Genomic DNA, 89,888 nt, shown 5'->3' with positions numbered 1-89,888 from the left:
CGGGGCGGCCCCCCCCCCCCCACCCCCCGCGCGCCCCCCCGCGGGGCGCCGGCGGCGCCCGCCGTGAGCGTGGACACCGCCCCGGCGGGCCCGCCGGGGCTGCCCGTCGCCGGGGCGGGCAGCGGCTCGAAGGCGGTCACCACCGTGTAGCCGGACACCGGTGCCGACTCCGGGCCGCCGAGCCCCAGCCGCACCGGGTCGGCCGGCCCCACCGGATCGCCCAGCCGCTCCCGCGCCAGCGTGAGGCGCGCCTCGTCCGTGTCGATCCCGCAGACGGACGCGCCGCGCCCGGCCGCCATGAGGAGGGCGAGCCCCGACCCGCAGCCCAGGCCCAGCAGCCGCGTTCCGGCGCCGACGTCCAGCCGTTCGTAGACGGCCTCGTACAGCGGCACCAGCATCCGCTCCTGGATCTCCGCCCAGTCGCGGGCGCGGGCATGGGGGTCCGCCGTGCTCGGCGTGGAGGGGTGCGGGCGCTGCCGCCGTACGAGCGTAGATGTCATGAAAGGGCCCCAATCAGCGAAGAGCAGTGCCGTCGTCAGATCCGCCGTTGTGCGCCAGAGGGTGCCGTGTGGATCGTGCGGTGCCGTACAGGGCTGTGCAGGGCTGTTCCACAGGGCACCCGCTCTGTCGCGTCCCACCCCCGTATGCCAGGGAACTCCGCATCCGTCCCCGCGTCCAGAGCTTTCACGGCCGTGCTTGCGTGCCCCCTCCGTGCGCCCCCGCGCGACGTCGCATCCGCCCCGCTCCCGCGCCCGCCCCGGGGCGCCGCGACCGCCCCGGGGCGATATTCGCCGCGGTGGGGCGCGCCGCCGCCGTACGATCGGCCGCATGGCCAAAGCCCCCGTTCTCACCCCGCGCGCGGCGGATTTTCCGCGCTGGTACCAGGACGTGATCAACAAGGCCGAACTGGCCGAGAACGGTCCGGTGCGCGGCACCATGGTCATCCGACCGTACGGATACGGGCTGTGGGAGCGGATGCAGGGCGACCTGGACGCCCGGATCAAGGCGGTGGGCGTCCAGAACGCCTACTTCCCCCTCTTCATCCCGCAGTCGTACCTCACCCGGGAGGCCGAGCACGTCGAGGGCTTCGCGCCCGAACTCGCGGTCGTCACCCACGGCGGCGGCAAGGAACTGGAGGAGCCGGTGGTGGTCCGGCCCACCTCCGAGACGATCGTCAACGAGTACTTCTCCAAGTGGGTGCAGAGCTACCGCGATCTGCCGCTGCTGATCAACCAGTGGGCCAATGTGGTGCGGTGGGAGCTGCGGCCCCGGCTGTTCCTGCGGACGACCGAATTCCTCTGGCAGGAGGGTCACACCGCCCACGCCACGTACGAGGACGCCCGGGAGTTCGCCGCCCGCATCCACCGCGAGGTCTACGCCGACTTCATGGAGAACGTGCTCGCCATGGACGTCGTCCTGGGGCGCAAAACCGCCCGCGAGCGCTTCGCGGGCGCCGTCAACACCCTCACCCTCGAAGGGATGATGGGCGACGGCAAGGCGCTGCAGCTGGGCACCAGCCATGAGCTGGGCCAGAACTTCGCCCGCGCCTTCGGCACCCGCTATCTGTCCAGGGACGGCGAGCAGGAACTGGTCTGGCAGACCTCCTGGGGCAGCACGACCCGCATGGTCGGCGCGCTGGTGATGATGCACGGCGACGACGACGGGCTGCGGCTGCCGCCCCGGCTGGCCCCGGTCCAGGCCGTCGTCCTCGCGGTCAAGGGCGACCCCGCGGTGCTCGCCGCGGTCCGCGAGACGGGCGACCGGCTGGCGGCCGCGGGCGTACGGGTGCACGTCGACGACCGCGCCGACCTGCCCTTCGGCCGCCGCGCCGTGGACTGGGAGCTGCGGGGCGTACCGGTGCGCGTCGAGATCGGCCCGCGCGACCTGGAGACCGGCACCGCCACACTCGCCCGGCGGATCCCGGGCGGCAAGGAACCGGTGCGCACCGACCTGCTGGCCGAGGTGGTGCCGAAGGCGCTGGAGGAGGACCAGGCGCTGCTGCTGCGCCAGGCGCGGGAGCGCCGCACGGCGCGCACGGTGGAGGCGCGGACCGTGGAGGAGGCCGCGGAGGCGGCGGCCGCGGGCGGCTGGGCGCGCGTCCGGTGGGCCGACCTGGGCCCGGAGGGCGAGGCCGCGCTCGCCGAGCGGGCGGTGTCCGTGCGGTGTCTGGTCACCGAGGACGGGGCGGTGCCGGACGCCGATGACGCGCCGGGTAACGTCGCCTACGTGGCGCGCGCCTACTGAGCGGCGCGCCTGCCGAGTGACGCGGGGCCTGACGGGCCGGTGCCACGGACGGTGTCCGCGGGCCGGTGTCTACGGGCCGGGCCGTACGAGGCGGTACGTACCGCCTTGGTGCGCCGTGGGCGGCTCATCCATGCATGTGCGCACCCGCCCTCGTCGCGACGCATCAGCGTTGAACTGACTGGTACGTGCAAATTATTTGGGATGCCCCGGAATCGGAACACCGAGTGGCTCCCGCTCGTTAGCACGACGTGAGCACGACACCACCTGTACTCGCCGCAGAGCTGGCACAGGCGTGGGCCGACATTCAACGGCACCACCCCGAGCTGCCGGATCTAGCCGCGCCCGAATCGCTGATCGGAGAGTCGTCGTCCGCATGTGGCGCCGAGCTCTCCTTCGAACGGCTGCTGCACGAGGCAGTCCACGGCATCGCCGCCGCCCGCGGTGTCCGTGACACCTCGCGCGCCGGCCGCTACCACAACCGCCGGTTCCTGGCGATCGCCGAGGAGCTGGGGCTCGACCACTCCGAGGAGCCGCATCCCAGCAGCGGCTTCTCGCTGGTCACCCTCAGTCCCGAGGCGAGAAAGCGCTATCGGACCACGATCGAACGGCTGCACCGCGCCCTCAAGGCCCACACGGTCGCGACCGGGGCCGAGACCTCCCGAGCCTTCCGCGGCCCCGCGGCGCGGCACGGTTCGTCCGGGGGCGGGGTCCGGGTCAAGGCGGTGTGCGACTGCGGGCGCAACGTCCGCGTCGTTCCGTCGGTGCTGGCCCAGGCGCCCATCATGTGCGGCGGCTGCGGGAAGCCGTTCCGCATTCCGGACGCGGTGGCCGCGGTCGGCTGACCGGCCACGGTGTGGCAGAATGGTCCGCTGTACTCGACAGCCGACCAGGACCCCTCTCTCCTCCGGCTGACGCGTCCATCGGGCACTCGGGTACCGCAACCCCACGCGGCACGTCGCAGTGCTCAACCACGTCAAGACCAGGAGACACCACTTCCGTGGCAGTCAAGATCAAGCTGAAGCGTCTGGGCAAGATCCGTTCGCCTCACTACCGCATCGTCGTCGCCGACTCCCGTACCCGCCGTGACGGCCGGGCCATCGAGGAGATCGGCCTGTACCACCCGGTGCAGAACCCCTCGCGCATCGAGGTCGACTCGGAGCGTGTGCAGCACTGGCTGAAGGTCGGCGCCCAGCCGACCGAGCCGGTGCTCGCCATCCTGAAGGTCACCGGCGACTGGCAGAAGTTCAAGGGCCTGCCCGCCCCGGCTCCGATGAAGGTCGCCGAGCCGAAGGCCGACAAGCGCGCCCTGTTCGAGGCCGCGGCCAAGGACGCTGGTGACGAGCCGAAGGGTGAGGCCATCACCCCGAAGGCGAAGAAGTCCGAGAAGAAGTCGGACGAGGCGGCCGAGGCCGCTGAGTCCACCGCGTCGACCGAGGCCTGAGGATGCTCGAGGAAGCCCTCGAGCACCTGGTGAAGGGCATCGTCGACAACCCCGACGACGTGCAGGTCGCCTCGCGCAACCTGCGTCGCGGACGCGTGCTCGAGGTCCGGGTGCACCCCGACGACCTGGGCAAGGTGATCGGCCGTAACGGCCGCACCGCCCGCGCGCTGCGCACCGTCGTGGGCGCCATCGGCGGCCGTGGGATCCGCGTCGACCTCGTCGACGTGGATCAGGTCAGCTGAGAGGCGATCAATAGGAGCACCGGCACGGGCCGGGGAGGGCTTTGGGCCGTCCCCGGCCCGTGTGCGTGAAAGGGACATGCATCGTGCAGTTGGTTGTCGCGCGGATCGGCCGTGCCCATGGCATCAAGGGCGAGGTCACCGTCGAGGTGCGCACGGACGAGCCCGAGCTGCGGCTCGGCCCCGGCGCCGTGCTGGCCACCGAGCCCGCCTCGGCCGGGCCGCTGACCATCGAGACCGGCCGGGTGCACAGCGGCCGGCTGCTGCTGCGCTTCGAGGGAGTGCGGGACCGTACGGGCGCGGAGGCGCTGCGCAACGTCCTGCTCATCGCGGAGGTCGACCCCCAGGAGGTCCCCGAGGACCCCGAGGAGTTCTACGATCACCAGCTGATCGACCTCGACGTGGTCACCGTGGACGGCACGGCGGTCGGCCGGATCTCCGAGATCTCCCATCTGCCCTACCAGGACCTGCTGATCGTGAAGCGGCCCGACGGCGGCGAGGTGATGATCCCGTTCGTCTCCGAGATGGTGCCGGAGATCGACCTGGAGGAGCAGCGCGCGGTCATCGACCCGCCGCCGGGACTGCTGGACGAGGCCGAGGCGGAGATCGCCACCGGCCGTGAGGAGCCGTCGTCATGAGGCTCGACGTCGTCACGATCTTCCCGGAGTACCTGGAGCCGCTGAACGTCTCGCTGGTCGGCAAGGCGCGCGCCCGCGGCGTCCTGGACGTCCGCGTGCACGACCTGCGCTCCTGGGCGCACGACCGGCACAACACGGTGGACGACACCCCGTACGGCGGCGGCCCGGGCATGGTCATGAAGCCCGAGCCCTGGGGCGAGGCGCTGGACGCGGTCATCGCGTCCGGCGAGGGCGAGGGGCTGCCCAAGCCGACGCTGGTGGTGCCCACCCCGAGCGGCCGCCCGTTCACCCAGGCCCTCGCGGTGGAACTCTCCGAGCGCCCCTGGCTGGTCTTCGCCCCGGCGCGCTACGAGGGCATCGACCGGCGGGTGATCGAGGAGTACGGGGAGCGGCTGGAGATCCACGAGGTCTCCATCGGCGACTACGTGCTGGCGGGCGGCGAGGCCGCGGTCCTGGTGATCACCGAGGCCGTCGCCCGGCTGCTGCCCGGGGTGCTGGGCAACGCCGAATCGCACAGGGACGACTCCTTCGCCCCCGGCGCGATGGCCGATCTGCTGGAGGGGCCCGTCTACACCAAGCCCCCCGAGTGGCGCGGCCGGGGCATCCCGGAGGTGCTGGTCAGCGGCCACCACGGCAAGATCGCCCGGTGGCGCAGGGACGAGGCGTTCCGCCGCACCAGCGCCCACCGCCCCGATCTGATCGAGCGCTGCGACCCGGTGACGCTCGACAAGCACGACCGGGCGCTCCTGGCCGAGCTGGGCTGGGAGGAGCTGCCCGGGGCGGGCGAAACCGGGAGACGGGCCCGATTTGGGCGGCCGGACCGGGCCGTGGAAGAATAGGCCGCTGCCGTACGTCCGGGCGTGCGCCCCTGCCACAGGGGGACCGACGCCCGCCCGATGAGGGCGGCACTCCGATCACCATTCCGATATGCCGCTGATGACCTGTGGCATCAGCGAGGAAAGCAGACGATCATGTCTCACCTGCTCGACAACGTCGACTCCGCGTCGCTGCGCAGCGACATCCCGACCTTCCGCCCCGGCGACACGGTCAACGTCCACGTCCGCGTCATCGAGGGCAACCGCTCGCGTGTCCAGCAGTTCAAGGGTGTCGTCATCCGCCGCCAGGGTTCCGGCGTGCGGGAGACCTTCACCGTCCGCAAGGTGAGCTTCAGCGTCGGCGTCGAGCGCACCTTCCCGGTGCACACCCCGATCGTCGAGAAGATCGAGGTCGTCACCCGCGGTGACGTGCGCCGTGCGAAGCTCTACTACCTGCGTGACCTCCGCGGCAAGGCCGCGAAGATCAAGGAGAAGCGCACCAGCTGAGTTTTGCTCGACACTTGAGCTCCCGTCGGATGCCCCGGCCGGGCCGGATAGGCTCTGGCCCGATGGACATCGATGGACGGCTCGCGGAGCGCGATCGCTCCTCCTGTTCCGACCCGGAGCACGAGGAGCGATCGCGCTCTTCGCATGCCCCGGAGGAGCCCTCCGCGGAGCAGCCGCCCGCCGGGCGCCCCGGGGCGTGGGCGGCCGGCGACCGGCCGTGGCGTCGGGCCGCGCTCCTCGCGGCCGCCTCCATGGCGCTGGTCCTGCTGGTGAGCGGGTTCGTGGTGCAGCCGTTCCAGATTCCCAGCGGTTCCATGGAGAACACCCTGCGCCCCGGGGACCGGGTGCTGGTGAACAAGCTCGCCTACCGTTTCGGGGACGATCCGCGCCGCGGCGACGTTGTCGTCTTCGACGGCACCGGCTCCTTCCTCCAGGAGGAGCCGTCCGGGAACCCGGTGACCGGTGTGCTGCGCGAGGCGGCCGCGGCGGTCGGCCTCGCCGAGCCCGCCGAGAGCGACTACATCAAGCGTGTGGTGGGCGTCGGCGGTGACCGGGTCACCTGCTGCGACGAGCGGGGGAGGATCGAGGTGAACGGCCGGCCCGTGAACGAGGACTATCTGTACCCCGGGGACAGCCCCTCGCGGGTGCCGTTCGACACCGTCGTGCCCGAAGGGCGGCTGTGGGTGATGGGCGACCACCGCGGCGCCTCCCGGGACTCCCGCGACCACCTCGGCGAGCCGGGCGGCGGCACCGTCCCCGTGGACCAGGTGATCGGGCGGGCCGACTGGATCGGCTGGCCGTTCGGCCGGTGGTCCGCCATCCGGGGTCAGGGAGCCTTCGCGCACGTCCCCGGACCGGGCGGGACGGGGGGCACGGTCCCGGGCGGTGCGCATGGGTAACCGCGGACGCCCCCGTTCCGGCGCCCGCCGGCCGGGTTTCGGCCCCGCCTCCGCCCCCGCCGCGCCGCCGCGCGAGCCGGGGCAGCGGCGGCTCGCCACCCGTGCGGAGCGGCGCCGGGTGCAGCAGCGGATCAAGCGCAGAAGACGCCGGTCCGCCGTGCGGGAGATACCGATCCTGATCGGTGTCGCGCTGGTGATCGCGCTGGTCCTCAAGACCTTCCTGGTGCAGGCGTTCGTGATCCCGTCCGGCTCCATGGAGCAGACGATCAAGATCGGCGACCGGGTGCTGGTCGACAAGTTCACCCCGTGGTTCGGTTCCAAGCCGACGCGCGGGGACGTGGTGGTGTTCAAGGACCCCGGCGGCTGGCTGGAGGACGAGCGGAAGCCGCCCGAGGACGATCCGCCGGTCATCAAGCAGGTCAAGGAGTTCCTGACCTTCATCGGCCTGCTGCCCTCGTCGGACGAGCAGGACCTGATCAAGCGGGTGGTCGCGGTCGGCGGGGACACGGTGGCATGCTGTGACACGAACGGCAGGGTCACGGTCAACGGGACGCCGCTGAACGAGTCGTATCTCTACCCGGGCAATCCGCCCTCGCAGCGCAAGTTCAAGGTGACCGTCCCCGCGGGGCGGATGTTCATGATGGGTGACCACCGGTCCAACTCGGCGGACTCCCGGGTGCACCTCGACGAGGCGTACCAGGGCACCGTCGCGGACGCGAGCGTGGTGGGCCGCGCCGTGGTGATCGCGTGGCCGTTCGGCCATATGCGGCAGCTGGACGAGCCCGGAACGTACTCGTCCGTGCGGGACGCGCCGAGTGGGGCGACACAGGTGAGCGGTGCGCCGCATAGGCTGTCCCCCATGGATCAGCAAGGAATGATCCAGCTCCCGACCCCTGCGGAACTCCCGCTCGTTATGGGAGTGGTGGGCCTGCGCCGTTCGTGGAGCAGGCGGCAGCGGCGTGAGGAGTGAATGTGGGGGACTTGGCGGTCGGCGCGCGATCCGGTCACGAAGAGCCCGAAAGGCGGCCCGGCACGACGGGAGAGGGGACCGCGGACCGGGCACCGGAGGCGCCCGGGGCGTCCCCGGAAGCGGGAGGCGCTCCCACGGCCGGACCGGCTGACGCGCCGCCCTCCGGCCCTCCCGGACCACCCCGGCCCGGGACCGGGCCCGGCGCGGAGCGGGAGACCGGCTCCGAGGAGGACGGCACGGAGTCCGGGACCGGGCGGCGGCCCGCGAAGGGGCGGAAGGTGCGCTCCTTCTGGAAGGAGCTGCCGATCCTGATCTTCATCGCGCTGGTGCTGGCGCTGCTGATCAAGACCTTCCTGGTGCAGGCCTTCTCGATCCCGTCCGACTCGATGCAGAACACGCTGCAGCGGGGCGACCGGGTGCTGGTGGACAAGCTCACTCCCTGGTTCGGCTCGAAGCCGGAGCGCGGCGAGGTGGTCGTCTTCCACGATCCGGGCGGCTGGCTCGGCGAGACCCAGACGCAGGACTCGGGCCCGATCGCCGAGGGCATCCAGGAGGCGCTCAGCAAGGTCGGCCTGATGCCGTCCGCCGATGAGAAGGACCTGATCAAGCGGGTCATCGCGGTCGGCGGGGACACGGTCTCGTGCAAGCGCGGCGGCAAGGTGATGGTCAACGGCAAGGCGCTGGACGAGCCGTACATCTTCCCCGGGAACACGCCCTGTGACGAGAAGCCGTTCGGCCCGGTCAAGGTGCCCAAGGACCGGATCTGGGTGATGGGCGACCACCGCCAGGACTCGCTGGACTCCCGCTACCACCAGAACCTGCACGACGGCACCGTCTCGGTGGACGACGTCGTCGGGCGCGCGATCGTGGTGGCCTGGCCGGTCAACCGCTGGTCCACCCTGTCGATTCCGGACACCTTCGACCAGCCGGGGCTGAGCGCGGCGGCGTCCCTGGCCCCCTCGGCGCTCGGGTTCGCGGGCGCGGTGCCGCTCGTGCTGTGGCGTCGTCGCAGGCAGGCGGCGAAGGTGCGGGGGACGGCTGACTGACGCCCCGTACCGCAGGTAAGGTGCGATCTCGTGCCACAGGGCATGCGGAACATGACCTTCTATGTCTGCGGGACACGGTGGGAGCACTGGAATGAGCGATGCCCGAGGGGCGGGGGGCAGCACGCTGGGCGCCGTGCTGTCCGGGCTGGCGGTGGCCGTCGGCAGTGTGCTGTTCCTGGGCGGTTTCGCCTGGGGCGCGGTGCTCTACAAGCCGTACAGCGTCCCGACCGATTCGATGTCGCCGACCATCGGCAAGGGCCACCGGGTGCTCGCGGAGCGCATCGACGGGGGTGAGGTGCGCCGCGGCGATGTGGTCGTCTTCCAGGACGAGGTCTGGGGCGCCCTGCCGATGGTGAAGCGGGTCATCGGGGTCGGCGGCGACAAGGTCGTCTGCTGCGACAAGCAGAACCGCATCACCGTGGACGGCAAGACACTCGAAGAACCGTATCTTCAGGCCAAGGAGCCGGCCTCGATGACCCGGTTCACCACCACCGTGCCCAAGGGGAGCCTGTTCCTCATGGGCGACCACCGCAGCGACTCCCTCGACTCCCGGACGCACCTCACCGACAGCAGCCGTGGAGCCGTGCCCACGGGCGCCGTGACGGCCCGGGTGGACGCCACGGCCTGGCCGCTGGGGTCCTTCGGCATGATGGGGCGCCCGGAGGTGTTCAAGGAACTGCCGGGCGGCGTCTCGCAGCCCGGCCCGCTCCGGCTCGTATTGGTCTCCGTCCTGGCCGGCGCCGTGCTCATCCTGGGAGGTGCGGCCTACGGGCCGGTCGCGCGCCGGATGGGAGGCGGCACCGCGCGGCGGGACGAGACGCGGGAGAAGGTGGCGGCCAGTGGCTGACGGGGCCGGGAAGACCGGCACGGACGCGGCGCCGCTGCGGAAGGTCGCCCGGGTGGTCCTGCTCGACCCGCGGGACCGGATCCTGCTGCTGCACGGCTTCGAACCGGACAACCCCTCGCTGACCTGGTGGTTCACCCCGGGCGGCGGGCTGGAGGGCGATGAGAGCCGCGAGCAGGCCGCCCTGCGCGAGCTGGCGGAGGAGACCGGGATCACCGAGGTCCGGCTCGGCCCGCTGCTGTGGCGGCGCACCTGCTCCTTCCCGTTCTTCGGCCGTCGCTGGGACCAGGACGAGTGGTATTACCTGGCCCGTACGGAGCAGACCACGACGCGCCCGGAGGGGCTGACGGAGCTGGAGCGGCGCAGCGTGGCGGGGCTGCGCTGGTGGACCGTGGAGGAGCTGGCCGGGGCGGCGGAGCCGGTGTACCCGACCCGGCTCGTGGAACTGTTGCGTACGCTGCTCGACGAGGGACCGCCCAGTACGCCGGTGATCCTGGAGACTGAGCGCGTCTGACGCACAATGGGGGGACGCACGGCTGAAGGGGAACATGCCATGAGCGCCGAGGACCTCGAGAAGTACGAGACCGAGATGGAGCTGAAGCTCTACCGGGAGTACCGCGATGTCGTCGGTCTGTTCAAATATGTGATCGAGACCGAGCGCCGCTTCTATCTCACCAACGACTACGAGATGCAGGTGCACTCCGTCCAGGGTGAGGTCTTCTTCGAGGTGTCGATGGCGGACGCCTGGGTCTGGGACATGTACCGACCGGCGCGGTTCGTCAAGCAGGTACGCGTACTCACGTTCAAGGACGTGAATATCGAGGAGCTGAACAAGAGCGACCTCGACCTTCCGGGAGGCTGACCTGCCGGTCCTCCGGGGCTGACTCACTCTTCCGGGTGGCGGGATTGTCCACCGGCGCCGGTTCGTCCACAGAAATCCACCAAGATCCCTGAATGCGGGGCGGGCGCGTCACAGTCGGTGCCGGAGGTGGTGCCGAATGAACGCCCGGGGAGCACTGGGCCGCTACGGCGAGGATCTGGCGGCGCGCCGGCTGGCCGAGGCCGGGATGACCGTCCTGGAGCGCAATTGGCGGTGCCGGGACGGCGAGATCGACATCGTCGCGCTGGATGCCGGGGCGCTGGTCGTCTGCGAGGTCAAGACGCGTCGCGCGGAGGGTTACGAACCGCCGACGGCGGCGGTCGGGCCCGGCAAGGCCGACCGGCTGCGAAGGCTCGCCGAGCGCTGGCTGGAGCGGCACGGCGGGCCGCCGCCGGGAGGCGTGCGGATCGATCTGGTGGGCGTGGTGCTGCCGCGGCGCGGCGCGCCCGTGGTCGAGCATCTGCGGGGGGTGGCCTGAATGGGGTTCGCCCGCACCTGCTCGGTCGCGCTGGTCGGGGTCGAGGGCGTGGTGGTCGAGGTCCAGGCCGATCTGGAGCCCGGCGTGGCCGCCTTCACCCTGGTCGGCCTGCCCGACAAATCCCTGGTCGAGAGCCGGGACCGGGTCCGCGCCGCCGTGGTCAACTCCGATGCCGCCTGGCCGCAGAAGAAGCTCACCGTCGGGCTCAGCCCGGCGTCCGTCCCCAAGGGCGGCAGCGGCTTCGACCTGGCCGTGGCCTGTGCCGTGCTCGGTGCCGCCGAGCGCGTCGACCCACGGGAGATCGCCGATCTGATGATGATCGGGGAGCTGGGCCTGGACGGCCGGGTCCGGCCCGTGCGCGGGGTGCTGCCCGCCGTGCTCGCGGCCGCCGAGGCCGGATACCGGCAGGTCGTCGTCCCCGAGCAGACCGCGGCCGAGGCATCCCTGGTCCCGGGCGTCTCGGTGCTCGGCGTGCGGAGCCTGCGCCAGCTGATCGCGGTCCTCACCGACGAACCGGTGCCCGAGGAGGACGAGCCGCTGGAGGCCGGGCGGCCCGATCCCATGCTGGCGGGGCTCACCATGCCCGGCGCGGGCATGGGCACCGGGGTGGCCGCGCTCCCCGGTGCCGGGGTGGGGCGGCCCGATCTGGCCGACGTCGCCGGGCAGCGGGCCGCGCGCACCGCGCTGGAGGTCGCCGCCGCCGGGGGCCACCATCTGTTCCTCATCGGGCCGCCGGGCGCCGGGAAGACCATGCTCGCCGAGCGGCTGCCCGGGCTGCTGCCGCCGCTCACCCAGCAGGAGGCCCTGGAGGTCACCGCCGTCCACTCGGTGGCCGGGGTGCTGCCACCGGGCCAGCCCCTGGTGGAGACGCCCCCGTACTGCGCACCGCACCACTCGGCGACCATGGCCGCCCTGGTCGGCGGCGGAAACGGGCTGCCGCGGCCGGGCGCGGTCTCCCTCGCCCACCGGGGGCTGCTCTTTTTGGACGAGGCTCCCGAGTTCAGCGGCCGGGCCCTGGACGCCCTGCGCCAGCCCCTGGAATCCGGCCATGTGGTGGTCGCCCGCTCCGCGGGCATGATGCGCATGCCCGCCCGCTTCCTCCTCATGCTGGCCGCCAACCCCTGCCCCTGCGGGCGCCACGGGCTGCTGGTGGACGGCTGCGAATGCTCGCCCTCGACGGTCCGCCGCTACCAGTCGCGGCTCTCCGGCCCGCTGCTGGACCGGGTCGATCTGCGCGTCCACGTCGAGGCGGTGAGCCGGGCCGAGCTGACCGGGGCGGGTGGCCCGGCGGAGAGCACGGCCGCGGTCGCGGCCCGGGTGCGCGAGGCGAGGGAGCGGGCCGCCGCGCGCCTCGCGGACACCCCCTGGCGGTTGAACAGCGAGGTGCCGGGGCATGAGCTGCGCACCCGCTGGCAGGCCTGCCCCGGGGCGCTCCGGGAGGCCGAGCGGGACATGGAGCGCGGGCTGCTCACCGCCCGCGGCCTGGACCGGGTGCTCCGGGTCGCCTGGACCGTCGCCGACCTCGCCGGGCACGACCGGCCACTGGCGCCGGACGTCGCCCGGGCACTCCAGCTGCGCACCGGGGTGACCCGCGGGGTGCCCGTCGGCGCGGGGGAGTACTGATGGCCGCCTGCCCGGCGGGGGTCCCCGCCACGGGACCCGGGGCACCGCCCGCCAGGGACCCCGGGCCGGGTGTGGACCGCGAGGAGCGGCTCGCCCGCGCGGCCCTCACCCGGCTCGTGGAGCCCGGTGACGAGGCGGTGGGGCGCTGGTTGCGGCGGCTGGGGCCGGTGGCCTTGTGGCGGGCGCTCACCGGTGAGGCCCCGCCGCCGCGTGGGGCGAGCCCACAGCGGCTGGCCGGATGCGCGCTGCGGGCCGCCGGGCTCGACCCCGCGGCCGACCTCGACCTGATCGCCGCCCGTGGCGGGCGGTTCGTCTGCCCCGGGGACATGGAGTGGCCCGGTCAGCTCGACGACCTCGGGGACGCCCGCCCGGTCGGCTTATGGGTGCGGGGCCCGGCGTCGCTGCGCATGTGGGCGCTGCGCTCGGTCGCGGTCGTCGGGGCGCGCGCCTGCAGCGACTACGGCGCGCATGTCGCGGCGACGATGGGGGCCGGGCTCACCGAGCGGGGCTGGGTGGTGGTCTCCGGCGCGGCCCAGGGCGTGGACGGCGCGGCGCACCGCGGGGCGCTCGCCGCGGGCGGTGCCACCGTCGCCGTGCTCGCCTCCGGGGTGGACACCCCCTATCCGCGGGGGCACGCCGAGTTGATCGAGCGCATCGCGGAACAGGGTCTGGTACTGGCCGAGTTGCCGCCCGGAGCGCATCCCACCCGCGGCCGCTTCGTGCTGCGCAACCGGGTCATCGCCGCGCTCACCCGCGGCACGGTCGTCATCGAGGCCGAATACCGCAGCGGATCGCTGGTCACCGCGCGCCGGGCACAACAGCTCGGCCGGTCCACCATGGGAGTGCCCGGCCCGGTCACCAGCGGGCTCTCCGCGGGGGTCCACGAACTGCTGCGCGGCGAGGCCGTGCTGGTCACCGATGCCGACGAAGTCGTCGAGCTGATCGGCGGCATCGGGGAGCTCGCCCCTGTCCGGGAAGGGCCCCTCGTCGAGCGGGACCTGCTCCATCCCGTGACGGCACGGGTGCTGGAAGCGTTGTCGGCACAGGGCGGCAACGACGGGCGCGAGGTGGCCAGGGAATCCGGGACGAGCTGTGAAGAGGCCGTGAGCCGCCTCTACGAACTGCTCGCCCTGGGATTCGTCGAACGCCATGGCGACCGCTGGCAGTTGGCGCCGCCCGCGCGCCGGAGTGACGGCACACGGCGAGGCGATCCCCCAAATCGGGGCAATCGGGTGAAAGGGTTGAGGCGATGACCGTATCCGCGCACCGTCGAGCCACTGCCCTTCGCATACCGCGACGTCGCAGTCACGCTACGCTCACAAGGTTTCCGGTGGAAGCGTACGTCCTCACCCATGTCATGGCAGAACGGCTCAAGGCGACGAATGCCCCAGCACATCTCCGGGTCTGACCGCGCGGCGCCGCCCGCTGCCCGCGGCGTGGTGCGCCCCGCGGCACCGTCCTCGCTGGACGAGCTGTGGCGGTCGTACAAAGCCACGGGCGACGGGCGGCTGCGGGAGCAGCTGATCCTGCACTACTCGCCCCTGGTGAAATACGTCGCCGGGCGGGTCAGTGTCGGGTTGCCCTCCAACGTCGAGCAGGCCGACTTCGTCTCGTCCGGTGTCTTCGGACTCATCGACGCCATCGAGAAGTTCGACCCCGAGCGCGCCATCAAGTTCGAGACCTACGCCATCACCCGCATCCGCGGTGCGATGATCGACGAGCTGAGGGCGCTGGACTGGATCCCGCGTTCGGTGCGCCAGAAGGCCAGGGCGGTCGAGCGGGCGTACGCCACGCTGGAGGCGGCGCTGCGGCGCACCCCCACCGAGGTCGAGGTCGCCGCCGAGATGGACATCAGCGTCGAGGAACTGCACGGGGTGTTCAGCCAGTTGTCGCTCGCCAACGTGGTCGCCCTGGAAGAGCTGCTGCACGTGGGCGGCGAGGGCGGCGACCGGCTCAGCCTCATGGACACCCTGGAGGACACCGCCGCGGACAACCCGGTCGAGGTGGCCGAGGACCGGGAACTGCGCAGGTTGCTCGCCCGGGCCATCAACACCCTTCCGGAGCGGGAGAAGACCGTGGTCACCCTCTACTACTACGAGGGGCTCACCCTGGCCGAGATCGGCCAGGTCCTCGGGGTCACCGAGAGCCGGGTCAGCCAGATCCACACCAAGTCCGTGCTCCAGCTGCGCGCCAAACTCGCCGACGTCGGACGCTGAATCGTCCCACCGGGATCACCGTCACGGTGACGTCGTCGTGACGTCTCCGTAGAGTGGTGACGTGCCCAGGATTCGAGCGGCCTCAGTGGCCGAGCACCGGACGATGCAGCGCGGCGCCCTGCTGGAGGCCGCCCGCTCCTTGCTGTCCGAGGGCGGTACGGAGGCGCTGACCTTCCCCGCACTCGCCGAGCGCACGGGCCTCGCCCGCTCGTCCGTCTATGAGTACTTCCGCTCCCGCGCGGCCGTGGTCGAGGAGCTGTGCGCCGTCGACTTCCCGGTCTGGGCCGCCGAGGTCGAGGCCGCCATGGAGGGGGCCGGTACGCCCGAGGCGAAGGTCGAGGCCTATGTGCGCCGCCAGCTCGCCCTCGTCGGCGACCGCCGCCACCGTGCCGTGGTGGCGATCTCGGCCGGCGAGCTGGACGCGGGTGCGCGGGAGAAGATCCGCGCCGCCCACGGCGGGCTGATCTGCATGGTGGTCGAAGCCCTCGGCGCGCTCGGCCATCAGCAGCCCCGGCTCGCCGCGGTCCTGCTGCAAGGCGTCGTGGACGCCGCGGTCCGCCGCATCGAGCTGGGAGCCGCAGAGGATCCCGAGCACATCACGGAGGCGGCGGTCGCCATGGCCCTGGGCGGTGTACGGGGCTGATCCCGCGCCCGCCCCGCGGCTCGGCCGCGGAGGCGGCATCCGGCCCAGGCGGCCGCGGTCGCCAGGGCCAGGGGCGCCGCCAGGCCCGACGCGCCGGTGGACGACGCGGTGGCCGCCATACGGGGCCGCGCCCCGGCCGCCGGGGGTGACACCGCCGCCGCCCCCCGGGCGGCGGGCGGCACGCCGAAGACCGGCAGCAGCCGGGACGGCCCGCCCCGCAGCATCGACGACGGCAGCAGCGACAGCGGATCCAGATAGCGGTCCCCGCGCCGCAGCCCCCAGTGCAGACAACCGGACGGGCAGTGGAACGGCCCCGCCTCCATGACCCCGACCACCTGCCCCGCCGCCACCCGCGCGCCCCTGGTCACCGTGGCCCGCACCGGTTCGTAGGACGTCCGCAGCGGGGGAGCGCCGGTCCCGGACAGCTCGATGGTGAGCACCCCGCGCCCCGCGACCGGCCCCGCGAAGCTCACCCGCCCCGCGGCCGCCGCCCGCACCCGCTGACCCGCCCCCGCCGCCAGATCGACCCCGCGGTGACCCGCCGCCCACGGCGCGGGCGGCGGCCGCCACGCCCTCAGCACCGAGGGCCGTGGCGCCCCCTCCACCCCGGCCACCGGCCACGACCGGCCGTCCGGACCCGGCGCCGCCACCGCGGCCGGGACCAGGACCGGAAACATCAGGAAGCACAGGGCAAGAACCCACACCGCAGCAAGCCGTCGCATGTCATCCACGGTGACGCCAATCCGCGCATCCGGTGGATCATGGACGCGAACTGGGGACTACCCACGGGTTGTGGATATCGCCGTCACCCGGCACCGCACGGGTCCCGTACACTTCTTATGGCGATCCGGGTCACCGGATCGACTTCGCACGCCCCGCCGCCCGCGCCCCGAGCACGTATCGGCAGCACGGCGGCCGCGCCCCTCGGTCCTCGGACGAGCCCCTGACAGGCCCTCGTTCGTGGCAGGCGCGCCGGGGCGTCAGGAGCGGCGGCCGCCCGGCCGCCGTGGAACCGAGTACCTCAAGGAGTACGGCCATGGCCGTCGTCACGATGCGGGAGCTGCTGGAGAGCGGCGTCCACTTCGGGCACCAGACCCGCCGCTGGAACCCGAAGATGAAGCGCTTCATCTTCACCGAGCGCAACGGCATCTACATCATCGACCTGCTCCAGTCGCTGTCGTACATCGACCGCGCCTACGAGTTCGTCAAGGAGACCGTCGCCCACGGCGGCTCCATCATGTTCGTCGGCACGAAGAAGCAGGCGCAGGAGGCGATCGCCGAGCAGGCGACCCGCGTCGGTATGCCGTATGTCAACCAGCGCTGGCTGGGCGGCATGCTGACCAACTTCTCGACTGTCTACAAGCGCCTGCAGCGCCTGAAGGAGCTCGAGCAGATCGACTTCGAGGATGTGGCCGCCTCCGGCCTCACCAAGAAGGAGCTCCTGGTCCTCTCCCGCGAGAAGGCCAAGCTGGAGAAGACCCTCGGCGGTATCCGCGAGATGCAGAAGGTGCCGAGCGCCGTCTGGATCGTGGACACCAAGAAGGAGCACATCGCCGTCGGTGAGGCGCGCAAGCTCCGCATCCCGGTGGTCGCGATCCTCGACACCAACTGCGACCCCGACGAGGTCGACTACAAGATCCCGGGCAACGACGACGCGATCCGTTCCGTCACGCTGCTCACCCGCGTGATCGCCGACGCCGTCGCCGAGGGCCTCATCGCCCGCTCCGGCGTCGCCACCGGCGACGAGAAGGCCGACAAGAGCGCGGCCGAGCCGCTGGCCGAGTGGGAGCGCGACCTGCTCGAGGGTGAGAAGAAGGCCGACGAGCCCGAGGCCAAGCCGGCCGAGGCCGCCGCCGAGCAGCCGGCCGAGGCCGCTGCCGAGCAGCCCGCCGAGGACGCCAAGCCCGCCGAGGCCCCGGTCGCGGACGCCGAGCAGGCCTGACCACTCAGACGGTGTACAACGGCGGGGGACGGTGCGATGGCGCCGCCCCCGTCGTTCACCCGTAGAGCTTTCGACTTTCGAGAAGAGATTCACAGATCATGGCGAACTTCACCGCCGCTGACGTCAAGAAGCTCCGCGAGCTCACCGGCGCCGGCATGATGGACTGCAAGAAGGCGCTGGACGAGGCCGAGGGCAGCGTCGACAAGGCCGTCGAGATCCTTCGCGTCAAGGGCCAGAAGGGCGTGGCCAAGCGCGAGAGCCGCAGCGCCGAGAACGGTGCCGTCGTCTCCCTCATCGCCGACGACAACACCTCCGGCGTGCTGGTCGAGCTGAAGTGCGAGACCGACTTCGTGGCCAAGGGCGACAAGTTCGTCGCCGTCGCCGACGCCATCGCCGCCCACGTCGCCAAGACCGCTCCGGCCGACCTGGAGGCCCTGCTCGCCTCCGAGATCGAGGCCGGCAAGACCGTCCAGGCGTTCGTGGACGAGGCCAACGCGACCCTCGGCGAGAAGATCGTCCTCGACCGTTTCGCGCAGTTCTCCGGCGGCTACGTCGCCGCGTACATGCACCGCACCAGCCCGGACCTGCCGCCGCAGGTCGGCGTCCTGGTCGAGCTGGACAAGGAGAACGCCGAGGTCGCCAAGGACGTCGCGCAGCACGTCGCGGCCTTCGCGCCGAAGTTCCTGAGCCGTGACGAGATCCCGGCCGAGACGGTCGAGAACGAGCGTCGCGTCGCCGAGGCCACCGCTCGCGAGGAGGGCAAGCCCGAGGCCGCCCTGCCGAAGATCATCGAAGGTCGCGTCACCGGCTTCTTCAAGGAGAACGTCCTGGTGGACCAGGCGTTCGCCAAGGACAACAAGAAGAGCGTCCAGAAGGTCCTGGACGAGGCCGGCGTCTCCCTGACCCGCTTCGCCCGTTTCCGCGTCGGCGTCTGAGCCGAGCAGCGAAACACCGGCGACACCGATAGGGTCGTAGGCAGCCAACCGTCAACCGGTCGGCCGCAGATGTGACGAGGAGGCCATTGCCGCAGAGGTCGTACCAGGACCCGGCAGTGGCCTTCTTCGTATGTGCACGAGGAGATCTCCAATGAATCACGGCGCGGACGCCAAACAGGCCGCCGACAAGAACGCGGACGGTCCAGTACGACACGGCCGTTTCCTGCTGAAGCTGTCCGGCGAGGCGTTCGCCGGGGGCGGGGGACTCGGGGTCGACCCCGATGTCGTGCACGCCATCGCCCGCGAGGTCGCCGCCGTGGTGCGGGACGGCGCCGAGATCGCCATCGTGATCGGTGGCGGCAACTTCTTCCGCGGGGCGGAGCTGCAGCAGCGCGGCATGGACCGGGCGCGCTCGGACTACATGGGCATGCTCGGCACCGTCATGAACTGCCTCGCCCTCCAGGACTTCCTGGAGAAGGAGGGCATCGACTCCCGCGTCCAGACCGCCATCACCATGGGCCAGGTCGCGGAGCCGTACATTCCGCTGCGCGCGGTGCGCCACCTGGAGAAGGGGCGCGTGGTGATCTTCGGTGCGGGCATGGGCATGCCGTACTTCTCCACGGACACCACCGCCGCCCAGCGTGCCCTGGAGATCGACGCCGAGGCGCTGCTCATGGGTAAGAACGGGGTGGACGGGGTCTACGACTCCGACCCCAAGCGCAACCCGGACGCGGTCAAGTTCGACGCTCTGGAGTACGGCGAGGTGATCACCCGGGACCTCAAGGTCGCCGACGCCACCGCGATCACCCTCTGCCGGGACAACAAGCTGCCGATCCTGGTTTTCGAGCTGACCGCCGAAGGAAATATCGCGCGCGCGGTGAAGGGTGAGAAGATCGGCACGCTCGTGAGTGACCAGGACTCACGGGCCTGACGGCTCGTTCGGGGGATGGACAACGGCCTGCCGGTCGGACACCGTGCAGGAGAAGACGCACGCAGGGGCGAGGCTCTGCTTACGGATAACACCAGGAGCAAGTGGTGATCGAAGAAATCCTCCTCGAGGCCGAGGAGAAGATGGAGAAGGCCGTTGTGGTCGCCAAGGAGGACTTCGCGGCGATCCGCACCGGGCGTGCGCATCCGGCGATGTTCAACAAGATCGTGGCGGACTACTACGGTGCGCTGACGCCGATCAACCAGCTCGCGTCGTTCTCGGTGCCCGAGCCGCGCATGGCCGTGATCACCCCGTTCGACAAGAGCGCGCTGCGCAACATCGAGCAGGCGATCCGCGACTCGGACCTGGGCGTCAACCCCAGCAACGACGGCAACATCATCCGAGTGGTGTTCCCCGAGCTGACCGAGCAGCGCCGCAAGGAGTTCATCAAGGTCGCCAAGGGCAAGGGCGAGGACGCGAAGATCTCGATCCGCAGCATCCGGCGCAAGGCCAAGGAGTCGATCGACAAGCTGATCAAGGACGGCGAGGTCGGCGAGGACGAGGGCCGGCGTGCGGAGAAGGAGCTCGACGACCTCACCGCGAAGTACGTCGCGCAGGTGGATGAGCTGCTCAAGCACAAGGAAGCCGAGCTGCTCGAGGTCTGATGAACGACTCTTCCTGGGGGGCCCCACCACGCGCCGGACTCTGGGGACCGACTGATCAGGGCACCTCCCCCGGCTACGGCTGGGAGGTGCCCCCTTCTTCGGCGGGTCCCGCGCACGAGGTGGCCGAAGCGGCGCAGACTCGCCCCATGCCCACCGTGCCGCACGCAGGCGGCGACCCCGGCGACGCCGCCGGCCGTGACCGGGGGGCCGCCCGGCCGGGCGGCCCCTTGTTCCGCGATGAGCAGGAGCCGCGGCCCGGACCCCGGCAGCCCCCCGGGCAGCCGCCGGCACCCCCCGCTTCCGGCCCCGAGTCCGCGGGCAGCGCGCCCGGCGGTGGCGGCGATCAGGGTGCGAAGAAGAAGAGCGCGGGCCGCGATCTGCGGGCCGCGATAGGGGTGGGCGTCGGGCTCGGCGTGATCATCATCGCCTCGCTCTTCATCTACAAGCCCGTGTTCATCGGCGTGATAGCGGTCGCCGTGGTCGTCGGGCTGTGGGAGCTGACCTCCCGGCTGGCCGAGCGGAAGGACATCCGGGTCCCTCTGGTGCCGCTCGCCGTCGGCGGCGTCGCCATGGTCGTCGCGGGCTATGTCCGCGGGGCGCAGGGCGCATGGGTGGCGGTGTCGCTCACGGCGCTCGCCGTGCTCGTGTGGCGGATGACCGAGCCACCCGACAACTACCTCAGAGATGTCACCGCGGGCGTCTTCGCCGCCTTCTACGTGCCGTTCCTCGCCACCTTCGTGGCGCTCATGCTGGCCGCGCCCGACGGCGCGCAGCGGGTGCTGACCTTCCTGTCGCTGACGGTGGTCAGCGACACCGGCGCGTACGCGGTCGGCTGGCGCTTCGGCAAGCATCCCCTCGCGCCCCGCATCAGCCCCGGCAAGACCCGCGAGGGGCTGCTGGGCGCGGTGGCGTTCGCGATGGTCGTGGGGGCGCTGTGCATGCAGTACCTCATCGAGGACGGCGTGTGGTGGCAGGGGCTGCTCCTCGGCTTGGCCGTCGCGGTCAGCGCGACCCTGGGGGACCTCGGCGAGTCCATGATCAAGCGCGACCTCGGCATCAAGGACATGGGCAAGCTGCTGCCCGGCCACGGCGGGATCATGGACCGGCTCGACTCGCTGCTGCCCACCGCCCCCGTGGTGTGGCTGCTGCTGGTGATCTTCGTGGGCGGCGGCTGACCCCGTACGGCATCGCTGCCGCTCAAGGCCCCGCACCGCCCGTGGCGCGGGGCCTTCCGCATGTCTGCGACACTGGTACGGCCATGCCTAAGCCCGGAGAACTCACTTTCGCTGTGCCGCGTGGGGCCAAGAAGCCCCCGCGGCACCTCGCCGACCTCACGCCCGCCGAGCGCCGCGAGGCTGTCGCGGCCCTCGGGGAGAAGCCCTTCCGGGCCGGTCAGGTGTCGCGTCACTACTTCGCCCGCTACACCGACGACCCCGCCCAGTGGACCGACGTACCGGCCGCCGCGCGCGAGAAGCTCGCGGCCGAGCTGCTGCCGGACCTCATGAGCGTGGTGCGGCACATCAGCTGCGACGACGACACCACCCGCAAGACCCTGTGGCGGCTCTTCGACGGCACGCTCGTGGAGTCCGTGCTGATGCGCTACCCGGACCGGGTCACCATGTGCATCAGCTCCCAGGCGGGCTGCGGCATGAACTGCCCGTTCTGCGCCACCGGCCAGGCGGGTCTGGACCGCAATCTGTCGACCGCCGAGATCGTGCACCAGATCGTCGACGGCATGCGGGCGCTGCGCGACGGGGAGATCCCGGGAGGCCCCGCCCGGCTGTCCAACATCGTCTTCATGGGCATGGGCGAGCCGCTGGCCAACTACAACCGGGTCATCGGCGCCATCCGCCGGCTCACCGACCCCGAGCCGGATGGCCTCGGCCTGTCCCAGCGCGGGATCACCGTCTCGACCGTGGGGCTGGTCCCGGCGATGCTGCGGTTCGCCGACGAGGGCTTCAAGTGCCGGCTCGCGGTGTCCCTGCACGCGCCCGACGACGAGCTGCGCGACACCCTCGTCCCGGTCAACACCCGCTGGAAGGTGCGCGAGGTCCTGGACGCGGCGTGGGAGTACGCGGAGAAGTCGGGCCGCCGGATCTCCATCGAGTACGCCCTGATCAAGGACATCAACGACCAGGCGTGGCGCGCCGATCTGCTCGGCAGGCTGCTCAAGGGCCATCGGGTGCACGTCAACCTCATCCCGCTCAACCCGACGCCCGGCTCCAAGTGGACGGCGTCCCGGCCCGAGGACGAGAAGGCGTTCGTGGCGGCGCTGGAGGCGCACGGGGTGCCGGTGACCGTCCGGGACACCCGGGGGCAGGAGATCGACGGGGCGTGCGGCCAGCTGGCGGCCACGGAGCGCTGACCACCGGCTGATACGGTGCCTTCGCACCACCGTCGTACAACCATCCCGCGACGACGCACAAATGAACATTCCGACAGGGGAGCGCGAGAGCGCTGAGAGTGCGGCCCGGCCGCAGACCCTCCAACCTGATCCGGGTCATACCGGCGTAGGGAGTCAGCCCAGCATGAACAGCCATCTTCGGCGTGCCGTCACCGCCGCCCTCGTGGCCTCTCTCGGCGCCGGCGTCCTCGCGGGCTGCGGTGGGGGCGCGGCGGACGGCAAGGACTCCAAGACCGTCACCCTGGTCTCGCACGACTCGTTCGCGGCGTCCAAGGCGGTCCTCAAGGAGTTCACACGCGAGACCGGCTACAAGGTGCGGGTGCAGGCCGGTGGTGACGCGGGGGCCGCCGTCAACCAGGCGATCCTGTCCAAGGACCATCCGCAGGGCGATGTGTTCTTCGGCGTCGACAACACCCTGCTCTCCCGCGCGCTGGACAACGACCTGTTCACGCCGTACGAGGCGAAGGGGCTGGACAAGGTCCCCGCGGCCTTCCAGCCCGACCGGGCGAAGAACCGCGTCACACCGGTCGACTACGGCGACATCTGCGTCAACTACGACCGCGCCTGGTTCGCACGCGAGAAGCTCGCGCCGCCCAGGACGTTCGCCGACCTGACCAAGCCCGCGTACAAGAACCTGCTGGTCACCGAGAACGCCGCCACCTCCTCCCCCGGCCTCGCCTTCCTGCTCGGCACCGCCGCCCGCTACGGCGACCACGGCTGGCGGGACTACTGGAAGAAGCTGCGGGCCAACGGCGTCGAGGTGGTCGACGGCTGGGAGCAGGCGTACTACGACCGCTTCTCCGGCTCGGCGGGTGGCGCCAAGGGCGACAAGCCGCTCGTCGTCTCGTACGCCTCCAGCCCGCCCGCCGAGGTGGCGGACGCGAAGTCGAAGCCCGCCAAGGCCCCGACCGGGGTGGCGGAAGGGACCTGCTTCCGGCAGACGGAGTTCGCCGGGCTGCTGAAGGGCGGGGGCAACACCAAGGGCGGCAAGGCGCTGCTGGACTTCCTGCTGACCAAGCGCTTCCAGGAGGACGTACCGCTGAACATGTACGTCAATCCGGTGCGCGAGGACGCCAAGCTGCCGGAGGTCTTCACCCGGTACGGGGTCAAGGTCGCCGACTCGGCCACCCTGCCGCCGCGGAAGATCGCCGAGAACCGTGAGCCGTGGGTCAAGGCATGGTCCTCGCTCGTTCTGTGAAGCCCGCCGCGGCCGGCCGCGGCGGGCCGCGCGGCGCCGCCCTGCGGCTCGCCCTGATGGCCGTGCCGCTCGCCTTCTTCGCCGTCTTCTTCGCGTATCCGGTGGCCGCGATCGTCACCCGAGGGCTGCGCACGGGCGGCCGGTGGCGGCTCGGGCGGATACCCGAGGTGCTGGGCGACCCGTCCGTCCTGCACACCCTGTGGTTCACCGGCTGGCAGGCGGCCGCCTCGACCGGGCTGACGCTGGCGGTCGCGCTGCCCGGCGCGTACGTCTTCGCCCGCTTCGCCTTCCCCGGCAAGGGGCTGCTGCGCGCCGTGGTGACCGTGCCGTTCGTGCTGCCGACCGTGGTCGCCGGATCGGCGTTCCTGGGGCTGCTCGGGCGCGGCGGGCTGCTGGACGAGCTGTGGGGGATACGGCTCGACACCAGCGTCTGGGCGATCCTGCTGGCCCATGTCTTCTTCAACTACGCGGTGGTGGTCCGCACCGTCGGCGGGCTGTGGGCGCAGCTCGACCCGCGTCAGGAGGAGGCCGCCCGGGTGCTCGGCGCGAGCCGCCTCGCGGCCTGGCGCCGGGTCACCCTGCCCGCGCTGGGCCCCGCCGTGGCCGCCGCCGCGCTGATGGTCTTCCTGTTCACGTTCACCTCCTTCGGCGTGATCCAGATCCTCGGCGGCCCGCGCTACGCCACCCTGGAGGTGGCCATCTACCGGGAGACCGCGCAGCTGCTCGACCTGCCGACGGCCGCGGTACTGACCCTCGTCCAGTTCGCGGCGGTCGCGGCCATCCTCGCCCTGCACGCCTGGACCGTGCGCCGCCGGGAGGGGGCCCTGAGGCTCGTCGACGCCGCCCGGACCGCGCGCCGCCCCCAGGGCCCGGCGCAGTGGGGGCTGCTCGCGGGGGTGCTGGCCGTCGTCGCGCTGCTGATCGTGCTGCCGCTCGTGGTGCTGGTGGAACGCTCGCTCCACGGGCCGGACGGCTACGGATTCACGTACTACCGGGCGCTCGCATCCGCGGCCGACAGCGGCGGCACCTTCTTCGTGGCCCCCGTGGACGCCATCGGCAACTCCCTCCAGTACGCGGCCGTCGCCACCGTCTTCGCCCTGCTCGTCGGCGGACTGGCCGCCGCCGCGCTCACTCGCAGGGCCGGGCGGCTCGTCCGGGGTTTCGACGCGCTGCTGATGCTGCCGCTGGGCACCTCCGCCGTCACCGTCGGCTTCGGGTTCCTCATCGCGCTCGACGAACCCCCGCTGGACCTGCGCTCCTCCTGGCTCATCGTGCCGCTCGCCCAGGCCCTGGTGGGCGTGCCCTTCGTCGTGCGCACCCTGCTGCCCGTGCTGCGGGCCGTGGACCACCGGCTGCGGGAGGCCGCCGCCGTGCTCGGCGCCTCCCCGCTGCGCGCCTGGCGGGAGGTGGACCTGCCGCTGGTGGGGCGGGCGCTGGCGGTCGCGGCGGGTTTCGCGTTCGCCGTATCGCTCGGCGAGTTCGGGGCCACGGTGTTCATCGCCCGCCCCGACCTCCCCACCCTCCCGGTGGCCGTCGCGCGCTTCCTGGGCCGGGCGGGACAGCTCAACTACGGGCAGGCGATGGCGCTGAGCACGATCCTGATGCTGGTGTGCGCCTGCTCCCTGCTGGCCCTGGAGCGCATCCGCACCGACCGCTCGGGGGAGTTCTGAATGGGGGGAATCCCGATGACGCCGCCGCTGCTGCGCCTGGACGAGGTGACGGTCCGCTACGGCCGCCATGACGCGCTCGACGCCGTCGACCTGGAGGTCGCCGAGCACGAGACGGTCTGTGTGCTGGGCCCGAGCGGCAGCGGCAAGTCCACCCTGCTGCGCGTGGTGGCCGGGCTCCAGGGGGCCGCCTCCGGCCGGGTGTGGCTCGGGGGCCGCGACCAGAGCGGCATACCCACCCACCGGCGCGGGGTGGGGCTGATGTTCCAGGACCACCAGCTCTTCCCGCAGCGCGACGTGGGCGGCAACGTCGCCTTCGGGCTGCGGATGCGGGGGACCGGGCGCGCGGAGGCGGACCGCCGGGTCGCCGAACTGCTCGACCTGGTCGGACTGCCCGGCGCGCAGCGGCGGCCGGTCGACTCGCTGTCCGGCGGTGAGCAGCAGCGCGTCGCGCTCGCCCGCGCGCTGGCACCCCGGCCGCGGCTGCTGATGCTGGACGAGCCGCTGGGCCAGCTCGACCGCGGGCTGCGGGAGCGGCTGGTGGTGGAGCTGCGGGAGCTGTTCGCCCGGCTGGGCACCACGGTCCTCGCCGTGACCCACGACCAGGGTGAGGCGTTCGCGCTCGCCGACCGGGTCGTGGTCATGGAGGACGGGAGGATCGCGCAGTCCGGCACCCCGCTGGAGGTGTGGCAGCACCCCGCGAACGAGTTCGTCGCCCGCTTCCTGGGCTTCGACAACGTGGTCGAGGCGACCGTGCACGGCGAGAACGCCGACACGGTGTGGGGCAAGCTGCCCGTGCCGCCCGGCTCCCGGCCGGGCCCGGTCCGGCTGCTCGTCCGCCCGGCCGGGGTACGGCTCACGGCCCCCGAGGACGGCCTGCCCTGCACCGTCGCGGCCCGCACCTTCCGCGGCGACCATGTGGCGCTCATCCTCCAGCCGTCCCAGGGCCCCCGCCTGGAGGCGTCCTGCGCGCTGCGGGACGCCCCGGAGGCGGGGGAGCGGGTCGGGGCGGCCTTCGACGCCGCGGACGTGGTGGTGCTCGGTTCGCCCCGGCTCGGTTCACCCCGGCTCGGTTCGTCCCGGCTCGGCTCGCCGTAGGAAAGTTCAGCCCGTCGGCCAGGCGCTCAGCCCGTCAGGGAGGCGAGCGCGTCCGGGGCCTCGTCCACCGAGTCCACCAGCGCGATACGGGCCTTCATCGACCGCCCCTCAGCGAGCGCTTCGAGCAGCGGCCAGGCGGGCAGACGGCGCGTCCAGTGGTCGCGGTCCACCAGCACCATCGGGGTCGGCTCACCGCGCGACTCGTAGTAGTTCGGCGTGGCGTTGTCGAAGATCTCCTGAAGGGTCCCGGCGGCGCCGGGCAGGAAGACGACGCCCGCGTTCGAGCGGGCCAGCAGCCCGTCCTCGCGGGTCGCGTTGGCGAAGTACTTGGCGATGTGCGAGGCGAAGGCGTTCGGCGGCTCGTGCCCGTAGAACCAGGTCGGTATCCCGACCGACGCGCCGCCGTCCGGCCACCGCTCCCGCACCGTGAACGCGGCCCCGGCCCAGGCGCCGACCGAGGGGCGGAACGAGGGCTCCCGGGCGAGGAGTTCCAGCGCCTCCTTCAGAGCCGCGTCCGGAAGCGGCGCCGTGTAGGCGCCCAGGTTGGCGGCCTCCATCGCGCCCGGGCCGCCGCCCGTCGCGACCGTCAGCCCGGACCGCGCCAGCGCCTGTCCGAGCCGGGCGGCGCCCGCGTACCCCTCGGAGCCGCGCTCCAGCGCGTGCCCGCCCATCACGCCCACCACCCGGGCACCGGTGAGCAGTTCGTCCAGCGCGTCGGAGACCGCGTCGTCGTGGATCGAGCGCAGCATCGAGGAGAAGATGTCGCCGTCCGCCTTGGTGCGCTGGAACCAGGTGTACGCGAGGGCGTCCGGCGTGCCCGCGTATCCGTCCACCCCGTCGTCCAGGCCCTCGAACAGCTCGGCCGCCGTGTAGAGGGTGCCGCGGTAAGGATTGAACGGCAGGTCCGGTACGGGCGGGAAGACCAGCGCCCCCCGCGCCCGCACCCGCGCCGCGGCCTCCGGCTCCATCGGACAGCCGAGGAAGACCGCCCGGTCGGCGCCGGTGGACAGCAGCGCGGACGTACGGTCCGTCAGGTCGACGGACTGGACCCGGTATCCGGCCAGGGTGCCGCGGGCGACGACCTGGTCGAACTCCTCCAGGGACTCTATTTCGACGTCGGGTGCGGTGGGCGCGGGGGTGTCTGCGTCATCGGTCTGCACGGCGTCATGCTAATCACATCGAACGCCGGTGCGGTCAGCGATGGGTGAACGGCATCGTCGTCAACTGGGCCACGCCCCACACCACCGGCGCCAGCAGGAGCAGCAGGGCCACACCGCGCGTCACGGCCGCGCCCCGCAGCAGACGGGCCGACGCGCCGAGGCGCAGCAGCGCGTCCGTGGTGCGCCGGCGCGCGCTCCGCGCTTCCATCGCCGCGTTGAGCACCGCGGTGAACGCGCACATCAGGACCAGGGCCACGCCCAGGTCGGTGAGCGGGCCGAAGGAGTGGGCGCCGGGGCGTCCGTGGGCCGCCTCGTGCAGCCGCAGCGCTCCGTACAGCCCGGAGGCGACCGCGCACAGCACCCCCACCGGACGCCCGATCAGCCCCGCCTCCTGCTGCAGCATCCGCCCCGCCAGCAGCCGCAGCGGGCCCGGCCGGCCCGCTGCCAGCAGCCGGCCGCAGCCGTGCACGAGCCCGGGCCCGGCCAGGATCAGCCCGGCCACCGTCAGCGCCCAGCCGCCCACCACCTCGGGCGCGCTGCCGCCGAACCGCCCGGACAGCGACACCAGGGCGCCGGAGGACGGATGCGCGCCGCGCCCCGCGTACGCCCCCAGCGCGAGCCCCGCCGTGGTCAGCGCCACGCCCCACGGCAGGGCGGACGCCGCGCGGTGCGGAGGCGGGGTGAGCGGGCCGGTCGCCACGGTGGGCAGGGCGGGCCGTACCGTACGGGCCTCCGCCCCGGCCCCCGGCTGCCGGGGCCACAGCCCCGCCGCGCTCGCCGCGCCCGCCACCACCGGTACGACGGCCACCAGCGTGACCGCCCCGACCAGCGGCAGCGGCCGGTCCCCGCCGAGCGCGCGGTCCGCCGCGCCGCTGCCCGCCCACAGCAGCCACGAACCGCCCACATCGCCGCGCAGATGCAGGAAGGCCAGCAGCGCCAGCGCGCTCCCGGCCGCGCAGGCCGTCGCCGTCACGGCGCCCGCCAGCAGCGCCAGCCGGGCCGGGCCGAGCCCGGCCGCGGCGAACCCGGCGCCCGGCCGGGTGCTGGGGTCGGCACGGGCGACCGACCTGGCCAGCTGCACGGTCGCGGCCAGCGGGACGACGCACCACAGCAGCCGCGCGAGCGCCCCGTCGGGGTCGGCCGGGTGGCTCGCCGCGAACCCCAGGGCGGACAGCAGCAGAAAGCTCGCGCCCGCCGCCGCGACGGCCACCAGCGACCGTCGCAGCAGGACCAGCGGGTGGGAGCCGCGGGCTAGGCGGAGGCTGAGCACGCCGCGATGCCCTCCGCGTCGGGGGACGCCGCCGGGTCCACCAGGCGGCCGTCCAGCAGGGTCACGGTGCGGTCGGCGAGGGTGGCCACCTCCGGGTCCTGGGTGGCCAGTACGACGGTGAGGCCGTGCGTACGGGCCGCCGAGGTGAGCGCCCGCAGCACCTGGGCGCGGTCGGCGCGGTGCAGCGGCGCGGTGGGCTCGTCCGCGAACAGCACGCTCGGCGTGGGGGCCAGCGCCCGCGCGATCGCGATCCGCTGACGCTGCGACTGCAACAGCGCGCCGGGGCGCGACCCCGCGCACTCGGCGACGTCGAGCCGCTCCAGCCACTCGCACGCCGCGCTCTTCGCGGCGCGCCGCCCGGTGCCGCGCAGCATCAGCGGCAGCGCGGCGTTCTCCCACCCGGTCAGCTCCGGCACGAGCTGCGGCTCGGTGTCGATCCAGCCGAAGTGGTCGCGCCACAGCCGCTCGCGGCTCAGCGGGGTGAGGGAGTGCACGGCGGTGTCCTTGAACCACACCTCGCCGTGCTCCGGTACGAACTGGCCCGACAGGCACTTGAGGAGCGTGGTCTTCCCGCAGCCACGGGGGCCGGTCACCGCCAGGATCTCGCCCTCGCGGGCGCCGAGGGAGACACCGGCGAGGGCGGGCGAGCCGTCATGGGCGTACGACAGGGTGCGTGCCCGGAGCACGTCGTCGTCCGGCGGAGCCACCATCCAGAGCACCTCGCCTTACCTGCGATCGACTCGTTCCCCCGACGGGGTGAACGAGACCGGAGCCAATGGGTCACTGGCACGGTAAGGACTCCGGCCGGGGCCGGTGCCTGAGGCTCGGCCGGGTGCGGGCCCAGTTCCTCCGATCAGCCCTGGTGCGGTGGCCGATCGGGTTCTTCGAGGTGGGTGGGCGCGAACATGCGCAGCCTGGCGGGGAGCACGACGACCGAGGGGCCCGGCGCGGCCAGCGCCGCCGCCAGATCGGTGCGCAGCCGGTCGGGTGCCGTCCGTACGGCCGGTACGCCGAAGGACTCGGCGAGCGCGACGAAGTCCGGGCGGGCCAGCTCGGTGGCCGTCGCCTCGCCGAAGGCGTCCGTCATGTACTCGCGCAGGATCCCGTAGCCGCCGTCGTCCACGATCAGCCAGGTCACCGGCAGGTCGTACTGGCGGGCGGTGGCGAGTTCGGCGATCGAGTACATGGCCCCGCCGTCGCCCGACACGGCCAGCACGGGCCGCCGCCGCGTACGGTCCGCGGCGGCGGCCCCCAGCGCGGCGGGCAGCCCGTAGCCGAGGCCGCCCGCGCCCTGTGCGGAGTGCATCGCGCCCGCCCGCGGGTCGAACGCGGACCAGGCCCAGTACGCGAGGATCGTCATGTCCCAGAAGCCGGCCGCGTCATCGGGCAGGGCCTCCCGTACGGCGCCCAGGACCTGCTGCTCCAGGTCCAGGTCCTGCGCCGCGATCCGCTGCCCTACGCGGGCCAGCAGGGCGGCCGCGGTGGCGGCGCCGGTCGACTCGGGACGGGGGGTGACCGTGCTCACGAGGGCGGTCAGGGCGGGCTTCGCGTCGGCGTGGATGCCGAGCGCGGGGTGGTTGGACTCCAGCTTGCCGAGGTCGGCCTCGATCTGGACGACCTGACCGCGGGGGCGGAACGTGTGGTAGTTGGACGACAGTTCACCGAGCCCGGAGCCGACGACGAGCAGGACGTCCGCGTCCTCCAGAAGGTCGGTCGTGTGCCGGTCCTCCAGCCAGGACCGGAGGGAGAGCGGATGGTCCCAGGGGAACGCGCCCTTCCCGCCGAACGTCGTGGCCACGGGGGCGTCCAGACGCTCGGCCAGCGTGCGTAGCTCCTCGCACGCCCCCGCACGCACGACTCCGCCTCCGGCGAGGATCACGGGGCGCTCGGCCGCGCTCAGGAGCCGCGCGGCCCGCTCCATGAGTTCCGGCCGGGGCGGCAGCGGGCGCGGTGCGGCCGTCAGAGCGGTGACGGGCGGTACGGAGGTGGGGGCCAGCAGGACGTCCTGCGGTATCTCCAGCCACACCGGGCCCGCCGGTGCCTCCAGGGCGGACGCCCAGGCGGCGGCGAGGGCGGACGGGATCTGCGAGGCCGTGCGGACGGTGTGGACGGACTTGACGATGTCGCGGAACGACGCCTTCTGGTCGACCAGTTCATGCAGATATCCCTTGCGGCCGCCGCCGAGCCCCGGGGTGGGCACCTGGCTGCCGATCCCCAGCACCGGCGCGGACGCCGCGGCCGACTCCTGCAGCGCCGCCAGCGTCATGAGCGCCCCGGGGCCGGTGGACACCAGCAGTGGGGCGACGGTGCCGGTGACGCGGGCGAAGGCGTCGGCCGCGAACCCCGCGTTGTTCTCCACGCGCAGCCCTACGTAGCCGAGGCCGGAGCGGCGCAGGGCGTCGAAGGCGCCGAGCGCGTGCTGCCCGGGGAGCCCGAAGACGGTGGTCGCGCCGAGCGCGGTGAGGGATTCGACGACGAGATCGCCGCCGTGGCGCTCGCCCTGTGCGGTGCGCATGGGTGCCCTTTCCTGAGGGTGCGGGGGTGGCTGCGGGGCGGACCTTCGCGGGCCCGCGACGCCTGGCATGGCACCTAGTGCCGCGTCAGCCAAGGTTCACCCCGCTCGCCGCCCTGCCACGGCCATCTGCGGCGTTGCCGGATCGACCGAGTAGGCCCGCCCCCGGACTCCGTCCGGGAGGTGCCCCCGCGAGGCCGATCCGGCGCCTTGCATCTGACCGCACCAGGACGCCTCGCCACCGGGCACACCTTGACTGACGCGGCACTAGGCGTGGGCCGGGGTGGGCTCGGGAGCCGGGTCGCCGGCCAGGCGGCGGTGCCAGGCGTCCAGGACCGCGGCGTCCGTCGGCTTGGTGGCCAGGCTCACCGCCACGTACGCCACGAGCGAGGCCAGCAGGCCGATGTAGATGGGCTCGCTGGCGAGGATGCCCTTCCCGACCATGAGCCCGATCACCGTCAGACCGCCCACGGCCACCGAGGCCAGCGCCCCCGCACCCGTGCCGCGCTTCCACAGCAGACCGCCCAGGATCGGCATCAACAGCCCGCCGACCAGCACGTTGTAGGCGACCGTCAGCGCCTCGACGACGTTGTTCAGCGCGATCGAGACACCGACCACGGTCAGGCCCATGACGAGGATGAACAGACGGTTGCCCGCGACCTCGTCGTGCGAGGCGGTGGCGGGACGGCCCCGCAGGCGGGCCCAGATGTCGTTGTTCGCGACCGTGGCGCAGGCGATGAGCGCGCCGGACGAGGTCGACATCACCGCCGACAGGGCCGCGGCCAGGACGAGCCCCTTGACGCCGACCGGAAGCGCGTCCTTGACGATCGTCGCGAACGCGTCGTCGGGGGAGCCGAGATGCGGGTAGAGCACCTTCGCCGCCGTGCCGATGACCGCGCCGGCGACCGCGTACGCCAGACAGTACGTACCGGCCGCGGTGCCGCCGAGGCGGGCCACCTTGTCGTCGCGGGCGGTGAAGACGCGCTGCCAGATGTCCTGGCCGATGAGCATGCCGAAGGAGTAGATGAGCACATAGGTGAAGACCGTCTGGGCGCCGATGCCCATGGGGGAGAAGTAGCCGGCCGGCAGTTCGGCCTTCATCGCCGCGAAACCGCCCGCCTTGACGACGGCGATCGGCAGCAGGAGGAGCAGCACGCCGACGGTCTTCACGACGAACTGCACCATGTCGGTGAGCGTGATCGACCACATGCCGCCGAGCGTGGAGTAGCAGATCACGATGGCCCCGCCGAGCACGATCGCCACCACCCGGTCGAGACCGAAGATCACGTCGAAGATGGTGGCGTACGCGATGGTCGAGGTGACCGCGAGCATGAGGGTGTACGCCCACATGACGATGCCCGAGATCAGCCCGGAGGATCCGCCGTAGCGCAGGTCCAGCATCTGGCTGACCGTGTACACCTTGAGGCGGGCGATGCGCGCCGAGAAGAAGACGGACAGCGCGAGCAGGCCGAAGCCGATGGTGAGGACCATCCAGGCGCCCGAGAGCCCGTACTGGTAGCCGAGGCCGACGCCGCCGATGGTGGAGGCGCCGCCGAGGACGATCGCGGCCATCGTTCCCGAGTACATGGCCGGGCCCAGACGGCGGCCCGCGACCAGGAAGTCGCTGGTGGAGGTGGCGCGGCGCATGCCCCACCAGCCGAGCGCGAGCATGCCCGCGAGATAGACGACGATCACCGTGTAGTCGACAGCGGTCATGGCGGGGCTCCTCACGGTGGGACGGTGACCGCGACCCTAGGGTGTCGCCGAGGAGGCCGGGAAGTGTACGTTTCCTCCACTCGTGGATCCCGGGATGGAGGAAACGGCCATGCCGCCGACCGTGCCCGTACCCCTCGCCGTCCTGCTGGACCACCCCGGCCTCGGGCTGCGGCAGATCGCCGGGCCGCGCGGCGAGGCGCCGGTGTACCTGGTGCACACGAGCGAGATGGAGGATCCGGTTCCGTATCTGCTCGGCGGCGAACTGCTGCTCAGCGCCGGAGTGCACGGCCCGGAGGCGACGGACGCGTACTGGGACCGCTATGTGGCCCGCACGGTCGAGGCGGGCGCCACGGCGCTGGGATTCGGCATCGCGCCGGTGCACCAGGAGGTGCCGCGGGCGCTGGCCGAGGCGTGCGACCGGCACGGGCTGCCGCTGGTGGAGGTGCCACGCGAGACGACGTTCACAGCTGTGGCGAGCGCCGTGTGGGACGCGATGGCCGAGCGCCGCCACCAGGAGCTGCGGCGGATCACGGAGGTGCAGCAGTCGCTCGCGGCGGCCGCCGCCCGGCCCCATCCGGTACCGGCCGTGCTGCGCCAACTCGCGCGCCATCTGGGCGGCTGGGCGGTGCTGTACGGGCCGGACGGCGCGGAGCTGGCGGCGGCGGGCCCCCGGCCGTCCCCGCAGGTGCGCGCCGCGCTCGGCTCGCTGGCCGCCCGGCTGCGGGCGGGCCCGGCCTCGGCCGCCGGCACGGCGGACGGGGCTTCCTTGAGCGCCTACGGCCTCGGCGGGCCGGAGCGGCCGCTCGCCCTCGGAGTGTGCGCGCCCCGGCGCGATGCGGCGGAGAGCGCGGTCGTGGGAGTGGCCATGGTGCTGCTCGCCCTGCTGACGGGACGGCGCACGGCCGACGCCGGGGCCGAACGCACCGCGCTGGTGCGGCTGATGCTGGGCGCCGAACCGGCCGACGTCGCCGCGCTGCTGAGCGGCGCGGACGTGTGGACCGTGGTGCGCGGGCGCCGCCGCGGCCGGGGCGGCGACGAGGGGCTGCTGGCCGCGGCGGCGCTCGCCGCCGGGCTCGGTACGCCGCTGGTCGACCTGGACGGGGACGACCTGTGCGCCCTCGTCCCCGGCGACGCGGAGGTACGGGCCCAGCCCGGCTGGACGCTCGGCGCCGGGGCGCCGGTGCCCGCCGCCGGGCTGGCACACGCCGGCGCCGACGCGGCCCGCGCACTGCGCCGGGCGGTCGCGGAGCGGCTGCCCGTGGTACGGCACGCTCCGCAGCCGGGCGGGGTCGCCTCGCTGGTCGACCCGGCCGACGCCGAGGCCCTGGGCCGCGCCCGGCTCGCACCCCTGGAGGACGCCCCGGCGCTGCGCGAGACGCTGCGGATGTGGCTGTCGCTGCACGGCAGCTGGGACCGTACGGCGGTGGCCCTGGACATCCACCGCAACACGGTCCGCCAGCGCATCGCCCGCACCGCCGCCCTGCTGGAGGCGGACCTGGGCGACGCGGACGTACGGATGGAGTTGTGGTTCGCCCTCAAGTGGACCTGACGCCGGCGGAAGCCCCCTCCGACGTACCCGACCGCCCTCACCACATGGCGCCCCGCGCCCGGGGCACAGCCCGTACCCATGTCGCCGGGGCCGGCGCTCGGGGCGGCGGCACGGCGCCGCTCCCGGGGGCCAGGGGCGGAGCCCTGCCACGCGGCGGCGGGAAGGGGCGGGTGGGGGAAACGCGGCCCCCGCCCGGTCAGAGCTTCGCCCACGCCTCCGTCAGCACACCCCTGAGCACCTGCTCGATCTCGTCGAACAGCGCCTGGTCCGCGATCAGCGGCGGGGCCAGCTGGACGACGGGGTCGCCGCGGTCGTCGGCCCGGCAGTAGAGGCCGTTGTCGTACAGCGCCTTGGAGAGGAAGCCGTACAGCACGCGCTCGGTCTCCTCGGCGTCGAAGGACTCCTTCGTGGCCTTGTCCTTCACCAGCTCGATGCCGTAGAAGAAGCCGTTCCCCCGGACGTCGCCGACGATCGGCAGATCGTGCAGCCGCTCCAGGGTCGACCGGAACGCGGCCTCGGTGTCCAGCACGTGCCGGTTCAGCCCCTCGCGCTCGAAGATGTCGAGGTTGGTGAGGGCCACCGCGGCCGAGACGGGGTGGCCGCCGAAGGTGTAGCCGTGCAGGAAGGTGTTGCCGTCCCGGTAGAAGGGCTCGGCGAGCCGGTCGGAGACCAGGCACGCGCCGATCGGGGAGTAGCCGGAGGTCATGCCCTTCGCACAGGTGATCATGTCCGGGACGTAGCCGAACTTGTCGCACGCGAACATCGTGCCCAGCCGCCCGAAGGCGCAGATGACCTCGTCCGAGACGAGCAGGACGTCGTACTGGTCGCAGATCTCGCGCACCCGCCGGAAGTACCCGGGCGGCGGCGGGAAGCAGCCGCCCGCGTTCTGCACCGGCTCCAGGAAGACCGCGGCGACGGTGTCCGGGCCCTCGAAGAGGATCTGCTGTTCGATCTGGTCGGCGCACCAGCGGCCGAACGCCTCGGGGTCGTCGCCGTAAATCGGCGCCCGGTAGATGTTGGTGTTGGGCACCTTGTGCGCGCCGGGGACCAGCGGCTCGAAGGGGGCCTTGAGCCCGGGCAGACCGGTGATCGACAGGGCGCCCTGGGGGGTGCCGTGGTAGGCCACGGCGCGGGATATGACCTTGTGCTTGGTGGGCTTGCCGGTCAGCTTGAAGTACTGCTTGGCCAGCTTCCAGGCGGTCTCGACCGCTTCGCCGCCGCCGGTGGTGAAGAAGACCTTGTTGAGGTCGCCGGGCGCGTAACCGGCCAGGCGCTCGGCCAGTTCGACGGCCTTGGGGTGGGCGTAGCTCCACACCGGGAAGAAGGCCAGCTCCTGCGCCTGCTTGTACGCGGTCTCCGCGAGTTCGACGCGCCCGTGCCCGGCCTGCACCACGAACAGCCCGGCCAGGCCGTCGATGTAGCGCTTGCCCTGATCGTCGTAGATGTACGTGCCCTCGCCGCGCACGATCGTCGGCACGGGGGCGTTCTCGTACGACGACATGCGGGTGAAGTGCATCCACAGGTGGTCGTACGCCGTCTTGGAGAGGTCCGCGCTCATGGCTATCTCGTTCCCCAGGTGTAGGTCTGCTTACGGAGCTTGAGGTAGACGAAGCTCTCGGTGGAGCGCACGCCGGGCAGCGTCCGGATCCGCTTGTTGATCGTTTCGAGGAGGTGGTCGTCGTCCTCGCAGACGATCTCGATGAGGAGATCGAAGGAACCCGCGGTGACGACCACGTACTCGACCTCGTCCATGGCGGTCAGCGCGTCCGCGACCGGGTCGAGATCGCCCTCGACGTTGACCCCGATCATCGCCTGGCGCCGGAACCCCACGGTGAGGGGGTCGGTGACGGCGACGATCTGCATCGCGCCCTGGTCGAGCAGCTTCTGCACCCGCTGCCGTACGGCCGCCTCGGACAGGCCCACGGCCTTGCCGATGGCGGCGTACGGACGCCGGCCGTCCTCCTGGAGCTGTTCGATGATCGCCAGGGATACGGAGTCGATCGACGGCGTGCCGTTCTTGTCAGGTGTGGCCACGACCCTCACTGTGCACGAGCCTCGACGGTCTGACAACCCTCGATCAATGAATTCCGTTGTTCGAAGGGTTTCAAATCACTGATTCCGTTGTTCTGGTGTGGCGGGTATGTTGAAAGCGTCGTCCTCGCGACTAGGGTGGTGTCTCACCCATCGGACAGCCGACAGGAGGGGTCGTACGTGACCACCGAGCTGCGTCGTTTGCGCAACTACATCGACGGGGAGTTCCGGGACGCCGCGGACGGGCGCACCACGGAGGTGGTCAACCCGGCCACGGGCGAGCCGTACGCCACGGCGCCACTGTCCGGAGCGGCGGACGTGGACGCGGCGATGAACGCGGCCGCGGCCGCGTTCCCGGCCTGGCGGGACCTGGTGCCCGGCGAGCGGCAGAAGGTCCTGCTGAAGATCGCCGACGCCTTCGAGGCGCGGGCGGAAGAGCTGATCGCGGTCGAGTCGGAGAACACCGGCAAGCCGATCGGGCTCACGCGGGACGAGGAGATCCCGCCGATGATCGACCAGATCCGTTTCTTCGCGGGCGCGGCGCGGATGCTGGAGGGCCGTTCGGCCGGTGAGTACATGGAGGGGCTGACCTCCATCATCCGCCGTGAGCCGATCGGGGTGTGCGCGCAGGTCGCGCCGTGGAACTACCCGATGATGATGGCCGTGTGGAAGTTCGCGCCGGCGCTGGCGGCGGGCAACACGGTCGTCATCAAGCCCTCCGACACCACCCCGGCCTCCACCGTGCTCTTCGCCGAGATCATCGGCGGGGTGCTGGCGGAACTGGGCCATCCGCAGGGCGTCTTCAACGTCATCTGCGGCGACCGTGACACCGGGCGGCTGATGGTCGAGCACGACGTGCCCGCCATGGCGTCCATCACCGGTTCGGTGCGGGCCGGTATGCAGGTCGCGGAGAGCGCGTCGAAGGACCTCAAGCGGGTCCATCTGGAGCTGGGCGGCAAGGCGCCGGTCGTGGTCTTCGAGGACAGCGACATCGCCAAGGCCGTCGAGGACATCTCGGTCGCGGGCTTCTTCAACGCGGGCCAGGACTGTACGGCGGCCACCCGCGTGCTCGTCCACGAGTCGATCCACGACGAGTTCGTGACCGCGCTGGCCAAGGCCGCCGCGGACACCAAGACCGGCGCCCCGGACGACGAGGACGTGCTCTTCGGCCCGCTCAACAACGCCAACCAGCTGGCCCAGGTCAGCGGCTTCATCGAGCGGCTGCCCGCGCACGCCAAGGTCGAGGCGGGCGGTCACCGGGTCGGCGAGAAGGGCTTCTTCTACGCGCCGACCGTGGTCTCCGGGCTCAAGCAGGACGACGAGATCGTCCAGCACGAGGTCTTCGGCCCGGTCATCACCGTCCAGTCGTTCTCCGACGAGGCCCAGGCGGTCCAGTACGCCAACGGCGTGGAGTACGCGCTCGCCTCGTCGGTGTGGACCAAGGACCACGGCCGCGCGATGCGGATGTCCAAGGCCCTGGACTTCGGCTGCGTCTGGATCAACACCCACATCCCGCTGGTCGCGGAGATGCCGCACGGCGGATTCAAGAAGTCCGGTTACGGCAAGGACCTGTCGGCGTACGGCTTCGAGGACTACACCCGCATCAAGCACGTGATGACGTCGCTGGGGTGATGCCTGCCAAGGGCCTTCGGGTCAGCGGCGGCTGAGCAGGGCGCAGAGGGTGCCGATGCGGTTCGTGGTGATCGCGTCGGCACCCGCCCGCAGCAGCCGCGCCATCGAGCGGCGGGTGTCGGCGGTCCAGGCGGAGACCAGCAGACCGTCGGCGTGGGCGCGTGCGACGAGGGCGGGGGAGACCAGGCCGAAGCGGTAGTTGAGCCAGCGCGGCCGCAGATCGGCCAGCAGGGTGGGCCGGGGCGGCGCGAGGGTCGTCCAGGTCAGGGAGATCTCCGCGCCGGGGTCCGCGCGGCGCACGCGGTGCAGCGCGGACAGCCCGCCGCAGTAGTACACCCGGTCCGCGGCCCCGGCCTCGCGCACCTCGGCGACGGCCGCGAGGGCGGCCGACGCGTCGGGCAGGTCGATCAGCAGCCGGGCCCCGCCGGTCGCGGCGAGCGCCTCGCGCAGCGTGGGGATGCCCCCGCCGGACAGCCGCCGCACCTCCTCGGCGGTCAGCGCGGACAGCGGCCGGTCGTGCCCCCACAGCCGCTTGAGGGTGGCGTCGTGGAGGAGGACCGGGACGCCGTCTCGGGTCAGCCGTACGTCGATCTCCACGGCGCCCGCCCCCGCGCGCACCGCCGAGCCGACCGACGCCAGGGTGTTCTCGCGGTGGGTGTACGGATCGCCGCGGTGGCCGACCGGGATGAAGGCCGCGCCCACCGCCGTCATCCGCCCGCGACCGCCGTGTACGCGTCGATCTCGGCGGCCAGCCGCGCCTTGCCCGGCGCGTCCAGGAAGGACGCCTCGACGGCGTTCTTCGCGAGGGCCGCGACACCCGCCGCGTCCAGGTCGAGCAGCCGGGCGGCGACCGCGTACTCGGTGTTGAGGTCGGTGCCGAACATCGGCGGGTCGTCGCTGTTGATGGTGACCAGCACCCCGGCCTCGACCATCCGCTTGACCGGGTGCTCGTCGAGGGTGGCGACCGCGCGGGTGGCGATGTTGGAGGTCGGGCAGACCTCCAACGGAATGCGGTGCTCCGCGAGATGGGCGAGCAGCTTCGGGTCCTGGACGGCGCTGGTCCCGTGGCCGATCCGCTCGGCGCGCAGCTCGGTGAGGGCGTCCCAGACCGTCTGCGGCCCGGTGGTCTCGCCCGCGTGCGGAACGCTGTGCAGCCCGGCGGCTATGGCGCGGTCGAAGTACGGCTTGAACTGCGGGCGCGGCACACCGATCTCGGGGCCGCCGAGGCCGAAGGAGACCAGCCCCTCGGGGCGCAGGTCGCAGGCGATGCGGGCGGTCTCCTCGGCGGACTGCAGCCCGGCCTCGCCGGGGATGTCGAAGCACCAGCGCAGCACGGTGCCGAACTCGGCCTCGGCGGCCTTGCGGGCGTCCTCGATCGCCTCGGTGAACGCGGTGTCCGGGATGCCGCGCCGGGTCGAGCTGTAGGGGGTGACGGTCAGCTCGGCGTAGCGGATGTTCTGCCGGGCCATGTCGCGGGCGATCTCGTAGGTGAGCAGCCGCACGTCCTCGGCGTCGCGGATCAGGTCCACCACGGAGAGGTAGACGTCGATGAAGTGGGCGAAGTCACGGAAGACGAAGTAGTCCGCCAGCGCCTCCGGATCGGTGGGCACCTTGGAGTCCGGATGGCGGGCGGCCAGCTCGGCCACGATGCGCGGGGACGCCGAGCCGACGTGGTGGACATGCAGCTCCGCCTTGGGCAGTCCGGCGATGAAGGCGGTGAGATCGGTCAACGAGAACCTCCGGGTGACGGCCGCCGGCGGCGGGCTCCGGTCATCGTAGATGCGCCGGGCACGGGGCGGTGTTCGCAGGCCGTAGCATGGGCGGACATCGCTGTGGGGGAGATACATGGCCGACCAGCCCGACCAGCACCACCAGCAGCGGCAGCCGGAGCCGCGCGACCACGACCCCTGGGCCCCGCCGGCCCCGCGGACGTCCCTGGACAAGCCGCCGTCCCGGCCCTCGGTGGCCGAGCAGCAGACGCTCACCTCCCTGCCCACGGGGCCGCCCGCCCCGCCCCCGCCGCCCGTGCCGGGCCCGCCGCCTCCCGTCCCCGGGCCGCCGCCCGCCGCACCGGGGCCTCCCCCGGGCGGTGCGACGCTGCCCGGCGGCGCCCTGCCGGGCGCGGTGCCCCCGCCGCCGCCCGCCCCGACCGGGCCGGGCACCCCGAGCGCGTACCAGGGCGGGCCGTACGGCACCGGCGGCCATGCCCAGCCGGGCTACGGCGGCCAGGCCCCGTACGGCGCCGGGCCCGGCTACGGCTACCCCGGCACGGCGTACCCCGCCTACCCCGGCGGCGCCTACCCGGGCGCGGGCTACGGCCAGGGCTGGCAGCCTGGTATGACCCATATGCCGGACAACGGCACCGGTACGGCCGCCCTGGTGCTCGGCATCGTCGGGCTGGTCTTCTTCGCCAGCGTCGTCCTGGGCATCATCCTCGGCGTCCTCGCGATCATCTTCGGGGTGCTCGGCCGCGCCAAGGCGGGCCGGGGCGAGGCGACCAACGGCGGCTCGGCCCTCGCCGGGCTCATCCTCGGAGCGGCCGCCGTGGTGGCGGGCGTGGCGATGATCTTCGTCTATGTCGCGGCCGCGAACCACGACAGCTCGGGCGACTCCGACGACTCCGGCTACGCGGACATGGCGGTGGTGCGGGTGGTCCCGTCCGCCGATATGAGCCGCTGACGCGCCTCCATCAGCGCGAACCCCAGCAGATTGAGGCCCCGCCAGCGGATCGGATCCGCCGCCCGCTCGTCGTCCGACGCCAGTCCGATGCCCCATATGCGGTCCGCCGGGCTGGCCTCCACCAGCACCCGGGAGTTGGTCCCCAGCAGATAGTCGCGCAGCGGCGGGTGCTGCCCGAACTTGTGCACACTGCCCTCGACGACCAGCCTGAAGCGGTGTGCCCGCCACCGCGCCTCGTCGAAACCGCGCACCGAACGCCCCGAGTCCTTGGCCTGCTTGGGGTGCGAGGCGGTCAGCGCCCGCCGCTCGGCGTCCGCATCGCCGAACAGCCGCGCCTTCCCGGCCATCATCCAGTGCTCGGCGGTCGGGTAGGTGATGCCGGCCACCTCGAACGGCGCGGGCCACCACTGGCTGAAGCACTCCGCGCCCACGCCACCGTCGCACCGCGGCCGATGGCCCCAGAAGTGCACGTATTCGAAGGTCTCGCCGCGCGCGGTCCGGTCGACCACCTCCTCGACCGAGTGCGGGCCGCCGTCCGGCTCGGCCGGTACCGTCACCCCGTTCGTTTCCATGCCCCGGATTCTCGCACCGGCCACTGACAGCGCACCGGGATCCGAGGCCGGTCACCCTCGGGGGCGTCGTCACCGAATCCGTCGAGAAACCAAAAAGCAACAACGGAATCCCTTGTTGAAGTGGGGGAGCTCTGCCAGGATCAGCCTCCGATTCCGGTTGGAGCTACGCCGCCTTCCCTCTGGGAGGGTGGTCCGGCGGAGGAGATCAGGCGATGGATCAGCGATGCGGTCCGACGGAGCGGCGGTTCGCCGAGGGGGCACAGCGTATGGAGTCACGGCACGAGCCCGAGAGCCTGTCCGCGCCGCAGCTCGCCGCGATCCGGCGCAGCGTGACCGGCGGCCGCATGGCGCTGAGCCGCCGTGGGCTGCTGCGTGCGGGCGGCGCCGGAGCGTTCGCCGTCGGCGGGCTCGGGGCGCTCACCGGCTGCGGTATCCCGCCCGCCGGGCGCACCGGTGCCGCCGGCGCCGCCGACGACCACTCCGCCGAGGAGAAGCGGGTCGACTTCTCCAACTGGACCGAGTACATGGACGAGACCAAGGGCGGCCACCGCCCGACCCTGGAGGAGTTCCGGCGCCGCACCGGCATCACGGTGAAGTACACCGAGGACATCAACGACAACGTGGAGTTCTTCGGCAAGATCAAGCCGCAGCTCGCCGCCGGCCAGGACACCGGACGCGACCTCATCTGCGTCACCGACTGGCTGGCCGCCCGGATGATCCGGCTCGGCTGGGTGCAGACCCTGGACGCGGCCAACCTGCCCCACGCCTATACGAACCTGGCTGCGGAATTCCGCGATCCGGACTGGGATCCGGGCCGCGCCCACTCCTATCCCTGGACCGGCATCCCCGCCGTCATCGCGTACAACAAGAAGGCCACCGGCGGCCGCGGCGTCACCTCCGTCTCCCAGCTCCTGGAGGACCCCCGGCTCAAGGGCCGGGTCGGCCTGCTCACCGAGATGCGCGACACCGTCGGGCTGACCCTTCTCGACATGGGCAAACGGCCCGAGGACGTCACCGCCGACGACTTCGGCGCGGCGATCGCCCGCCTCCAAAAGGCGTCCGACCGCGGCCAGATCCGCCGCTTCACCGGCAACGACTACACCGGCGACCTGACCCGGGGCGACCTCGCCGCCTGCATGGCCTGGGCCGGGGACCTCATCCAGCTCCAGGCCGACAACCCGGAGATCGAACTCGCCGTCCCCGACGCCGGTTACATGACCGCCACCGACAACCTGCTGATCCCGGCCAAGGCCCGGCACAAGAAGAACGCCGAACGGCTCATCGACTACTACTACGAGCCCGAGGTCGCCGCGAAGGTCGCCGCCTACATCAACTACGTCTGCCCGGTCGACGGCGTACGCGCCGAACTCGCGAAGATCGACCAGACGCTGGCGGACAACCCGCTGATCCTCCCCGACGAGGAGATGGCCGCCAAGTCCCATGCCTTCCGCTCCCTCTCGAGCAAGGAAGAGACGGCGTTCGAGGACGCGTTCGCCAAGCTCACCGGCGCCTGACGGCCTGACACGCGAGGATGCCCACCCCATGACCCAGCCCACCACCACCGGCGGCGACGTCCGGCTCGACGGGATCGGCAAGACCTACGGGTCCTTCACCGCCGTCCACCCACTGGACCTGCACATACCCGCCGGCTCCTTCTTCGCCCTGCTCGGCGCCTCCGGCTGCGGCAAGACCACCACCCTGCGCATGATCGCCGGTCTGGAGGAGCCCACCACCGGCACCATCCGGCTCGCCGGGGACGACATCACGGCCCTCCCGCCGCACCGGCGGCCCGTCAACACCGTCTTCCAGAGCTACGCCCTCTTCCCGCACCTCGACATCTACGAGAACGTCGCCTTCGGGCTGCGCCGACGCGGCATCAAGTCCGTCAAGAAGCAGGTCGGGGAGATGCTGGACCTCGTCCAGCTCGGCGACTTCGCCCGCCGCAAGCCCCAGCAGCTCTCCGGCGGCCAGCAGCAGCGCGTCGCCCTCGCCCGCGCGCTGATCAACCACCCCCGGGTGCTGCTCCTCGACGAGCCGCTGGGCGCGCTCGACCTCAAGCTGCGCCGCCGGATGCAGCTGGAACTCAAGCGCATCCAGACCGAGGTCGGCATCACGTTCGTCCACGTCACCCACGACCAGGAGGAGGCCATGACCATGGCCGACACGGTCGCGGTGATGAACGGCGGCCGCGTCGAGCAGCTGGGCGCCCCGGCCGAGCTGTACGAGAGCCCGGGCACCACCTTCGTCGCCAACTTCCTGGGCACCTCCAACCTCATCGAGGCCGAGATCACCGACAAGAGCGGCGGCGACCTCCTGCTCACGGCCGCAGGAGGCCGCCTCACCCTGCCCGTCGGGCGGTGCCGCGCCGCCGTCCGTACCGGCGCCACGGTGCTGGTCGGGGTGCGCCCCGAGAAGATCTCCCTCACCCCCGCCGAGGACGACGGCGCCGTCCCCGCGACCCGCAACCGGATGACCGGCCGCATCGCGGACGCCGGCTTCATCGGCGTCTCCACGCAGTACGTCGTGGCCACCCCGGACGGCGCCGAGCTGGCCGTCTACGAGCAGAACATCGAGCGCGACCCCCGGCTCGTCCCCGGCGCCGAAGTCGTCCTGCACTGGAACCCCGCCCACACCTTCGGCCTCGACGCGGGCACCGGCTCCGGCCCCGGCTCCGGCGGGGAGGCGGCGTGACGGCCACGGAGACGCGCGACACGGCCCCCGCCGCGGGTGCCACACCCCGCGAGACGCCCCGAAGGACGTCCGTACGCAAGCGGCTGGTGCCCTACTGGCTGCTGCTCCCCGGCATCCTGTGGCTGCTGGTCTTCTTCGCGGCCCCGCTCGTCTACCAGGCGTCGACCTCCGTCCAGACCGGCTCCCTCGAAGAGGGCTTCACCGTCACCTGGCACGTCCAGACCTACTGGGACGCGCTCACCGAATACGCCCCGCAGTTCCTGCGCTCGGTGCTGTACGCGGCCACCGCCACCGTGCTGTGCCTGCTGCTCGGCTACCCGCTCGCCTACCTCATCGCCTTCCGCGCGGGCCGCTGGCGCAATCTGCTCATGATCCTGGTCATCGCGCCGTTCTTCACCAGCTTCCTGATCCGCACGCTCGCCTGGAAGACGATCCTGGCGGACGGCGGCCCGGTGGTGGGGGCGCTGAACTCCCTGCACATCCTGGACGTGACCAGCGGTCTGGGGATCACCGAGGGGCAGCGGGTACTGGCCACCCCGCTCGCCGTGGTCTGCGGGCTGACGTACAACTTCCTGCCCTTCATGATCCTGCCGCTCTACAGCTCCCTGGAACGCATCGACGGCCGGCTGCACGAGGCCGCCCGCGACCTCTACGCCCGCCCCAGCACCGTCTTCCGCAAGGTCACCTTCCCGCTGTCCATGCCGGGCGTCGTCGCGGGCACCCTGCTCACCTTCATCCCGGCCGCGGGCGACTACATCAACGCCGAGCTGCTGGGCTCCACCGACCAGAAGATGATCGGCAACGTCATCCAGGCGCAGTTCCTGCGGGTACTCGACTACCCGACGGCCGCCGCGCTGTCCTTCCTGCTCATGGCGGCGATCCTCGCGATGGTCACCGTCTACATCCGCAAGGCGGGGACGGAGGATCTCCTCTGATGGCCCTCATCCGCTGGACACGGCGCAACCTGGTGGTCCTCGCGGGGCTCGCCACCCTCGCGTACCTGATCCTGCCGAACGTCGTCGTCCTGGTCTTCTCGTTCAACAAGCCGAACGGCCGCTTCAACTACGCCTGGCAGCGGTTCTCCACCGACGCCTGGACCGATCCGTGCGGCGTCGCCGACCTGTGCGGCTCCCTCGCGCTGAGCCTGCGGCTCGCGGTGTGGGCCACGCTCGGCGCGACCGTCCTCGGCACGATGATCGCCTTCGCGCTGGCCCGCTACCGCTTCCGGGCCCGCCCCGCCGTCAACAGCCTGATCTTCCTCCCGATGGCGATGCCCGAGGTCGTCATGGCCGCCTCCCTCGCTACGCTCTTCCTCAACATGGGCGTCGGCTTCGGCTTCTGGACGATCCTCATCGCCCACGTCATGTTCTGCCTGAGCTTCGTCGTCACCGCCGTCAAGGCGCGCGTCATGAGCATGGACCCCCGGCTGGAACAGGCCGCCCAGGACCTCTACGCCTCCCCGGCGCAGACCTTCCTGCGCGTCACCCTGCCGATCGCCGCGCCCGGCATCGCCGCCGGCGCGCTGCTGTCCTTCGCGCTCTCCTTCGACGACTTCATCATCACCAACTTCAACGCCGGATCCACCGTGACCTTCCCCATGTTCGTGTGGGGATCCGCGCAGCGCGGCACCCCCGTCCAGATCAACGTGATCGGAACGGCGATGTTCGCCCTCGCGGTGCTGTGCGTCCTCGCCGGTCAACTGGCCGGCGCCCGCCGGAAGAGGAGCTGACCACCATGGCCGCGGACGCCATGCCCCGCTCTCCCGGAGGCGGCGACACTCCCGGACCGCCCGTCCTGGAAGCCCTCGCCGACGTCGCCTACACCCCGTACTGGCTGGACGACCCCGGACGGCCCCGCCCGAACCCCGCCCTGGTCGGCGACGAGCGCTGCGACCTCCTCGTCATCGGCGGCGGCTACAGCGGACTGTGGACCGCCCTGACCGCCAAGGAGCGCGACCCCGGCCGCGACGTGGTCCTGGTCGAGGGCCAGGAGTCCGGCTGGGCCGCCTCCGGCCGCAACGGCGGCTTCTGCGCCGCCTCCCTCACCCACGGCCTCGGCAACGGCGCCGCCCGCTGGCCCCATGAACTGGCCGCACTGGAACGGCTCGGCCACCGCAACCTCGACGCCATCGAAGCCGCCGTCGCCCGCTACGCCATCGACTGCGACTTCGAGCGCACCGGCGAGATCGACGTCGCCACCCGGCCCCACCAGATCGCCGAACTGCGCGAAACCGCCGCCCGGGCCGCCGCGCTCGGCATCACCGAGCCCCGGTTCCTGGACCGCGACGCGGTACGCGCCGAGGTCGACTCGCCCACCTTCCTCGCCGGGCTGTGGGACCACCGGGGCGTGGCCATGCTGCACCCGGCCAAGCTCGCCTGGGGCCTGAAGCGGGCCTGCGCCGAGCTGGGCGTACGGATCTATGAACACACCCCCGCCGAGCAGCTGAGCCGCGCCGGAACCGGCACCCCCGGCATGCTGGCGCGCACCCCCTACGGCCGGGTACGGGCCCGGCAGGTCGCCCTCGCCACCAACGCCTTCCCGGCCCTGGTGCGCCGCGTCCGCCCGTACATCGTCCCCGTCTACGACCACGCCCTGATGACCGAGCCGCTGACCGGCGCCCAGCTCGCCGCGATCGGCTGGCGGCGACGCCAGGGCCTCAGCGACACCGCCAACCACTTCCACTACTTCCGCATCACCGCCGACCACCGCGTCCTGTGGGGCGGCCACGACATCGTCTACCGCTACGGCGGCGGCGTGCGCGCCGAATACGACCACCACCCGGCCACCTACCGCACCCTCGCCCGGCACTTCTTCCGCTGCTTCCCGCAGCTGGAGGGCGTCCGGTTCAGCCACGCCTGGGGCGGCGCGATCGACACCTGCTCCCGTTTCTCCGCGTTCTTCGGCAGCGCACACGGCGGACGCGTCGCCTACGCCCTCGGCTACACCGGCCTCGGCGTCGGCGCGAGCCGCTTCGGCGCCGAGGTGATGCTCGACCTGCTGGCCGGGGACCACACCGAGCGGACCCGGCTGGAGATGGTGCGCAGCAAGCCGCTGCCGTTCCCGCCGGAACCGGTCCGCTGGGCGGGGATCGGCCTCACCCAGTGGTCGATGAGCCGGGCCGACGCCAACGGGGGACGGCGCAACCTGTGGCTCAAGGCGATGGACCGGATGGGGCTGGGCTTCGACAGCTGAGGTCCCTGTCGCCCGCCTGGAAACCCGGCGACATCGGCGATCGTCCCCGAGATACTGGTCGCCCATGGATGAAGTCAAAGTCGTCGTCGCCCATTCCGAGCGCGCGACCCTGCGCGTGGGCGATGTGTTTCTGAAGGTGGACGCCGATCAGGCGCGCATCGACGTCGAGGTCGAGGCGATGTCCCTCGCGCCGGTCCCGACCCCGGAGGTCCTGTGGCGCAAGCCGCCCGTGCTCGCGACCGCCGCACTCCCGGGGACGACGCTTGGGCGCCTCGGCGGGCCGTCGACCGGGTCGTCGGCGGCGTGGGCCGCGGCGGGCGCCGCCATCCGCAAGCTGCACGACGCGCCGCTGCCGCCCCGGCCCGGCCGGCCGGAGCATCGTCGCGCTGGTGGCGGAACTCGACGACGAGTGCGAGTGGCTCGTGGCGAACGGCGCCCTGCCCGCGGACCTGGTCACCCGCAACCGCCAAGCCGCCGAGGCCGCGCTTCGGCCGTGGACTCCGGCGTTCACGCACGGCGACCTGCAGATCGCGCACGTCTTCGTCGACGGCGACGAGGTCACGGGGATCATCGACTGGTCCGAGGCGGGGCAGGGTGATGCCTTGTACGACCTCGCCACCTTCACGCTCGGACACGAGGAGCACCTCGACGACGTCATCGCCGGCTACGGCACCGACATCGACCGCGATGTGATCCACGCGTGGTGGTCATTGCGCAGCCTGCTGGTGGTTCGCTCGCTGATCGAGTACGGCTTCGACCCCTTCGCGCCGGGCTGTGAGGTCGACGTGCTGAGATCCCGGATGTGAGGCCGCGCGGGCCCGAAGGCCCTCCTCTGGGGCGCATCACCTGCCCTTATCCCCGACAAAGGGGGTGCGCAGTCGTCGCCACGCCGTTGCGGCGGCCGCCGGTGGCTACTCGGACTGTTGGCGCACCCGCAGCACCGCCCACAGCAGACAGCCGCACAGACACCAGCTCCCGACCACATCCAGCGGCCAGTGGTAGGCCCGGCGGACCAGACCCACCCCCACCGCGAGGTTGAGCAGGACGACGACGCCGATCAGCCACCCCCGGAGCCGTCCGCGCAGGAGGGGGAGCAGCAGTACGGCCGCCGCGCCGTAGGCGACGGCCGCCGTCGCGGCATGGCCGGACGGGAAGAAGCCCGTCTCGCCCGCCGGCGGGCCGGGCGGACCCGGGCGGCCGATCAGCGCCTTGAGCGGCGCGACCAGGGCCGGGACCGCCGCCATCGCCAGCGCGGCGGCCAGCGGCCCCGGCCAGCGGCGCGCCGCGGTCGGGGAGCGCCACGCCGCGCAGGCGAACGCGAGGCCGAGGACCGGGAGCGCCACCGCCGTATTGCCGAGGTCGGCGAAGAACTCCGCGACGGGGGAGGGGAGGGGCGATCCGGCGATGGCGCGGCCGAGCCGCTCGTCGAGCGTCAACAGCGGACCATGGGCGGCGACCTGCCAGGCGCACAGCGCGAAGATCACCAGCAGCACCGTGGGGAGGGCGAGCGCCCGGAGGAAGGCAGACGGCGGCCCCGGAACAGGGGGGGTGGTTCCGGGGCCGCCGTGGCGACCGGTGTGCCGCACGCCCCGGGGGGTTTGGGGCGGGCGGCCGTCCGATCGGTGAGGAGATCCGGAGCCGGAGGCTCCAGTGGTGTGCGCGAGGGCACAGCCGGGTCGGGGCTGGGGAAGCACCGGCTCGGCATCGCCCGCAGTCCCCTGCGGGCGGGGTGTTTCTCTCATCTGCAACGACCGTACGGCAGCGAGAGGCTGTCGGACAGGCCGATCACCCACCTGTCATCGGCCCCGCACATCTTCTTCACGCGGCTCGACGATCCACCCACAGTCACAGCTCGGCGAAGGCGCCCTCGAGGACGTCCAGACCCTCGTTCAGCAGGTCCTCCCCGATCACCAGCGGCGGCAGGAAACGCAGCACGTTCCCGTACGTACCGCAGGTCAGGACCAGCAGCCCGGCGGCGTGGCAGGCCTTGGCGACGGCCGCCGTGGCCTCCGGGTCGGGGTCCTTGGTGCCCGGCTTCACCAGTTCGACGGCGATCATCGCGCCGCGGCCCCGGAGGTCGCCGATGAGGTCGAACTTCTCCTGCATCGCGGATAGCCGGCCCTTCATGACCTCCTCGATGCGCTTGGCCTTCGCGTTGAGATCCAGCTCGCGCATCGTCTCGATCGCGCCCAGCGCCGCCGCGCACGCCACCGGGTTGCCGCCGTAGGTGCCGCCGAGGCCGCCGGAGTGCGCCGCGTCCATGATCTCGGCACGGCCGGTGACGGCGGCCAGCGGAAGCCCGCCCGCGATGCCCTTGGCGGTGGTGATCAGGTCCGGCACGATGCCCTCGTCCTCGCACGCGAACCACTGGCCGGTGCGGCAGAAGCCGGACTGGATCTCGTCCGCGACGAAGACGATGCCGTTGTCCTTCGCGAACTCGGCGATCCTCGGCAAGAAGCCCTTGGCCGGTTCGATGAAGCCGCCCTCACCGAGGACCGGCTCGATGACGATCGCGGCCACGTTCTCCGCCCCGACCTGCTTGCTGATCATGTCGATGGCCTGGGCCGCGGCCTCCTCGGCACAGTTCTCCGGGCCCGTCAGCCAGCGGTAGGGGTAGGCGAGGGGAACCCGGTAGACCTCGGGCGCGAAGGGGCCGAAACCGTGCTTGTACGGCATGTTCTTGGCGGTGAGCGCCATGGTGAGGTTGGTCCGGCCGTGGTAGCCGTGATCGAACACGACGACCGCCTGGCGCTTGGTGTGCGCGCGGGCGATCTTCACCGCGTTCTCCACCGCCTCCGCGCCCGAGTTGAACAGCGCCGACTTCTTGGCGTGATCGCCCGGCGTGAGCCGCGCCAGCTCCTCGCAGACCTCCACGTACCCCTCGTACGGCGTCACCATGAAACAGGTGTGCGTGAAGTCCGCCAGCTGCGCCGACGCCCGGCGCACCACGGCCTCGGCGCTGGAGCCGACCGACGTCACGGCGATGCCGGAACCGAAGTCGATCAGCGAATTGCCGTCCACGTCCTCGATCACCCCGCCGCCCGCACGCACCGTGAAGACCGGCAGCACACTGCCCACGCCGCCGGCGACCACCGCGTTCTTACGGGCGAGCAGCTCCTGCGACTTCGGGCCGGGAATCGCGGTGACGACGCGACGCTCCTGGGGGAGGGACGGGCCTCCGGACAGTTCGGTCATGAGGTACTCCACGGAAAGAAAGGGACGTGACAGGGGCTTTACTCGCAGGCTAGGCGCGCGGCGAGCGAAGCGGCATGTTCCGTTCGGGAGCAGTGGGTGGGGTGCGTTGTCCGCGAAGGCCATAGCCGCGGCCCCGGCGCCATCCCGGCACCTTGTGAGGTGCCACCCCGGTGGGGTCGCTGAACTCCCCGGGCGGGAACACTAGATTGAGCGGTGGCGCGGTGGCGCGAAACGCAGAGGCACAGCCGGTCAGGGGGCAAGGGGTAGCAGATGGACACCGAGGGCACGTTCGACTCCCGCAACACCCGACCCATCCCCCCGCCCATCCCCCCTGCTCCGCCGCGCGTGCCTGACCGGCCCCCGTATGCCCAGCCTTACCCCGAGCAGGCGCCCGCGACGGCCATGGGTCGGCCGGCGGGGCCGCCGCCCATGCCGTCGGCGGCACCCACGACCCCGCCCGCGACGGGCTCAGGTACGCGGCCGTCCTTCGCCGCATGGCTGCGGGCGCCGCGCTCCGAGGAGGCGGGGCCGGGGGTGTGGAGGTACGGGCACAAGCCCAAGCCGCCGGAGGATCCGGAGAGGATTCCCGGACGACGCCTGATCAGCGGCGCGCTGATCGCCGGCCTCTGCGGCTGGTTGGTCTGGTCGCTGCTCTGGAACGGGTACCTCGGCGGCTACTGGCTGTGGCCGATGTATCTGCTGACGCCCGACTCGTGGTACGAGCGTGGGGGCAACACAGACGCAGGCTGGTGGTCTCAGCGCATCTATATCGGCCTCTGCGTCGCCGTCCTCGCGGCCCTCTTCGGCCGCGTCGGCCACTGGGGCGAGGTCTGGCGCCGCTACGTCACGCCCCTCTTCCGGCGGGCCTGGGACGAGACGGACGCCGCGGCCGAGCCGAGTCGGCCCGAGGCCGACCCCGTCGAGTGGCCGCATCTGCGGGCCGCCGGGGCGCATGGGGCGGCTGATCGGCTGGCGGCCGACGCGCGGGCCGGGGCGATGAACGACGTCGATCACACGCGGATCGAGCACGCCTGGCAGTCCGTGCGCGCCGGACGGAATTCGCTCGCCGCGTTCACCGACACCGTGCTGCGCCACGGTGCCGCCTCGCACGGCCATCCGTCCGGCGCCCGGGACCTCCCCGCGCGCACGGCCGAGCACGATCTGCTCACCCGCCAGGTCCGCCTCGGGACCGCCCTCGACGATCTGCGCAATCCGTATCAGCACCGCGGCGCCGGGCTCGCGCTCGACCCCGATGTGCTGGGGACCTCGCTGCTCGCCGTCGGGCCGCCCGGGTCGGGGAAGACCGGGCGGCTGGTGCGGCCCGTAGTGGAGTCGCTGTGCCTGCAGGCGCTCGCCGGGCGGGTCGCGGTGGTGGCCGTGGGGGCGGCGGGGGCGGGCCTGGGGACCGACGAGGCGTTCGACGTCGTCGTGAAGATCGGCCGGCCCGACTCCGTCTACGACTTCGACCTCTACGGCGGCACCACGGACCCCGACGAGGCCGCGGGCATCCTCGCCGAGGCGCTGATCGGCGACATGGCCGCCTCGCTGCCCGGCGGCGACAGCCGCCGGGCAGCGACGGCGCTGGCCCAGCTGCTCGGCCCCTATCGCGCCGCTCACGGCCGCTTCCCGGCCGTGCCGGAGCTGCGCGAGCTGCTCGACGGCGCGAAGACGGCGGTTGGCGCGCTGCGCGAGGCGCTGGAGGCGGCGGGGGAGCGGGCGCAGGCGCGGGAGCTGGAGGCGCGGGTGCGGCAGTCGGGTGCGCCCGGGGACGTCGGCGCGCTGCTGGCCGACCGGATCGCGCTGCTGGACCGGCCCGCGTTCGCCGACTTCTTCGACACCACCGGCGACCGCCGTCCGTTCTCCCTCCGCGCCCTCGAACACCCGCTGCGGGTCCGGATCGATCTGCCGGAGCGCGGGCACGCCGAGGCGTCCCGCATGCTGGCCCGTCTCGTGCTCGCGCAGTTCACCGAGTGCGCCGTGGGCCGCGCCGACCGGTCGCTCTTCGCCTGCCTGGTCCTCGACGACGCGTCGCACACCATCACCCCCGAGGCGCTGCGCGGCATCCAGCGCCTCCGCGCCGCCCACGCGGGCGCGGTGCTCACCCTCCGCACCCTCGACGACGTTCCCGAGGCGCTGCGCAGCGCCCTGCTGGGGGCGGTCGGGTGCCGGATGGCCTGCGCCGGGGTGACGACGTGGGACGGGGCCCGGTTCGCGGAGGTGTGGGGCACGGAGTGGGTCGAGACCCGGGACGTCACCGACCGGCAGATCATCTCGGACGAGCCGTTCACCAAGGTCCTGCACTTCATTCGCAAGGTCGTGACGGGGAAGGCCGTCACGACCCAGTCCGTGACGGTGCGGAAGGTGGAGCGCGAGCGCTGGTCCGCCTCGGAGCTGGCGCATTCGGTCCCCGCCGGGCACGCGGTGCTGTCGGTGACGTCGGTGCGGGGTGAGGGCGGGCCGCCGGTGCTGGTGGATCTGCGCGGCTGAGGGCGCTCGTCGCGGATACCACGGATTCGTCCATTGAGGCAGAATCGGCAGTAGCCGTTCATACGGGGCGGTGAAGTCGCATTCCGTCCAGTCGCATTCGTCGTCGCATCCGCATCGAAGGTGCCATGCCTCCCACGCTCGCCTCACTCGTGCACCACACCGCGCTCAAGCTGTCCGTCCTCGCGGGGGAGGACCGGCTGGAGACGCCGGTGCGCTGGGCCCATGTCAGCGAGCTCGCCGACCCCGTGCCGTACATGGAGGGCGGCGAGCTGCTGCTCATCACCGCGATGAAGCTGGACGCCGAGGACCCGGCCGCCATGGCCCGCTACGTCCGGCGGCTGGTCGGCGCGGGGGTGGTGGGGCTGGGCTTCGCGGTCGGCGTCGCCTACGACGAGGTGCCGGCGGCGCTCGTGGCCGCGGCGAAGGAGGAGGGGCTGCCGCTGCTCGTGGTGCCGCGCCGTACACCCTTCATCGCCATCAGCAAGGCCGTCTCGGCGGCGATAGCCGCCGACCAGTACCGCGCGGTGACCGCCGGATTCGAGGCGCAGCGCGAGCTGACCCGCGCCGCGATCGGCGCCGAGGGGCCCACCGCGCTGCTCGCCCGGCTCGCCGCGCACGTCGACGGCTGGGCGGCGCTCTACGACGCCTCCGGCTCCGTGGTCGCCGCCGCCCCCGACTGGGCGGCCCGCCGCGCCGCCCGGCACACGGCCGACGCCGAGCGGCTGCGCGCCCGGCCCGCCCCGGCGAGCGTGGTGGTCGGCGGGGGCGGCGCGGAGGCGGGCGATGAGGCGACGGACCGGGTGGAGCTGCAGTCGCTGGGCACCGGGCGCCGTACCCGGGGCGTCCTCGCGGTCGGTACGGGCGCGCCGCTGGGCACCGCCGAGCGCTACGCCGTGCACTCGGCCGTGGCGTTGCTGACCCTGACCACCGAGCGCTCCCGGGCCCTGCGGGAGGCCGAGCAGCGGCTGGGCACCGCCGTGCTGCGGATGCTGCTCGCGGGGGAGCCGGACCACGCCCGGGCGGTGGCCGGGCGGTTGTACGGGGAACTGCTGGACGCCCCCTTCCGGATGCTGGTGGCCGAGGCGGTGCCGGGCGGTGGCGGACAGGCGTCGCACACGGCGTACGCCACGGACGAGACGGCGGCGGAGACATCCTCGGACGGCGATACGAGCGGTGGCGCGGGCGACCCGGACCGCGCCGATCCCCTCGGCGTGCTCGTGGACGCCATGGAGGCGGCCGCGGCCCGCGCCGGCGAGGCGGTGCTCGTCGTGCCCGACGGCGAGCGGCTGATCGTGCTGGCCCCGGACGGCGGAGCCGCGGTCGCCGGCTGTACGGAGCACGCCGAGGGGATCGAGAGCCGCCGCGGTACGGCGACCCGCCCCCGCGACCGCGGCGCCGCCGCGGACCAGTGCGGCGACCTGGTCATCGGCCTGTCCGCCCCGGCGGGCCCCATCGCGGCCGCGGCCGCCTACCGGCAGGCGGAGCAGGCCCTGTCGGTGGCCCGGCGGCGCGGGCGGGTGCTGGTCGAGCACGAGCACGTCGCGGCGGGTTCGCTGCTGCCGCTGCTCGCCGACGACGCCGTACGGGCCTTTGCCGACGGCATGCTGCGCGCCCTGCGCGACCACGACGCGACGGGCCGCGGCGACCTGGTCGCCTCGCTGCGCGCCTGGCTGTCCCGGCACGGGCAGTGGGACGCGGCCGCCGCCGACCTGGGGGTCCACCGGCACACCCTGCGCTACCGGATGCGGCGCGTGGAGGAGATCCTGGGCCGCTCCCTCGACGACCCGGATGTCCGCATGGAGCTCTGGCTGGCCCTGAAGGCCACGGCCCCGGCGACCCCCACGCTGAAGTCGTCCTGAGGAAGCCCCAGGGCGTCACGCCATTGCGGTGCGCTGCGGGCAGCGACTGCGCCGCCTCGGACAAACGCGCCGCGCGTCCCACGCGCCTACGGTGGGAGGCGAGAGACAACCGCACCATCACCCCACCACTTCAGAAGGGTCGGGATCCGCTGTGCCAGACACAAACGAAGCTGTCACCCATGCGTTCTGGCTCGCCGGTCGCGAGGCGACGGGCGAGAGCACGCTCGAGGTCACGTCGCCCTGGGACGGCCGGCGCGTCGGCGCGGTGAGCGTTCCCACGAAGGCGCAGATCGAGGAGGCCGTGGCGGCCGCCGAGGCCGTGCGCGGGGAGTTCGCCGCGACGCCCGCGCACGTACGGGCCGCCGCCCTCGACCACGTCGCGCGACGGCTCGCCGAGCGCACCGAAGAGATCGCCCGGCTCATCTCGGACGAGAACGGCAAGCCCATGAAGTGGGCGCGCGGTGAGGTCGGACGCGCCGTCTCCGTCTTCCGGCTGGCGGCGGAGGAGGCCCGCCGGTTCAACGGCGGCGAGGCCCAGCGGCTGGACACCGACGCCGGTGGCGAGGGGCGGCTCGCGCTGACCCGCCGCTTCCCGCGGGGCACCGTGCTCGGCATCGCGCCGTTCAACTTCCCGCTGAACCTGTGCGCGCACAAGGTCGCCCCGGCCCTCGCCGTCGGCGCGCCGATCATCCTCAAGCCGGCGCCCGCGACCCCGCTGTCCGCGCTGGTCCTCGGCGAGCTGCTGGCCGAGACGGACCTTCCGGCGGGCTCCTGGAGCGTGCTGCCGGTGCCGAACGACCAGATGCCCGCGCTGGTCCAGGACGAGCGGCTGCCGGTCATCTCCTTCACCGGTTCGGACAAGGTCGGCTACGCGATCCAGGCGTCGGTGCCGCACAAGCACTGCACGCTGGAGCTGGGCGGCAACGGCGCGGCGGTGGTCCTGTCCGACTACGACGCCGACGCCGACCTCGACTGGGCGGCCACCCGCATCGGCACCTTCTCCAACTACCAGGGCGGCCAGTCCTGCATCTCCGTGCAGCGGGTGATCGCGGACGCGTCGGTGTACGAGCGGCTGCTGCCGAAGGTGGTCGCGGCCGTCGAGGCGCAGGTCACCGGCGATCCGTCCGATGACGCGACCGATGTCGGCCCGCTGGTCGACGAGGACGCGGCCAAGCGCGTCGAGTCCTGGGTGGACGAGGCCGTGCAGGCCGGCGCGAAGCTGCTGACGGGCGGCAAGCGCGAGGGCGCGAGCTACGCCCCGACGGTGCTCGCGGACGTCCCGGCGGACGTCACGATCTCCTGCGAGGAGGTCTTCGGCCCGGTGCTCACCATCCAGCGGGCGGCGGATGAGGAGGCGGCGTTCGCGGCCGTCAACGACTCCAAGTACGGGCTGCAGACGGGCGTCTTCACCCGCGATGTGCAGACCGCGTTCCGCGCGCACCGCGCCCTGGAGGTCGGCGGGGTGATCGTCGGCGATGTGCCGTCGTACCGGGCCGACCAGATGCCCTACGGGGGCGCCAAGAAGTCCGGCGTGGGGCGCGAGGGCGTGCGGTTCGCGATGGAGGACTACACCTACGAGCGGGTCATGGTTCTCACCGGGATCGACCTGTAGGCCCACCGCCGGAACGGATACGGCCCGCCCCGGGCTTCGTACGGGCTCTCAGCCTTCGAAGCCGAGGCGGGCCAGCCGCAGGGCCCCGCGCAGCGTGACGTGGAGGTCGTGCACGCCGGTCGGCGGCGTGGGCAGATCGGCGCGGACGGCGGTGTACGCGTAGCGGCCGCCGGTGGGCGGGATGGCGACGGTGGCCAGGGGCGTGCCGTCGGCGAGGTGCAGTTCGACCGCCGCCTCGTCGGCGGCCGCCCCGCCGTCCGTCGCCCCCTCGTTCGTCGCCCCGCCGTTCGTCGCCCCGCCCGCCGTCTCGCGGGACGCCTCGACCGTGACCGCCGTCGCGCCCGCGCCGAAGTCGCAGGCGCGGAAGAGCAGCCGGCCGACCGCCTCGTCGCCGCAGGCCACCGCGTCGCCGCGGGCCTTGGCGCGGTCGACGAGCACGGTGCCGTCCGTCGCGTCGTAGTCCGCGGCCTCCAGCCCGCGCCGCAGCACCGGGCGCGGGGCGGGCGGCGGGCCGTCGAGGGTGAGGGCGGCGGTGCGGCGGATGTCCGCGCTGGAGGCGCCCGCGTGGATCTCGTAACGGCCCGGGTCGACGGTCCAGCGGCCGTGGGCCACGTCCCAGAACCCCAGCGCCTCGTCCACCGGCACGGTGAAGAACAGCCGCACCCGCTCGCCCCGGCGCAAGGCCACCCGGCGGTGGGCGATCAGCCGTCGGTGCGGGCGCGGCACGCGCGCCCCCGGCGCGCTCACATAGATCTGCGCCACCTCGTCGCCGTCGCACGGGCCGGAGTTGGTGACCGTGCACTCGACGGCCAGCGACCCGGCAGGGGCAGCGTCGTCGGTCCGCCGCACCGACAGGTCGTCGTAGTCGAAACGGGTGTACGACAGGCCGTGCCCGAAGGGGAAGAGCGGGGCGCCGTCGAAGTAGAGGTAGGTGGCGCGGGAGGCGATGATGTCGTAGTCCAGCAGATCGGGCAGATCGTCCTCGGAGGCGTACCAGGTCTGCGGCAGCCGCCCGGCCGGTGAGACGTCGCCGAACAGCACCCGGGCCAGTCCGGTGCCCGCCGCCTGGCCGCCGTGCGCGGTCCACAGCAGGGCGGGCAGCGCGCCGGCCGCGTCCCCGACGGCGTACGGATAGCTGCTGGTCAGCACCAGCGCGGTGCGCGGGTTGGCGGCGTGGGCCGTACGCCACAGCCGGTCCTGCCCGGCGGGCAGGGCGAGGGTGGCGCGGTCCTCGGTCTCGCGGCCGTTGATGTGCGGATCGTTGCCCAGGACGACGACGACCGTGTCGGCGGCCGCGGCGGCGCGCGCGACGGCGTCCTCGCCGCGTTCGACGACGTGCCGGTGGAAGACCTCGGCCCGGGAGCGGTCGGCAACCTTCAGGCCCTCGGCGGCGACACAGACATATCCGCCCGTCCCGCCGTGTCTGAGGAGATGTCCGCTCCCGTGCCGCTCCAGCGCGAACGTCTCCTGGACCACCCAGCCGCCGGGCTGCTCGGCGGCGGCCCGGACGAAACCGTCCCCGGCGACCGTCAGATAGCGGCCGGAGGGGGCGCGCAGCGTGAACACGCCCCCGCCCCAGTCGGCCAGCGCCAGGTCGGTGGGGGTGTCGCCGATGGTCAGCGGCGGCAGATCGGTGCGCGCGGCCTGTTGCGCCGGATTGAGCGACGCCTCCCGCGCTCCCTCCCGCCCCTGCTCCTCCGCCACGGCACCGGACGGCACCCGCACCCAGCCCGCCGCGGTGCGCAGCCGTACGGTGTCCGTCCCCTCCACGAACACCACGCGGTCCGCGCCGAGCCGCGCGGCCAGCGCCTCGCGCGGCGAACTGCGGCGCAGCAGAGCGCCGCTGTACCAGTCGAGCTTGCACTCGTCGGCGAGCGGGCCGACCACGGCCACGGTGCCGGTGGTGGACGGCGACAGTGGCAGCAGCCCGTCGTTCTTGAGCAGGACGACGGCCTGTTCGGCGGCCTCCAGGGCGAGCGCCCGGTGCGCGGGCGTGTCGAAACCGGCGCTCCGCGGGTCGGCGTACGGATCGTCGTCCCCGTCGAACTCGCCCAGCGCGCACCGCATCGTCAGCAGCCGCCGCACCGCCGTGTCGATCACGGAGGCGTCGATGAGCCCCCGCTCCAGCGCGCCCCGCACCCGGCCGATCGTCTTCGAGGCGTCCTGGTCGTGGTCGGTGAAGCTGTCCACCCCGGCCAGCAGGGCGGCCGCCACGCCCTCCTCATGGGTGGCGAAGTAGTGCTCGGAGTCGACCAGGTTGGACGGCGCGCCCGCGTCCGAGCACACCACCAGCTCCTGGCCGGTCCAGGTGCGCAAGTGCTCCCGCAGATACGGGGAGACATGGTTGGGCCGCCCGTTGACCAGGTTGTACGCGGGCATCACCCCGGCCACCGCGCCCGCCCGCACCGCGCCGCGGAAGGCCGCGAGGTCGTATTCGTGCAGGACGCGCGGGCGCACGGAGGACGACGTGGTGTCGCGGGCGGTCTCGTTGTTGTGCGCCAGCCAGTGCTTGAGGAGCGGGGCGGTGCGCCAGCGGTCCGGGTGGTCGCCGCGCAGCCCGCGGGTGAAGGCGGCGGCCAGGGTGGAGGTGAGGTACGGATCCTCGGCGTACCCCTCCTCGTTGCGGCCCCAGCGCGGATCGCGCAGCAGATTGACCGTGGGCGCCCACACGTTGAGCCCGATCCGGGGGTCGCGGGCGCGCATGGCCCGTACCTCGGCGCCGACCGCCGCGCCGATCCGCCGCACCAGGTCCGGGCTCCAGGTGGCGCCGAGCCCGACGGCCTGCGGAAACACGGTCGCCGGTCCCATCCAGGCGACGCCGTGCAGCGCCTCCTGCCCGGTGCGGAAGGCGGCGAGGCCGAGCCGTTCCACCGCGGGGGCGTACTGGTGGAGCATCGCGATCCGCTCGTCGGGCGTGAGCCGGGTGAGCAGGTCGTCCACGCGGGCGCCGAGCGGCAGCCGCGGATCGCGGAAGGGCGGACGGGTCGTCGGCGCACCGGGCTCGCAGCCGCTCACAGGTCTCCTCGCGGAGGTCGGAGGTGTGATTCGAAGCGCTTCGATGCTGGAGGGCCGAGCCGCGCCCTGTCAAGACTCGATCGATCAATGCCCCTTGTGCGTCACCCAGTTGGGATAGAACAAGAATCAACGAGCCTTCGTCGACTCCTTCCCGCCCGGCCCTTGCGCGACCTGACCCCCCGACTTAATCTCAGCGCAATATCGAAGCGCTTCGACCATCGGTCGTACGGCGGGCTCGCCACGAAGGGTTGACGCAATGCCGAACTCCCAGGCTTCGGCCTCCACTTCCCCTCCCAGCCGGAGAACCTTCCTGGCCTCCACGGCGATCGCCGCGGCGGCCGTGACGGGAGGCGTTCCGCTGTTGTCCGCGTGCTCCACGGAGGGCAGCGGCGACAAGAACGGCACCACCTCCGGCAAGGACCTGAAGAAGCTGCTGCCGACCTATGTGGCCTCGAAGGTGGCGGACCCGGATATTCCGAGCGTCAACGGCTCCAGTCCCGGCTACACCAAGGCCCCGCCCGCCGCCGCCCTGGTCGCCTCCGTGAAGGGCAAGCCCGGACACGGCGGCAGCTACACCATGTTCGAACCGCTGTGGGGCACTCCGCCGCCCAAGAACAACGCCTATTACAAGGCCGTCAACGAAGCGCTCGGCGCGACGATCAAACTTCAACCGCAGGACGGCAACACCTACGGTGAGAAGCTCAGCGCCGTCCTCGCCTCCGGAGACATCGCCGACATCGTGATGATTCCGCTGTGGGAGATGGGCGGAAAGATCCATGGCGCGGTCAGCGCCAAATTCGCCGACCTCGGCCCGTATCTCTCCGGCGACAAGGTCAAGAAATACCCCAACCTGGCCGCCATTCCCACCGCCGCCTGGCAGATGTCCGTCTTCGGCGGCAAGCTCCGCGGCCTGCCGATGCCCTCCCGCCCGCTCGCCGGAGTCATTCCGTTCTACCGCGAGGACCTGTTCAAGAAGAACGGATACCAGGTCCCCAAGAGCCCGGACGAATTCCTCGCCCTCGCCAAGGAGATCACCCGGCCCAGGAGCAAGGTGTGGGCATGCGACGACATGTGGTGGTCGGCGCAGCGAATCTTCGGCTGCCCGGGCGAAAAACCGTACTACTGGGTGGAGAAGGACGGAAAGCTCGTCCACAAGGTGGAGACCGACAACTACCTCGAGGCCCTGGAGTGGTGCCGCAAGCTCTTCGCCAAGGGCTATGTCCACCCCGACGCGGTCGCGGGCAAGGCCAATGACGCGCTGACCCGCTTCACCTCCGGCCAGACCCTCATCTTCAACGACGGCGACGCCAAATGGTACGGCGCCACGTTCGAACAGGCCGAGCCCCACCCCGACTTCAAGATCCAGGGAATGGACTATTTCGGTCCCGACGGCGGCGACCCGATCATCTATCTCGACCCGCCGGCCCAGATCTGGTCCTTCCTCAACAAGAACCTCGGCAAGGAGCAGATCGAGGAAATCCTCGCCGTCGCCAACTTCATCGCCGCGCCCTTCGGCACCAAGGAGCAGCGGCTCATCGACTACGGCGTCGAGGGTGTGCACCACACCATGAAGCACGGCGTCCCGGTCAAGAACGCCACCGGTGTGCGGGATGTCCAGGACACCTACCGCTTCATCGTGTCCCCGCAGGCCGGCGTCGCCTACCCGGACTTCCCGCAGATGGTCAAGGACTACTGCGGCTGGATGCAGCGCATGGGCACGTTCGCGAAGAAGCCGCTCTTCTACGGCATGCAGATCCAGGAGCCCAATCGCTACGCCTCCCTCTACACCCCCTTCGAGGACCTGGCCAAGGACGTCACCCGCGGCCGCAAGTCGATCAAGGATGCCCAGCGGGCCATCGGTGACTGGCGCAGCGGCGGCGGCGACCGGCTCCGCGACTGGTATGCCAAGCTGCTCGACGAGAACGGCAGCGGCGCCTGATGGCGGTGGACCTCCCCGACCGGAACCTCCGCGACCGCAAGCTCCGCCACCGGAACCTCCCCGACCGGGCGGAAGCCCACGGCCGCCGCCGCCCCGCGGACGGCGTCCGGTGGTGGCACCGGTTGCGCCGCGACCGCACCCTGCTGCTGATGACGGCCCCCGCCGTCGCTCTGCTCCTGCTCTTCACCTATGTCCCGCTGCTGTGGACCACGGTCGCCTTCAAGGACTACGACCCGTTCACCCAGGGGCTGTGGACCAGCCCCTGGACCGGGTTCGACAACTTCACCCTGCTCTTCCAGGACAGCCGCTTCTGGGACGCCTTCGCCAACACCCTCAGCATCACCTTCATCCAGCTGGTGCTGTTCTTCCCGGTGCCGGTCGCGCTCGCGCTGCTGCTCAACAGCGTGCTCAGCGACCGGCTCCGGGGCCTGGTGCAGTCGATCCTGTATCTGCCGCACTTCTTCTCCTGGGTGCTGGTCATCACGATCTTCCAGCAGATGCTCGGCGGCGCCGGGCTCCTCGCCCAGCAGTTGCGCTCCCACGGGTACGAGGGCTTCGACCTGATGACCGACCCGGGGGTCTTCAAGTTCCTGGTCACCGCCCAGCTGGTGTGGAAGGACGCGGGCTGGGGCGTGATCGTCTTCCTCGCCGCGCTGTCCGCGGTCAACCAGGACCTGTACGAGGCGGCCGCCGTGGACGGCGCGGGCCGGTGGCGCCGGATGTGGCACGTCACGCTGCCCGCGCTGCGCCCGGTGATCGCCCTGCTGCTGGTGCTGCGCGTCGGCGACGCGCTGACCGTCGGCTTCGAGCAGATCCTGCTCCAGCGTGACGCGGTGGGGCCGGGCGCCTCGGAGGTCTTCGACACCTATGTGTGGTGGGTCGGCATCGCCAACACCGATTACGGGATCGCCGCCGCGGGCGGCTTGATCAAGGGCGTCTTCAGCCTGGTCCTGGTGCTGATCGCCAACAAAGTCGCCCATATGCTCGGCGAGCAGGGGGTTTACCGGAAATGACGCCGGACATGACCGTGACCGAGCGGCCCGCCGCCCCCGCCGCGACGCCCTCCGCCCACCCCCTGCGCCGGCGCGGCGGGGAGAAGCGCCCGGTGTGGGAGGAGGAGCCCGGCAAGGTCGGCCAGGGGCTCAAGGGCATCACCCTCACCGGGGTGTGCCTGGCGATCCTCGGCCCGCTGTGGGTGGTGATCGTCACCAGCCTCTCCGACCAGAGGACCATCACCGACGCCGGTGGTCTGGTCATCGTCCCCAAGACGATCACCTTCCGGGCCTATACCGAGCTGCTGAGCGGCGGCACGGTGACCCGCGCGACGCTCGTCAGCCTCGCGCTCACCGCGGTCGGCACCGCGATCAGCACGGTGGTCTCCGTGCTGTGCGCCTACGGACTGTCCCGCTCCGGGTCGTTCCTGCACCGTCCGATCCTGATGCTGCTGCTCGTCACGATGTTCTTCAACGCCGGTCTGATCCCCACGTATCTGCTGGTCACCGGGGTCGGACTGGAGGGCAGCTACTGGTCGATGATCCTGCCGAGCGCCATCTCGGTCTTCAACGTGCTGGTGCTGCGCGCGTTCTTCCAGGACACCGCGCCCGAGCTGGTCGACAGCGCCCGCATCGACGGCGCGGGGGAGTGGCGGATCCTGTTCCGGATCGTGATGCCGCTGTCCAAGGCGGTGGTCGCGGTGGTCTCGCTGTTCTACGCGGTCGGCTACTGGAGCCAGTGGTTCAACGCGATGCTCTACCTGAACGACCAGCAGATGTGGCCGCTGCAGATGATCCTGCGCCAGCTCGTCATCAAACAGCAGGCTCCCCAGGGCATGTCCCAGATGATCTCCAGCCAGCAGGTCCCGGGCCTGGCCGTGCAGATGGCCGTCATGGTGCTGGCGCTGATCCCGGTCGCGATCCTCTACCCCTTCGTCCAGAAGCACTTCACCAAGGGCATGCTCATCGGCGCCGTCAAGGGCTGATCCGCGCGAGCCGCCCGCCCGTTCCACCAGCCAGCCCCGACCGGAAAGAGCCGGTATGCCCGACCTGAACGACGCCACCCGCGGCCGCGTCCTCTACGGCGCCGACTACAACCCCGAGCAGTGGCCCGAGAGCGTCTGGCACGACGACGTCCGGCTGATGCGCGAAGCGGGCGTCACCACCGTCACGGTCGGCGTCTTCTCCTGGGCCACGCTCGAACCCCGCCCCGGGGCCCGCGAGTTCGGCTGGCTCGACCGGGTCATGGACCTGCTCCACCAGGGCGGCATCGAGGTGTGCCTGGCCACCCCGACCGCCTCCCCGCCGCCCTGGATGGGCGCCCGCCACCCCGAGACGCTGCCGCGCGACGAGACCGGCGGAGTCGTCTGGTACGGCTCGCGGAACCAGTTCTGCGCCTCGTCCCCCGTCTACCGCGACTACGCGCTGCGCATCACCGAGGACCTGGCCGAGCGCTACGGGAACCACCCCGCCCTGCGGATGTGGCACGTGGGCAACGAGTACGGCACCCACTGCTGGTGCGACACCACCGCCGCCCACTTCCGCCGCTGGTTACGCGCCAGGTACGGCCGCCTCGACGCACTCAACGAGGCCTGGGGGACCGCGTTCTGGAGCCAGCGCTACGACTCCTGGGAGGAGATCATCCCGCCGCGCCGGGCCCAGTACCTCGGCAACCCCGCGCAGGCGCTGGACTTCCGCCGCTTCACCAGCGACGCACTCCTGGAGTGCTTCACCGCCGAGCGCGACGCGCTGGCCGCGCGCACCCCGCACATCCCGGTGACCACCAACTTCATGCCGCTGTTCATCGGCCAGGACGGCTGGGCCTGGGCCGCCGAGGAGGACGTCGTCTCCGTCGACGTCTACCCCGACCCCAAGGACCCGCACGGCGGCGCGTACGGGGCGATGATCCACGACCTGACCCGCTCCCAGGCCGGCGGGCCCTGGGTGCTGATGGAACAGGCCGCCGGCCCGGTCAACTGGCGCGGCGTCAACCACCCCAAGCCGCGGGGCCTGATGCGGCTGTGGTCGCTGCAGGCCGTCGCGCGCGGCGCCGACGGCGTCTGCTTCTTCCAGTGGCGGCAGTCCCGGCAGGGAGCTGAGAAGTTCCACTCCGGCATGGTCACCCACGCCGGGGAGCACGGCCGCACCTATGCCCAGGTGCGCGAACTCGGCGCCCAGCTGCGCGAGCTGGGCCCGGTCGCGGGCAGCGACGTCCCCGCCCGGGCCGCGATCCTGCACGACTGGCACGCCTGGTGGGCGAGCGTCCAGGACGGCCGCCCCTCCTCCCGGCTCCACTACGACCGGGTGCTGCGCGCCTGGCACCAGGCCCTGTGGGGGCGGAACCTCACCACCGACTTCGCCCACCCGCACGCCGACCTCGCCGACTACGCCCTGGTCGCCGTGCCCCATCTCTATCTGCTGACCGATGAGGCGCTGGAGAACCTGGCCGGTTACGTCCGCGGCGGCGGCACCCTCGTCTGCGGCTTCTTCACCGGCGTCGCCGACGAGGACGACCGGGTCCGCCCCGGCGGGGTCGACCAGCGGCTGCGCGACATCCTGGGCCTGCGCACGGTCCACGAGTGGTGGCCGCTGGACGAGGGCGAGACGGTGACCGCCGAGAGCCCCTGGCTCGGCCCCTTCACCGGCACCCTCTGGTCCGAGGACCTGGAGCCGGCCACCGCCGAGACCGTCGCCCGGATCAAGGGCGGTGAGCTGGACGGACTGCCCGCCGTCACCCGCAACGCCTACGGCGACGGCACCGCCTGGTACGTCTCCACCCTCCCCGAACCCGCCGCCCTGCGCGCCCTGCTGGCCCGCGCCGCCGCCGAGGCGGGCCTGCGGCCACCGCTGCCCGGCATCCCCGAGGGTGTCGAGGCCGTGCCGCGCGGCGACTGCCTCTTCCTCCTCAACCACGGCCGCGCCCCCGCGGTCGTCCCCCTCCCGTCCGCGCGGACCGACCTGCTCACCGGCCGCGTGTACGACACCCAGGTCCACCTCGACCGCTACGCGGCCGTGGTCCTGGCCCCGCTCGATTCCCCCCACCCGAAGGGAGCAGCACCGTGCACCGAGCCGCTCGAAAGCTCTTCCTGACCCCGCTGTTCGCGCTCCTCGCGCTCATCGGCTTCGCCGCCGCCCCCGCCCACGCCGCCACCTGGTCCTCCTCGGAGCAGTGGGGCAACTGGTCCACCGGCGGCTACACCCTCTACAACAACATCTGGGGCTCCGGCGCCGGAGCGCAGAGCATCTGGGCCAACTCCGCCAGTGACTGGGGCGTCTGGGCCAACCACCCGAACACCGGCGGCATCAAGTCCTACCCCAACGCCAAGAAGGTCGTCGGCAAGAAGATCAGCGCCATCAACAGCCTGACGAGCAGCTACAACGTCACCGTGCCGGCCTCGGGCGCGTACAACACCTCGTACGACATCTGGGACAGCAACCACGCGTACGAGATCATGCTGTGGGTCAACAAGACCGGCCCGGTCGGCCCCCTCGGCACCTCCCAGGGCACCGTCACCCTCGGCGGCCACACCTGGACCGTCTACAAGGGCAGCAACGGCTCCAACCAGGTCTTCTCCTTCATCCGCAGCTCCAACTCCAGCTCCGGCACGGTGGACATCAAGTCCATCGTGAACTGGATCAAGAACACCAAGGGCTGGTTCGGCGACGTGACCATCGGAGACGTCCAGTTCGGCTACGAGATCACCTCCTCGTCCGGCGGTCTGGACTTCAAGACCAACAGCTTCGGAGTCAGCGCGAGCTGACGCCCCGCGTACCGCCGCCGCCCCCCGACGGCGGCGGTACGCGCCCCGGGCGGGTCAATCCCGCACCGGCAGCCGGGCGCCGTCCCGCAGGAACAGCGGGATGCGGTCCAGCGGGGCGGGGACGGTCACCGGCCGGCCGCCGTCGTACTCCTCGCCCGTCCAGGCGTCCGTCCAGCGCGCGCCCGCCGGGAGGTACGCCGTCCGATCGGTGGCGCCCGCCTCCAGGACCGGGGCGACCAGCAGGTCGGGGCCGAGCAGAAAGGCGTCCGCGACGCCCCAGGCCGCCTCGTCGCCGGGGAACTCCAGGAAGAGCGGGCGCATGGGCGGCAGCCCCTCCTCGTGGGCGGCGCGCATCTGCGCCAGCACGTAGGGCTTGAGCCGCTCGCGCAGCCGCAGACAGGAGCCGAGGACGCGCTCGGCCTCCTCCCCGTACGACCACACCTCGTTCGGGCCGCCGGTCATGCCGGGCCCGAGCGGCAGTCCGGGGTCACGGAAGCCGTGCAGCCGCATGATCGGCGACAGCGTGCCGAACTGGAACCAGCGGATCAGCACTTCGCGGTAGGCCGGGTCGTCCGGGTCGCCGCCGTGGAAGCCGCCGATGTCGGTGTTCCACCACGGGATGCCGGACAGGGCCACGTTGAGCCCGGCGGCGATCTGGCGGCGCAGGGTCGCGAAGTCGGTGCCGATGTCGCCGGACCACAGGGCGGCCCCGTGGCGCTGGCTGCCCGCCCACGCCGAGCGGTTGAGGGTCACCACCTCCTCCTCGCCCGCCGCGCGCAAGCCCTCGTGGATCGCCCGGGCGTTCTCGCGCGGGTAGAGGTTGCCGACCTCCAGGCCCGGCCCCGCGTGGTAGCGCAGATTCGCCGGGAAACCGGGCTTGATCTCCGGTTCGCAGGCGTCCAGCCAGAAGGCGCGGATCCCGTACGGCTCCAGGTAGTTCTCCCGCACCCGCGACCACATGAACTCCCGGGCCCGCGGATGGGTCGCGTCGTAGAAGGCGACGTGGATCCGCTCGCCCTCGCGCACATCGGGCCAGTCGGCGTGCGCCGTGGGCCCGTACTCGGTGCCCACCAGGAAGCCCCGCTGCTCCATCGTCTCGTGGTTCTCGCTCAGCGGGGAGACCGAGGGCCACACCGAGACCACCAGCTTGATGCCCAGGTCGTCCAGCTCCCGCGTCATCGCCGCCGGGTCGGGCCAGGCCACCGGGTCGAATTTCCAGTCGCCCAGGTGCGTCCAGTGGAAGAAGTCGCAGACGATCGCGTCGATCGGCAGCCCGCGCCGCTTGTGCTCGCGGGCCACGGCCAGCAGCTCCTCCTGGGTGCGGTACCGCAGCTTGCACTGCCAGAACCCGGCCGCCCACTCCGGCAGCATCGGCGCGCGGCCGGTCACCGCCGAGTAGCGGCGCTGCGCGGCGGCCGGGTCCCCGGCCGTGATCCAGTAGTCGATCTGGCGGGCGCTGTCGGCGACCCAGCGGGTGCCGGTCGCGCCCAGCTCGACCCGCCCGATCGCCGGGTTGTTCCACAGCAGGGTGTAGCCGCGGCTGGAGGTGAGGAGCGGGATGGACACCTCGGAGTTGCGCTGCACCAGGTCGATCACGGCGCCCTTCTGGTCCAGCAGTCCGTGCTGGTGCTGGCCGAGGCCGTACAGCCGCTCGCCCTCGTAGGCCTCGAAGCGCTGCTCGATGCGGTGGTAGCCGTTGCCGGTGGCGGTGCGCAGCCGCGGCCCCGGCCACCAGAAGTGGGCGCGCTGCTCGGCGAGCAGCTCCCGGCCGCCCTCGGTGGTCTCGAACCGGATCATGCCCTCCGCGGAGATCCGGGCGGTGATCGCGCCGCAGGTCAGCGACGCCTCCCCGGCCCCGATCGCGACGCGCGCGGCCGCCTTGGGCGGGCCGTCGAGGAGCGCGCCGGGGAGGTCCTCCAGCAGCGGCCCGCCGAGCCGGGCGCGCACCCGGATCGCGTCGGGCCCCCACGGCTCCAGACGTACGGTCTCCTGCCGCCCACTCCACTCCAGCGCGCTGCCGCGCTCGGCGAAGGTGCCGACGGTGGGGGAGGACTGGGCGAGCGAGGAAGAGGCGGGCGAAGGCGGCGACGGGTTCACGGAGGCGCTCCTCGGGGGTGCGGCGGTGAGGGGTCGTACGGTCGGTGCGTACGGGGCGCGGCGCCGGCGTCAGGAGGGGGCCGGGCCCGAGCTGGCCCGTACGGTCAGCTCCGGCGCCAGCAGCGCCACCTGCTCGGAGGCGTCGCCCTGCAGCTTGGCCACCACCAGCTCGACGGCCCGCCGCCCCATCTCCTGGGCGGGGATGCCGACCGAGGTGAGCCGCACGGACGCACTCGCGGCCACCTGGTCGGGGCAGATGGCGACCACCGAGACGTCCTCGGGGACCGCCCGCCCCTGCCGTCGCAACAGGCTCAGCAGCGGATCGATGGCCGCTTCGTTCTGGACGATGAAGCCGGTGGTGCCGGGACGCTCGTCGAAGATCCGGGACAGGGTGCCGTCCATCGACTCGTAACTGCCCTCGCACGGCCGGTGCAGCAGCCGCAGCCCCAGCTCGCGGGCGGTCGTGCGCAGCCCGTCCAGGGTCCGTTCAGCGAATCCGGTGTGGCGCTCGTAGACCGCCGCCGCCTCGCCGATCACCGCGATCTCCCGGTGGCCGAGGGCGGCCAGATGCTCGGCGCACAGCGCGCCGGTGGCGGTGAAGTCGAGATCGACGCAGGTCAGGCCGATGGTGTCGGCGGGCAGCCCGATCAGCACGGTGGGCTGGCGGGCCGCGTGCAGCAGCGGCAGCCGCTCGTCCTCCAGCTCGATGTCCATCAGGATCATGGCGTCGGCGAGCCCGCTGCCGGTGATCCGGCGCACCGCCGCCGGGCCCTCCTCGCCGGTGAGCAGCAGCACGTCGTACCCGTGCGCGCGGGCGGTGGTGGCGACCGCGATGGCCACCTCCATCATCACCGGTACGTAGATATCGGTCCGCAGCGGCACCATCAGCGCGATGATGTTGGAACGGCTGCTGGCGAGGGCGCGGGCTCCGGCGTTCGGGTGGTAGCCCAGCTCCTTGATCGACCGCTCCACGCGCTCCCGGGTGGGCGCCGAGATCGAGCGCTTGCCGCTGAGGACGTAGCTCACCGTGCTGGCGGAGACTCCGGCGTGGCGGGCGACCTCGGCGAGAGTGACCATGCGGGGAACTCCGTCCGGCGGGAGAGGGGAGGTGAAGCGCTTCGACAAACCAAACAAGAAGCCAGTACGCAGCCAGTCCACAGACAGCGTGCAGTCAGTAAACCTGTTCGACGATGAGCTGTCCAGAGAGTGTCGAAGCGCTTCACCACGCCGCACCACTTTGCCGACCCGGCCCGCCGGAGGCACACTGAACAGCGGTACGTGCCGGTAATGTCACGAGATCGTCATTTGCGGCAAGGGAGCACCGATGACCGCATCATCCGTCAGGCCGGTGTCCGAGCGTGAAGCGCGCCAGGTCGCCGAAGCCGCACGCGAACAGGTATGGCACAAGCCGAGTTTCGCCAAGGAGTTGTTCCTCGGCCGCTTCCGCCTCGATCTGATCCATCCCCACCCCGCCCCCGCGCCGGACGACGTGCGGCGCGGCGAGGCGTTCCTCGCCAAGCTCCGCGAGTTCTGCGAGACCCGGGTCGATCCCGCCCGCATCGAGCGCGAGTCGCAGATCCCCGACGAGACCATCAACGGCCTCAAGGAACTCGGCGCGCTCGGCATGAAGATCGACACCAAGTACGGCGGCATGGGCCTCACCCAGGTCTACTACAACAAGGCCCTCGCGCTGGCCGGCTCCGTCAGCCCCGCCATCGGCGCGCTGCTCTCGGCCCACCAGTCCATCGGCGTGCCGCAGCCGGTCAAGCTGTTCGGCACCCAGGACCAGAAGGACCGCTTCCTGCCGCGCTGCGCCCGCACCGACATATCGGCCTTCCTGCTCACCGAGCCGGACGTGGGGTCCGACCCGGCCCGGCTCGCCACCACCGCGATCCCGGACGGGGACGACTACCTCCTCGACGGCGTCAAGCTGTGGACCACCAACGGCGTGGTCGCCGATCTCCTCGTCGTCATGGCCCGGGTGCCGAAGTCCGACGGCCACAAGGGCGGGATCAGCGCCTTCGTCGTCGAGACGGCCGCCGAGGGCGTCACCGTCGAGAACCGCAACGCGTTCATGGGGCTGCGCGGCATCGAGAACGGGGTGACCCGCTTCCACCGGGTCCGGGTCCCCGCGGCCAACCGCATCGGCCCCGAGGGCGCCGGTCTCAAGATCGCGCTGACCACGCTCAACACCGGGCGGCTCTCGCTGCCCGCGATGTGCGCGGGCGCCGGGAAGTGGTGTCTGAAGATCGCCCGTGAGTGGTCCGCGGCCCGTGAGCAGTGGGGCAAGCCGATCGCCCGGCACGAGGCCGTCGGCGCCAAGGTCTCCTTCATCGCCGCGACCACCTTCGCGCTGGAGGCGGTCATCGACCTGGCCTCCCAGATGGCCGACGAGGACCGCAACGACATCCGCATCGAGGCGGCGCTCGCCAAGCTCTACGGCAGCGAGATGGCCTGGCTGATGGCCGATGAACTGGTCCAGATCCGCGGCGGCCGCGGCTTCGAGACCGCGGCCTCGCTCGCCGCCCGCGGGGAGCGGGCGGTCCCCGCCGAGCAGATCCTGCGCGACATGCGCATCAACCGGATCTTCGAGGGCTCCACCGAGATCATGCACCTGCTGATCGCCCGGGAGGCCGTGGACGCGCACCTGTCCGTCGCGGGCGACCTCATCGACCCAAACAAGTCCCTGTCGGACAAGGGCAAGGCGGCCGCCAAGGCGGGCGGCTTCTACGCCCGCTGGCTGCCGGGCCTGGTCACCGGCCCCGGCCACCTCCCGCGCGCCTACGCCGAGTTCTCCCCGCCCGGCCACCGGGACCTGTCCCCGCATCTGCGCTACGTCGAGCGCTCGGCGCGCAAGCTCGCCCGGTCGACGTTCTACGCCATGTCGCGCTGGCAGGGCCGGATGGAGACCAAACAGGGCTTCCTCAGCCGGATCGTGGACATCGGCGCGGAGCTGTTCGCGATGAGCGCGGCCTGCGTGCGCGCCGAGATGCTGCGCAGCCGCGGTGACCACGGCGTCGAGGCGTACCAGCTGGCCGACGTCTTCTGCCGGCAGGCCCGGATCCGCGCGGACGAACTGTTCGGACGGCTGTGGACCAACACCGACGACCTGGACCGCAAGGTGGTCTCCGGGGTGCTCTCCGGCTCGTACGAGTGGCTGGAGGCGGGCGTCCTCGACCCAAGCGGCGACGGCCCGTGGATCGCCGACGCCACCCCAGGACCGTCGACCAGGGACAACGTCCACCGCCCCATCAGATGACCGCCGCCCCGGCGGGCCGGACCCGGACGACGGGATCCGGCCCGCCGGCCCGGGGCGGGCCGGGCCCGGTCATCCGCGGGCGGCGACACGGGCAACAATGGGCAGATGACGGATTCCCTGGCTGACCCGCATCTGCGCCCCCCGGCAGCCCCCGCCGACCCCGGCAGCCCCCGCGACATCGTGATCCTCGGCTCCACCGGATCGATCGGCACCCAGGCCATCGATGTGATCCTGCGCAACCCGGACCGCTTCCGGGTGACCGCCCTGTCCGCCGCCGGAGGGCGGGCCGGGCTGCTGGCCGAGCAGGCCCACCAGCTGAAGGCCGCCACCGTCGCGGTCGCCCGCGAGGACGCGGTGCCCGAGGTGCGCGCGGCGCTGTCCGCGCGGTACGGCGCGGGCGAGCCGCTCCCGGAGGTGCTGGCCGGGCCCGGCGCGGCCACCGAACTGGCCCGCTCGGCGTGCCACACCGTGCTCAACGGCATCACCGGCTCCATCGGCCTCGCGCCCACCCTGGCCGCCCTGGAGGCGGGCCGGGTGCTGGCGCTGGCCAACAAGGAGTCCCTCATCGTGGGCGGGCCGCTGGTCAAGGCGGTCGCCAAGCCGGGCCAGATCGTGCCCGTCGACTCCGAGCACTCCGCGCTCTTCCAGGCCTTGCTCGGCGGCGGCCGCCAGGAGGTCCGCAAGCTGGTCGTCACGGCGTCCGGCGGCCCGTTCCGCGGGCGTACGAAGCGTGAGCTGGCCCAGGTCACCCCGGACCAGGCGCTGGCCCACCCCACCTGGGACATGGGCCCGGTCGTCACGATCAACTCCGCGACCCTCGTCAACAAGGGGCTGGAGGTCATCGAGGCCCATCTGCTGTTCGACATTCCCTTCGAGGAGATTGAGGTGGTCGTCCACCCTCAGTCGTATATCCACTCGATGGTTGAATTCACCGATGGGTCGACGCTCGCGCAGGCGAGCCCGCCCGATATGCGGATGGCGATCGCGCTCGGCCTCGGCTGGCCCGAGCGGGTGCCGGACGCCGCCCCCGGCTGCGACTGGACCAGGGCCCACACCTGGGAGTTCTTCCCCCTCGACACCGAGGCCTTCCCCTCGGTGGACCTCGCCCGGCACGTCGGCGGCCTCGGCGGCACCGCCCCGGCCGTCTTCAACGCGGCGAACGAGGAGTGCGTGGACGCCTTCCTCGGCCGGAAGCTGCCCTTCAACGGAATTGTCGATACGGTCGCGGAAGTGGTCGCCGAGCACGGCGCCCCCTCCGCGGGAACTCAGCTCACCGTCGCGGACGTCCTCGAAGCCGAGACGTGGGCCCGTGCCCGCGCCCGTGAACTGGCCGCCCGCGCGGCGAAGGCGACCCCGGAGGGTCACGCATGACGACATTGATGACGGTCCTCGGCATAGTCGTATTCGCCGTCGGCCTGGGGATCTCGATCGCCTGGCACGAACTGGGCCATCTCTCCACCGCCAAGCTCTTCGGCATCCGGGTCCCGCAGTACATGGTCGGCTTCGGGCCGACGGTCTTCTCCCGCAAGAAGGGGGAGACCGAGTACGGCATCAAGGCGATCCCGCTCGGCGGCTTCATCCGCATGATCGGGATGTTCCCGCCCGGTGACGACGGCAAGGTCACCCAGCGCTCCACCTCGCCGTGGCGCGGCATGATCGAGGACGCCCGGTCCGCTGCCTACGAGGAGCTGGAGCCCGGCGACGAGAAGCGCATGTTCTACACGCGCGCGCCGTGGAAGCGCGTGATCGTGATGTTCGCCGGGCCCTTCATGAACCTGGTCATGGCGGTGGTGATCTTCGTCGGCGTGATGATGAGCTTCGGCGTCAACACCCAGACCACCAGCGTCGGCACCGTCTCGGCCTGTGTGGTCCCGGCCTCGGCCGCCGCCGACAAGTGCCCCAAGGGGGCCAAGGACTCCCCGGCCAAGGCGGCGGGCCTCCAGCCCCGGGACAAGATCGTCGCCTTCGACGGCCACCGCGTCTCCGACTGGGGCACGCTCCAGAAGGACATCCGCGAGACCACCGGCCCCGCGACGATCACCGTCGAGCGGGACGGCGCCCGCAAGACCCTGCACGCCAACCTCATCACCAACAAGGTCGCCAAGTCCGACGGGAACGGCGGCTATGTCGAGGGCCAGTACGTCAGCGCCGGGTTCCTCGGCTTCACCCCGGCCAACGGCGTGGTGAAGCAGTCCCTCGGCCAGTCGGTGGACCGCATGGGCACCATGGTCGAGGACGGCGTCCAGTCCCTGGTCGACCTGCCCTCCAAGGTGCCCGACCTGTGGAACGCGGCCTTCGGGGACGCCCCCCGCAAGGCGGACTCCCCGATGGGCGTCGTCGGCGCCGCCCGGGTCGGCGGCGAGGTCGCCAACCTCGACATCCCGCCCTCGCAGCGCATCGCGACGATGCTCTTCCTCGTCGCCGGGTTCAACCTCTCGCTGTTCCTGTTCAACATGCTGCCGCTGCTGCCGCTGGACGGCGGCCACATCGCGGGCGCGGTGTGGGAGTCCCTGCGCCGGCGCCTCGCCCGCCTGGTCCGGCGGCCCGACCCCGGCCCCTTCGACGTGGCCAAGATGATGCCGGTCGCCTATGTGATCGCCGGCATCTTCATCTGCTTCACGCTGCTCGTTCTGGTGGCCGACGTGGTGAACCCCGTGCGAATTTCCTGATGATGTGAACTGTCCCGAAGTTCGCCTTTGGGTGGACTTCGGGACCGGAGTGTGCTGGGGCACCACCCGGTGCCGTAATCTCGGATCCGGAGCCCGCTGATCTCGGGCCACTCAAACACCTTCTTGGGGCTACGAACCAGATGACTGCGATCTCGCTAGGAATGCCGTCCGTACCGACCAAGCTCGCCGACCGCCGGGTCAGCCGGAAGATCCAGGTCGGGCCGGTCGCCGTGGGCGGCGACGCGCCGATCTCGGTGCAGTCGATGACCACGACGGTGACCGCGGACATCGGGGCGACGCTCCAGCAGATCGCGGAGCTGACGGCCTCCGGCTGCCAGATCGTGCGCGTGGCCTGCCCGTCACAGGACGACGCCGAGGCCCTGCCCGTGATCGCCAAGAAGTCGCAGATCCCGGTCATCGCGGACATCCACTTCCAGCCGAAATACGTCTTCGCCGCGATCGACGCCGGCTGCGCGGCCGTGCGGGTGAACCCGGGGAACATCCGGCAGTTCGACGACAAGGTCAAGGAGATCGCGCGGGCGGCCTCCGACGCGGGCGTGCCGATCCGCATCGGCGTCAACGCGGGCTCGCTGGACAAGCGGCTGCTGGAGAAGTACGGCAAGGCCACGCCCGAGGCGCTGGTGGAGTCGGCCCTGTGGGAGTGCTCGCTGTTCGAGGAGCACGGCTTCCGGGACATCAAGATCTCGGTGAAGCACAACGACCCCGTGGTGATGGTCAACGCCTACCGCCAGCTGGCCGCCCAGTGCGACTACCCGCTCCACCTCGGCGTCACCGAGGCCGGGCCCGCGTTCCAGGGCACGATCAAGTCGTCGGTGGCCTTCGGGGCGCTGCTGAGCGAGGGCATCGGGGACACCATCCGGGTCTCGCTGTCGGCGCCGCCCGCGGAGGAGGTCAAGGTCGGCATCCAGATCCTGGAGTCGCTGAACCTGCGCCAGCGGCGGCTGGAGATCGTCTCCTGCCCGTCGTGCGGGCGTGCGCAGGTCGACGTCTACAAGCTGGCCGACGAGGTCACCGCAGGGCTCGACGGCATGGAGGTCCCGCTGCGGGTCGCCGTGATGGGCTGCGTCGTCAACGGCCCGGGCGAGGCCCGCGAGGCGGACCTCGGCGTGGCGTCCGGCAACGGCAAGGGGCAGATCTTCGTGAAGGGCGAGGTCATCAAGACCGTGCCGGAGTCGAAGATCGTGGAGACCCTGATCGACGAGGCCATGAAGATCGCCGAGCAGATGGAGAAGGACGGCATCGCCTCCGGCGAGCCCCAGGTCTCCGTCGGCGGCTGAGAACGCCCGGGTGCCCCCCGCCTCCCGGCCGGGGGCACCTCCCAGCGGCAGCCGGGGAGGCTCCGGCGCCCGGAGGCGGACCGAGCCTTCTCGTAAGAGGGCGGTACAGTGCGGGGAATCGACTCCCCTCCGGCCCGCAGGCCCCGCAACCGGTGAGGCAATCCGACACGTGCTGACGACGTCCACCACCAGGGTCCTCGAGCCCCAAGAGCTCGACTCGGCCCTCGCGGTGCTCAACCGCGACCCCATCTCCAATGCCTTCGTCGCCGCCCGCGTCCAGGTCGCCGGCCTGGACCCATGGCGGCTGGGCGGCGAGATGTGGGGCTGGTACAACGGCGGACGGCTCGAGTCGCTCTGCTACGCGGGGGCCAACCTGGTCCCCATCTGCGCCACCCCCGAGGCCGTGCGCGGCTTCGCCGAGCGGGCCCGCCGGTCCGGGCGGCGCTGCTCCTCGATCGTCGGCCCCGCCGACACCACGGCCGAGCTGTGGTCCCTGCTGAAGCCCAGCTGGGGCCCGGCCCGTGAGGTCCGCGCCCGCCAGCCGCTCATGGTCACCGCCTCGACGCCCGCCGACGTCCCGCCCGACCCCCGGGTGCGCCGGATCCGCAAGGACGAGATGGACGTGATCATGCCCGCGTGCGTGGCGATGTTCACCGAGGAGGTCGGCGTCTCCCCGCTCGCGGGCGACGGTGGACTGCTCTACCAGGCGCGCGTCGCCGAACTCGTCGCCGCCGGTCGCTCCTTCGCCCGCGTCGAGAACGGCCGCGTCGTCTTCAAGGCCGAGATCGGCGCCGCCACCCCGCACGCCTGCCAGATCCAGGGCGTCTGGGTCGCCCCCGAGTACCGCGGCCGCGGGCTCTCCGAGACCGGCATGGCCGCCGTGCTGCACTACGCGCTCAACGAGATCGCGCCCGTGGCGAGCCTGTACGTCAACGACTACAACACCGCGGCCCGCGCCGCGTACCGCCGCGTCGGCTTCCAGGAGGTCGGCGCGTTCATGAGCGTGCTGTTCTGATCGCCGGACCGGGCCAGTAGGGTGCCGCCCATGCTGCAGATGCCCGGGGGCCATCCCCCGGACCCCCGAGGTGCCGTCGTCGGCCCGCTCGACCTCGCCGCACGCGTGGACGAGGCGCTCGCCGTGCAGGCCGTGGCCTTCGGGCTGACGGAAGAGGAGATCGGCGTACGGCGGCACATCGTGCTGCGCCACCTCACCAGCCCCGGCGCCCGCGCCCTCGGCGCGACGACCCCGCGGGGGCGGCTCGTGGGCTTCGTGTACGGCATGCCCAACGACCGCACGCACTGGTGGTCCACCATCGTCCAGCCCTATCTGCGCGCCGCCGGGCACGAGGACTGGCTGGACGACGCCTTCGTCATCACCGAGCTGCACGTCCACCCCGACTACCAGAACCACGGCATCGGGCGGCGGCTGATCACCGCCATCACCGACGGGGCCGTGCAGCCGCGCTCGATCCTCTCCGCCATCGACACCGACAGCCCGGCCCGCTGCCTCTACCGCTCGCTGGGCTACCGTGACCTGGCCCGCCCGGTGCTCTTCCCGAGCGCGCCGAGCCCGTACGCCGTCATGGGCGCCCCCCTGCCGCTGCGGCGGCAGCCCGCCTCCGGATAGCGCATTTCCGGGTTGCGTCCCCGGGCGGCTAACCTCCTGACATCCATCTCGTACGCAGGAGAAGACCCCATGGCCAACGCCGCCCACGTCCAGCGCATGTCCACCTTGATGCTGAAGACGCTGCGCGAAGACCCGGCCGACGCCGAGACCGCCAGCCACAAGCTGCTCGTCCGGGCCGGCTACGTCCGCCGCGCCTCCGCGGGCATCTGGACCTGGCTGCCGGTCGGCAAAAAGGTCCTGGACAACGTCTCCCGGATCGTCCGCGAGGAGATGGACGCGATCGGCGCCCAGGAGGTGCTGCTGCCCGCGCTGCTCCCCAAGGAGCCGTACGAGGCGAGCGGCCGCTGGGAGGAGTACGGCGACCTGCTGTTCCGGCTGAAGGACCGCAAGGGCGGCGACTACCTCCTCGGCCCCACCCATGAGGAGATCTTCACCCAGACGGTCAAGGACCAGTGCACGTCCTACAAGGACCTGCCGGTGATGCTCTACCAGATCCAGACCAAGTACCGGGACGAGGCCCGGCCGCGCTCGGGCGTGCTGCGCGGCCGCGAGTTCCAGATGAAGGACTCGTACTCCTTCGACACCAGCGACGAGGGCCTGGCCGAGTCCTACCGGCTGCACCGCGAGGCCTACCAGCGGATCTTCGAGCGCCTGGGCCTCGACTACCGCATCGTCTCCGCGGTCTCCGGCGCCATGGGCGGCTCCGCCTCCGAGGAGTTCCTGGCCCCCGCCGCGGCCGGTGAGGACACCTTCGTGGACTGCCCGAACTGCGACTACGCGGCCAACACGGAGGCCGTCACCACCACCGTCCCGCCCGTCGAGGGCGCCGAGCACGGGCCGGTCGAGGAGCTGGACACCCCCGACACCCCCACCATCGAGACCCTCGCCGAGCACCTGGGCGTCCCGGCCTCCGCGACCCTCAAGAACCTCCTGATCAAGGTCGACGGCGAGATCACCGCGGTGGGGGTCCCCGGTGACCGCGAGGTCGACCTCGGCAAGCTGGGCGAGCACCTGGCCCCGGCCGAGGTCGAGCTGGTCACCGCCGAGGACTTCGAGGGCCGCCCCGACCTGGTCCGCGGCTACGTCGGCCCGCAGGGCCTGGCGGGCAAGTCCTTCCGCTACATCGCCGACCCGCGGGTCGCCCCCGGCACCGCCTGGGTGACCGGCGCCAACAAGCCCGACACCCACGCCCGCAACGTCGTCTGCGGCCGCGACTTCGAGGTCGACGACTACCTGGACGTCGTCGTCGTCGAGCCGGGCGACCCCTGCCCCAAGTGCGGCGCGGGCATCGCACTCGACCGGGCCATCGAGATCGGCCACATCTTCCAGCTCGGCCGCAAGTACGCCGACACCTTCCAGCTCGACGTGCTCGGCCAGAACGGCAAGCCGGTACGGGTCACCATGGGCTCGTACGGCATCGGCGTCTCGCGCGTGGTGGCCGCCCTCGCCGAGCAGACCCACGACGAGTCCGGCCTCTGCTGGCCCCGCGAGGTGGCCCCGGCCGACGTCCACGTCGTCGCGGCGGGCAAGGCCCTCCAGACCGAGCTGGCCCTGGACATCGCCGAGAAGCTGGGCACGGCGGGCGTCCGGGTCATGGTGGACGACCGCGCCGGCGTCTCCCCGGGCGTGAAGTTCACCGACGCGGAGCTGATCGGCGTCCCGACGATCCTGGTCGTGGGCCGCGGCGCGAAGGACGGCGTGGTCGAGCTGAAGGACCGCCGCACCGGCGACCGCGAGGAGCTCCCGATCGACGAGGCGATCACCCGCCTCACGTCCTGACCCGCCCGGACCCCGCCGAGGTCTGCCACCCACCCCCGGAGCCGGGCCCGCCCGCCCGGCCCGGAGCGGCCGGGCCGCCCCGCGCCCCCACGGCGCCGGCCCCGGCCATGGTTCGGCTGCGTCCCGCGCCAGGGCTGCGCCCGCGCGTCCGGCTCGGGGCTGTGGCGCCGAGCCCGGCCGCCGTTCGGCTTCGTACCCGCCCCGGCGCCGCGCCGCGCGTCCGGCCCGGAGCTGTGGCCCCGAGCTTGGCCGCCATTCTCTGGCCCCACGCTGGGCGTCGGGCCCAAGGGCTGTCCGGGCCCGCGCCGGGGTTGCGCCTCCCGCGCCCTTGCTTGTGTCGCGCGCCCGCCGGGGGCCGGGGGCGGAGTCCCCGCCACGCGGCGGAGCCGCATATCGACAGGTGCGGGAAGGGGCGGGGTGGGGGACTACAGCCAGCCCGCGAACTCCAGCAGCAGCTCGGCCCGCCGCCGGTCACCGGCCGCCCCGTACCGCAGGCCCGCCTCCACGGACCGGAAGAGCGCCCAGCCCCGCAGCCGGTCGCGGTCCACGTCCAGCGAGTCGGCCAGTTTGGCGATGCGGCGGCGCGCGGCCGCGGCCGGGCCGGGACCCGCGGCCAGGTCCTCGCAGCGGTCGAGGACCAGCCGCGCCAGGTCGTAGGCGCGCTCCCCGACGACCGGGGCGGGCCCCACCGCGAGCCAGGGCGACCGCTCCCCGGCCAGGACCTTGCCCTGCCGGAAGTCGCCGTGCAGCAGCAGCCGTTCGGGCGGCTGGGCGGTCAGCCCGGACCGCAGTTCCAGGGCCTCGTCGGCCAGCGGGCGTACGTCGGCCGCCCAGGCCCCCGAGGCGAGGACGGGCAGCACCCCGGCGGCCGCCCCCGTCCGCCCCTCGACGGAGTCGAACGGATGCCCGGCGGGCGGCGGCACCCACAGCCGCCGTACCGTGCCCGCCGCCTCCAGCAGCGCCTTCGCCTCGGGCAGGGAGCGCAGCGACACGGCGGACTGGAGCCGTTCGATCAGCAGCACGCCGTCGTCCCGGCCGGTGCGCAGGAGCCGGGCCGCGCCCCAGCCGTTCCAGTGCGCGAGGGCGGCCGCCTCATGGGCCGCGTCGGGGCCGGGCACGGGGAGCTTGAGCGCGGCGGGGGTGCCGTCCGCCTGCCGTACGAGCACGACCAGCCCGCCGCGGCCGCCGGGGGCGACCACCCGGTCGGGGGTCAGCTCCCATTCCCGCAGCCGCCGCGCCGCCAGCTCCGGCAGGGCGGCGAGCCAGTTCCGTACGGGCTCGGCCGGATCGTCGCCCACCGCGTCGATGAGCCGCTTCGGCACCTGGAGGGAGGCTCTGTCCCCGGTGCCGGGTTCCCGCTCCGCTGCCATCCCGAGCTGCCCCCTGTCACCCACGCACGTACGCCACCGAACCAACGCACGTACACCATCGTCTCGAACTGTCAGACCCCGTCGGCGGCCCCGGTCGCCGAGGCGGACGGGGTGGCCGGCGCGGCGCGTTCGGTGAGCCCAGGGAAGGCTACGCCGCCGCCCCGCCAGCGCACCGACCGGACCGCCGCCTCGCGCAGCGCGCCCGCCGCCTGGCGCCGCAGGGCGCCGTCGGAGGTCCGTACGAGGTCGGCGTAGACGGCGGCCACCCGGCTCTCCAGTTCGGCGGCGAGCCGGACCGCGGCGGCCGAGTCGGGCACCGCGAACGGCAGCGCGTACGCGGGGGCCGCGCTCTGCGGCGTACCGCCCATGCCGCGCACGGTGCGCACGAGGTCGTCGCGGCGGGAACGGTGCGCGGCGTACCCCTCGCGCGCCTCGGCGAGACGGTCGTCGCCGATCCGGCCGCCGACGACGCCGTATCCGTACACGGCGGCGTGCTCGGCGGCGAGCGCGGCCTGCGTGGCCTTGAGCGTCGCGGCCCGGTTCATACGGGTGCTCCTTCCGCGCGGAGGGGGCTGAAGAGGGGGACCGTCATGAGTCCGGGTCGCCCTGGGTGAGGAGATACACATGGGCGGCCCCGCAGGCCGCGACGGAGGCCAGCAGCCGGGCCAGTTCGGGCGGCGCGCCGAGGAGCGCCGTGGTGCGGCTGTCGGCGGTGTGCCGCTCGGCCTGGGCGAGGGCGCTGAGCGCCTTCTTCTCGTCCTCGGGCACCGCGGGCAGCCGCCGCCCGCCCGCGGCCGGTGAGCGGGACGCGGTCGCGGAGGCGGACGCGGAGGGGTCCGTGGAGCCGAACGCCGCGATGTGCGCCGCCGTCTCCGCCCGCAGCGGCCGCAGCCGCCGCGCGAGCCCGGCATGGGCGTCGATGGTCGCGTCGTAGCGCGCGAGGAGCGCGGCGGAGTCCCGCACGCCCCGGGCGCGCAGCGCCGCGGCGGCCGCGGAACCGGATGAGCGGTGTCCGTCGTCCGAGTCACCGGAACAGCCGACGAGCAGCGCGGCGGCCCCGGCCGAACCGCCGGCCAGCAGCAGACTTCGACGCCGCGGGGACGCGGCCTGGGGGAGTGACGGGGACGTGGGTCGAGGTGGGGGATTCGTGATCGACACGTTCCTCTTTCCGGGCTGCGGCAGCTCCCGGCCGCCGTTAGTGATCACAGCAGGCGAGCGTACCCGCGCGGGGCCGGAAAGCCGGGCAGCGGCCACCGAATCGTCAGCCCGCCGCCGGAACAGATAGGCTTTGAGCTGACACGCGACCTTCCCACAACAGCACACGCGGCCGAGGAGTCACCCGGATGAGCACGACCCAGAGCGAAAGGCTGCGCGGACTGCTGGAACCGCTCGTCAGCGCACGGGACCTGGATCTGGAAGAGGTCGAGGTGACACCGGCCGGGAAGCGGCGCGTCCTTCGCATCGTGGTGGATTCCGATGAGGGCGTGCAGCTGGATGCGTGTGCGGAGCTGAGCCGGGCGATCTCGCAGTCGCTCGACGAGTCGGACGCGATGGGGCAGACCCCGTACGTCCTGGAGGTCACCTCCCCCGGCGCCGAGCGCCCCCTGACCGAGCAGCGCCACTACCGGCGGGCCATAGGGCGGCTGATGAAGGCGCAGTTGGTGGAGGGGGGCGAGCTGATCGCCCGGATCATCTCGGTGGATGACGAGGGGCTGGATCTGGAAGTCCCCGGCGTGAAGGGGCGCAAGCCCACCGCGAGGCGGCTGGCCTTCAAGGAGATCTCCAAGGCCCGAGTGGAGATCGAGTTCAACCGCAAGCCCGAGGGCGACGAGAGCAAGGAGGAGGCGTAGCCGTGGACATCGACATGAGTGCCCTGCGGGGTCTGGTGCGGGAGAAGGAGATCTCGTTCGACCTGCTGGTCGAGGCGATCGAGTCGGCGCTCCTCATCGCCTACCACCGCACCGAGGGAAGCCGCCGCCGGGCCCGGGTGGAGCTGGACCGCACCAGCGGCCATGTGACCGTGTGGGCCCGGGAGGACGCCGATGACCTCGCGGAGGGTGAGGAGCCCCGCGAGTTCGACGACACCCCCTCCGGCTTCGGCCGCATCGCCGCCATGACCGCCAAGCAGGTCATCCTGCAGCGGCTGCGGGACGCCGAGGAGGAGATCACCTTCGGCGAGTACGCCGGGCGCGAGGGCGATGTCGTCGCGGGCGTCGTGCAGCAGGGCAAGGACCCGAAGAACATCCTGGTGGACATCGGCCGCCTCGAGGCGATCCTGCCGGTGCAGGAGCAGGTGCCCGGCGAGGACTACGCGCACGGCACCCGGCTGCGTACGTACGTCGTCCGAGTGGTCAAGGGCGTGCGCGGGCCGTCGGTGACCCTTTCGCGTACGCATCCCAATTTGGTGAAGAAACTCTTCGCGCTCGAGGTCCCGGAGATCGCGGACGGCTCGGTGGAGATCGCGGCGATCGCCCGTGAGGCGGGCCACCGCACCAAGATCGCCGTCCGGTCCACCCGTTCGGGTCTGAACGCCAAGGGCGCGTGCATCGGCCCGATGGGCGGCCGGGTACGCAGCGTGATGGCCGAGCTGCACGGAGAGAAGATCGACATCGTCGACTGGTCGGACGACCCCGCCGAGCTGGTGGCCAACGCGCTGTCGCCCGCCCGGGTGAGCAAGGTCGAGGTCGTGGACCTGGCGGCCCGGTCCGCGCGGGTCACCGTGCCCGATTACCAGCTGTCACTGGCGATCGGCAAGGAGGGGCAGAACGCCCGGCTCGCGGCCCGGCTCACGGGCTGGCGGATCGACATCCGGCCGGACACCGATCAGTCGGCCGAGCAAGCCTGATCACCGCTGATCGAGCACAGATCAAGGCATGTTCAAGCCGCGGACCTTCGGGATCCAGCCGAAATCGTGTGACGGTTCGATCACTCCCCCCAAGGGGTGAGGTCGGCGCAGGGAGGTAGACTTAAGCAGTGTCTGGCCGCACGCGAGCCCGTGCCTGCCCTGAGAGAACCTGTGTGGGATGCCGGGATCGGGCGGCCAAGAACGATCTGCTGCGCATCGTGGCGGTCGAGGGCGTTTGCGTCCCCGATCGGCGCGGTACGCTGCCCGGTCGGGGAGCTTATATGCACCCGACACGGGTCTGTTTCGACCTGGCGGTCCGCCGCCGGGCCTTCTCCCGGGCCTTCAGGGGACCGGGGGCGTTCGACACCACGGCGCTGCGCCGTTATGTCGAGCACCAGGGTGACCAGTCACCCTCGTAAGAAGAACGGCACGGGACAACCGTGCGGTCAGGTACCTCGCGAGTCGGAAGTAGGTCGAGATTGCGATGAGCACTCGATGAGTACGCGATGAGTACGCCCATGAAGTAGCGACGGTCCGGCGGTAACCCGGACCTAAAAGGAGCGAAGTGGCTAAGGTCCGGGTATACGAACTCGCCAAGGAGTTCGGCGTTGAGAGCAAGGTCGTCATGGCCAAGCTCCAGGAGCTCGGTGAATTCGTACGATCGGCGTCCTCCACGATCGAGGCGCCGGTAGTCCGCAAGTTGACTGACGCTTTCCAGGGTGGCAATGGCTCCGGCCGTGCCTCCGGCAAGCCCTCGGCGCCGCGCAAGGCGACGCCCAAGCCCCCGACGCCCGGTCCGGCGTCGGCGGCCCGTCCCGCTGCCCCCAAGCCCCCGACGCCCGGCCCCAAGCCGGCCGCCGCCGAGGGGCCGAGCAGCACGCCGTCCGCGGCGCCCACTCCGGGCCCGCGCCCGACTCCGGGCGCCCGCCCGACCCCCGGCCCCAAGCCGGGTCCGGCGCAGCCCGCGGCTCCGGCGCAGCCCGAGTTCACGGCCCCGCCGGCCACGCCCGGCCCCAAGCCCTCCCCGGCCAAGCCGGGCCCGGGCGGCCCCGCCAAGCCGGGCGCCACGCCCGGCCCGCGCCCCGGCGCCCGTCCCGGCCCCGGTGGCCAGGGCGGTCAGGGCCAGGGTGGCCAGGGCCAGGGTGGCCAGGGCGGTCGTCCCGGCGCCCCGCGTCCGGGTCAGGAGCGCGGTGGCCCGCGTCCGGGCGGCGGTCGTCCGTCCGGCCCGCGTCCGGGTAACAACCCCTTCACCTCCGGTGGCTCCACCGGCATGGCGCGCCCGCAGGCGCCCCGTCCCGGCGGCGGCGCCCGTCCGGGCCCCGGCGGCCAGGGCGGTGCCGGTCCGCGTCCGCAGGGCGGCGGCCAGGGTGGTCCCGGTGCCGGTCGCGGCCAGGGTGCCGGCGGTCCCCGTCCCACTCCGGGTTCGATGCCGCGTCCGCAGGGCGCCCAGGGCGGCGGCCCCCGTCCCGGCGGCGGCTCCGGCGGCCCGCGTCCGAACCCGGGCATGATGCCGCAGCGTCCGGCCGCGGGTCCGCGTCCGGGCCCCGGTGGCGGCGGCGGTCGCGGTCCCGGCGGTGCCGGTCGTCCCGGTGGCGGCGGCGGTGGCCGTCCGGGTGGCGGCGGCGGTTTCGCCGGTCGTCCCGGTGGCGGTGGCGGCGGCGGTCGTCCGGGTGGCGGCGGCGGTTTCGCCGGTCGTCCCGGTGGCGGCGGTGGCCGTCCGGGCTTCGGCGGCCGTCCGGGTGGTCCCGGTGGCCGTGGTGGTACGCAGGGTGCGTTCGGCCGTCCCGGCGGTCCGGCGCGTCGTGGCCGTAAGTCGAAGCGGCAGAGGCGCCAGGAGTACGAGGCCATGCAGGCCCCGTCCGTCGGCGGCGTGATGCTGCCGCGCGGCAACGGCCAGACGGTCCGGCTGTCGCGGGGTGCGTCGCTCACCGACTTCGCGGAGAAGATCAACGCCAACCCGGCGTCGCTCGTCGCCGTGATGCTCAACCTCGGCGAGATGGTCACCGCGACCCAGTCCGTCTCCGACGAGACGCTGCAGCTCCTCGCCGACGAGATGAACTACAACGTCGAGATCGTCAGCCCGGAGGAGGAGGACCGCGAGCTTCTCGAGTCCTTCGACATCGAGTTCGGCGAGAACGAGGGCGGCGAGGAGATGCTCGTCGCGCGTCCGCCGGTGGTGACCGTCATGGGTCACGTCGACCACGGTAAGACGCGACTGCTGGACGCGATCCGCAAGACCAACGTGGTCGCGGGCGAGGCCGGCGGCATCACCCAGCACATCGGCGCGTACCAGGTCTCGACCGAGGTCAACGACGAAGAGCGCAAGATCACCTTCATCGACACCCCGGGTCACGAGGCGTTCACCGCCATGCGTGCCCGTGGTGCCAAGTCGACCGACATCGCGATCCTCGTGGTGGCGGCCAACGACGGTGTGATGCCCCAGACGATCGAGGCGCTGAACCACGCCAAGGCGGCCGACGTGCCGATCGTGGTCGCGGTCAACAAGATCGACGTCGAGGGCGCGGACCCGACCAAGGTGCGCGGTCAGCTGACCGAGTACGGCCTGGTGGCCGAGGAGTACGGCGGCGACACCATGTTCGTCGACATCTCCGCCCGTCAGGGTCTGAACATCGACGAACTGCTCGAGGCCGTCGTCCTCACCGCGGACGCCTCGCTCGACCTGCGCGCCAACGCGGAGCAGGACGCGCAGGGCATCGCGATCGAGGCGCACCTCGACCGCGGCCGCGGCGCCGTGGCCACCGTGCTGGTCCAGCGCGGCACCCTGCGGGTCGGCGAGACGATGGTCGTCGGCGACGCGTACGGACGCGTCCGGGCGATGCTCGACGACAACGGCAACCAGCTCCAGGAGGCGGGTCCCTCGACCCCGGTCCTGGTGCTCGGTCTGACCAACGTGCCGGGCGCGGGCGACAACTTCCTCGTCGTCGAGGAGGACCGCACCGCCCGTCAGATCGCCGAGAAGCGCGCCGCCCGCGAGCGGAACGCCGCCTTCGCCAAGCGCACCCGCCGGGTCTCCCTGGAGGACCTGGACAAGGTGCTCAAGGCCGGTCAGGTCCAGCAGCTCAACCTCATCATCAAGGGCGACGCGTCCGGTTCGGTGGAGGCCCTGGAGTCCTCCCTGCTCCAGCTCGACGTCGGCGAAGAGGTCGACCTGCGCGTCCTGCACCGCGGTGTGGGTGCGGTCACCGAGACCGACATCGACCTGGCGACCGGTTCCGACGCCATCGTCATCGGCTTCAACGTGCGCGCCGACGGGCGTGCCACGCAGATGGCCGAGCGCGAGGGCGTGGACGTCCGCTACTACTCGGTCATCTACCAGGTGATCGAGGAGATCGAGGCGGCCCTCAAGGGCATGCTCAAGCCGGAGTACGAAGAGGTCGAGCTGGGCACGGCGGAGATCCGCGAGGTCTTCCGCTCGTCCAAGCTGGGCAACATCGCGGGTGTGCTCATCCGCTCCGGCGAGGTCAAGCGGAACACCAAGGCCCGCCTCGTCCGCGACGGCAAGGTCATCGCGGAGAACCTCAACATCGAGGGCCTGCGCCGCTTCAAGGACGACGTCACCGAGATTCGCGAAGGCTTCGAGGGCGGTATCAACCTCGGCAGCTACAACGACATCAAGATCGACGACGTCATCGCGACGTACGAGATGCGCGAGAAGCCGCGCGGCTGACGCGCTGCCTCTCATCCGGGGCCGGTCGGCGGAGAATTTCCGTCGATCGGCCCCGGCCCTTGCGTGTACGGTTCGAGGAGCCCGAACCTCCAAGGCCCCACGGGTGGCTTGACCCGGATTGCATGTATGTAGGGACGTTGTCCTTCGACCTGCTCCTCGGCGACGTACGGTCGCTGAAGGAGAAGCGCTCCGTCGTCCGCCCGATCGTCGCCGAGCTGCACCGCAAGTACGCGGTGAGCGTGGCGGAGGTCGGCGACCAGGACCTCTACCGCAGGGCCGAGATCGGCCTCGCGGCGGTCTCCGGGGACGCGGGCCACCTGACCGAAGTCCTCGACCACTGTGAGCGGCTGGTGGCGGGGCGGCCGGAGGTGGAGCTGCTGTCGGTACGACGGCGGTTCCACGGTGGTCACGACGAGTGAGGGCCGGGGCCGACGACCGTCCCTGACCATCGATGAGTGAAGCGAAGAAGAGAGAAGAAGACGCATGACCGACACCGCGCGGGCACGCAAGCTGGCGGACCGCATCCGGGTCGTGGTCGCGGAGACCCTGCAGCGGCGGATCAAGGACCCGCGGCTCGGCTATGTGACCATCACCGACACCCGGATCACCGGTGATCTGCGGGAGGCGACCGTCTTCTACACGGTCTACGGCGACGACGAGGAGCGCGCGGCCTCCGCCGCCGCCCTGGAGAGCGCCAAGGGCGTGCTGCGGTCGGAGGTCGGACGGCAGACCGGGGTGCGGTTCACCCCGACCCTGACGTTCGTACCGGACGCGCTGCCGGACAACGCCCGCACGATCGACGACCTGCTCGCCAAGGCCAAGGCGGCCGACGCCGAGGTCCGCGAGGCGTCCTCGGGCGCCACGTACGCCGGTGAGGCGGACCCGTACCGCAAGCCCGGCGAGGAGGACGAGGAGACGGACGCGGACGGGAACGACGGCGAGTCCCCCTCCGGCGGCAAGGGTGCCGCGGGCGCATGACACGCAAGGGCAGGGCCGCCTCCGCCGCGCCGGACGGCCTGGTGATCGTCGACAAGCCGGCCGGGTTCACCTCGCACGACGTCGTCGCCAAGATGCGCCGCTTCGCCGGTACGCGCCGGGTCGGGCACGCCGGGACGCTGGACCCGATGGCCACGGGCGTGCTCGTGATCGGCGTCGAGAAGGCGACCCGGCTGCTCGGCCATCTGGCGCTGACCGAGAAGGAGTACACGGCGACCATCCGGCTCGGCCAGACCACGGTCACCGACGACGCCGAGGGGGAGATCACCGCCTCGGCCGGGGCGGCCGGGACCGCGCTCGACGCCGTGCGGACCGGGATCGGCGAGCTGACCGGAGACATCCAGCAGGTGCCGTCCAAGGTCAGCGCCATCAAGATCGACGGCAAGCGGTCCTACACCCGGGCCCGGGAGGGCGAGGAGTTCGAGATCCCGGCCCGGCCGGTGACCGTCTCGTCCTTCGTCCTCCACGACGGCCGCGAGGCGAAGGCCGAGGACGGCACGCCCGTCCTGGACCTCGACGTCACGGTCGTGTGCTCCTCGGGTACGTACATCCGCGCCCTGGCCCGCGACCTCGGCGCCGGGCTCGGCACCGGTGGCCATCTGACGGGGCTGCGCCGCACCCGGGTCGGCCCGTACGGGCTGGGGGCCGCGCGGACGCTGGAACAGCTGGAGGAGTCCCTCCAGATCATGCCCATCGCCGAGGCCGCGGCCGCCGCCTTCCCGCGCTGGGACGTCGACGCGCACCAGGCCCGGTTGCTGGGCAACGGTGTACGGATCGACATGCCGCCCCGCGAGGGCGCCGGTGCCGCCGGCCCGGTGGCGGTCTTCGGGCCGGAGGGGCGCTTCCTGGCCCTGGTGGAGGAGTCGAAGGGCCGGGCCAAGAGCCTCGCCGTCTTCGTCTGAGGAGTCCGCGGGTCCCCCGCCGACCGGCCTCCGGTGCACGGCGGGGGCAGGCGGCATGGCAGTCTTAGATCTGCGAAAGCGATAAGTCGGCAGAGTCAAAGGTTCGGGCGAGGAGCGGGCATAGTGCAGCGCTGGCGTGGCTTGGAGGACATCCCCGAGGACTGGGGGCGCAGCGTCGTCACGATCGGTTCCTACGACGGAGTGCACCGCGGGCATCAGCTGATCATCGGCCGCGCGGTGGCCCGCGCACGGGAGCTGGGCGTACCGGCGGTGGTCGTCACCTTCGACCCGCACCCGAGTGAGGTCGTGCGGCCCGGCAGCCATCCGCCGCTGCTCGCCCCGCACCAGCGGCGTGCGGAGCTGATGGCGGAGCTGGGCGTGGACGCGGTGCTGATCCTGCCCTTCACCCAGGAGTTCTCGCGGCTCACCCCCGCAGACTTCGTGGTGAAGGTGCTGGTCGACAAGCTCCACGCGCGAGTGGTGGTGGAGGGCCCCAACTTCCGGTTCGGCCACCGGGCCGCCGGAAACGTCGACTCGCTGCGCGAGCTGGGCGCCACCTACGACTACGAGGTCGAGGTGATCGACCTGTACGAGCGCGGCGCGGCGGGCGGCGGCGAGCCGTTCTCGTCCACCCTGGTGCGCAGGCTGGTCGCCGAGGGGGACGTCACGGGCGCCATGGAGGTCCTGGGCCGGCCGCACCGCGTCGAGGGCGTCGTGGTCCGCGGCGCCCAGCGCGGCCGCGAACTGGGCTTCCCCACGGCCAACCTGGAGACGCTGCCGCACACCGCGATCCCGGCCGACGGCGTCTACGCGGGCTGGCTGACGGCCGAGGGCGAGGCCATGCCCGCGGCCATCTCGGTCGGCACCAATCCGCAGTTCGACGGGACCGAGCGGACCGTGGAGGCGTACGCGATCGGCCGGGTCGGCCTGGATCTGTACGGGCTCCACGTCGAGGTGGACTTCCTCGACTTCCTGCGCGGCCAGGAGAAGTTCGACTCGATCGAGGCGCTTCTGGAGCGGATGGCGGCCGATGTGAAGCGGGCGAGCGAGCTGGTGGAGGAGTACGACAGCCGCCGCTGAGCTTCCTTCCTCGTACCCGGCCCTACGAAGGCGATCGCCCCGCCGCACCGGTGGGTTAGCGGCGGGGGGGGGGGGGGCCCCCCCAGGGCGGGGC

At 72.4% G+C, this 89,888-nt stretch carries 76 protein-coding genes, 3 pseudogenes and 1 riboswitch; of the genes and pseudogenes, 59 read left to right on the top strand and 20 right to left on the bottom strand.

Annotated features, from left to right (window positions below):
* On the bottom strand, nt 1–500 hold a 500-nt coding region (locus tag ABZ562_RS31260; RefSeq protein WP_361485963.1), incomplete at its 3' end, for a methyltransferase domain-containing protein.
* A gap of 328 nt (nt 501–828) precedes the next feature.
* Between ABZ562_RS31260 and proS the strand changes: the two genes are divergently transcribed.
* From proS to ABZ562_RS31170, 18 genes and pseudogenes are all read left to right on the top strand, one after another.
* Complete coding sequence (gene proS / locus ABZ562_RS31255) at nt 829–2,244, top strand: proline--tRNA ligase (protein ID WP_361485960.1); 1,416 nt, start codon at nt 829–831, stop codon at nt 2,242–2,244.
* Between the two features lie 248 nt (nt 2,245–2,492).
* The gene (locus ABZ562_RS31250; RefSeq protein WP_361485958.1) at nt 2,493–3,086 is read left to right on the top strand and encodes a hypothetical protein; all 594 of its coding nucleotides are present in this window, start codon (nt 2,493–2,495) and stop codon (nt 3,084–3,086) included.
* A 155-nt stretch (nt 3,087–3,241) separates the two neighbouring features.
* A complete protein-coding gene (rpsP, locus tag ABZ562_RS31245; protein WP_361485955.1) occupies nt 3,242–3,685 on the top strand; it encodes a 30S ribosomal protein S16 in 444 nt (147 codons plus the stop codon).
* A gap of 2 nt (nt 3,686–3,687) precedes the next feature.
* Entirely contained in the window at nt 3,688–3,927 is a 240-nt protein-coding gene (locus ABZ562_RS31240) for an RNA-binding protein (protein ID WP_003958958.1), read from the top strand.
* An 83-nt stretch (nt 3,928–4,010) separates the two neighbouring features.
* On the top strand, nt 4,011–4,562 hold the full coding sequence (rimM, locus tag ABZ562_RS31235) for a ribosome maturation factor RimM (protein ID WP_361485952.1): 552 nt from the start codon (nt 4,011–4,013) through the stop codon (nt 4,560–4,562).
* Nucleotides 4,559–5,401 carry a tRNA (guanosine(37)-N1)-methyltransferase TrmD gene (gene trmD / locus ABZ562_RS31230; protein WP_361485949.1) on the top strand — a complete coding sequence of 281 codons (843 nt, stop codon included), beginning with the start codon at nt 4,559–4,561 and terminating at the stop codon, nt 5,399–5,401. The genes rimM and trmD overlap by 4 nt, the downstream gene beginning before the upstream one ends.
* A 132-nt stretch (nt 5,402–5,533) precedes the next feature.
* On the top strand, nt 5,534–5,884 hold the full coding sequence (gene rplS, locus ABZ562_RS31225) for a 50S ribosomal protein L19 (protein WP_123106328.1): 351 nt from the start codon (nt 5,534–5,536) through the stop codon (nt 5,882–5,884).
* Nucleotides 5,885–5,946: 62 nt separating this feature from the next.
* Nucleotides 5,947–6,783 carry a signal peptidase I gene (gene lepB / locus ABZ562_RS31220; protein WP_361485946.1) on the top strand — a complete coding sequence of 279 codons (837 nt, stop codon included), beginning with the start codon at nt 5,947–5,949 and terminating at the stop codon, nt 6,781–6,783.
* Nucleotides 6,776–7,802: pseudogene (gene lepB, locus ABZ562_RS31215) on the top strand (signal peptidase I); the annotation flags it as partial. The gene lepB (ABZ562_RS31220) and the pseudogene lepB (ABZ562_RS31215), both read left to right, overlap by 8 nt.
* Complete coding sequence (gene lepB, locus ABZ562_RS31210) at nt 7,756–8,799, top strand: signal peptidase I (protein WP_361485944.1); 1,044 nt, start codon at nt 7,756–7,758, stop codon at nt 8,797–8,799. The pseudogene lepB (ABZ562_RS31215) and the gene lepB (ABZ562_RS31210), both read left to right, overlap by 47 nt.
* Before the next feature lie 91 nt (nt 8,800–8,890).
* A complete protein-coding gene (gene lepB, locus ABZ562_RS31205; protein ID WP_361485941.1) occupies nt 8,891–9,646 on the top strand; it encodes a signal peptidase I in 756 nt (251 codons plus the stop codon).
* Entirely contained in the window at nt 9,639–10,157 is a 519-nt protein-coding gene (locus tag ABZ562_RS31200) for an NUDIX hydrolase (RefSeq protein WP_361485938.1), read from the top strand. Before lepB (ABZ562_RS31205) ends, ABZ562_RS31200 begins: the two co-directional genes overlap by 8 nt.
* 39 nt (nt 10,158–10,196) lie before the next feature.
* A complete protein-coding gene (locus tag ABZ562_RS31195) occupies nt 10,197–10,505 on the top strand; it encodes a DUF2469 domain-containing protein (protein WP_009714730.1) in 309 nt (102 codons plus the stop codon).
* Between the two features lie 136 nt (nt 10,506–10,641).
* Entirely contained in the window at nt 10,642–11,001 is a 360-nt protein-coding gene (locus ABZ562_RS31190) for a YraN family protein (RefSeq protein WP_361485935.1), read from the top strand.
* Nucleotides 11,002–12,624, top strand: a complete 1,623-nt coding sequence (locus tag ABZ562_RS31185) for a YifB family Mg chelatase-like AAA ATPase (protein WP_361485933.1) — start codon at nt 11,002–11,004, stop codon at nt 12,622–12,624. It begins immediately after the preceding gene.
* Nucleotides 12,624–13,877: a DNA-processing protein DprA gene (gene dprA, locus ABZ562_RS31180; RefSeq protein WP_361485931.1), complete on the top strand. Its 1,254-nt coding sequence runs from the start codon at nt 12,624–12,626 to the stop codon at nt 13,875–13,877. The genes ABZ562_RS31185 and dprA overlap by 1 nt, the downstream gene beginning before the upstream one ends.
* A gap of 129 nt (nt 13,878–14,006) precedes the next feature.
* Nucleotides 14,007–14,840: an RNA polymerase sigma factor WhiG gene (whiG, locus tag ABZ562_RS31175; RefSeq protein WP_361485928.1), complete on the top strand. Its 834-nt coding sequence runs from the start codon at nt 14,007–14,009 to the stop codon at nt 14,838–14,840.
* A gap of 103 nt (nt 14,841–14,943) precedes the next feature.
* Nucleotides 14,944–15,483, top strand: coding sequence for a helix-turn-helix domain-containing protein (locus ABZ562_RS31170; RefSeq protein ID WP_361485979.1), 540 nt, complete (start codon nt 14,944–14,946; stop codon nt 15,481–15,483).
* Between the two features lie 176 nt (nt 15,484–15,659).
* Here the strand turns inward: ABZ562_RS31170 and ABZ562_RS31165 are convergent.
* Nucleotides 15,660–16,106, bottom strand: a pseudogene (locus ABZ562_RS31165) (M23 family metallopeptidase); the annotation flags it as partial.
* Between the two features lie 413 nt (nt 16,107–16,519).
* On the opposite strand from ABZ562_RS31165, the gene rpsB reads away from it, so the two are divergent.
* From rpsB to ABZ562_RS31120, 9 genes are all read left to right on the top strand, one after another.
* The gene (rpsB, locus tag ABZ562_RS31160; RefSeq protein ID WP_361485925.1) at nt 16,520–17,425 is read left to right on the top strand and encodes a 30S ribosomal protein S2; all 906 of its coding nucleotides are present in this window, start codon (nt 16,520–16,522) and stop codon (nt 17,423–17,425) included.
* A 98-nt stretch (nt 17,426–17,523) separates the two neighbouring features.
* Complete coding sequence (tsf, locus tag ABZ562_RS31155) at nt 17,524–18,360, top strand: translation elongation factor Ts (RefSeq protein ID WP_361485922.1); 837 nt, start codon at nt 17,524–17,526, stop codon at nt 18,358–18,360.
* A 151-nt stretch (nt 18,361–18,511) separates the two neighbouring features.
* Nucleotides 18,512–19,291, top strand: a complete 780-nt coding sequence (gene pyrH, locus ABZ562_RS31150; protein ID WP_055557951.1) for a UMP kinase — start codon at nt 18,512–18,514, stop codon at nt 19,289–19,291.
* A 104-nt stretch (nt 19,292–19,395) separates the two neighbouring features.
* Nucleotides 19,396–19,953, top strand: a complete 558-nt coding sequence (gene frr / locus ABZ562_RS31145; protein WP_009714720.1) for a ribosome recycling factor — start codon at nt 19,396–19,398, stop codon at nt 19,951–19,953.
* Nucleotides 19,953–21,128: a phosphatidate cytidylyltransferase gene (locus tag ABZ562_RS31140; RefSeq protein ID WP_361485918.1), complete on the top strand. Its 1,176-nt coding sequence runs from the start codon at nt 19,953–19,955 to the stop codon at nt 21,126–21,128. Before frr ends, ABZ562_RS31140 begins: the two co-directional genes overlap by 1 nt.
* 83 nt (nt 21,129–21,211) lie before the next feature.
* Complete coding sequence (gene rlmN / locus ABZ562_RS31135; RefSeq protein ID WP_055556773.1) at nt 21,212–22,318, top strand: 23S rRNA (adenine(2503)-C(2))-methyltransferase RlmN; 1,107 nt, start codon at nt 21,212–21,214, stop codon at nt 22,316–22,318.
* A 65-nt stretch (nt 22,319–22,383) separates the two neighbouring features.
* Nucleotides 22,384–22,487: riboswitch (TPP riboswitch) on the top strand.
* On the top strand, nt 22,482–23,555 hold the full coding sequence (locus tag ABZ562_RS31130; RefSeq protein ID WP_361485915.1) for a thiamine ABC transporter substrate-binding protein: 1,074 nt from the start codon (nt 22,482–22,484) through the stop codon (nt 23,553–23,555). It overlaps the preceding riboswitch by 6 nt.
* A 56-nt stretch (nt 23,556–23,611) precedes the next feature.
* Nucleotides 23,612–25,225: an iron ABC transporter permease gene (locus tag ABZ562_RS31125; RefSeq protein ID WP_361485977.1), complete on the top strand. Its 1,614-nt coding sequence runs from the start codon at nt 23,612–23,614 to the stop codon at nt 25,223–25,225.
* A 15-nt stretch (nt 25,226–25,240) separates the two neighbouring features.
* Nucleotides 25,241–26,320: an ABC transporter ATP-binding protein gene (locus ABZ562_RS31120; RefSeq protein WP_361485974.1), complete on the top strand. Its 1,080-nt coding sequence runs from the start codon at nt 25,241–25,243 to the stop codon at nt 26,318–26,320.
* Between the two features lie 26 nt (nt 26,321–26,346).
* Here the strand turns inward: ABZ562_RS31120 and ABZ562_RS31115 are convergent, their stop codons facing one another.
* From ABZ562_RS31115 to ABZ562_RS31095, 5 genes are all read right to left on the bottom strand, one after another.
* The gene (locus ABZ562_RS31115) at nt 26,347–27,480 is read right to left on the bottom strand and encodes an LOG family protein (RefSeq protein WP_361485913.1); all 1,134 of its coding nucleotides are present in this window, start codon (nt 27,478–27,480) and stop codon (nt 26,347–26,349) included.
* Between the two features lie 34 nt (nt 27,481–27,514).
* The gene (locus ABZ562_RS31110; RefSeq protein WP_361485911.1) at nt 27,515–28,750 is read right to left on the bottom strand and encodes a hypothetical protein; all 1,236 of its coding nucleotides are present in this window, start codon (nt 28,748–28,750) and stop codon (nt 27,515–27,517) included.
* Nucleotides 28,732–29,460, bottom strand: a complete 729-nt coding sequence (locus ABZ562_RS31105; protein WP_361485908.1) for an ATP-binding cassette domain-containing protein — start codon at nt 29,458–29,460, stop codon at nt 28,732–28,734. Before ABZ562_RS31105 ends, ABZ562_RS31110 begins: the two co-directional genes overlap by 19 nt.
* A 143-nt stretch (nt 29,461–29,603) precedes the next feature.
* Nucleotides 29,604–31,265, bottom strand: a complete 1,662-nt coding sequence (locus tag ABZ562_RS31100) for a thiamine pyrophosphate-binding protein (protein WP_361485905.1) — start codon at nt 31,263–31,265, stop codon at nt 29,604–29,606.
* A gap of 264 nt (nt 31,266–31,529) precedes the next feature.
* A complete protein-coding gene (locus ABZ562_RS31095) occupies nt 31,530–32,978 on the bottom strand; it encodes a sodium:solute symporter (protein WP_361485903.1) in 1,449 nt (482 codons plus the stop codon).
* A gap of 109 nt (nt 32,979–33,087) precedes the next feature.
* On the opposite strand from ABZ562_RS31095, the gene ABZ562_RS31090 reads away from it, so the two are divergent.
* Nucleotides 33,088–34,527 (top strand): PucR family transcriptional regulator, encoded by a 1,440-nt coding sequence (locus ABZ562_RS31090; RefSeq protein ID WP_361485901.1) that lies wholly within the window; start codon nt 33,088–33,090, stop codon nt 34,525–34,527.
* A gap of 196 nt (nt 34,528–34,723) precedes the next feature.
* On the opposite strand, the gene ABZ562_RS31085 is transcribed toward ABZ562_RS31090, so the two are convergent.
* Both ABZ562_RS31085 and ABZ562_RS31080 read right to left on the bottom strand, forming a co-directional pair.
* Nucleotides 34,724–36,085, bottom strand: a complete 1,362-nt coding sequence (locus ABZ562_RS31085) for an aspartate aminotransferase family protein (protein ID WP_361485898.1) — start codon at nt 36,083–36,085, stop codon at nt 34,724–34,726.
* Between the two features lie 2 nt (nt 36,086–36,087).
* Complete coding sequence (locus tag ABZ562_RS31080) at nt 36,088–36,561, bottom strand: Lrp/AsnC family transcriptional regulator (RefSeq protein ID WP_361485896.1); 474 nt, start codon at nt 36,559–36,561, stop codon at nt 36,088–36,090.
* A 177-nt stretch (nt 36,562–36,738) separates the two neighbouring features.
* Here ABZ562_RS31080 and ABZ562_RS31075 point away from each other — a divergent pair, with 177 nt between their 5' ends.
* A complete protein-coding gene (locus tag ABZ562_RS31075) occupies nt 36,739–38,190 on the top strand; it encodes a gamma-aminobutyraldehyde dehydrogenase (RefSeq protein WP_361485893.1) in 1,452 nt (483 codons plus the stop codon).
* 21 nt (nt 38,191–38,211) lie between these two features.
* Here the strand turns inward: ABZ562_RS31075 and ABZ562_RS31070 are convergent, their stop codons facing one another.
* Nucleotides 38,212–38,901: a glycerophosphodiester phosphodiesterase gene (locus ABZ562_RS31070; RefSeq protein WP_361485891.1), complete on the bottom strand. Its 690-nt coding sequence runs from the start codon at nt 38,899–38,901 to the stop codon at nt 38,212–38,214.
* Nucleotides 38,898–39,920 (bottom strand): adenosine deaminase, encoded by a 1,023-nt coding sequence (locus ABZ562_RS31065; RefSeq protein WP_361485889.1) that lies wholly within the window; start codon nt 39,918–39,920, stop codon nt 38,898–38,900. Before ABZ562_RS31065 ends, ABZ562_RS31070 begins: the two co-directional genes overlap by 4 nt.
* A gap of 115 nt (nt 39,921–40,035) precedes the next feature.
* Here ABZ562_RS31065 and ABZ562_RS31060 point away from each other — a divergent pair, with 115 nt between their 5' ends.
* Complete coding sequence (locus tag ABZ562_RS31060; RefSeq protein ID WP_361485887.1) at nt 40,036–40,869, top strand: DUF4190 domain-containing protein; 834 nt, start codon at nt 40,036–40,038, stop codon at nt 40,867–40,869.
* Here the strand turns inward: ABZ562_RS31060 and ABZ562_RS31055 are convergent.
* Complete coding sequence (locus ABZ562_RS31055; protein ID WP_361485885.1) at nt 40,815–41,441, bottom strand: NADAR family protein; 627 nt, start codon at nt 41,439–41,441, stop codon at nt 40,815–40,817. The two genes, ABZ562_RS31060 and ABZ562_RS31055, sit on opposite strands and share 55 nt — an antisense overlap.
* A 266-nt stretch (nt 41,442–41,707) precedes the next feature.
* On the opposite strand from ABZ562_RS31055, the gene ABZ562_RS31050 reads away from it, so the two are divergent.
* The 6 genes and pseudogenes from ABZ562_RS31050 to ABZ562_RS31025 all read left to right on the top strand — a co-directional run bounded on the left by ABZ562_RS31050 (nt 41,708) and on the right by ABZ562_RS31025 (nt 48,130).
* Nucleotides 41,708–42,955: a spermidine/putrescine ABC transporter substrate-binding protein gene (locus ABZ562_RS31050; protein WP_361485971.1), complete on the top strand. Its 1,248-nt coding sequence runs from the start codon at nt 41,708–41,710 to the stop codon at nt 42,953–42,955.
* A 28-nt stretch (nt 42,956–42,983) separates the two neighbouring features.
* Nucleotides 42,984–44,132 carry an ABC transporter ATP-binding protein gene (locus ABZ562_RS31045; RefSeq protein WP_361485884.1) on the top strand — a complete coding sequence of 383 codons (1,149 nt, stop codon included), beginning with the start codon at nt 42,984–42,986 and terminating at the stop codon, nt 44,130–44,132.
* A complete protein-coding gene (locus ABZ562_RS31040; RefSeq protein ID WP_361485881.1) occupies nt 44,129–45,067 on the top strand; it encodes an ABC transporter permease in 939 nt (312 codons plus the stop codon). The genes ABZ562_RS31045 and ABZ562_RS31040 overlap by 4 nt, the downstream gene beginning before the upstream one ends.
* Nucleotides 45,067–45,861, top strand: coding sequence for an ABC transporter permease (locus ABZ562_RS31035; RefSeq protein ID WP_361485879.1), 795 nt, complete (start codon nt 45,067–45,069; stop codon nt 45,859–45,861). The genes ABZ562_RS31040 and ABZ562_RS31035 overlap by 1 nt, the downstream gene beginning before the upstream one ends.
* A 20-nt stretch (nt 45,862–45,881) precedes the next feature.
* Complete coding sequence (locus ABZ562_RS31030; RefSeq protein WP_361485969.1) at nt 45,882–47,324, top strand: FAD-dependent oxidoreductase; 1,443 nt, start codon at nt 45,882–45,884, stop codon at nt 47,322–47,324.
* Nucleotides 47,325–47,388: 64 nt separating this feature from the next.
* Nucleotides 47,389–48,130, top strand: a pseudogene (locus tag ABZ562_RS31025) (phosphotransferase).
* 105 nt (nt 48,131–48,235) lie between these two features.
* On the opposite strand, the gene ABZ562_RS31020 reads toward ABZ562_RS31025, so the two are convergent.
* Together ABZ562_RS31020 and gabT are read right to left on the bottom strand one after the other, a co-directional pair.
* Nucleotides 48,236–48,910: a phosphatase PAP2 family protein gene (locus ABZ562_RS31020; RefSeq protein WP_361485877.1), complete on the bottom strand. Its 675-nt coding sequence runs from the start codon at nt 48,908–48,910 to the stop codon at nt 48,236–48,238.
* A 259-nt stretch (nt 48,911–49,169) separates the two neighbouring features.
* Nucleotides 49,170–50,519 (bottom strand): 4-aminobutyrate--2-oxoglutarate transaminase, encoded by a 1,350-nt coding sequence (gene gabT, locus ABZ562_RS31015; protein WP_361485875.1) that lies wholly within the window; start codon nt 50,517–50,519, stop codon nt 49,170–49,172.
* A gap of 270 nt (nt 50,520–50,789) precedes the next feature.
* Between gabT and ABZ562_RS31010 the strand changes: the two genes are divergently transcribed.
* From ABZ562_RS31010 to ABZ562_RS31000, 3 genes are all read left to right on the top strand, one after another.
* Entirely contained in the window at nt 50,790–53,006 is a 2,217-nt protein-coding gene (locus ABZ562_RS31010) for an ATP-binding protein (RefSeq protein WP_361485873.1), read from the top strand.
* A gap of 125 nt (nt 53,007–53,131) precedes the next feature.
* The gene (locus ABZ562_RS31005) at nt 53,132–54,865 is read left to right on the top strand and encodes a PucR family transcriptional regulator (protein ID WP_361485871.1); all 1,734 of its coding nucleotides are present in this window, start codon (nt 53,132–53,134) and stop codon (nt 54,863–54,865) included.
* A 151-nt stretch (nt 54,866–55,016) separates the two neighbouring features.
* Nucleotides 55,017–56,477: an aldehyde dehydrogenase family protein gene (locus ABZ562_RS31000; RefSeq protein WP_361485869.1), complete on the top strand. Its 1,461-nt coding sequence runs from the start codon at nt 55,017–55,019 to the stop codon at nt 56,475–56,477.
* A gap of 48 nt (nt 56,478–56,525) precedes the next feature.
* Here the strand turns inward: ABZ562_RS31000 and ABZ562_RS30995 are convergent, their stop codons facing one another.
* A complete protein-coding gene (locus ABZ562_RS30995; protein WP_361485867.1) occupies nt 56,526–59,492 on the bottom strand; it encodes a glycoside hydrolase family 3 C-terminal domain-containing protein in 2,967 nt (988 codons plus the stop codon).
* A 256-nt stretch (nt 59,493–59,748) separates the two neighbouring features.
* On the opposite strand from ABZ562_RS30995, the gene ABZ562_RS30990 reads away from it, so the two are divergent.
* From ABZ562_RS30990 to ABZ562_RS30970, 5 genes are read left to right on the top strand one after another with little or no spacing between them, the layout of a single operon-like run.
* Nucleotides 59,749–61,431, top strand: a complete 1,683-nt coding sequence (locus tag ABZ562_RS30990) for an extracellular solute-binding protein (RefSeq protein ID WP_361485866.1) — start codon at nt 59,749–59,751, stop codon at nt 61,429–61,431.
* Nucleotides 61,431–62,444 (top strand): ABC transporter permease subunit, encoded by a 1,014-nt coding sequence (locus tag ABZ562_RS30985; protein WP_361485864.1) that lies wholly within the window; start codon nt 61,431–61,433, stop codon nt 62,442–62,444. Before ABZ562_RS30990 ends, ABZ562_RS30985 begins: the two co-directional genes overlap by 1 nt.
* An 8-nt stretch (nt 62,445–62,452) precedes the next feature.
* The gene (locus ABZ562_RS30980; protein ID WP_361485862.1) at nt 62,453–63,409 is read left to right on the top strand and encodes a carbohydrate ABC transporter permease; all 957 of its coding nucleotides are present in this window, start codon (nt 62,453–62,455) and stop codon (nt 63,407–63,409) included.
* Nucleotides 63,410–63,464: 55 nt separating this feature from the next.
* A complete protein-coding gene (locus tag ABZ562_RS30975) occupies nt 63,465–65,513 on the top strand; it encodes a beta-galactosidase (protein ID WP_361485860.1) in 2,049 nt (682 codons plus the stop codon).
* On the top strand, nt 65,483–66,184 hold the full coding sequence (locus ABZ562_RS30970) for a hypothetical protein (protein WP_361485858.1): 702 nt from the start codon (nt 65,483–65,485) through the stop codon (nt 66,182–66,184). Before ABZ562_RS30975 ends, ABZ562_RS30970 begins: the two co-directional genes overlap by 31 nt.
* Nucleotides 66,185–66,238: 54 nt before the next feature.
* On the opposite strand, the gene ABZ562_RS30965 is transcribed toward ABZ562_RS30970, so the two are convergent.
* Together ABZ562_RS30965 and ABZ562_RS30960 are read right to left on the bottom strand one after the other, a co-directional pair.
* Complete coding sequence (locus ABZ562_RS30965; RefSeq protein ID WP_361485856.1) at nt 66,239–68,281, bottom strand: glycoside hydrolase family 31 protein; 2,043 nt, start codon at nt 68,279–68,281, stop codon at nt 66,239–66,241.
* A gap of 69 nt (nt 68,282–68,350) precedes the next feature.
* Nucleotides 68,351–69,358, bottom strand: coding sequence for a LacI family DNA-binding transcriptional regulator (locus tag ABZ562_RS30960; protein WP_361485854.1), 1,008 nt, complete (start codon nt 69,356–69,358; stop codon nt 68,351–68,353).
* A gap of 247 nt (nt 69,359–69,605) precedes the next feature.
* Between ABZ562_RS30960 and ABZ562_RS30955 the strand changes: the two genes are divergently transcribed.
* From ABZ562_RS30955 to ABZ562_RS30925, 7 genes are all read left to right on the top strand, one after another.
* Nucleotides 69,606–71,540, top strand: a complete 1,935-nt coding sequence (locus tag ABZ562_RS30955; protein ID WP_361485852.1) for an acyl-CoA dehydrogenase family protein — start codon at nt 69,606–69,608, stop codon at nt 71,538–71,540.
* Between the two features lie 105 nt (nt 71,541–71,645).
* Nucleotides 71,646–72,911 carry a 1-deoxy-D-xylulose-5-phosphate reductoisomerase gene (gene dxr / locus ABZ562_RS30950; protein WP_361485850.1) on the top strand — a complete coding sequence of 422 codons (1,266 nt, stop codon included), beginning with the start codon at nt 71,646–71,648 and terminating at the stop codon, nt 72,909–72,911.
* Nucleotides 72,908–74,209: a site-2 protease family protein gene (locus tag ABZ562_RS30945; protein ID WP_361485848.1), complete on the top strand. Its 1,302-nt coding sequence runs from the start codon at nt 72,908–72,910 to the stop codon at nt 74,207–74,209. The genes dxr and ABZ562_RS30945 overlap by 4 nt, the downstream gene beginning before the upstream one ends.
* 140 nt (nt 74,210–74,349) lie before the next feature.
* Nucleotides 74,350–75,507, top strand: a complete 1,158-nt coding sequence (ispG, locus tag ABZ562_RS30940) for a flavodoxin-dependent (E)-4-hydroxy-3-methylbut-2-enyl-diphosphate synthase (protein WP_361485846.1) — start codon at nt 74,350–74,352, stop codon at nt 75,505–75,507.
* Between the two features lie 169 nt (nt 75,508–75,676).
* Nucleotides 75,677–76,522, top strand: coding sequence for a GNAT family N-acetyltransferase (locus tag ABZ562_RS30935; protein WP_361485844.1), 846 nt, complete (start codon nt 75,677–75,679; stop codon nt 76,520–76,522).
* A gap of 30 nt (nt 76,523–76,552) precedes the next feature.
* Nucleotides 76,553–77,134, top strand: coding sequence for a GNAT family N-acetyltransferase (locus ABZ562_RS30930; protein WP_361485842.1), 582 nt, complete (start codon nt 76,553–76,555; stop codon nt 77,132–77,134).
* Between the two features lie 69 nt (nt 77,135–77,203).
* Nucleotides 77,204–78,913, top strand: coding sequence for a proline--tRNA ligase (locus ABZ562_RS30925; protein ID WP_361485840.1), 1,710 nt, complete (start codon nt 77,204–77,206; stop codon nt 78,911–78,913).
* A gap of 425 nt (nt 78,914–79,338) precedes the next feature.
* Here ABZ562_RS30925 and ABZ562_RS30920 read toward each other — a convergent pair whose 3' ends face one another.
* From ABZ562_RS30920 to ABZ562_RS30910, 3 genes are all read right to left on the bottom strand, one after another.
* Nucleotides 79,339–80,283 carry an aminoglycoside phosphotransferase family protein gene (locus tag ABZ562_RS30920; protein ID WP_361485838.1) on the bottom strand — a complete coding sequence of 315 codons (945 nt, stop codon included), beginning with the start codon at nt 80,281–80,283 and terminating at the stop codon, nt 79,339–79,341.
* Between the two features lie 71 nt (nt 80,284–80,354).
* Nucleotides 80,355–80,828 carry a ferritin-like domain-containing protein gene (locus ABZ562_RS30915; RefSeq protein ID WP_361485836.1) on the bottom strand — a complete coding sequence of 158 codons (474 nt, stop codon included), beginning with the start codon at nt 80,826–80,828 and terminating at the stop codon, nt 80,355–80,357.
* A 43-nt stretch (nt 80,829–80,871) separates the two neighbouring features.
* Nucleotides 80,872–81,435, bottom strand: a complete 564-nt coding sequence (locus ABZ562_RS30910) for a hypothetical protein (protein WP_361485966.1) — start codon at nt 81,433–81,435, stop codon at nt 80,872–80,874.
* Between the two features lie 191 nt (nt 81,436–81,626).
* Between ABZ562_RS30910 and rimP the strand changes: the two genes are divergently transcribed.
* From rimP to ABZ562_RS30870, 8 genes are all read left to right on the top strand, one after another.
* The gene (gene rimP / locus ABZ562_RS30905; RefSeq protein ID WP_361485834.1) at nt 81,627–82,133 is read left to right on the top strand and encodes a ribosome maturation factor RimP; all 507 of its coding nucleotides are present in this window, start codon (nt 81,627–81,629) and stop codon (nt 82,131–82,133) included.
* Nucleotides 82,134–82,135: 2 nt separating this feature from the next.
* Nucleotides 82,136–83,128: a transcription termination factor NusA gene (gene nusA / locus ABZ562_RS30900; RefSeq protein WP_361485832.1), complete on the top strand. Its 993-nt coding sequence runs from the start codon at nt 82,136–82,138 to the stop codon at nt 83,126–83,128.
* Between the two features lie 128 nt (nt 83,129–83,256).
* Nucleotides 83,257–83,547, top strand: coding sequence for a YlxR family protein (locus ABZ562_RS30895; protein WP_361485830.1), 291 nt, complete (start codon nt 83,257–83,259; stop codon nt 83,545–83,547).
* A gap of 146 nt (nt 83,548–83,693) precedes the next feature.
* Nucleotides 83,694–86,816: a translation initiation factor IF-2 gene (gene infB, locus ABZ562_RS30890; protein WP_361485828.1), complete on the top strand. Its 3,123-nt coding sequence runs from the start codon at nt 83,694–83,696 to the stop codon at nt 86,814–86,816.
* Nucleotides 86,817–86,938: 122 nt separating this feature from the next.
* Nucleotides 86,939–87,235 (top strand): DUF503 domain-containing protein, encoded by a 297-nt coding sequence (locus tag ABZ562_RS30885; protein WP_055556847.1) that lies wholly within the window; start codon nt 86,939–86,941, stop codon nt 87,233–87,235.
* Between the two features lie 64 nt (nt 87,236–87,299).
* A complete protein-coding gene (gene rbfA, locus ABZ562_RS30880; protein WP_361485826.1) occupies nt 87,300–87,794 on the top strand; it encodes a 30S ribosome-binding factor RbfA in 495 nt (164 codons plus the stop codon).
* Entirely contained in the window at nt 87,791–88,714 is a 924-nt protein-coding gene (gene truB, locus ABZ562_RS30875; protein WP_361485824.1) for a tRNA pseudouridine(55) synthase TruB, read from the top strand. Before rbfA ends, truB begins: the two co-directional genes overlap by 4 nt.
* A gap of 123 nt (nt 88,715–88,837) precedes the next feature.
* A complete protein-coding gene (locus tag ABZ562_RS30870; RefSeq protein WP_361485822.1) occupies nt 88,838–89,794 on the top strand; it encodes a bifunctional riboflavin kinase/FAD synthetase in 957 nt (318 codons plus the stop codon).
* Nucleotides 89,795–89,888: the final 94 nt, after the last annotated feature.

Source organism: Streptomyces sp. NPDC019937 (genome assembly GCF_040631655.1).
Classification (GTDB): Bacteria; Actinomycetota; Actinomycetes; order Streptomycetales; family Streptomycetaceae; genus Streptomyces.
Note: the sequence above shows the minus strand (reverse complement) of the source record. Positions and strands in the feature narration are given on the sequence as shown.

Excerpts from the sequence above, each read along its gene's own strand:
- ABZ562_RS30920 (WP_361485838.1), bottom strand. The coding sequence starts at position 80,283 with ATGGCAGCGGAGCGGGAACCCGGCACCGGGGACAGAGCCTCCCTCCAG.
- ABZ562_RS31055 (WP_361485885.1), bottom strand. The coding sequence starts at position 41,441 with ATGGAAACGAACGGGGTGACGGTACCGGCCGAGCCGGACGGCGGCCCG.
- ABZ562_RS30955 (WP_361485852.1), top strand. The coding sequence starts at position 69,606 with ATGACCGCATCATCCGTCAGGCCGGTGTCCGAGCGTGAAGCGCGCCAG.
- dxr (WP_361485850.1), top strand. The coding sequence starts at position 71,646 with ATGACGGATTCCCTGGCTGACCCGCATCTGCGCCCCCCGGCAGCCCCC.
- ABZ562_RS31240 (WP_003958958.1), top strand. The coding sequence starts at position 3,688 with ATGCTCGAGGAAGCCCTCGAGCACCTGGTGAAGGGCATCGTCGACAAC.
- dprA (WP_361485931.1), top strand. The coding sequence starts at position 12,624 with ATGGCCGCCTGCCCGGCGGGGGTCCCCGCCACGGGACCCGGGGCACCG.
- ABZ562_RS31005 (WP_361485871.1), top strand. The coding sequence starts at position 53,132 with ATGCCTCCCACGCTCGCCTCACTCGTGCACCACACCGCGCTCAAGCTG.
- ABZ562_RS30960 (WP_361485854.1), bottom strand. The coding sequence starts at position 69,358 with ATGGTCACTCTCGCCGAGGTCGCCCGCCACGCCGGAGTCTCCGCCAGC.
- ABZ562_RS31120 (WP_361485974.1), top strand. The coding sequence starts at position 25,241 with ATGACGCCGCCGCTGCTGCGCCTGGACGAGGTGACGGTCCGCTACGGC.
- rplS (WP_123106328.1), top strand. The coding sequence starts at position 5,534 with ATGTCTCACCTGCTCGACAACGTCGACTCCGCGTCGCTGCGCAGCGAC.
- ABZ562_RS31105 (WP_361485908.1), bottom strand. The coding sequence starts at position 29,460 with ATGGTGGCTCCGCCGGACGACGACGTGCTCCGGGCACGCACCCTGTCG.
- ABZ562_RS31030 (WP_361485969.1), top strand. The coding sequence starts at position 45,882 with ATGCCCCGCTCTCCCGGAGGCGGCGACACTCCCGGACCGCCCGTCCTG.
- ABZ562_RS30985 (WP_361485864.1), top strand. The coding sequence starts at position 61,431 with ATGGCGGTGGACCTCCCCGACCGGAACCTCCGCGACCGCAAGCTCCGC.
- ABZ562_RS31050 (WP_361485971.1), top strand. The coding sequence starts at position 41,708 with ATGGAGTCACGGCACGAGCCCGAGAGCCTGTCCGCGCCGCAGCTCGCC.
- rlmN (WP_055556773.1), top strand. The coding sequence starts at position 21,212 with ATGCCTAAGCCCGGAGAACTCACTTTCGCTGTGCCGCGTGGGGCCAAG.
- rbfA (WP_361485826.1), top strand. The coding sequence starts at position 87,300 with ATGACCGACACCGCGCGGGCACGCAAGCTGGCGGACCGCATCCGGGTC.
- ABZ562_RS30990 (WP_361485866.1), top strand. The coding sequence starts at position 59,749 with ATGCCGAACTCCCAGGCTTCGGCCTCCACTTCCCCTCCCAGCCGGAGA.
- whiG (WP_361485928.1), top strand. The coding sequence starts at position 14,007 with ATGCCCCAGCACATCTCCGGGTCTGACCGCGCGGCGCCGCCCGCTGCC.
- ABZ562_RS30975 (WP_361485860.1), top strand. The coding sequence starts at position 63,465 with ATGCCCGACCTGAACGACGCCACCCGCGGCCGCGTCCTCTACGGCGCC.
- ABZ562_RS31060 (WP_361485887.1), top strand. The coding sequence starts at position 40,036 with ATGGCCGACCAGCCCGACCAGCACCACCAGCAGCGGCAGCCGGAGCCG.
- truB (WP_361485824.1), top strand. The coding sequence starts at position 87,791 with ATGACACGCAAGGGCAGGGCCGCCTCCGCCGCGCCGGACGGCCTGGTG.
- ABZ562_RS31035 (WP_361485879.1), top strand. The coding sequence starts at position 45,067 with ATGGCCCTCATCCGCTGGACACGGCGCAACCTGGTGGTCCTCGCGGGG.
- ABZ562_RS31010 (WP_361485873.1), top strand. The coding sequence starts at position 50,790 with ATGGACACCGAGGGCACGTTCGACTCCCGCAACACCCGACCCATCCCC.
- ABZ562_RS31170 (WP_361485979.1), top strand. The coding sequence starts at position 14,944 with ATGCAGCGCGGCGCCCTGCTGGAGGCCGCCCGCTCCTTGCTGTCCGAG.
- pyrH (WP_055557951.1), top strand. The coding sequence starts at position 18,512 with ATGAATCACGGCGCGGACGCCAAACAGGCCGCCGACAAGAACGCGGAC.
- ABZ562_RS31185 (WP_361485933.1), top strand. The coding sequence starts at position 11,002 with ATGGGGTTCGCCCGCACCTGCTCGGTCGCGCTGGTCGGGGTCGAGGGC.
- proS (WP_361485960.1), top strand. The coding sequence starts at position 829 with ATGGCCAAAGCCCCCGTTCTCACCCCGCGCGCGGCGGATTTTCCGCGC.
- rpsB (WP_361485925.1), top strand. The coding sequence starts at position 16,520 with ATGGCCGTCGTCACGATGCGGGAGCTGCTGGAGAGCGGCGTCCACTTC.
- ABZ562_RS31125 (WP_361485977.1), top strand. The coding sequence starts at position 23,612 with ATGGCCGTGCCGCTCGCCTTCTTCGCCGTCTTCTTCGCGTATCCGGTG.
- ABZ562_RS31130 (WP_361485915.1), top strand. The coding sequence starts at position 22,482 with ATGAACAGCCATCTTCGGCGTGCCGTCACCGCCGCCCTCGTGGCCTCT.
- trmD (WP_361485949.1), top strand. The coding sequence starts at position 4,559 with ATGAGGCTCGACGTCGTCACGATCTTCCCGGAGTACCTGGAGCCGCTG.
- ABZ562_RS30915 (WP_361485836.1), bottom strand. The coding sequence starts at position 80,828 with ATGAACCGGGCCGCGACGCTCAAGGCCACGCAGGCCGCGCTCGCCGCC.
- ABZ562_RS30885 (WP_055556847.1), top strand. The coding sequence starts at position 86,939 with ATGTATGTAGGGACGTTGTCCTTCGACCTGCTCCTCGGCGACGTACGG.
- gabT (WP_361485875.1), bottom strand. The coding sequence starts at position 50,519 with ATGACCGAACTGTCCGGAGGCCCGTCCCTCCCCCAGGAGCGTCGCGTC.
- tsf (WP_361485922.1), top strand. The coding sequence starts at position 17,524 with ATGGCGAACTTCACCGCCGCTGACGTCAAGAAGCTCCGCGAGCTCACC.
- ABZ562_RS31085 (WP_361485898.1), bottom strand. The coding sequence starts at position 36,085 with ATGAGCGCGGACCTCTCCAAGACGGCGTACGACCACCTGTGGATGCAC.
- ABZ562_RS30945 (WP_361485848.1), top strand. The coding sequence starts at position 72,908 with ATGACGACATTGATGACGGTCCTCGGCATAGTCGTATTCGCCGTCGGC.
- ABZ562_RS31090 (WP_361485901.1), top strand. The coding sequence starts at position 33,088 with ATGCCGCCGACCGTGCCCGTACCCCTCGCCGTCCTGCTGGACCACCCC.
- ABZ562_RS31045 (WP_361485884.1), top strand. The coding sequence starts at position 42,984 with ATGACCCAGCCCACCACCACCGGCGGCGACGTCCGGCTCGACGGGATC.
- ABZ562_RS31195 (WP_009714730.1), top strand. The coding sequence starts at position 10,197 with ATGAGCGCCGAGGACCTCGAGAAGTACGAGACCGAGATGGAGCTGAAG.
- ABZ562_RS31190 (WP_361485935.1), top strand. The coding sequence starts at position 10,642 with ATGAACGCCCGGGGAGCACTGGGCCGCTACGGCGAGGATCTGGCGGCG.
- ABZ562_RS30930 (WP_361485842.1), top strand. The coding sequence starts at position 76,553 with ATGCTGCAGATGCCCGGGGGCCATCCCCCGGACCCCCGAGGTGCCGTC.
- ABZ562_RS31070 (WP_361485891.1), bottom strand. The coding sequence starts at position 38,901 with ATGACGGCGGTGGGCGCGGCCTTCATCCCGGTCGGCCACCGCGGCGAT.
- ABZ562_RS30980 (WP_361485862.1), top strand. The coding sequence starts at position 62,453 with ATGACCGTGACCGAGCGGCCCGCCGCCCCCGCCGCGACGCCCTCCGCC.
- ispG (WP_361485846.1), top strand. The coding sequence starts at position 74,350 with ATGACTGCGATCTCGCTAGGAATGCCGTCCGTACCGACCAAGCTCGCC.
- ABZ562_RS31095 (WP_361485903.1), bottom strand. The coding sequence starts at position 32,978 with ATGACCGCTGTCGACTACACGGTGATCGTCGTCTATCTCGCGGGCATG.
- lepB (WP_361485946.1), top strand. The coding sequence starts at position 5,947 with ATGGACATCGATGGACGGCTCGCGGAGCGCGATCGCTCCTCCTGTTCC.
- ABZ562_RS31100 (WP_361485905.1), bottom strand. The coding sequence starts at position 31,265 with ATGCGCACCGCACAGGGCGAGCGCCACGGCGGCGATCTCGTCGTCGAA.
- lepB (WP_361485941.1), top strand. The coding sequence starts at position 8,891 with ATGAGCGATGCCCGAGGGGCGGGGGGCAGCACGCTGGGCGCCGTGCTG.
- ABZ562_RS30925 (WP_361485840.1), top strand. The coding sequence starts at position 77,204 with ATGGCCAACGCCGCCCACGTCCAGCGCATGTCCACCTTGATGCTGAAG.
- rimP (WP_361485834.1), top strand. The coding sequence starts at position 81,627 with ATGAGCACGACCCAGAGCGAAAGGCTGCGCGGACTGCTGGAACCGCTC.
- ABZ562_RS31140 (WP_361485918.1), top strand. The coding sequence starts at position 19,953 with ATGAACGACTCTTCCTGGGGGGCCCCACCACGCGCCGGACTCTGGGGA.